The sequence below is a fragment of the Roseococcus sp. genome, from assembly GCF_965227005.1.
Lineage (GTDB): Bacteria > Pseudomonadota > Alphaproteobacteria > Acetobacterales > Acetobacteraceae > Roseococcus.
In genome coordinates, this window is the sequence record NZ_CBDDFJ010000036.1 from 114,688 (window position 1) to 229,778 (window position 115,091).

The following is a 115,091-nucleotide window of genomic DNA, read 5'->3' on the forward strand; positions in this document are numbered from 1 at the left end:
ACCGTGATGCTCTGGGTCGCCTGCAGGAGCAGGCTGCCGCTCCCTTCCAGGAAGGTCTTGATGTCGGCCGGCGCCAGGGTCGCCGTTCCGGCCACCGGCGGCGTGTTGTCCACGGGATCGGAGCCGCCCGCCGCGATCACGATCGCCGTCGGGTCGATCAGCAGCGTGCCGCCGCGTCCCGCCGGCGCACGGACGTCCACCCCCGGCAGGTTAAGCCGCAGGCCGTTCAGGCCGGAGATCTCGACGAAGCCGCCGTTGCCCGTCAGGCCACCGCCGCGAACGGAGACCTGTCCCATCATCACGGTGGAATCGGCGCTGTTCACCACCACGGTGCCGCCCTGGCCGCGCGTCACCGCATCCGCCCGGACGGTCGCCCCCGCGTTCACCTCGGTTGTCCGCGCCATGGCCTGGGCGCGACCGAGGCCCGTGGTGCCGACCAGGACAGTCCCGCCGCCCGCGCCGCCGGAAGCATCCACCCGCGCCGTGGAGGTCAGCGTCACCCGGTCGCGCGCCTGGATGGCCACGCGCCCGCCTGTGGCTGCGGCGCCGGCGCCGCGCGCGGCGACGCGGCCCTGGACCGTCACGGCAGCGGTATCGGCGCCGCCGAGCTGCACCGAGCCGCCGCCCGATCGCGACGAAGCCGAGATCCTGGCCTGCGGCCCTACCGTCACGGCGGCATCGCGCGCCGTCACCTCGACCGTGCCGCCACGCGCCGTCACGCGGCCGGAGGCGATGTTCGCATTGCCTCCGGTCACGGACACCGTCACGCGCCCCGCACTATCGCCCGCGGCGTTGGCGCGAAGCTGGCCCGTGTTGAGGACGACGTCCTCCACCAGCGCGCTGGCCGCATTCGCCGTCAGAATGACCTGACCGCCATGGGCCTCGACGAGGCCGCTGTTCGTCACCAGGGCAGCACGGCCGCCCGGCGCCTGCCGGACCGCCTCGGTGACGTCGATGGAGACCAGCCCGTCGCCGGCGAGGTCGAGATGGAAGGTTTCCGCGCCGGCCAGGATCGCCGTGCCTAGCCGGGCACGGATGGTGCCCCGGTTCGCCACGCCCGGCGCGACGAGCGCCGCCAGCCCTCGCTGCGCCACCGTGATGCTGCCGTGGTTCTCCACACGCGCGCCGGGGTTGCCGCGCCCGTCGAAGGTCATCTGGCCGGCCATGAAGTTCTGGTTGGTGATGTTGGACGTGGTCGCGATCAGCGAGCCCACATTCACCTGCGAACCCTGCGAGAAGACCACGCCGGACGGGTTGACGATGGCGACGCCGCCATTGGCCGTGATCCGCCCCGCGATCATCGAGGGGTCGGGCGTGTTCACCCGGTTGAGCGTCCAGGAAGCGGCATTGGGCTGGGTGAAGTTGACGCTCGCATTGCGGCCGACGTCGAAGCCCTGCCAGTCCACCACGGCGCGGTCGCTGCCCTGGGTGATCTGCGTCCGCGTGCCGGATCGGCTGATCGTGGCCTGCCCCGCCATGACCTGTCCCCCCGTCGGCATGGCGTTGGGCGCCTGGGCCCTCGCGCCATTCATCGCTGCCAGCGGAAGCAGGGCAGTGGTTGCCAGGAGGAGGCGGCGCAGGGAGGGCGAAGATAGCAAAACGCGAAACTCCGAAGCGGCGGCAGGCGTTCAGAAGCGGGTCATCAAGCGGAAGTAGCCCGCCGTGGCCGGCAGAGGCCGGACAGCCGCACCGCCGGCATCCACATTCCGGGTGATACGATTGACACCCTCGATATCCAAGAAGATTGCGCTGTTGAAATTGAATCTGACGCCGCCGCCCCATGATTCGATGCGACGATTGGTATCCGTGGGAAGGTTCTCGAAGCTGCGTCCTGCATCGTAGAACCCGTAGAACTGGGCGGCCGGGCGCAAGTCGACCGGGTTCGCCTGGTCCGGCCGGAGGATGAGTGCGGGCAGCCCGACATCGAGCCGAGCTTCCGCGGAGAAGGCGATGGCGCTGTCGCCGCTCACCTCGCCGACGTAGAAGCCGCGGCCAAGGCGATTGCCGCCGAGGAAGTATTTTTCCGAGGCGGGCAGGACGTCGCGGCTCCATTGGCCGGCGACGGTCGCCTGCAGGCTCACCTGCATGTTTTCACCGATGGCAAAGAGGGCCTGCGTCCGCTGTAGCTCGCCCGTGAACTTCGTGAAGCGGAAATCGCTGTTCTGGCGGGACGGGTTGATATCACCGCTGGCCCGGCTCGCGCCGAAGACGTCCACCCCGCGATGGATCCGGAGAGTGGCGTTGTTCGTGGCCGAGCCGACCAGCGGGAGGAAGTTGTCGAGATACTGCCCGTCCAAACCGAGGCGGACGGCCCGGACCCGGTCGCGCGCGACCGCGGTGATGGAGGGGCCAGTTCCGGTGGAGATATCGCTGTCGTATGCGTCGAACTGCGCGCCCAGTGTCAGATTGGCACTCCGGCTCCGGATGAGCGGGTAGGAGAGCCCGAGCCCCGCGGTCTGAGTGAAGGCGCCGTAGCCGATGGCGCCCAGGCTGCCGCGCGGATTGGTCTGGCCGGCGCCGGCATAGAGCCTCACCCGCAGGCCGGTGCCACCGACGAAGAATTCCGAGGTTGCCTGGCCGAAGACGGACTCCCCCATGGCCGTGGCGAAGAGCGCCGCCTCCGTGCGCTCGCCGAAGGAGGTGAAGGAATTGGCCTGGGCGACGAGCAGGAACTGGACCGGCCCCACCAGTCGGAAACCCCGATTGTCCGCCGTGAGCAGGCCGCTGACCGCGGTGCGGCTGACCAGGGCGACGAGCTCGAGCTCGCCCGCGTTTCCGCCCGCGAGCGGGCGGAGGACGCCTCGGACGCTGACACCGGGGATATCGCCGGCCAGGAGCAGGGCCCGCTCGAGGCGGGCGCGGCTCGTTGCGCCCGTGGTCACCGCCTGATTCAGGAAGCGCAGGATCAGCGCACCGACCGGGCCGACGTCGCGATCCAGCCGGACCTGCGCGATGCGGCCCTCCTGGACAACGAACTCGATCTTGAATCCGCCTGGCACGGACAGGCGAGAGACGGTCACGCCTATGAAGGGATACCCAGCCTCGCGGTACCGGGTCAGCAGGGCGACACGGACGTCCTCAATCTCGCCAGGGGTGACCGCCCTGCCAGCAATCCCCGACGTCAGAGGGCGCAATAGCTCGAGAGCAAGGGTGTTGCTTCCCATCACACTGGCGTCGACGACCTGCACCGGGGTCTCGTCTGGCACATTCTGCGCCCGAACCGGCGGACCCTGCAGTGATGGCGCTAGCGTGGGACGTTCGACAGGGCGTGTGTCGCGAAGGATCTCTTGCGTCGGAACCTGGACGCCAGGAGGGGGTAGCAACTGACCGAATGCCGAGGAGACGAGGGTAAAGCTTGCAACGAAAGTCATGAGCATTGAGGCGGCTATCGAACGCAGCTTCGATTCAACTGTTGCGATAAGCCTTTTGCGCCACAGCGCATTCTCCGCATGGGAAGCAGAGCTCATCCTGATCTTCCTGACTGGACGCGGCAGTGACGGATTATGTCTCCGCATAAGGTTGGATCAGAGAATGCGCCCCGATTCGCAAGTGAAAAATGTTGGTTCTCTAGTCGGTTTGCTCGTCAATGCGGCGCCGACCAACGTCGGCGAAGAGTGTTGTCTCCGCGAACAATTCGACGAAATAGTATCCGCTTTGACCGCTCTTCTGTTTAACATATTATTGTAAGGTTGTTGAGGAAAGGACTTCAGCGCCTGGTGGGTGTAATTCCAGGTCGTTGCTCTATTGAATGGTTCTGGATGGGATGCGACGCGGTCCATGCCCTTGCGCTCCTTTTTTGTCATCACAACCGTCGCCCCATTGATTGGGGGCACCAAGGCGGCACGAAAAGTACCGCCCGACTCCCGGACCTCGCGCGCGATAGCGAGTTCATCTGCGGGCGAACTTCGTCGTCACTGAGAGATCGATGCGGCGATGACTGCTTTGCGCCCAATGCGGCCATTCTTTGGCTAACTTGCTTGTTCTCGGAAGCGGAACTCTATCGGACGCGACACCCAGAGCCGGACTGCGCAGTCGGCGCAGCTGCAATTCAGCTTTGTCAGCACCGGCGCGAGCCCGAGAACGAGCCCGCAAGCCGAAAGGTGTCACCGCTGCGGCGATACATGTTTGCTGAGGGGAGGGCTACTCCGAACTTCTCAGCTAAATTGGACAAAGAAAAATTCATCGCAAGGTAAACCGCCTAGTAGTGCCGCTCTGTGCGCTTGTTAGTGGAATGGTGTATGTTTATGAGAAGCACACAAGCTCAGGAGGCTACCTATGTCCGACACACCTGCCGCGAAAAAGCCCAAGGATGATATAGACCCGGACGCCTTCATGATGAAAGCCCAGGACGGCCTCATGAGGCAGCGTGAGGAGGTGATGGCACGCCGCGCGACCATCGACGAAGAGCTGGCCGCTATCGACGGCAAGCTCGAGCGCATCGAGAACTACTTCAACCCCGGGAAGGCGGCCGCCGCTAAGGCCCCTAGGGCCGCCCGCAAGGCCTCCGGCACTGGTACCCGTCGCACTGGCGTCCGGGATGACGTTCTCGCAGCTATCAAGAAGAGACCGGATGGCATCAGCCGTCAGGACTTGCTTAAGGCGATGGATGCTACTGAGAAGTCGCACGAGCAGAGCATCAGCAATGCCGTGGCCGCCCTCAAGAAGGAAGGCAAAATCACTACCGACCAGGGACATTACAAGGCCGCTTGAGCCTTCCCTAACGAGATACGACAAAGGCGGCGCCTGAAACGGTAGCCGCCTTTTTTGTGACTGGCTCTCTAGGTGTCACCCGCAGTGGCTGGAGAGGTGGCCCCTGCCTCAACCGATGAGGTTCAGCCAACGGAAATGAAAGGCAAGGCCAGGCGGCTAGGAACAGATGCAAGTAGCGGTGGAAGGTGGCGAGACCGCCTATATGAAAGCCCGCAGTCGCCTGCCAGCGACGCCGGACATCGATCTCAACAAGAAGATCGAGGAGATGGTAGCGGAAGGGTTATCGATGTCCGAACTGGAGATGATGTTTCCCTCGGTACCGGTCACAGCGATCCGTGAGATCTTCGAGCAATTCCAAGATGCATAGTCGGACAATCCACAGCCCGCCCGCCACGCGGGCTGTTGTATATGATGGCTGGGTGAGTGTCGCGCTCACCTGATAACAACCTCTACGTTGCATGCCGTACATCGGCCGATTGTCCACCTTCTGGCGGGTTTATTTGTTATACTAAATGAGTGAAGCGATCCTACTTTAAAGTCAAAACCAGAAAGCGTGCTACAGCCTGAAATTCGCCGTTTAAGGGCTACCAGGCGCCACAATGGTTCATGGACCTCAAGCCAGGCTCCCACGGCAGCACACCAGCACAGAAGCGCCTATAGCGTGTTGTCTCGATGGTAGTCCGTGAGCGCGATAATCTGCGATACGGCGGCAAGTGCGTGTCCTGCCCGCACCGGTTCACGGACTGGCGCGTAGGCCATGACGGTCATTGGCTCCCCCGCTCAGTCTGCCATTCGTGGTTCAAGTTCGATGTCACCAACATCGCGCTCCAGTGTAAGAGCTGCAACGTCGGGCTGACCTTCTCCGCCGCGCACATCGGGCATGCCATGGGCGAAGAGCTAAAGCGCCGCTACGGAGATAACGTGCTGGCGCGCATTCAGCGAGACAATCGGACCTTCCGAGGGCAAAAGATGGAGGTGTGGGAGATCGTGGCTAGGGCGGAAGATCTGGTACGGCAATAGCCACTTCCTCATTTCGACCATCCCGCTCCGTGACGAACTCTAGGTAGTCATCAGGTGGCCCCTTGTTTGGGCGGTTAATCTCACCCGTGAATGGGTTAATTCCGTATCCACTCAGCGTTTCGCGATTAGAGATTACCCGTCCTTTTAGAACATATACGAATCTGGGACCATCATCCCACTCGACCGCATAGTTCATCGTTCTGAGATAAGGGTACACTTTAGCTACTTGCGGGACACCTGCTATAAGGCCCTTTAACTCTCCCCTGCGATTCACATAGGTTTCATCTTTTAGCATCTCAGCGGGTACGCAGAGGGGTTCATAATCAAGACCAACAGGCTGAGGTTTTGCACGCGAAGTGAGCAGCTTATCCTCAATTTTTTGCCCAAGTTGTGTGAGAAATTCTACCTGGTAATCGCCTACGCATGCAATGGGTACTACGTGTGGTCGAGTGAGGCCATACATTTTGCGTATGCCCGTGCCGTGCGCAATATATTTTCGATTCCGGCGCTCGTACGAGATTTTCCAAAGGTAGTATTTGGAGCGTTTCCATGACCATCCACCGAACAAAAAGCTGGTGTCAGTGAGCTCATCCTCGAAATTTTCTTCGACAGTGTCTTCATGGTTGCGTATAAAGCGATTGAGCAAGCCAATAACAAATCCTTTAAGGACGTTGATATCAACGGCGCGGTCAAAGGTTTTTTTATTGTCGATTATTGTGTTTTGTAGTTGTAATATGAACGGGTAAGCAATGGCTGTGCTGCCAGCGAACGAAATGCAGCAATCTTCCCGCGGCAAGGTAAAAACTTTCTGACAATGGTCGACGTCGCCAGCCCCACATAAACGGCTGTCGGAAGCAAATACGAGTTCCGTCCCGTTGCGCAAAGTTCGTATCCATGCAACTGCAAGCGTCATAGAATATCTCTTTTATTGTTTTGCTATAAGCGTCTTGTGCCGTGGCGTTCTAGCGCCATCTTTGCCAGCTTATGTAGCATGGATTTCCACTTCCTGTACTCTGTGTCTTCCTCTAACACCGATTGTGAACGCAGAGTGTAACCATAGCTGAATTTCCCATGCACTATCGAATTTCGAAAGTTATAAACAGCCTCGGCTAGTAAGTTCGGTACGCGCGATTGGATGAGGCCATCTGCTACAGCCTCAGCGAGCAGCTCCGGTGTTGCAAGAGTACTAATAAGCCGGAAAATTGGCCCTTTTTCATCGCGCGTATCAGCTCCAAGGTTTGTCGTGAAAACTCAGCATCGCTGACGGAGCGATCATGGCGAAGGGCGCTCATAGCACCAAAGTTTGCAAAGAAGGAGTAGTATTCCAACATTCGGTAGTACGATACACATGCGGCGGCCGCATCTCTTTGAAGTAGTGCTGCGTGGTAGAAGCGCATCGGCTCCAAATCGCCGATTGCTGGTGGCAAGGTGTGAACTTTATCTACCCGGTCATCCTCCTCTTCCTCAGGTGGATAATCCTCTGCTAGCGGCGAAAGAGTGGGGCAAACGCCGAAGCGTGCTTCGTACTCTGCACACGCCGCAATAAAGGTAACCTCCACGTCTTTTTGAGGCGCGTTTGTGATCCTCAAGCTCGGTGTGTGCTCCCATGGCCCGTCGTATTTTTCCTCGTGATACGGATAGAAGATCGCTGCGACTAAGGGGGTAGCAAGGCCGAATGTCACCTCGACATTACCCATTTTGAAGCCGATAAATTTTTGGCTGGGAATATCAACTAGGAATTCATGGTATTTATCGATGCTATAACCGCTAATCCCATAGGCCTTAAATCTCTCTCCATTCAGAGCGGCTATTTCCTCCAGTGTTGGATAACCCCCTTCCGGACGTTTGAATTCGATACCCAGCAACGGCCATCTCACGCTGCTCGCGGCGGGCGGAGCCTCACTGTATTCCAGGTGATCGAAATACTCGGATGATGGCGGGTCGAAGGTAAATGGCACGAGCGGTGTCATGCGGGTTTCCTACGCGGACGAAGTAGATCATTGGAGACGAGGCGTAGGGACCATGCCATAGATTACCGTAAGCGTAAGCGAATCACGCTTCAGGGGGGAATGGGTGGCGCGAAAGCCGAAAGTGCCGGTTGTTGGCCTCAGTGGTTTCTCAGCGGTCCCGCAGCCGTCTCCTTGGCCGGGCGCCAATGCTCGCCTCCTGAGTATCGGCGCGGGGCTGCATACGCCGCCCTTGACGCGCCTGGCACAGATGAGCCCGGAGGATTTTGAACGCCTCATCCTGGAGTGGGCCACTGAGTTCCTGCCCACCCAGGTAGGGGTGGATCAGGTGCAACAGCGCGGCGGCGCCGGAGATAAGGGCCGCGACGTGTTGGTGTGGCTTGACCCTTCTGATGTCACCCCGAGACGATGGCGTCTCTACCAGTGCAAGCGTTACGCAACGACACTTGGGTTCGGGGTCGCCGCGGTCGAGATAGCAAAGGTGCTGCACTACACGCACAATGGTGACTACACGGTGCCGAAGCAGTACTGGTTTGTTACGCACAAAGGCTTAACGAACGATTTTCAGGACCAGATCGATGATCCTGCCAAGTTAAAAAAAGCCATGATGGATGGCTGGGACGAATACTGCGCGGGCAAAATCACCTCCACCGCGATCATCAAACTAGAGGGCGCGTTTCGCCAGCACGTTGAAGACTTCAACTTTAGTATTTTTAAGGCAAAGCAGCCGCTTGAGCTGATCGCGGAGCATCGAAAGACGAGCTACCACCGTCTGATTTTTGGTGATCCGCTAGTCGATCGGCCTCCCCCTCCAACGCCTCCGTCGCAGGCAGCCGCGATTGAAAATGGGTATATCCTTCAACTCTTCGCGGTGATCGGGAAGGAGCTTGATATAGGCGTCGCTGGCGAGACCGACTTCGCTTATTCCAGCCAAATGAGCCTGCTCTTCAAACGATCGCGCATCACTTTTTATAGCGCCGAAGGTTTGCGGCAACTCGCTCGCGATCAGATGTCTGATGCTGCGTATTTTGATACCTTCCTTGACGGTTATGCTGAGGGGTTGTTCCACGCGTACACTGACCCGCAGATCGAGGGTATTCGACGGTTGAGAGCTACTGTTCTAGCCGCCCAATCCCTCCAACTTGCCGGGCACCTGCTCTTCAACATTGCCGAGCCGCTCGATAAGGAAGGCGTTTGCCACCACCTAGCAAATGCCAACCGCATCACATGGTGTGAGCCATGAGCCAGGGTGCCGCTCGTTTTGAGATGCCCCGGATATTCAACACGCCGTTGGAGTGCGGGTTCCGGATGCTATTTCTGCTGCATGCGGCAGGACCGAAAGCGCGAGACCTACAGCGTCTCATCAGCCATGATTACCTATTAATACATTCTGGTGATGCGGTAGACGGTCCTCCAAGTCTGCACCCTGCCGTTCCGCACCGTGGATCGGAATGGTTGGTGAAAAGGGATGTCATTAGCCTGGGACTGAATCATATGTTTTCTCGCGGCCTGATCAGCAAAATCGCAACCGGAGCAGGCATACTGTATAGAGGTTCAGAACTTACCGCTGCCTTCATAAGATTGTTGAAGGCACCCTACGCAAGGTTGATCATGGATCGCGCTCATTGGGTGGAAGATCGCTTTGGTGACATGGGAGATGAGCAGCTAAAGGTATACATGACGGACAACGTCGGTCGATGGGGTGCAGAGTTTGAACGCCTAACCGCACTGCGTGACCTGGACCTGGGGCTCGAAGCATCATGATGCAGCTCCGAGAACTGCGGCTTACTGGACCGTCTGTACCCGATGCATCGGTGCGTTTTGATAGGGGGGCAAACGTTTTCTCCGGCGTCTCAGACACCGGCAAGAGCTACATGTTCCACTGCATCGACTTTATTCTTGGCGCGACCAAGATGGACCACAAGATTGATGAGGCGAATGGCTACGAGTATGTGCTGTTAGAACTTGCCAACACCGCAGGCGCGACACTGTCCTTGAAGCGCGCTCTCGCAGGCGGCAAAATCTCCGCATACAACCTACCTCTCGACCAAATACGGGGCGCAGGGAAAGTGGTACTCCCCAAGCGTAACCCGAAGAGCACGGCCGACGATCTTACATCGGTGGTGTTGCCGTTTGCCGGGATGCGCGACGTGGAGCTGAGAAAGAACGTCAAGGGGCACACACAGCGCCTCACCATACGAACGCTCATTCCGATTTTCCTGGTAGACGAAGACGCAATTTTCTCGATCGCCTCGCCTGTTATAGGCGTAACGAGCTTCGACAACACACCACGCAAGCGCATGTTGTCGTACATGCTTACCGGCAACGGCGACAAAAAGCCTGCGGCCGAACCAGACGATGTTATTCAACGGGCGAAGGCTCGGGCGAAAGTAGAACTGCTCGTCGAACTGTTGAGGCCTATCGAGGACAAGGAGGCTGGGGGTGGAGACGATTCCACAATCGAATCTGTGGACGATACAATTGCTGAGCTGACTAGTGAGATGCAGGGGTATCGGGCGATTCAAGACCGTCTAAAGATCGAACGTGCCGAGGCAATCAAAGGCCAGCAGTTCGCAGAGGGCCAGATCATTGCCATCGATGAGATGCTCACCCGCTACGAGCTGCTCGATGAGCGATATGGCTCGGATCTTGACCGGCTCGACTTCGTCGCCGAAGGCAGCCACTTCTTCGATTCCCTCCAACAGGAGCGGTGTCCGCTTTGCGATCAGCCAATGAGCGCGGAGCACCATCACGCCTTCGCTGTGAACGTCAGCGCGCCGATGATCCAAGTGGCCGCGAAGGCGGAAGCTTCGAAGATCCTCGGGCTACGCTCTGACCTTGGTGGGACTACAGCAACGCTTAAGGAACTGCGCGCAACCCGCGACGGCGAGCGCGTGGAATTTAAAGGCAGCGTGGATCGCCTAGGCAGGGAACTGGATGAGCAAATCGTCCCCGCCTTGGTGAACGTGAAAGAGCGACTGGAAGCATTGATCCGACGTCGCGGCAACGTGCAGGCCAGAGATATCGCGCGTGAGCAAGCGGTCGAACTGCGGGCTTTGAATGAGAAATACAGCCAAGAGGCGAATCCACCGGCTAACGCGCCAGTGAATTGGGAAGGGATCGACGAAAAAGCCCTCCTGAGCCTTTGCATAGAGATCGAGGGTGTCCTCAAGGAGTGGGGCTGGTCAGGGCCGGGACGGGTGACATTCGATGACCAGGTGTTCGACATCTCGGTTGATGGAAAGCCGCGACGCTCGCACGGGCAGGGCGTCAGGGCAGTGCTGCATGCGGCGTTTGCTGTGGGGCTGCTGCGGTACTGCATCGCCAATAAGACACCTCATCCAGGCTTCGTGCTGCTCGACTCTCCTCTCACGACGTTCAAGCAGAGCCGTGACGACGCTACCGCGCGTCCGGACGCGGCAGTCGATAAGAGTATTGAGGGTGCTTTCTGGCGCAGCCTGAGCGGCCTCGCTAACAAGAGCCAGATCATCGTCTTCGATAACAAGGAGCCGCCAGCCGACGTGACGCGAGGCCTAAAGTATGAATTCTTCGCTGGTCCCGATGCCGGGCCGACGGAGCGGCGGGGCTTCATCCCGCAGTGAGCATCACACCTCGTCGTGTAACTCGTCGGTACGATGCAACAGGGTTTTGTCGAGCTTTTCAACCATCGCGACGAACTTGGTGAGCTGCTCTGGCATGAAGCGGAGATCAGGCCCGATCACACCCTCAAGTTTGATATTTGCAGATGCGACCATCCAGACATCTAGGTGCTTACTGTCTGAGTGTGCGTAGATTTCGTCTCGCCATGAGAGTAGGGTGGCATGTAGCTGACGCTCCTCGGCGTCATATATCCGCAGCATCCGTCCCGGAAAATCTGGCCAGCCTTCAGATTTAGTGAAGGGTCGTGCGTAGGTCACAACCAAACTAGTCATGTAGACCGTCTGATGAAAATACGCCACGGGGCGCTTCATCCTATCGTATTGCGAGTGGTGCCAGCCTTCCTTCCGAATGATATGAGCACACCGGAGCACTATCTCAAAGTCTCGTCGCGCTACCGCCAGCCGATTAAAGAGCTTTCTATCTTCCTCTTTTGGTTTGCTGTCCATCTAGTGCGCCTCCTAGCTGTGGTCAGTTATGCACACCCAAGCGATTCGACGCTACCATTCAGTTGGTATATACTCTGGGCATGAAACTACTAATCACATGCAGTGAGCGCGTAACCGGCATCAGTCGTGTTATACTTTCACTGTTGGTGGTTGCACACAACCGCAAAGTCTAGGGCGTAAGCCTTGGGCTTTTGCGTATCACTGGTCGGATTGGGTGGCGAACCTACGAGCCCCCGACTGGCGCCATTAAATCGTAGAACTTATAGCTCGATGGCCCGGCAGCATCCGGGATACCATACAGCATGAGGTCACTGGTGACGTAGCCTAGATCCTTGAGCGTCACCACACTCGGGGTAGGACCCAGATGGGAGACTACTTACAGTCTGAGGAGAGCTTGCTCGGAGAGACAGCCGATTAAAGCAAGCGAGGCCAGTTGCGCTTATTAGCGGGCTTTTAGCCCTACTGTACCTGCCAGCATAATGTATCAATATTACAAGCTTACAAGGGAAGATCGTATCGCCCTATTTCGAGGAGTGGCGGTGCGCCAAATTTGCCAAGGGCGAAGCGAAAGCACTCGATTGGTAGCGGGCCACTGCCACAAAACAGGATACGTGCGAGGATTAATCTGTGAACGCTGCAACTCATGGCTCGGCATTTTAGAAAGCAAGCGCCAGGAAGGTGCTAAGAAAAAATATTTGGACCGGATCAAGCGACGATATGGTATCCCGGAGTCTGCACTAAAAAGCTTGAATTAACCGTCCCATATTCACTGACACGCTTAGCCATTGCTGCTTTTTCAGCCCTTGTCATTGGAACCTCTCCCCTCGCTCCGCTACATCGGCCAGAAATTCCATGCTAGTCATCGTGCGTGAAAGTTATCGCCCTCACGGCTAGCCTCATCCGGCGCACTGTCGAGTGCATCCATACGCTTGTCGCAGGCTGGTTCACAACGAAGATCAAGCGTCGATACAACGACGCGATGTGGCATGGGATGGGAGTAAGTCGCCACCGGAGGTTAAGTGGTGGGCGATGCGTAAAAGAGACCTCGTCCACCACTCCATTAGTATTGGTTAGGGTGTGCTTTCCACCACCCCCTTAGGCCTTGTCATCCAACTCAGGCAGTGGAGGTAGCACCGAAGCGAGTTGCTCCTCCAAGTCGATTTCGTACATGTGTGCAAGAAGGGCAATTTGCTGACCTATAGTTGCCCGAAGCGCACCCAGTCTCATTAGGAAATTCTCAGTATCCCGATTTTTTCCAAAGGCCGGGTCCATGTCGGTGACCTTGTCGCCATCGAACTCGGTCATGAAGTCGCGGCAAGCACCTCTCATTGTGCGGCATGCCGCCGCCGTTGGTGAGTCTTCGCCCAAGCGCTTGATGGTACCGGTCAGCTCTCCCCGCATCTTTTCGACGGATGAGAGCACATATTTCGGCTGCTCCCAGATTGCTTGTACGAACAGCACCCGCCTGTCTTCAAAGCCGGTCAAAAGTTCCCGAACCACTGTCCGTTCTGCTTCGGTAGGCTTGAAACTCATACCAACGCCGAGCACTGAAACGCCACCAAGCCTACTAAGCAGCTCCTTTGATTTGAGAGCTTTTTTCCTAACTGACGACATAGAGTTTCCTTCCGGCCCATCGCACAACGGCACCATACACGGCCTACCATAGCTGGACAGTTAGTGCTCAGCGACACCAAGAGCCGCCTCCACTGCCTCAGAGATCATCGAGGCGGGCAAAGCCGGGTAATGGCCCCAGGCGACCTCCCTAACCGCCGCAGCGCCGTTCCTGCCGGCAGCATGGGCTTTAGCCGCAGCCCCTCGCATGGCCGTCACCGTTTCGGCGGCCAGCCAGGGCGGAAAAGGCGGGTGCGCTGACATGATGAGAACATAAAGAGAACGGGTCGGCCCCGGCAATACGACCCAGCGAGCAAAATTTCTGCGGGGTGCAAAATCGAAGCAAATTGGCGGGGACGGGAAGAGCTAAGCTATTGAAAAAGAATCGTACATAGGGGCGGAATCGAACCACCGACACTGCGATTTTCAGTCGCAATTTCGTCCGCCATGAGCTGCTGCCTCCAAACTTAGTATCGCCGCCGGAGGCAAGGGTTAGCTTCGCTACGTTTGAACCATGTCTGCTTCCATGGGTGCGGCGGTTTCAAGCCGCCATTCCACTTTCGGCCAGAATCCGCCGGTCGTCATTGCGCCCATCTCGGTCCTTCATCGATCGGGAGCGGAACCCCAAAAACGGCCGCTGGATCATTCTGTCAACGAACGTCTGCAAATGGGTGGCTTGCGTCTTGACCGCGCCACTAATGCTTAGTGAAGCCGCATCGTTTGCTCGAGAGCTGTCATTAGCTTTCTCGCATGTGACGCGATTTCTCCTTCTCCGCTTCAGCGAGCATCTCCAGGAACACGGTCACCTTGGCCGGCCGGAACCGCGCGGCGGGATAGACCGCGTGGATGCCGCCCGAGGGTAGACGCCACTCCGGCAGGGCATGAACCAGATGCCCGGAAGTCAGGAGGTCCTGGACCAGGAAGTCCGGCAGCACCGACAATCCCCCGCCGCTCTGAACCGCGGCGAGCACCCCGGGCGTCGTGTCGACGGCGAGGGAGGCGCGCATGCGCACCGCCTGCCGGTCGAGATCGTCCCGCGAGAACTGCCACAGCAGAGGCTCTTTCAGCGCCATGTTGGCGACGAAGGGCAGCTTCGCGAGATCCTCGGGCATGCGGGCCTCCGCGATCCGATCCGCCAGCGCGGCGCTGCCGACCAGAAGCTGGCGGAAGGAGCCGATGCGCCGGGTGAGGAGACTTGAATCATCCAGCCAGCCGACATGGATCGCGAGGTCGATCTCGCGCGAGACGAGGTCGAGTGTGCGGTCGTGAAGCGTCAGCTCCGCCCGGCAGGCCGGATAGCGCGCGGTAAAGGCCGCCGCGACGGGAACGACGGTGGCGGCGCCGTAGTCGTTGGGCGCGGTGATGCGCAAGGTTCCGGACGGCTCCGACGCGCCTTGCGCAAGCTCGCCGAAGGCCTCCTCCGCCTCCCGCAGGATGAGGATGCAACGCGCGTGGAAGAGGCGGCCCGCCTCGGTCGGATGGACGCGGCGCGTCGTCCGGACCAGCAGGGTCGTTCCGGTCTCGTGCTCCAGCTGGGCGACCTGCTGGCTCACCACGGTCTTGGTGATGCCGAGCTGCTCGGCCGCCCGGGTGAAGGAGCCGGTGTTCACCACGGCGGCGAAGTAGGACAGGCGATTCAGGTTCATGGCGGCTTCGTTGAAATGGACAGCAAGATTATTGTCCAGTTCTAACGCACACTCCGTCAGGTTTGTTTGTCTTCTATCCGCGATCGGGCGGTGCCATTTCTCCGCCTACGAGAACGGCGTGAGGACGCGATGCACATCACCTACCTCTTCGATCCGCTCTGCGGCTGGTGCTACGGCGCTTCGCCGGTGCTGGAGAAGATCGCCTCCACCGACGGGGTCGACCTGGAACTGGTCACGGTCGGCCTGTTCGCCGGCGAGGGTGCCCGGCCGATAGACGCGAATTTCTCGGCCTATGCCTGGTCCAACGACCAGCGGATTTCCCGCCTCACCGGCCAGACCTTTAGCGAGGACTATCGCAGCCGGGTCCTGGCGGATCATACGCGCCTCTTCGATTCCGGGCCGGCGACCCTGGCGCTGGCCGCCGTCGCGGCCACGGCGCCGGCGCGCGAGCTGGAGGCTTTGAAGGAGATCCAGCTCGCTCGTTATGTCGAAGGCCGCGACACGACCGACCCGGGCGTCCTGGCCGAGGTGCTGGGCCGCCTCGGCCTGAGCGAGGCCGCCCAGCGCCTTCGTGCGCCGGACGAAGCCCTGGTCGAGCTCTATCGCCGGCGCATCGGGGAAGGGCGCGAGAAGATGCGCCGCTTCGGCGTCGCCGGCGTCCCGGCGCTTCTCGTCGGTGACGGTGAGGATCAGCGCCTCGTGCCTGCCAGCGCGCTCTTCTCCGACGACGACGGCCTGCTCGCCAGCCTGCGGGCTGCCTGACCCTTTCCATCTTGCACCCAGGAGACGCCCCATGTTCACGAAGAGAGAAATCATGAAGACGACGCTCACCGCCGCGGCTGCAGCCATGGCTCCCGCCGGGATGGGCACGGCCGCTGCCGCCGACCTGAGCTGGCGCCATTTCCCCGCCGGGCCGACGGGCTTCTTCCGCGCTCCCGTGCTGGTCTCCGGCGCGACCGAGGCCCTGCTGATCGACGGCGGCTTTACGCTGTCCGACGGCCGCGCGGTCATTGAAGCCATCCGGTCCACGGGCAAGCGGCTCACCGCCGTCTATGTGAGCCAGAGCGACCCGGACTATTACTTCAGCCTGCGCCCCATCAAGGAGGCCTTCCCAGAGGCCCGGATCATCGCCGCGCCCGAGACGGTGGCCGCCATCCGCGACGGCGTGGAGAAGAAGCTGACCGCCTGGGGCCCGCAACTCCGCGACAACGGCCCACAGACCCTTGCCGATGTGGTGATCCCGGAGGCCTTCCCGGGCAAGACGCTGACGGTCGACGGCCAGACGATCGAGATCGTGGATGCCGAGGGCCTCGCCAACCGCCGCTATCTCTGGGTGCCGTCCCTTCAGGCGGTGTTCGGCGGCGTGCTGATCTTCTCGGGCGTCCATGTCTGGACCGCCGATACGCAGACCCGCGAGCAGCGCGCGGCCTGGGTCGCGACGCTCGACCGGATCGCCGCCCGCCGTCCCGCCGTCGTCGTGCCCGGCCACATGGTTCCGAATGCCGCGACCGACCTCTCCGGCGTGGCGCACACCAAGGCCTATCTCCTTGCCTTCGAGGAAGAGCTGGCCAAGTCGCCGACCGCCTCGGCCCCGCTGATCGCGGCGATGAAAACCCGCTTCCCCGGCCTGGGCATGGAGGTGGCGCTCGACATCGGCGCCAAGGTGGCGACCGGCGAGATGCAGTGGGGGTGACGGGCGCCTATCTCGACATCGTCCGCGCCACCTACGAGGGATCTTCGGAGGAGAACGGCCGGAACCTGCTGGCCGCTCTCGCCCCCGATGCCGAGTGGACCGAGGCGGAGGGCTTTGCCTACGCCGGCACCTATGTGGGCGCGGAAGCGATCCTCGCTGGCGTCTTCCGACGCCTCGGCACCGCTTTGGGTGGTGTGCCCGCAAGAGCAGTCCGACCGCTTTCGGCCAGATCCAGCCATTCCGGGGCGCATCCAGAACGGCCGCCTCCAGGAAAAGCCGGATCTACCTAATGTTATTGGCGGTTTCGCAGCTTCGGTTGGACCAAAAGAGCGCCGACGGTGGCGATGTGTTTCGCCCACGAGCGAAGCGCTTCCTCCCGCTCGGCACCGAAACTATGCACCTGATAGATCCCCTTCACGCCGCTGTTGGTACTGCTGGCCTGGTGGTTCAAAATGCGGTCCGCGACATCCGAGGGAATGCCAAGGCGCGCCATGGTGCTGACGCCGGTGCGCCGGAGGTCGTGCACGTGCCAAGCGGGAATCTCGGCCGGCTTGATTTTCATCTTTCGCCGCTCTTCTGCCGCGTACTCGTCCACACGCTGCTTCGCTCGCGAGAATCCAGAGACCGGCGTCTTGCCTGTCGTGGTGAAAACCAAGTCGCTCTTCTGGAATCGCGGTATTGCCTTGATGACGGCCTGAGCCGTCGGCGACAGGTGCACGATATGGCGTTGAGCGTTCTTTGTTCGCGCGCTCGGTAGTGTCCAGAGTTGTCCGTCCTCGGAAATCTCCGACCAACGCATGCCAGCCACTTCGCTACGGCGCTGCAGTGTAAGGATCAACAGATGAAACATCGCGCCGAATGGGGGGGCGAGCTTCTCCGTGGCACGCCATACCGTCCCGAGTTCGGCGTCGGTGAGGGCGCGATCCCTTGCTTTTGATTTCTCCGGTGCGACCGCACGGGCCATTGGGTTCGAGAACACCAGCTCCCGCCGCTCCGCCCAGTTGAAGGCGGCGTGGGCATAGCGGAAGGCATGGCTCGCAGCCGCCGGCCCGCGTTCTTCGCGGATCTTATCCAAGGCGTCGCTCGCCTCCGCCGAGGTAATGCTCTGCGCCGCCCTGTCCGACCATTTGGCGAAAGAGACGAGGAGCGCTCTCTCTGCCTCGGCGGCATAACCTGGGCTTCGCTTCGGTGCGAGGTGCTCCTTGCGCCAACGCTCGACCATGGCTTTGAAGGTAAAAGCTTCGGCTTTGGCGGTGTCCCGCTCGAGCTTTCTCTCTTGCACCGCTGCGTGCGTCGCCGAACGGCGTTCGGCGAGTGGATCGCCGCCGGCAGAGACCCGCCCGCGCGCCTCCTGGGCAAGAGTTCTGGCCTGATCGACAGTGATCACGCCGTACTCTCCGAGCGGCAGGCGCCTGACAGTACCGCCATGCTTGTACTGCAGAAGGAAGAGCTTGCTGCCGCTGGCGGTCGCGCGCAGGGCGAAGCCCGTCACATCGCCATCGAAAAGGAGCGCGTCTTTGCGGTTCGGCGGACAGGAGAAGGCGTCGACCAGCCGTTTGGTGAGGCGCGCTCGCTCGCGCTGTCTTCTCATCGGGCGGGCCGGTGAGAAAGTGAGAAGAGGGGAGAAAGGGCATTCTCCCCATTTTTTCGGGCAAAGGAGAAGGCAAAACAGGGACTTATCTTTAGGTGAGAAAGTGAGAAGACAAACACTGCTATTTCTCCCGGCTGAACACCGTCGCAGGCCGCTCGTCGCGCGTCTGGAAGGTCGCTGGCGGACTCTCTGCGGACTCTGTTGATCGAGTAAAGGGGGCGGCCGCTGTCGCTGCCTGTCGAAGGGCCCGGCCTTAGGCCATTGATTTTGGCTGCGAATGGCGAAGTTTGACGATGCTAGTCGGTGCGTTGATCCAGACTACGAATCTGGGGGTTGGAGGTTCGAGTCCTTCCGGGTGCGCCACCGCTCTTTTTAGGTGGCTGATTTACCAAAAAATTCGGAAGGTGTGCGGGCCGGGGAATACCCAGCTTGCAGGAAGTCATTCCTTCTTCGTTCGTGCCGCGCCCATGCGCGCAATCTTCGCCCCGCTGATCTCTGCCGAGTGGAAAATCTCAACAAGCGGTGCCGTCCTCTCGGAGCGGGCGCTTAGCCTTCCGTTCCGCTGCGCAGAACCACTTCATTCTCCGTCGGCAGGTTTACCGCCGACTCCATGATGTGAGATCGGATCTCCCGCGCCAGCATGGCCGAATCCCGCAGCGTCAGCGCCGCCAGAATCCGCCGATGCCCCGCCGCGCTCTCCTGCAGGGCCCTGAATGACGGCCAAAGCCCCTTCGGCCAGAGTCGCGCCCGGTCGCGCGCATCCACAATCAGCTCAGCCAGGATCCGGTTCGGCGTTCGCGCATAGAACGCGTCGTGGAAGGCGAGGTTCGTGCGACTCCAATCCGCGTGGGAGCCGTGCACGGAGGCCTGCTCGAACTCCCCTGCCAACACAGCCAGCTGCGCCATCGACGTTCCGTCGACGTGCGGCATTGCCGCGACCGCGGCATCCACCTCGAGCAGCGCACGGATCGAGAGCAGGTCCTTCAGGCGACGCATGTCGGTGACCGCGACGCGGAAGCCGCGGAAGGGCACATGCTCGACGATTCCACGGAGCGCCAACTCCGATAATGCGGTCCGCACCTCGAAGCGATTCGCATCCAGCCGGCGCTCCAGATCGATCTGCCGCAGCCATTCGCCCGCCCGATATTCGCCGGCGCGCAGGATCACCGCGATCTCCAGGCCAAGCTGGCGTTTGGGGCGGACCTGGGCGGACATGAGGAACCTTCGAATGGGGACTTGTGAGCTGGTGACGCCGCTTCTACAACAATCGCCAGGATTGGCGCCAATTTAATTCGGCGCCTCATCGCGTCGGGGGCCATGCATTCCCGCCGCCCACGAAGGGACCGGGCTCTTGGATGATGTGATGCCGAACAAAGCCCAGGCGCCGCAAGGCGAGGCGGCCGGCAAGCCGCTGCCGCTCGCCGGCATTCGCGTCCTGGAATTCTGCCATGTCATCATGGGTCCCTCCTGCGGGCTGGTGCTGGCCGATCTCGGTGCGGAGGTGATCAAGATCGAACCCGTGGAGGGCGATCGTACACGCCGCCTCTCGGGCTTCGCCGCCGGCTTCTTCGCGACCTTCAACCGCAACAAGCGCTGCCTCGCCGTCGATCTCAAGGCGCCAGAGGGCCGTGCGGTCATCGCGCGCCTGCTCGAGAACACCGACATCCTCATCGAGAACTTCGCGCCCGGCACGATGGAGCGGCTGGGTTTCGGCTATGAGGAACTGGCTGCCAAGCATCCTGGCCTCATCTACGGCGCGCTGAAGGGATTTCTCTCCGGCCCCTATGAGAAGCGCCCTGCGCTGGATGAAATCGTGCAGTTCATGTCGGGCCTCGCCTATATGACGGGTCCGCCCGGGCAGCCGCTGCGCGCCGGTGCCTCGGTCTGCGACATCCTCGGCGGCGTGCTCGGCGTCGTTGGCATCCTCGCCGCCCTGCAGGAGCGCGGGCGCACCGGCAAGGGCCAGCTGGTGAAGTCGGCGCTCTTCGAGAGCGCGGGCTTCCTCATGGCCTCGCACATGGCCGGTGAGGTCGTCACGGGCCGGCCCATGCCGCCCATGCCCGACCGCCAGGGCGCCTGGGCCATCTATGAGACCTTCGCCACCTCGGACGACCGGCAGATCTTCCTCGGCATCACCAGCGACCAGCACTGGAAGCGCTTCTGCGACAGCTTCGGTCTGGACGCGCTGCGCGACGACCCGAAGCTGAAGACGAACGAGGACCGCGTGGCCGCGCGCCCGATGCTCAAGAAGGTCATCGCCGACCTGATGCTCCAGCGCACGCATGACGAGCTGGCGGAGATCTTCGAGCGCGCCTCCATCCCCTTCGCCCCCGTCGCGCGCCCCGGCGACCTGCCGGACGACCCGCAGCTCAACGCCCATGGCCGCATGCTCAATGTCGAGATCGGCGACGGGCGCGTGGTGAAGCTGCCGCGCCTGCCCATCGAGATGGGCGATCACGACACCGGCCTGCGCTCGCAGCCCGGCCGGATCGGGCAGGACACGCTGGCCATCCTGGCCGAGCTCGGCATCCCCGGGGAAGAAAGCACCGTGCTCGTCGAGCGCGGCATCGTCGGCGGCGCCTAGGCGGCCGACAGGGAAGGACCATCCATGACCGACATGCCGACATCCATCGACATCCACGAGGAAGGCCCGCGCGAGGGCTTCCAGATCGAGCCCGGCCCGATCGCGACCGCGGACAAGATCCGCCTCATCGAGGCGCTGGCCGAGACCGGCCTGCACCACATCCAGGCCTGCTCCTTCGTCAATCCGCGCGTGGTGCCCGGCTGGGCCGATGCCGCCGAAGTCATCGCCGGCTTCAAGGCGAAGCCGGGCGTGCAGTACACGGCGCTCTGGTTCAACGGGAACGGTCTCGAGCGCGCGCTCGCCTTCCGCGACAAGCTGCACATCACCGGCAGCATCTCGCTCACGGCGTCAGAGGCCTTCACGCGCAAGAACCTCAACCGCAGCCATGCCGAGAACCTGGAGGCGATGCGCAAGCAGACGGCGCTCCATCTCTCGCACGGCGTGCCGGTCGAGCGCATCGGCGTGATGGCGGCCTTTGGCTGCAACTACCAGGGCGATATCACCGCCGAGCAGGTGATCTCGACGCTGGAGGATGGCTTCGCCATCGCCAAGGAATATGGCGCGGAGATCAAGCGGATCTCACTGGCTGACACCATGGGCTGGGGCGCGCCGCACCGCATCGAGCGCGTGGTGGGCGAGGTCCGCAGCCGTTGGCCGGATCAGAAGATCGGGCTTCACCTGCATGACACGCGCGGACTTGCCGTGGCGAACGCGCATGCCGGCCTGAAGATGGGCGTGGCGCAGTTCGACAGCACCGTGGGCGGCCTCGGCGGCTGCCCCTTCGCGGGCCAGAAGGGCGCGGCGGGCAACATCTGCACGGAGGAGCTGGTGATGCTCTGCCAGGAGATGGGGATCGAGACGGGCGTGGACCTCGACAAGCTGATTGAGGTCGGCCGCATGGCGGAGGAGATCGTGGGGCATGTGCTGCCGAGCGAGCTGATCCATGCGGGCAGCCTGGGGCTTTTCCGTAAGCAGGCGGCATAAGAGTTAAGGCCAGGGGCATTGCCGCTGGACCCCAGCAGGAAACTCAGTTTCCTGCACCTTCGATGAACTGAATAAGAGCCGGGAAACGCGTTTTCCCGGCGGGGCGAGGGGGTAAACCCCTGTCTCAAAGGGATGGAAATAATGATCTTACGCCGCCGCCCGCTTCTGGCTGGAATGCTGGCTGCTCCCCTTGTTGCGAGAGCCCAATCCTTTCCGACGCGCCCCATTCTGCTGATCGTCAGCGGCCCCGCAGGCGGCACCACCGACTATACCGCACGCCTCATCGCGCCGCCGCTTTCCGAGAAGCTCGGAGTTCCCGTGACCGTGGACAACCGCCCCGGCGGCAACGGCACCCTTGCGGTGATGCCGGTGGTGCGGGCGCGCCCGGACGGGCACACGCTGATGCTGGCCTATTGCGCCAGCCTCACGGGCCGCCCCGCCCTGGAATCCAATCTCGGCTACGATCCGCGCAAGGACCTCGCACCCATCGCGCTGCTCATCGAGGCGCCGCAGGTGATGATGGTGCACCCGTCCATCCCCGCGAACACGCTCGCCGAATTCATCGACTACGCGAAGCAGCATCCCGGCCGATTGAACTATGCGAGTTCCGGCAGCGGATCGATGCAGCATCTTGGCACCGAGCTGCTGAAGAACCGCACGGGCATCGACATGGTCCACGTGCCCTATCGCGGCACGGGCGAGACGATGAACGACGTGCTGGCCGGACGCATCCAGTTCTACATGACCACGCCGCCGCCCGCGCTGCCCTTCGTGCGCGAGGGCAAGCTGAAGGCCCTGGCCATGGCCTCGACCGAGCGCCACCCGGCGATGCCCGAAGTGCCGACGGTGGCCGAGGCGGGGCTGCAGGACTTCTCCGCCGAAGCCTGGTTCTCGCTGATGGGGACGGCCGGCACGCCGGCCCCCATCGTGGAACGGCTGACTCGGGAATGTCGCGACATCCTCCAGCAGGAGGCCGTGAAGCAACGCGCGCTGCTGGCCGGCGCCTTCGTCCGCTATGAGGATCCGCAGACGCTCGCGAGCCGGATCGACCGCGAGATCGTCGGCTGGACGAATCTCGTGCGGGCGCAGGGCCTCACGATCGAATGAACCAAGAAAAGGAAACGCGTCCATGACGACGAAGGTTTCGCGCCGCCTGGCGCTCGGCATGCCCATGCTTCTCGCCGCGCCCGCTCTCGCGCAGGAGGTCTGGCCCGCCCGGCCCATCCGCATGGTGCTGCCCTATGCACCGGGCGGGGCGACGGATGTGATCTGCCGCCTCATCGCCGACAGGCTGTCCCAGCGGCTCCCGCAGCGCGTGGTGGTGGAGAACCGCAGCGGAGCGGGCGGGAACATCGGCGCCTCGGCGGTCGCGCGCTCGGCGCCCGATGGCTACACGCTGCTCTTCACCAATAACGGCCATGCCGTGAACAAGCTGCTCTACACGACGCTGGACTATGATCCCCAGAAGGATCTCGTCCCCGTCACGATCGTGGCGGAAAGCCCGATGATGCTCGTGGTTCCCGCCTCGCGACCCTGGCGCACGCTGGAGGATTTCGTGGCTGCCGTGCGTGCCGCGCCGGACCGCTACACCTATGGCACCACGGGCGGCGGCGGCACGTTGCAGCTGGTCTCGATCCTTTTGCTGCAAGCGGCAGGGCTCAAGATGACGGACGTGCCCTATCGCGGCAGCGGCCCGGCTTATCTCGACATCACGGCGGGCAATCTCGACATGCTCTATGATGCAAGTCTGAGTTCCCTGCCTCTGGTGCAGTCAGGACAGGTGCGCGCGCTGGCCGTCTCCACGCCGCGGCGAATGACGGCACTGCCGGACATGCCAAGCGTGACGGAAGCCTTTCCGACGGCCGGTTTCAGCGTCTGGCAGACCATCCTGGCGCCCACTGGCACGCCGGCGCCGGTGATCGCGCGACTGAACCGGGAGATCGCCGCCGTGCTGGCCGAGCTTCGCCCGCGCCTCGCGGAGCTTGGTGTCGAGCGCACCGTCGGCAACACGCCGGAGGAGGCGGTCGCCTACATCGCCGAGGAGACGCGCCGTTGGCCGGCAATCTTCCAGGCGGCGGGAATCCAGGCCCAGTAACCCTTCACGCAGGACGTCGCCGCCCCTAGCCTCCGCCCATAAAAAATGGAGGAACGGCCATGCGCCGACGTCACCTGCTGGGCGCCAGCCTGGCCTTTCCCGCGCTCGCCCGGGCGCAAGGCGCCTGGCCGCAGCGTCCCGTCCGCATCGTGGTTCCCTTCGCCGCGGGAGGCGCGACCGACATTCTCGCGCGCGCCGTCGCGCAGTCGCTCCAGGCGGAATACGGCCAGTCCTTCGTCGCCGAGAACCGCACGGGCGCGGGCGGCACCATCGGCGCCGAGGCCGTCGCAAAATCCACGGCCGACGGGTACACGCTCCTGCTCGGCACGACGGCCACTCAGTCCATCACGCCGCACCTCTATGCGCGCTTGTCTTATGATGCGGCGCGCGACTTCGCCGCGGTCAGCGCCGTGGCTTCGGTGCCAATGGTGCTTGCGGTGCATCCCTCGCTGGGCGTGACGGATGTCGCCGGGCTGATCGCCAGGGCGAAGGCCGAGCCGGGACGGATCACCTTCGCCTCCTCCGGCCAGGGCTCGATCACGCATCTGGCCTCGGAACTGTTCCGCGCGCGTGCGGGCGTGGAACTGACGCACGTTCCCTATCGCGGCAGCGCCCAGGCGATGACGGACCTGGTCGCGGGGCGCGTGCTGATGATGATCGACCACGCGCCGACGATCCTGCCGCAAATCTCGGCCGGCGCACTGAAGGCGCTGGGCGTGGCGGGCGCGCAGCCCATCGCGCAGCTGCCGGAGGTGACGCCAATCGGACGGACGCTGCCGGGCTTCGAGGTGTCGTCCTGGTTCGGCGTTCTGGCGCCCGCAGGGACGCCGGAGGCTATCGTCGCGCAGCTCAATGCAAGCATCGGCAAGGCTCTCGTCCAGCCCGAGGTTGCCGCCAAGCTGCGCGAGCAGGGCGCCGATCCGATGCCGGGCAACCCCGATGCCTTTGCCACGCTGATCGCGCGCGATTCCCGTCTCTGGGGCGAGGTCGTGCGCAGCGCGGGCGTGACACTGGGCTGACCCGCCGAGGCCAAGCGGAAGCAAAGGTCAGCCGCGCCGTGCCGCCTCGATCGCGGCGACGTCGATCTTGCTCATCGTCATCATGGCGGCAAAGGCGCGCCGGGCTTCGTCGCCGCCAGCCGCTATCGCGTCGGACAGCGCGCGTGGCGTGATCTGCCAGTTGATGCCCCATTTGTCCTTGCACCAGCCGCAGGCGCTCTCCTGGCCGCCATGGCCGACGATGGCGTTCCAATAGCGGTCGGTCTCCGCCTGATCCTCGGTCGATATCTGGAAGGAGAAGGCCTCGCTGTGCCGGAAGGCCGGGCCGCCGTTGAGACCGAGGCAGGCGACGCCGGCGACGGTGAACTCGACGGTCAGCACATCGCCCGCCTTCCCGGAGGGGTAGTCACCGGGCGCGAGGTGGACGGCTTTGACGGCGCTATCGGGAAAGGTCTCGGCGTAGAAGCGGGCGGCGGCCTCGGCCTCCTTGTCGTACCAGATGCAGATCGTGTTCTTGGGCATGGAAATCTCCTTTCATTCTGAAGCGTGAATGGGGGCGACGGACCGCTTTTCGCATTCTCCGTCCCGTCGGGCTTTACCGCGGGGCGGGGGAGGGGGAAGCTTAACCCATGCGACCTCCTCCGCGCCGAAGCGCGAAGCCGCCGGCCACGATGACATCCGCCCAGGTCCGCGCCGCCTGGCTGCGCGCCCAGCGCCTCGACGAGGAAGCGCCCTTCGGCGCCGGCGCCGAGGCCACGCGCGCGGCCACGGCCCATCTCGGCTATGTGCAGATCGATACGATCAACGTCATCGAGCGCAGCCACCACCACATCCTGCACACGCGCATCCCGAGCTACCGGCGTGCGGATCTCGAACAGGCGCAGTCGGGCGACAAGTCCGTTTTCGAGTACTGGACCCACGCCCTCGCCTATGTCGCCTCCGAGGATTGGCGGTTCTTCCTCCCGGCGATGGAGCGCGCCCGCGCCATGCCGAATGCCGACTTTGCCGATGTGGACCCTGCGGATTACGCGGCGATGCTCGGACGAATCCGCAAAGACGGCCCTCTCACCATCCGCGACATCGATGACGACGTGCTGGTCGAGAAGACGCATCCCTGGGCCAGCCGTAAGCCATCCAAGCGCGTGCTGAAGCTCGGCTTCTTCCGCGGCGACCTCGTGATCTCCCGGCGCTCCGGCATGGTGAAGACCTATGAGCTCGCCACGCGGCATTTCGGCTGGCGCACTGGCCCGAAGCTCGCCACCGAGGCGCAGACCGCCGCCTATATGCTGCGCCGCGCGCTCAACGCTCAGGGCGTCGTGAGCCTCGATTCCATCTGCTACGGCAGCCTCTCCTCCAAGCCGCGGGTGGCGGCCGTCATCGAGGGCGAGGTGCGCCGCAAGCGGCTCGTGCCCGTGCAGATCGACGGCTTCGAGAAGGTCGCCCACTGGGCAGAGCCGGCCACCCTGGAAAGATCCGCTTTGGTGGAGCCGCGCATCCATATCCTTTCGCCCTTCGATCCGCTGGTGATCCAGCGCAAGCGGCTTGAAGCGTTCTTCGGCCATGTCCATCGCTTCGAGGCCTATGTTCCGGCTCCCAAGCGCATTCTTGGCTATTTCGCGCTGCCGGTCGTCGTTGGGGATGAGGTTGTCGCCGCCATCGATCTCAAGACCGATCGGCAGGCGAAGAAGCTGCTCGTGCAGAAGTGGACTTGGATCGCCAAGGAACGCGACGGGCTGAAAGCCAGGATCGACGAGGCGCTGACGCGCTTCCAGAAATTTCAATTGGCCTCGACGCCGGACGAGTGATGCGAGAGGGCTTGGCCCCCTCGCACCACGCCGACCGTGTTCAGGCCGTGGGCCTCAAGGCGCCGGCGCGGCGACGGTGTCTCCCGGCCGCTGCGGCGGCAGCTTGATCGCCAGCGCCCGGAACCGCCCGGTCGTCGCGCGCGAGCCCGCATGCGGCGTACCGCGTGGGATGATGATGAGGTCGCCCGGCTTCACCTGCACCTCGCGGTCGCCGAGCCAGAAGGAACCTTCGCCCTGGAGGATGAGCTGAATCTCATGCGCGTCGGCATGGTAGTGCCGCATCACATTGCCGCTCTGCACGCCGACCGTGCCCTCGGGCACGGCCGCCAGGGTGCGGCTGCGCAGGTCGGTGTTGGGAATGAGGTTGCCGATCTCCTCATCCGTCATGCTGAACAGATTGACGATCTGCGGCGTCAGGGGGGCGGGGCCTGACTGCGCGTCGGCATGCGGGACCAGCCGGTCAGCGAAAAGCCCCGCCGTGAAGGCCATGGCCAAACCGGCGAGGATGAGGGGAGTGCGCATGGGGGCGTTTCCTTCGTGATTGTTCCCGGCCCGGATCATCGGCTCCAGGCGCCCCCGGATGCAATCAACTTGCGAAGCGTGCCTTCAGCCAGGCGCCCGCCGCTTCCGCGGCCCGATCCGCGGCGCCCACGAAACCGATGGCGCGGGCGAAGCCGTGCACCGTGCCGGGGAAGGTCTGCAGCTCGAGGCTGACGCCGGCCATCCGCAGCTTCTCCGCGAAGGCCAGGTTTTCCGAGGCCAGGACGTCCAGCTCCGCGACGTGCATGAGCGCGGGGGGCAGGGAGGAGAGCTCGCCACGCATCGGCGACGCGAAGGGCGACATGCGCGCCACCGCATCGGGGCAATAGGCGTCCCAGTAGAAGCGCATCTTCTCCCTGGTCAGGCCATAGCCCTCGCCGAACTCCTGGTAGCTCGGCGTGTCGAGGACATGATCGTAGACGCCGTAGTTCAGCAGCAGGCCCTTGAGCTTCACCGGCTCCGGCTGCTCGGCATTGAGCAGCGCCACGCCCGCCGCGAGATTGGCCCCCGCGCTGTCGCCGCCGAGGATGATGCGGGAGGGATCGAGGCCCAGCTCCGCGCCGCGCGTGGCCACATGGCGCATCACCGCGGCGCATTCCTCGAGAGCCGTGGGGAAGACGGCCTCGGGGCTCAGCGAGTAGTCCGGCCCGAGCACGGCGCAGCCCGAGGCCGCGGCATAGGCGCGCATCAGCTTGTCATGCGTGTCGATGCTGCCCCAGACCCAGCCGCCGCCATGAAGGTAGACGAGCACCGGCAGGTTCGGATCGTTGGACGGGCGATGGAAGCGCATCTGCATGCGGCGGCCGCGAATGGACAACAGTAGGTCACGGCTCTCGGCCATGACGGCGCCGCCCTCGGCCTGGGGGAGCTGGGGTTCGTCGTTGAGGCGGCGCTGCTCGTCAAAGGGCGCGCTGCGGGGCGGATTCGGGAAGACGATGGGCGGGTTGCCGGCCGCGCGACCGGCCACCAAGGCGCTGAACGCCGCCATTTCCGGATCCATCCGCCGATCAGTCATCTCGAAGCCTTTCTGGGGTAGACCCACAGGGCAGCGCGTCACGACGGATGGCGCAAGGGGGCTCTTCCGAGCGATGCCATCGGCTGGACATGTTTCCCGGCGTTATAATCTTCCCCATGTCGCTCATTCTGACGGGTCTCAGCGGATCGGGCTTTCGCGAGACGGCGCTTTTCCGCCCGTGCTCCGTGCTGCTGCGCGCCGATCCCGCATTGCCTGAATCGGCGATCCTCGCCCGCAATCTGCTGGACGGCCGCTTCCAGGGAAAGCTGATGGGCCAGGGCATCGAGGGCTTTGAGCCGCCCGAGGGAGCGCCTGACCTCACCGTGCTCTGCGTCGCGCCCGATGCACAGGCCGAAGCCTTTCGCGATATCGCCGCGATGGGTTGCCACGCCGTGGTCGTGCCGACCGCCGCGCCCAACCTCGGCGCCATGGCCGCCAGCGCGGGGGTGAGGGCCCTGGGCGAGCGCAGTTTCGGCCTCGCGCTTCCCGGCATCGGGCTGAACGCCACGCTCGCGCATCTGCATATCCCGAAAGGCCGCCTGGCGTTGATGGCGCAGTCCTCGGCCATCGCGCGCGCGGTGATCGACTGGGCGGCGGCGGAGGGGCTGGGCTTCAGCCACATCATCGGCATCGGCTCCAACGAGGATCTGGGTTTTGCCCTTGGCCTCGATTGGCTCGCGCGCGACAGCGGCACGGCCTGCGTTCTGCTGGAGCTTCGCCGTATCAAGCAGCGCCGGCTTTTCGTCTCGGCAGCCCGCGCCACGGCCCGCACGCGGCCCGTCCTGGCCCTGCGCCCGGGCGGGCGCAGCGACGACCCTACGGGCATCGGTGATGCGGTGATGGATGCCGTATTGCGCCGCGCCGGAATCCTGCGCGCCAACGGCCTCGAAGACTGGCTCGCCGCCGCCGAGACGCTCGCGCGCACGAAGCCGCGCCCGGGCCTCGGCGCGGGAGACCGCGTGGCGATCGTGGCCAATGGGCTCGGCATGGCGCGGCTCGCTGCGGATGCGGCCGTGGGGCAGGGGCTTCGCCTCGCCGGGTTGAGCGAGGCCACGCATGCTGCGCTCGCCCCACTGCTGGACGGGCGCGCCCCGCGCAATCCGCTCGCCCTCAACGCCTTCGCCGGCGCCGCGCTGGCCGAGGCGGCCAGGCTCCTCGCGGCCGATCGCGAGGTGGATGTGGTCATGGCGATCCACGCGCCCGAGCAGGACGACGCGCCTGCCGAGGCCTTCAGGGCCACCGCCCGCAGCAATCGCGGCGCGCCCATCCTCCTCGGCTGGACCGGCGAGGCCAGCGCCCATGACGAACGCGCGGCTCTCACCGAGGCCGGCCTGCCCGTCTTCGCCACGCCGGAGGCCGTGGCCCGCGGCGCCGCCCATCTCGCTACGGAGCGCCGCAACCGCGCCACCGCCGCCGAGCTTCCCGCCTCGGACGTGCTCACCTTCGAACCGGACCGCGCCGCCGTCCGCGCCCGCTTCGCCGCCGTGCGTGCCGACGGACGACTGCGCCTGCTGGAGGACGAGGCGCTGGCCGTCTTTGCTGCCTACGGGCTGGAGATTCTGCCCGTCTTCCTCGCCGCCACGCCGGCCCGGGCGGCAGGCGCGGCCGTCGGCATGGGCTTCCCTGTCGTGCTTAAGGTCCGCGCCCTGCTGCGCCACAAGAGCGAGGCGGGCGGCGTCGTGCTCAACCTACGAGACGGCGCTTCGGTCACCGCCGCCGCCCAGGCCATGGCGGAGGAGGTGCCGCGCCGCGCACCCGGCACCGCGCTTCAGGGCTTCCTGGTCCAGCGCCAGGCGCCGCGCGGCATGATGGAATTGCGGCTTCGCATGGAAGACGACGCCATGTTCGGCCCCTGGATCGGCTTCGGCCAGGGCGGCACCACGGCCGACCTTGCAGAGGACGAGGCCATTGACCTCCCACCACTCAATCTGCCCCTGGCCCATGGGCTGATTGCCCGCACGCGGCTGTCGCGGCTGCTGCCCGGCTTCCGCGACCGTCCGCCCGTCAACCAGCCTGCCATCGCCGATGCGCTGGTGCGGGTCAGCCAACTGCTCGTCGACTTCCCCGAGATCGCCACGCTCAGCGTCAATCCCCTCTTCGCCGATGCGCGCGGCGTGCTGGCGGCCGATGCCTCGCTGACCCTGCGCCCCGAGGGTGAGGCGGCGCTGCTGGCCATCCCTCCCTATCCCGCCGAGCTCGCCGAGGATTTCGTCGCGCCCGATGGCCAGACCTACCGGATCCGGCCTATCCGTCCGGAAGACGCGACGGCCCATGGCGCCCATTTCAGGACGCTGCCTTCCGAGGATGTCCGCTTCCGCTTCTTCTCGACCATGCGCGAGCTGCCGCCGGCCATGCTCGCCCGCCTTACCCAGATCGACTACGATCGCGAGATGGCCTTCGTCGCCGCGCGGGGCGGGCAGATCTTCGGCACCGCGCGCATCATCCGCGACGGCTCGGGCGGTGGGGCTGAGTTCGCGGTGGTCGTGAGCCCTTCGGTCAAGGGCACCGGTCTTGCGCGACACCTGATGGAGCGTGCCGTTGCCTGGGCTCGGGGCGCGGGCATCACGGAACTTGTCGGCCACGTCCTGGCCGATAACCTGCCGATGCTGGCCTTTGTTCAACGCCTCGGCTTCTCGCTGAGCCGCAATCCGGACGATCAGGAGATCATGACGGCGCGGATGACGCTGGAGTAAGACGCCGCCACGATTCGGCCTCGGAACGACCCAACCCCGGCCATCCCAGGCGCGTTTCTTCCTTGGCGCGGCCCATTGCCGCCTGAGGAGGTACACATGTCGAAAAAGATCGTCGGCCTCTGCCTTGCCCTGCTGACCCTCTCGGCCCTGCCAGGTTGCGTGGCCTATCCCGCTTACGGGCCGGGCTATTACGGACCGCCTCGCGCCTATGGCTACTATCACCGGCCCTATTATCATGGCGGCTGGGGCTATCGTTACTGAGGCACCGCGCGGCCTCTTGTCGACCATGCCATGGCATGATGCTCTATCCGCTTCTCATCGAATCGTCCGGAGCGGGATGACCGGGGTCGTGATGGCACCGGCTGCATCGGCGCGGCCCGGAAAAATCTAAGAGGCCAGGCATGTCGGATCCGATCGCGCGCGCCTTTCCCGCGCGTCCCCTGCGCGTCACGGCGCCCATTTCCGTCTGGCGCGCGTGGATCGGGGGCATAGTGGGATTCCTGCTCTTCGCCGGTGTCATGGTGATGATGTCAATCGAAGTTCTGCCCGTCCTTTCCAGCGATTACCGGATCCGGGAGACCGCCGTCTCCCTGCCCAAGACGCGGGTGGAGGGCGGCACCTGCCGTGTTCGATTCTTCCTGCTGAATGATTGCGAGGCCACCCTCGTCATTCCGCAGGACCGCGGCCCGGCGCTTCGTCGCAAGGTCGGCTACGTCTTCTTCGAGCCGGGGGCGGGCGTTCGGAATGTCATGCCCATGGGCGACCCGGCGCATCCCGAACTCACCTCCACGGATCTCGGACTGGAGCGCTTCGTCAACCGCGTTGTCACCTATGCCGTGCTGATGGCGGCGATGCTGGCGCTGTGCCTTGCCATGCTGCTCGTCCCCGCCGCCTTGCGGCGGCAGAAGCGCATCCTGGACCAGATGTCGAACCAGGTTTTCAATCCCGTGCCGGCCCGGCTCGTCCGCGCACGGCAGGAGTGGATTGTGTCGCCGATCGCCGGAGGAACGGCCAGCAAGTGGAACCTCGGCACCAAGGGTGAGCCCTTCGTCGTGGACCATCGCGCAGGCATCGTCCTGGCCGTGACGGGCGCCGCGGGGGGCGCGCTCTTCCCGCTAGATGAGAAACTGACCTGGATCGACGTGACCGACGATGAACGTCGCGTGATCTGGGCAGCGCGAGCGGAAATCCAGCGCTCAGCGCAGGGATCGGCGGGTTAGAGAGAGGATTCTCACCTCCGAAGGGGAGGGCTTAGTCGGCATTCTTCGGGCATACCCAGGCGATCAATACCGGCCGGGGCGCTCGCGCGCGGAGAATGATCCCCACAGTCGCGATGCGCCCCGTCATCTCTGATCAGCCCGCGACGAGAAGCGGGCTGATCAGTCGATGTACCGCCATCAGCCCTGTTTGCGGGCGCGCCGGACGAAGCCGAAGCCGAGAAGCGCCGTACCCATCAGGGCCAGCGACACGGGCTCCGGCACGCGGACGATCTGCGCGGAGGACTGAAGGCCGGCGCCACGGCCCGTGAAGGTCGCGGTGATGACGACCGTCTCGGAGAACAGCGCATTGGTCAGCGAGACATTCGCCAGGATTTCCGGCGAAGCATTCGTCGGGCCGCTCGTATAGGTCTGGGTCGCGATCTGCGTGGTGCGGGCGAAGGCGCCGTTGTTGTTGTCGACATAGTTGGTCAGCGTCACGTTCGACACGTCCTGGCCATTCACCAGGAAGTTGGCGGTGAAGGTGCTGGCCAGCGCGGCGAGAAGCCCGCCGGCTGATGCCGAGGTCAGATCCGTCTGCGTGAATTCGACGCGGATGGTGTGCGTGCCGGTGAAGTTGTCGCCGGTCGAGATCGTCGTCGTCTGGGCGAGCAGCGAGGGCGAGTCGACGAAGGGAGTGCCGAATGCGCCGGCCGAGACGCCGAAATTCGTCGTCTGACCCGACGTCGAAAGGGAGCCCGTCGTGGTCGAGGTGGAAAGTCCGCCGACAAGGTTGTTGTCGTCATAAACCCGGAAGGACAGCGTCGGCGCGGCTTGCGCGGCGCCGGCCATGCTGAGGCCTATCAAGCCCAGTGCCGCGAATAAATACTTTCTCATGTGGAGAGCTCCATCGGCTGCGAAGAACCGCGATGAGTCGCGGCATTTTACAATGAGCAATTCACATGCCAGGGAAATAATTAATTAAAAACAGTATGTTGTCGGTGCCTTTCCGACGAAATATCAGGAATTGTAAAATAATCTGACGGTCGGGTCAGTTCCGCGAGCGCGTGGCGGCGGCTTGCGCGAGACCAACCTGTTGTTCCGTCAGTACCGATTGGATGATCCGGCGATCTCGCGCCCCATCCCCGTTGCTTGACGGCACGAGCTCAACCACGGCCAAAACCGGCCGGCCACCATGGCCGAGCAGCGCATTCCAGGCCTGGGTTGCGCGGATGCGCAGACCGTCACCTGCGGGAGCCCCATCCAACCAGGCGGCAACGCCCACGACTGCCGCCCGCGCCGCGCCAGGGCTCGTCCGCCCTTGGCGAACCTGCCAGCGCATGCCGGGCCCGGTCACGTCGAAGATCAATGCCTCGTCGTCCGTCCCCGCCGCCTGGCGCCGCATACCCGAGACGGCGGACCAGTTGGAGGCAGGCGCAAACACGATCAGGGAAGCCGTGACCGTCGCGCCAGCGCAGTTCAGGGCGGTTCCCTGTGCAACGCAGCCGGGGGGCGCAGCGAGATGCGCCGGTTCGTGTTGCGGGGCTGGAACCGAGGCGTCCAGCGCGGAGGCCGTCACCGGGCCCACCGCCGCGAGGCCCAGAGTCAGCAGGGTGGCAGCCGCGAGGCGGGACCGCGTCGGCGGAGGCGATGCCACGGCGGAGGCGCGCGCCTCCGGCGTCCCGTCCTGCCGGAAGGGAAGACCTGCGAGGATGAGCAGGATCATCACCGCCGAGAAGAAAATCCAGCCGTAGACCAGATGGTCGGCCGCCGCGGCTTCGGCGCTGCCCATGTGATGGCCCATCAGCACAATGGCGAAGGCGCGGATGCCATTGGCAACCAGCGGCACGAGCACTGCCAGCAAGAGCACCACCAGCCGCCGCCAGGTGTCGCGGAACATCGACAGCGCGTAGAGCGCGCCGAAGGCGACGGCGGCGATGAGGAAGCGCAGTCCCGCGCAGGCCTCGGCGACGAGGAAGGTCCCCTCCGGAATCTCGATGACGAGGCCGTCCGCGTGATGCGGAATCCCCAGAAGCCGCAGACCGAACAGGATCATCTCGAGCGTGATGTTCTGCAGCCAGGGCGTTGCGAACTCGCCGAAGGGCACGAGGAAAATGAGATAGGCAAGGGGGGCAGCCATTGCCACCACGATGCGCCAGCCGAGCGTGGCAAGCACCAGTACCCAAACGATGCCGAGCGCGGCGAATTGTCGCGCCTCCATCACGCCCAGCCGTTCCATGACGAGCCAGGCCACCGCGCCACCGAGGGCGAGCAGCCCGGCCATCGGCAGGGGTTCCGGCGACAGACCGGCCAGCCGGTCGCGCCTTGTCCAGGCGAGCCAGATGGCGATGGGCAGAACGAGCCAACAATGGCCATAGGCGCTGGATCGGTCCCAGGTCGAAACCGCGGCCCCGATTTCGCTGGCGAAAAGTGCGGCGAGGCCCGCCAGTCCAAACCCCAGGGCGGTCAGGGCGCCGTACCAGCCCGTCAGGCGTGGGAGGGCGATTTCGGCCCGCTGCGCGAGGCTCACGCCACCACGCGCTCGCGCAGGGACAACCGGTCCGGGGTCGGATCCATGGCAAGATCCAGCCGTTGCAGGGTGGCGCGCCAGTCGTGCCCACTCAAGACGGCAAGACGGCCCGCAGCCCCCAGCTTGGGATGGGCCCCATCAAGAACCTCGCGCACGCGCTGCGCCGTCTCGAAGGCGCCCTGCGCGACCAGGACGTCGCGCCCGGCCATTGCGCGCACGCCCTCGAAAGCCTCCGGCGAGGCCACCACCGGCCGCGCCATGGCCATTGCCTCCAGCACCTTGTTCTGGATTCCGCGCGCGATCCGCAGCGGCGCCACCGCCACATCGGCATAGGCGAGGTAGGGGCGCACGTCCGGCACCGTGCCGGTCACGTGGACGCCGCGCAACTGCGCCAGCGCCCGAACGGCCGGCGAGGGATTGGCGCCGACGATATGGAAATCGGCATCGGCGATGAGCGGCATCACCTCGCGGGCGAACCAGGAGACGGCCTCCACATTGGGCCGGTAGTCCATGGTGCCCGTGAAGACGAGGGCGCGCCTGCCGGCCGGATAGGGATTCTCACGCGGGACGTCCGGGTCGAAGCGGCTCAGCTCCACGCCATTGTCCACATGATCCACTTTGCCGGCGCATTCCGGCGCGAGGGCCGAGAAATGCTCAGCCTCGGCGGCCGAGACGAAGAGGGTGCGCTCGAAATCGGCCGCCGCCTTCCGCTCGAAGGCGAGCAGGGTGCGCGCCTCGCGCGCCCAGACCTGCCGCATGGGCGGTCGTGCGGAGGTGGCGTAGGCACGCCACTTTTCGGAATCGACGTCGACCATGTCGAGCACCCGGCGAAGCCCGGGCCGCTGGGCGCCCATCACATAGGGCGCCATGGCGGAGGAATAGACGAAGACCGCGTCATGTCGTCCGCCCGCGAGATGCTCCGCGGTCCAGGCCCGCAGGCCCGGGTCGCGGAACCAGCCGAGGCTGAGCGGGCGGCCGGGCCGGACCTGCATCAGCGCGCGCGAGGCTGCCTGCAGGCGTGTGCCCGTCCAGCGCGCCTCGACACTCGCGCAGACCTGCTTCAGCGCGGGGACATGGTCGAAATCCGCGCGATCGTCGACGAGGCAGCCGAGGTCGATCGCCCAGTCGCGCGCGAGATGCTCGAGCATATGCCAGGCCCGGATCTTTTCGCCCTTCTCGGGGGGAAAGGGAATGCGATGGCAGAGGAAGAGGAGCCGCCCGCCCATCAGCCGAGTCCGCGAACGATGTAGGGACCGATGCGGTTCGCCATCACGAGCGGAAGCCGCCGCCAGGCCTTGATCATCAGCCGGTATTTCGGGTTGGAGGGATTGTTCTGTGGCAGCGTCGCGCCGTCGCGCAGTTGGTAGCAGTAGCGCAGCGGCTCAGGTGTGAAGCCCCAGTTGCACTTGAAGGCGAAGGCGCCGGTGTCCTTCTTGCTGCGGCCGAAGTCGAAGAGCCTTGCGCCGCGCTCCGCGCCCGCCCGGCGCATCACCTCCCAATAGAGGAAATCGTTGGCCGCGAGGCCGCGCGCCGCGCGCCCTCCGCCACCATAATAGGGCAGCACTTCCTGTCGGAAGTGGAAGTTGAGAACCGAAGCCACCGCGCGCCCCTCGTGCAGGACGGTCGTTACGTCGTGTTCGTTGGGAAAGGCGTCGGCCAGAAGCCGGAAATAACGCTCGGAGAACACCGGCGTGCCCAGCGCATGCACCATCTCGGCATAGACGCCGTGCAGCGCGCGGGTGTCGCTGTTGGAGATGCTCGTGAGGCCGTTCTGGATGCCCTTGCGGACCATCGCGCGCTGCTTGCGGGGGATGGCCTTCATGTCGGCCTCGGCCTCGCCGGTGATGGCGCGGCGGAAGGTGTAGTGCAGTGGTGGACGCTCCGACCAGCCGGCATCGGCCTCGTCACGCCGGCGGAACTCCAGCAGCGGAACGCCCGTCCTGCGCATGAGAGCATGCGCGTGGTCTTCCAGCGCCTGCGCGGCTTCCGGCGTCGCGGCCACCGGGCCGCCATAGACGCAGAAGGGTGTGGAGATCAGCGCGTCGCCAAACAGGCGGGTGCGCATGCGGGCGAGCGGCAGCACGCCGGTGATCTGGCCATCCTGCTCGGCATAGACATAGTGCGTCGCATGTCCGAAGGCGGCCTGGATGACCCTTCGCCAGGCCGGCAGGTGGAAGAAGGTGGCCTGCGGCGTCGAGCGCACGAAGACCTCCCAGATTTCCTCAATCTCGGGCGAGGAATGGTCGTCGAGTTCGCGGATCCGTACCGCGGCGGAGAGGTTGGTGAGACCCGCGATCCGAGCCTCGGGTACGGCGCAGTTCATCGTCAGCTCGCCATCGCATGCAGCTCTGTGGCCAGGACGGGGCGGCCGATTTCCTCGGCGAAGACGTCCTCCATCGTGCTCCAGGCGAAATCGTGCAGCAGCCGGTTCAGGCGCGACGGCATGCTGGCCACGCCGGTGTAGTGGCGGAAGCGCGAGAGCCGCCTGGCATGCCAGACGCGGGGTTGCTGGGCATCGATCTCCCAGGGATGGAAATAGAAGATGCCCGGCCGCTGCTCGACCGCGTTCACCTGCCGCAGGCCCGCACGAAAAAGGCGGTAGGGCGCCAGCCGGAACCAGCCGCCGCCCGAGCAGGGCAGGTTGCGACCAAAGGCGCGGCAGGTGGTCATCGGGAGCTCGAGCACGCCGCTCGAATGGGGCCGGTGCGGCACGCGGGGCGCCTCGGGAGACCCGTAGAGGTCGTGGTGCACCGGAAAGACGGAGGAGGAGTAGCGGTAACCCTCCTCGGCGAGGATGCCATGCGCCCAGGGCGTCGAGGGTCCGATCGAGAAGGTCGGGGCGCGATACCCGGTCACGGCCACCCCGCTTTCGTCCTCGAGGATGGCCCGCGCCCGGCGAATATCGGCGCGGAAGGCGGTGGGGCCGATCTGATCCACGCGCTCGTGGCCATATCCGTGGCTCGCGAGCTGGTGCCCGGCCTCGACGATCCGGCGGATGAGTCGGGGATAGCGCTCGCCGATCCAGCCGAGGGTGAAGAAGGTGGCGCGGATGCCGGCGTCGTCGAAATGCTTCAGCACCGCGTCGGTGTTCGCTTCAACCCTGCATGCCAGGAAATCCCACTCGTCGCGCGGAATGGCGTCGGCGAAGCCCTGCACCTGAAACCAGTCCTCGACGTCGACGGTCATCGCGTTGAGGGGCCGGGAGTGCGGCGATGACCTGATCGAAGTGAGCGCGGGAGCGACCTCGGGGGCGATCGCGGTGTGTTTCATGTGCGGGTCCTCGTGCCGTCGAAGAAGATTTCAGCCAGGCGGTTGAAGATGCGTTCCCGATTCCCCGCATTCCGCTCGAGCGTCTCGACGCGCTGCTGGATGTCGCGAAGCCGCTCGTCGTGATCGGTGGAGGGGCCGCGGCCCGCTCTCGACAGCGTCGAGCCCAGATCCTCTTCGAGCTCGATCGCGGTGGCTTCGACCATGTCACCGCTCAACAGATCGGCCCGCTCCAGCATGCCGCTCAACAGCACGCGCGAGCAGAGGCGGTTGATGCGGCGCGGCAGGCCGTCCGTATGGCGATGGATGAGGTCGAGCGCACGGGGCTCCCAGGGTGGGTTCTCGTTCCAGCCCACGGCGCGCATGCGGTGCTTCACATAGGCATGCGTCTCCTCGCAGGAGAGCGCGCCGAGGTGATAGCTCGCCAACACGCGCTGGCGGAGCTGATCGAGATCGGGGCTGGCCAGCGTCGCGCGCAGCTGTGGCTGGCCGAGCAGGATCGTCTGCATTGGCGCCCGCCCGCCCTCGGTCACATTGGACAACATGCGAAGCTCTTCCAGGGCCTCCGTCTTGAGGCCCTGAGCCTCGTCGACGATGAGCAGGAAGCGCCGGTCTCCCGCGCGCAGGGCGGCGGTGATTCCCCGTAGGACGGAGGCCTTGTTGCCTTCCGGGTCCGTCCCGAAGGCCGCGGCCGCCAGACGCAGCAGGTCGTCGCCCGCGACCTGTGTCGTGCTGATGCGCGCGATGGCGAAGCCCGCGGGGTCGAGCTCCGCGCAGAGCCGCTCCACCAGGGTTGTCTTGCCGGCCCCCACCTCGCCCGTCACGACGACGAAGCCCTCACGCTGAGCGATGCCGTAGGTGAGGTGAGCATAGGCGCGCGAGTGACCGGTGCTCGGATAATAGAGCCGCGCATCGGGCGTCATCTGGAAGGGATGCTCGCGCAGTCCGTAGAAATCCGTGAGCATCATGAGGGTCCCCTAGAAGCTCTGCCGAAGGCCGATGAGGATAAGGTTCTGCGTCGCCCGACCGCTGCTGCGCTCGTCGCTGCGGCTGCTGGTGGCGACCTGCACCGTGCCCAGCAGGCGTGGCTGCAACTGGTAGGACAGGGTGACGCTGCCGCTCACCACATCTCCCTTGCCGAGGAGACCGGTGTTGAACTGGCCGTATTGCGCATAGGCGAAGGTCGTCGCGCGCTCGGTCAGCACATGCGCCCAGGAGATACTCCCGGTCGTGCCGTCCTGGTTGAAGCCGACGGTCCCGCTCGCGACCGAGATCGGCGTGCGCTTCTCATTCGTGACCGTCAGGGCGATGGTGTCGCGCGGCCAGCTCTGCGCGATGCTGGCCGAGGCCGAGCGCACACGCATCAGGCTGCTCTGGGCGCCGAGGAAAGAGTTGGCGAAGGGCTGCACGGCAGGCAGGCCGGTTGCCAGGTCGATCGGATTGCCCAGTTCGTCGAGGGTGGTGGTGGAGAGCAGATCGCCCGCGCGGCTGGCGGAGCTGGTCAGCCGCTCGCTGTAATTCGCTGAGAAGCGCGTCCTGCCGCCCAGGGCCAGCGAGGCCTGAAGGAAAGCGGAATCGAAACCGTCGCGCCGGCCGTATTTTGCGATGATCCGGCTTTCGTCGGACAGGTCGAGCCGCAGGCCGGCGGCCCAGATGGGGCCATCGATCCGAATGCCGGGCGTGCCGGCGTATCGCTGCTGCTCATAGCCACCCTCCAGCAGCGCCGAGACGCCACGGATGATGGCGTAGCGGCCTTCGATCGATGCCTCGCGGCGATAGGCGCCGTCGAGCACGCCGGTGCCGATATAGTTGGTGTTGTTCAGGCGGCCTTCGAGGGCGAGGCGTCCCAGATCGGGCCCGCTGCGCCCGACCGCGTAGAATTCATGAGCGGTGAAGTGTTGGTTGGCGAAGACCGGCAGGCCGCCGGGCGTCAGCGAAAATTGGCCGGCCTGCGCGCTGCTCCGCTGGTCCACGTATTGGAAGCCGTAGCCGGCCTGGACGGTGACGAGGTCCCCGAAGCGCTGCATGACATAGGGCGAGGCCTGGAAGGTGGTCGTCTGGATCTTGTTCTGCCGGTTGGCGATCAGGGTCGATTCAGGAGCCACGCCGCCGGTGATGGTCTGCGCGGCCGATGCGCCGCGAATATCGAGATAGAGCAGGTCCGGCACCAGCGTTGCCAGGCCCTGGCCGTTGAACCGCTGGTCCATCCGGTTCTGGCCAGGGGTGTCGGCATAGAACTGGATATTCGGCGCATAGTTCAGCACGCCCTGGAAGCGTGCCGTATCCGCGGCGAGCAGCAAGGCCGGCGTGAGGGTGGTGATCAGGTCCGCTTGGCGGTTGCGCGTCGTCTGGAAGACGTTGTCCGTGCCCATCAGCTGCAGACCGATGCTGGGAACGACGGTCCAGCGGCGGCCCGGCTCGGGGGGAGGCGGCGGCGCGCCCGTCGGGAAGCCGAACCCGCCGAGCCGCACCTCGGGCGAGATCGAAGGCGAGGCAGTCTCGCTGTCCAAAACCGCAGCGCGGGTCGTCGGCAGCGAGCCCGGCCCCACATCGGACGGCAGCGGCGGCGTCTCTGCACGCGCCTGCGACATCCCGGAAATGATCATCGCCGCCACCACAAGGCCCCGATTTCCGACCGGAACTCGAGATGATGAACGTTCATTCATGTTTGGTCGCTCCGTATTCCCCGTGAGCGCCGAAACTATCATTAGTCGCGAGTCGAGTGCGGTTTAGCAGGAGGTGCAATGCGGGGCAGGCCTCGACCAGGTCGAGGGCGGCTTCGACTTCGTCGCGCTGCGTGGATTCTGCGCGAACGACAACAATGACCTGGCCTGCGACCGCGGCGAGCGCCTGCGCATCGCTGGTGGAAAGTGCCGGTGGCGTGTCGATGATGAGGACGTGGTGCGGCAGCGTGGCGGACAGCGCGCGGATGGCGGCCGCCATCGCGCTGGGAATGGGCGCGCGTGTCGGGTTTTCCAGAATGCGGCCGTGCGGCAGGAAGGACAGGCGCTCGATGGCGGTGGGCCGTGGAAGGGCATCGGTCGGGCGGTCGGGCGCTGCCGCAAGGCTCAGGAGGCCTGGCTCGGTCAGCATGCCAAGCTGGGCGCTGAGCGAGCTCGCGCCACCGTCGACATCGATCAAGAGCACGGGCTGAGACGCGGTGCTCGCAATGCTGGCGGCCAGATTGAGCGAGGTGAAGCTCTTGCCCTCACCGCGTCGGGCGCTTGTCACCATGATGAGCCGATGGCGCGGAAGGGCACGCACCTCGCCCGCTGCGGGCGCGATGCCGCGAAGCAGCTGATGCTGCACCAGCGCGAGCTCCTCGATCAGCCTCGTCCGGGTGGAAGCATTGGACGCAAAGGCGAGACCCGCATCCCGGAGCAACGCCATCGGAATGACCGGAGGGCTGGAGGGAACCGCCGTGGGCCGTTGAGGATCCGGCGGGCGGCTGAACCGCCCCGCGATGGGGTGATCCGTCGCGGGAGCGGCCGGCGGGGGCGCCGCGGGAGCGTGTATCGGGGAGCCCATCGCCTCGACGGCGCGCTCCACGAGATGGGAGCGATTGGCCATGCCGGCATTCATGCGAAGAACCTCGCCAGTTGGGATGGGCCACCGACCACGACCACGCCAAAGACGAGCAGAAGCATTGCAAGGCCGCTCGCGAAGCCCAGCCGCCCTGCCAACACGCCGCGACGCGGCGGCGCGGAGAGGGCACCCAGCACCGCGGGGCCGAGGCGCCGCAAATCCTGCACGGTGTAGAAGGTCCGGTCGAACTGCATGAGCACGAAGGCCAGAGCGAGCCCCGCGCCGAGGCCAAGGGCCAGGACACCGGCGGCGAGCAGCGGCCGATTTGGCGCGACGGGCTCGGCTGCAACCGAGGGGGGATCCACCACCTCCAGCCGCACGCGGTCCGAGCTGCTGCGGGCGGCGCCGCCAAGCTGAAGGGATTCGCGGCGTGCGAGGAGCTCCTCGTAATTGCGGCGAAGCACCGTGTAGTCGCGATCAAGGTTCAGGAACTGGGCCTGCACCTCCGGCTCGCTGCGGGTAACGGTATCGAGGCGCGTCACCTCCTCGCGGCCCTCGCGCTCCTGGCGTTCCAGCGAGGCGATCTGCGTCTCCACATCCACCAGCCTGAGGCGCATCTGCTCGTAGGCCGGATTGCTCCGGGCCGCCTCGCGCGGGGCCGCCGGGCCGGAGCGCGCCGCCCCGCCGCCTCCACCGGAGGCACGTAAGCCATTGACGATGCTGCGGGCGGCGACCACGTCGGGATGCGCGTCGGTGTAGCGCAGCCGCAACTCGGACAGGGCGCGTTCGGCTTCGGCGAGGCGAGAATTCCCCCCGCCACCGCCACCCGTGGCGGCCGTGGCAGCCGGCATCGCATCCAGCTGCTGGCGCGTCAGCTCGAGCCGCCGGCGCTGGTCCTGCAACTCGCCCCGCACCTGCTGGAGCCGGGCGCGCGCGGCCTCGAGCCGCGTGACGCCGCCCAGCGCGTCGGAGGGAAGAATGTCGATGTAGCGCGTCTGGAATTCGGCACGCCGGCGCTCGGCCTGGCGCAGCTGCACCTCGTAAGAGGCGATCTGCTGATTGACGAAGGTACGCGCGTTTTCCATCTGCTGGCGGTCTGTCAGCGTCGCTGCCTCCATGAAGAGATTGAGCGCCGTCTGCACGACGTCCTGCGCGACGCTCGGATTGCGATCGCGGAAGTCGATGGTGAAGAGGTTGCGGGTCTGGGTCGTGATGCGGATGTCGCGGGCGAGGTTCGCCATCAGCTTCTCTCGCGAGAGTTCGTCGGTCACCCGTTGTTCGAGCTCGGTGCGGCTGACGATCTTCTCGAGGTTCGGACGACTGAGCAGGGTGCGCTGGAGAATCTCGACCTGGCCCGCCGGAGAACTGTCGATCGCGATTCCGCGCAGCAGAAGGCCCAGGATCGCGTCGGCATCCGCATAGACGCGCGTCGTCGCGGCGTACTGGTTCGGAATTTTGATGACGACGGCCCATCCGACCAGGCAGACCGCCCAGGCGAGAGCGAGGGCGCGCCAGCGATGCCGCGCGCCTGCGGCGAAAGCGCGCCGCGCGAGAGCGATCGGATGCATGGGTCAGAACCAGCCCTGGGGAATGACCAGCGTGTCGCCCGGACGCATCGCTAGGTCCTGTGAGACGTCGCCACCGCGCATCAGATCGTTCAGCCGCACGCGGATGACCTCGCGGCGCCCGTCCGGGCCATCACGACGAATGATCTCGGCACGGTTTCCGGCCGCGTAACGCGTGAGGCCGCGTGCGCCGATCATCACGTCCATCACCGTCCTACCGTCGCGATACGGCAGGCCCATCGGCTGCGCCGCCTCGCCGATCACCCGGATCTGCTGGTTCGACGGGCCCAGGAAGGTTCGCACCATGACGGTGACATTCGGCTCGCGGACATAGCGGCGAAGCTGTTCCTCGATATCGCGGGCAAGGGCGGTTGGGGAGCGGCCGGCGGCCTGGATGTCGGGGATGAGGGGAAGCGAGATGCGCCCGTCGGGCCGGATGGGCAGGTCCGGCGCGCTCAATTCGGGAGCGCGATAGACGAAGACGGTGAGGGTATCGCCCGGGCCGAGGAGATAGGCCGAGGCCTCAGCCGGGGCTTCGGATCCTCCCGCCGACAGCTGCCGTGGCGTGCCGCAGCCAGTGAGCGTCATCGCCAGTACGGGCAGGGCGGCGAGGCCCATTTTCCAACTCCTGGTCATGGATTTTTCCTCGGCTCGAACGATGCGCCGGATGAGGGTTGTCACCCGGGATGACCAAATATCCCTGGAATATCTTGCGAGATCAATGCAATATTTGACGACACCTAAGCGAAATTTGACACATAAAAGGTCAATATTTTTTCACTTTGAGATGAAATTTTCTTCAATAAATCGCGACGATCAAATCATAACATAAGAAGTTTCGGGAAGTTATTTTATTGAAATCGATAATTTCATTGCCGAATTCTTGTTATTGCAGCTGAATAAATGAACGCCGTCACCCCCTGGCGTCGAATGGGAATGCGCAGATGACCAGCCTGTTCAGCCACAGTGTCCGCTCTGAGATGCTGGTCCTGTTTGTCGCGGAGAGTTTTGTCGTCGCCTTCGTCGTCCTCGCCCTGCTGGCGTCCGGCGGCGGTGACAGCGTCATGGCCTCCCTCGCCACCGCGCTTCTGGTCGCGGTCTCGGCGGGCCTCGTCGCCGGCGCGATTGGCCTTTATCGGCCCATCGCCTTGCAGGGCATGTGCCCTTCGATCGCGCGCGGCCTGACCGGCGCGGCGGTGCTGGCCCTGGTTCTTGCCGTGCTGCTGTGGCTTTCGCCCTTGCACCCCGCGCCTTGGAGCTTCCGTCAGCTGCTCGTCACCACCTGGGCCGGGAGCCTTGCCGCGATGGCGCTGACGCGGTTCGCCTTTGGCCTGCTGCGATTGCCGTTGCCTCGCCTGGCTCTCGTTGGCCTGGCGGCGCCGGATGCCAGCGCGATTCAGCGCAACTACCAACCCTTCGAGGTCACCCTCGCGCTGCCGCCGGGCGAAGCGCTTCTGGAGGCCGTGGAGCGCGGGCGGCTGCGCGCCTGGCGGATCTGGGCGGTGGTGGCCGCCACCCATGAGCCCCTCGCGCTTGCGGCTCGCCGCCGATGCGGCGCCGCAGGCCTGCAGGTCTTCACCGAGGCTGAGTTCAGCGAATATGGGCTCAATCGCGTCGACATCGACCGGCTTTCGGAGGGATGGCTCGCCTCCGCGAATGCGACACATGAATCCATCTGGATCGCCGGGTTGCGGCGCGCCTTCGACATCGTCTTCGCATTGACGTTGCTCACCTTCACGATGCCGCTGCTTCTGCTGGCGATGCTGGCGATCCGGCTCGAAGGTCCAGGGCCGATCTTCTACCGGCAGGAGCGTGTGGGTCGTGGCAATCGCAGCTTCGAGCTGCTCAAGCTCCGCAGCATGATTCCCGACGCCGAAGCCCGTGGCGCGGCCGTCTGGGCCTCGCGCGGCGATCGGCGCATCACGCGGGTGGGCCGCCTGCTTCGTCTGTGCCGGATCGATGAGATCCCGCAGGTCCTGAACGTGCTGCGCGGCGACATGTCCATCATCGGCCCGCGTCCCGAGCGCCCGTGCTTCGTCGAGCAGCTCGGCGCGGTCATCCCCCATTATGATGATCGTGCGGTGGTGCGGCCCGGCATCACCGGCTGGGCGCAGGTGAACCACCCTTACGGCGCTTCCGTCGAGGATGCGCGGATGAAGCTCTCCTACGACCTCTATTACATTCGCCGGCGCAGCCTCTTTCTCGATGCGCTGATCCTGCTGGCGACCGTGCGGGTTGTGCTCTTCCAGGAGGGCGCACGGTGAGAAGCGCTCCATCGAGCCGGCAAACGCCATGACTCCCATGGCATCGCCCGTGCTGCATGGCGCCAGCGCCCTGATCTGCGTGGCCTGGATCGCTCTGATCCTGATGGCTGGGCGGGGACGGATGGCGGTCATGCTGGCTTTGGCCTGCCTTGCGGCTGGCGCCTGGGCGGCCGCGGTCGCGCTCTGGCCCGCCGAGCCGCTCACGGGCGTGGCGGCTGTTCTGGAAGTTCTGCGCAGCGCGGTGTGGTGCGCTGTTCTGCTCTGGCTGGCGCGGCGCTCGGGCAGTGGATGGTCCAAGGTGCTGATGGGCCGCTTCGCGACGGCGGCCCTGCTGCTGACGGCACTGGCATTGATTGCGCTGCTGCCCGGCGCTCCGGCCCTGCCGACCCTGGGCTCGCCGGGGCTCTTCGCGCGGCTCGGCCTGGCCCTGCTGGTGCTGGTCGTCGCCGAGAATCTCTGGCGCAACGCGGAGGAGGGGGCGCGCTGGCATGTGGTGCTGCCCTGCATCGCTCTCGGTCTTCTGTCGGCCTTCGATGTGCTGCTGCATGCGGACGCCGCGCTCTCGCGCGCCTATTCCCCGGCACTTCTCGATGCGCGGGCTGCCGTGACCGCGCTTGCGCTGCCGTTGCTGGTCATCGCTGCGGTGCGCGACCGCCGCTGGCGGCGCGACCCTCCCATCTCTCGCCAGGCCGTCTTCCATGGCGCGACGCTCATCCTCGCCGGCACGTTCCTGCTGGGAGTTGGCGCGGCGGGCGAGGCGCTGCGGCACCTGGGCGCCGACTGGTCGCGCGTGGCCCAGGCCAGCCTGCTGGCCGCCGGCGTGATGACCCTGGCCCTGGCGGCGGGCTCGCGCTCCATGCGATCCCGCCTGCGGTCACGGGTGGTGGACCATTTCTTCACGGCCCGCTTCGACTACCGGCGGGAGTGGATGCGCTGCATCGCGACGCTCTCCGGCACCGGAGAGGATCCGGCCCGCAGGGGCGTTATCGCGATTGCCGATCCGGTGGACAGCCCGGCCGGCGTGATCCTGCTTCGTGATTCCGGGGAGGAGACGCTGCGCTGGGCGGGGTCGTGGAACCTGCCGGAGAAGGACTTCGCATTGCCGGCTGGCCACCCGCTTCTCCTGGCGCTCGGCGAGGGCGAGAGGATCGTGACGGACATGCCGCCGGACCTCGAGGAGGCCTTGGGCCGGCTTTGGCTCGCCGTTCCCCTCTGCCATGCTGATGGGCTGCTGGGGGTCGTGCTGCTGGCCCCTCCGCGGGCCGTCTTCGCGCTCGGCGGTGAGGTCTTCGACCTGCTGCGCGCGATCGGTCGCGAGGTCGCCATGTTCCTCGCCGAACGGCGGGCCGCCGAGCGCCTGCGCGACCAGCGCGGCCTGCAGGACTACGCGCGCCGCTTCGCCTTCGTGGCGCACGACGTGAAGACCGTGGCTCACCAGCTCGCGATGGTGCACGCCAATGCGGCGCACCACATGGATGATCCGGAGTTCCGCGCGGACATGCTCATCACCGTGGGCGCGGCTGCCGCGCGCATCTCGACGCTTGTGGCGCGCCTGCGCCATCCCGAGGATGAGGAGGTCGCGGGGAAGGTCGCGCCCCTGGATCGCCTGAAGGCGATCGCCGTGGGCATCGGCCATGACGTGGAAATTCGCGACCAGGGGGCGGCGCAATGCCGGCTTCCGATCGCTCCGGCGCGCTTCGATGCGGCGTTGCGCCATCTCCTGGACAATGCCGCCGAGGCCTCGCCGCCGGGTGCGCCGGTCCGCGTGACATTGCGGCAGGAGGAGGAGCGGCTGGTTCTCGACATCACCGACAGGGGGCCGGGAATGTCCGCCGAATTCGTCCGTGACACGCTGTTCCGTCCTCTCGTCTCCGGCCGTCCCGACGGCAATGGAATCGGCGCCTGGCAGGCGCGCGATCTGCTGCGCGGCGCTGGCGGCGACCTCGCCGTCATCAGCGCGCCTGGAGCGGGCACCACCATGCGGGTGACGCTGCCTTGCGAGCCACGTCCCGCGAAGCAGGTGATCGCAGCATGACCAAGCCGAAGCTTCTCATCGTCGAGGACGATCTTGGTCTTTGCGCGCAGTATCGCTGGGCCTTTCCGGCCTATCGCGTGCTCGTCGCGCATGACCGCCGTCAGGCGGAGGCCACGGCGCGGCGCGAGCAGCCGGCCATCGCCCTCGTGGACCTCGGCCTGCCGCCGGATCCAGAGGGCATTTCCGAAGGCTTCGCGACCCTTGCCATGCTGCGGGCCCTCTCACCGCTCATGCCGATCATCGTGGCGAGCGGGCAGGGGGACCGGGAGAACATGCTGCGCGCCCTGCGTGTCGGCGCCTATGACTTCTGCGAAAAGCCGGTCGATCTCGATCTGCTGCGCACGATCCTCGACCGCGCGCTGCGTTTGCGCGAGCTTGAGGATGAGAACCGCCGCCTCGCCGCCGCGCCGCGGCCGAGCCCGATCGCCAATATCATCACCGCCGATGAAGGCATGCTGCGTATCTGCCGGATGGTGGAGCGACTGGCGACCGTGAACGCGCCGGTGCTGCTGCTGGGTGAGAGCGGCACGGGCAAGGAGGCCCTGGCCCGCGCGCTGCACGACATGGGCCCGCGCGCCGCGCGTCCCTTCATCGCCATCAACTGCGCCGCGATCCCCGAGGCCCTGCTTGAGAGCGAGCTCTTCGGTCATGAGCGCGGCGCCTTCACCGGTGCCGTGAAGCAGATGACCGGACGCATCGAGCAGGCCGATGGCGGGACACTCTTCCTCGACGAGGTGGGCGACCTCCCGCAAAGTCTGCAGGCCAAGCTGTTGCGGTTCCTGCAGGACCAGGTCTTCGAGCGCGTTGGCGGCCGCGTCCCGGTGCGGGTGGACGTGCGCGTCGTCTCCGCCACCAACCAGCCGCTGGAGGCGCAGGCAGGCGCAGGAAAGTTCCGCGGCGACCTGCTGTTCCGCCTCAATCCGATGACGGTGCGCGTGCCGCCGCTGCGCGAGCGGAGCGGCGACATCCTGCTGCTGTCGCGCTGGTTCCTCGCGCGCTACTCGCAGGAGTTCCAGCGCCGGTTGCGCGGCTTCGAGGATGCGGCCATCGAGGCCATGCTCGAATATCCCTGGCCCGGAAATGTCCGCGAGCTCGGCAATCGCATCCAGCGCGCGGTGCTGATGGCGGCGGGGCCGCTGATCGGCGCAGCGGAGCTGGAGCTCGCGCCCGGCGGCGACACGGAGGCGGAGAACCTGGATCTGCGCGCCGCCCGCGGCCGGGCCGAGCGCGAGACGGTCGCGCGCGCGCTGGCCCGCAGCCATGGCGGGCTCTCCACGGCCGCGCGCCTGCTCGGGATCAGCCGCCCCACCCTCTATGGCCTTCTCGCGACGCATGGGCTGATGCCCGAACGCGATCCGCCGGATGTGAGATCCGGCGACGCGAAGCCCTCTCGACATTGAACGGAGGCGATACATGTCTCAACATCCGATCCTGCTATCCCTGACCTTGGCCGCCGCGCTCGGTGGTGCGACCGCCGCGATGGCCAATCCCGCCCAGGACAGGGCGCTGGCCGCGCAGTCCCGCGGCGAATTGCGCGCGGCCCAGATCGAATGGCGCAATGCCGTCCGTGCGGAGCCGATGATCGGCTCCATCCGGGCCGGGTTGGCCGCGGCCAGCCTGCAACTCGGCGATACCGAGACGGCCGAGCGCGAGGCGCGGGCGGCGCTGGAGCGCGGCTATGATCGGGCGGCCGGTACGGCCCTGCTCCTTCGCGTGCTGCTCGCTCAGGCCCGCTTCCAGGATCTGCTGGCGCAGTTCCCCGAGCCTGGCGCCGATATCCCGGCGCCGGTGGGGGCGCAGATTGCCGCGGGCCGGGCCCTGGCGCAGATCGCGACCAACGACCGCGATGGCGCGAGCGCCTCCGTGGCGCTGGCCGAGCGGCTCGACGCATCGGCCCCCGAGACCGGCGTCGCCGCCGCCGGACTTCTCATGGCAGGCGGCGATCGCGCGGGAGCCGAGGCGCGGATCGATCGTGTGCTCGCGCAGCACAATGCCGCGCGCGAGGCGCGGCTGGTCAAGGCCCAGCTTCTGCTGGATCGCGGCGATGCCCCGGCCGCGATCCAGAGCCTCGATGTCGTGATCTCGGCTGCGGCCGGCGACGTGGCGGCCCGGCTGCGACGCGCGGAGATCCTGCTGCGGCTCGGCGACACCGGGCGCGCCGCCACCGATATCGACGCGGCCACTCTCGCCATGCCGAACAACGCCATGGCCGCCTATCTGCGCGCGATGCAGCAGACCATCCAGCGCGATTGGCGCGCCGCCGATACGACGATGCAGCGCCTTGGCCCGCAGCTCGCCGCCTTCCCCGATGGCCTGCTGCTGCAGGCGATGGCCAAGCGCGGACTGGGCCAGAATGCGCAGGCGGAGGATTCGGTGCGCCGCCATGTCGCGCGTTACCCCGAGGACCCGCGCGGCGCGCGGCTGCTTGGCACGATGGAACTGGAAGCGGGCCGACCGGCGGAAGCGGCGATGACGCTGGCGAGGGCCGCGGTGCCCGGAACCCGCGACGTCGAGCTCCTGGAGCTGCTGGCGAGGGCCTATTCGACGGCGGGTCGCTATGCCGAGGCCCTGCAGGCGCTGACCCGCGCGGTCGAGGTCGCGCCCGAGAACACGAGGCTGCTGACGCAGCTTGCCGTCGCGCGGCTGGCCGTTGGTGATGCGGCGGGAACACGCGACGCCGTCACGGAGGCGATGCGCCTCGGTCCCGCGCGGCCCGGTGCGCGCGAAATGCTGGTGGCGACCGCGATGTCGCGCGGCGATCTCGCCGGCGCCGAGGCGGAACTCGCCGCCATGCCGCCGGAGATGCGCCGCAGTGAGGTTTCCTCCACCTTGGCAGGCACGCTGCGGCTGATGCATTTCGATCTCGCCGCCGCGCGGACGGAGTTCGAGGCCGCGATCCGCCAGGCGCCGTCCAGCCGGATCGGCCGGCTGGGCCTCGCGCGCGTCGCCGCGCTTCAGGGCAATGAAAGGGAGGCGGTGACCCTCGTCGCGGATGTGGTCCGGTCCGATCCGGGCAATCTGGAGGGGATCCGGCGGCTGGCGGATATGACGCGCGGCTCCGGGGTCGCCGCACCTCTGGCCCTCGCCGCGCTGGTCGAGGTCCAGGCCGCCAATCCACAGCAGGCGGACCTGGCGCTGGCGACGGCGGAGGCCCTGGTACGGCGGCGCGAGACGGATCGCGCCATTGCGGTGCTGGAGCCGCCCGCGCTTCGCGTTGCGCGGGGAGGCTCGATCGCCATGGCCCGCTCCGAGATCTATGCGGCGGCCGAGCAATGGGGGCCGGCAGAGGCAGCCGCGCGAGAGGCGCTGGCGGAGGATCCGGCATCCGCGCGGGCCCGTGTGCAGCTCGCCCGCCTCTTGTCGCGCGGTGACGATGCGCGTGGTGCCGAGGCGCTGCTCCGCGAAGGCCTGCGCGCCGAAGCCGGCAATGCGACGCTTCAGCAGGCGCTGGTCGGTCTTCTGATGGAAAAGCAGGGCCAGGATGCGGCACTGGCGGAGGCCGCGCGCCTGGCCGCCCAGCCTTCCGCCATGCCGGCCGCCGCCAGCCTGCGCGGCGAAGTGCTCATGGCCGCTCGCCGCCCGGCGGAGGCAGCGGAGGCTTTCCAGGCCGCGGTGTCGACAGTGCCCGGGCGGCTTCTGACGCTGCGGCTCGCCGCCGCCTGGCGTGCTGCCGGCCAGCCCGACCGGGCGGCGGCTGCGCTTCGCGCCCGGCTCGAGACGGCGCCCGATGAGGTGGATCTTCGTCTCGAGCTCTCCCAGCTCGACATGATGGCCGGGCGCTTCGGCGAGGCGGAAAGCGGGCTGCGGGACGTCGTGGCACGCGCGCCCGAATATGCTGCCGCCCTGAACAACCTGGCCTGGATCCTGGGCGAGCGGGACGACCCCGCGGCCCTGGCCGAGGCGAAGGGCTTTGCGGAGCGTGCCTTCTACCTGGCCCCCAATTCGGATACCGCCGACACCTTGGGCTGGGTCCTGGCACGCGGCGCTGAGCCGCGGACGGCCGCGATGCTGCTACGGCAAGCGGGGGAAGCGCCGGGCACGGCCTACCGCCTGGCCTTCGCACTCAAGGCTGCCGGCGAGCGGCAGGAGGCGTTGCGCGTCCTCACGCCAGCTTTGGCCGGAAGCGTCGCCTTTCCCGAGCGTGCGCGGGCCGAGCGCCTGCTCGCCGAATTGCAGCCCTGATCCGCGATGCGCGACGCTGCCTTTATCGCGGTCATGCTCGGCCTCCTGCCGCTGGCTGTGTTCCGCCCCTTCGTGGGCGTGCTGCTTTGGTGCTGGATCTCCTTCATGAATCCGCACCGGCTGGTCTATGGCGTGGCGATGGAGTTGCCCTGGGCGGTCGCGGTCTTCGCCGCCACCCTGGCGGGCGTGGTCCTCTCCGGCGAGTTCCAGCGGCTGCGGTTCGATGCCCTGACAGCACTGCTGGTGGCGCTGCTCATCTGCATCACCGTGACTTCCGTGACGGCGCTTGGCGTGCCGGCGGACGTCTGGGCCAAGCACGACGCCGTGATGAAGGTGATCCTCGGCCTGATCCTGACCTCGGCGCTGCTGACGGAGCGGAAGCGCATTCATGCTCTCGTCTGGGCCATGGTGATCTCCATTGGCTACTACGGGGTGCGCGGCGGCATCTTCGCGATCATGACGGGCGGAAATTACCGGGTCTGGGGGCCGCCCCAGACCATGATAACGGACAACAACCACCTGGCCGCGGCGATGCTCGTCACCCTGCCGCTGATGAATTACCTGCGCCTTCAATCGCGGCACCGCGCGGTGCGGATCGGCCTGGCCGTGGCCATGGCGCTGACCTTGCTCGCCGTGGTCGGCAGCTATTCGCGGGGCGCCCTGCTGGGGCTCTGCGCGGTGGCGGCGCTCATGTGGTGGCGCAGCCACGCCAAAGTCGTCTCGGCGGTCGTGCTGGCGGTCGTGCTGACGGGCGCGGTGACCTTCATGCCGCACCAGTGGATGGAGCGCATGAACAGCATCGGCGAGTACCAGGCCGATGGTTCGGCGACGGAGCGGCTCGTGCTCTGGGGCATCTCCTGGAAGCTGGCGATGGAGCGGCCGTTGGTCGGCTCGGGTTTCACCGGTCCTTACACGCGTGAGGTCGTGGATCGCGTGGCGCCCGGCGGGCCGGCGCGTGCCGTGCACAGCATCTGGTTCGAGCTTCTGGGCGAGCAGGGCTTCGTGACCTTCGCCGTCTGGCTGGCCATGACGCTGACCGGCGCGATCTGGTCGCAGCGATTGATCCGCGCGACGCGCGGCAGGCCGGATCTCGCCTGGGCCCATGATCTGGGGCGGATGAGCCAGGTCTCGATGGTGGCCTATCTCGTCAGCGGGACCTTCCTCTCGCTGAGCTACTGGGACTTCTACTGGACGCTGCTCGTCGTCATCGGCGCGGCCTGGGCGGTCGCGAAACGCGCGGCACGGCCCGCTCCGGCCGCCGCGGCCTGGCGTGCGTCATCCGTGCCGGGAGGGTGGCGCACCGCATGAGGGAGAGATCGCATGGATGGCTTGTACTTCCTGGTCATGATGCTGGGCATGGCCTGGCTCGCGGCCTGGGCGGCGCGCGGCTCGAAGGCGGAGGATCGCTTTTGGTGGCCCTTCGACATGTTGGAGGAGGAGGGTGATGCCGCGCGACCAGGCCCTGCTGATTCCCGAGACGATCGCTCCACCGCGGCCACCGGCTGGCGCGCGCGGACCGCTGCGGCTGCTGACCTTCAGCAGCCTCTACCCCAACCCGGCGCACCCGCATCATGGCGTCTTCGTCGAGAACCGGTTGCGCCATCTCGTCGCGAGCGGTGAGGCGGTCTCGACCGTTCTCGCGCCGGTGCCGTGGTTCCCGGGCCGGGGCGGTCGGGTTGCGGTGCGCGAGGACCGGCACGGCATCACGGTGCACCATCCGCGCTTCCTCGCGCCGCCGGGCCTGGGGATGTATATCGGCCCTTTCGCGCTGCATTCTGCCGCACGCGCGACCGTGGCGCAGCTGCTCGAAGAAGGCGCGCGGTTCGATGCGATCGACGCGCACTACCTTTATCCCGATGGCGTGGCGGCGGTCCGCCTGGGCCGGGAATTCGGCCTGCCGGTCGTCATCACGGCGCGCGGGTCCGACACGAGCCAGCTGCCGCGCTATGCCCTGCCGCGACGCCTGATCGAAGGCGCGATGCGCGACGCGGCGGCGCTGATCGCCGTCAGCGCCGGCCTGAAGGAAGGCTTGGTCGCGCTTGGCGCCCCGCCCGAGAAGGTCACGGTTCTGCGCAACGGCGTGGACCTCGACACCTTTCGCCCCCTTGCGATCCGTAAGCCCTCGGCCGCGCCTGTGCTGCTCTCCGTCGGCCATCTCATTCCGCGCAAGGGCCACGACCTCGTGATCGGTGCCATCGCGGCCTTACCAGATCATCGGCTGATTATCGTGGGCGAAGGTCCGGACCGGGGCGCCCTCGAGGCGCTGGCGCGTCGGATTGGCGTGGCGGACCGGGTGAGCTTCGCCGGGGCGCAGCCTCATGCGAACCTGCCGGAATTCTACGCCGCGGCCGACGTCATGATCCTGGCCTCGAGCCGCGAGGGCTGGGCAAATGTCCTGCTCGAGGCGATGGCCTGCGGTACGCCGGTGATCGCGAGTCCTGCCTGGGGCAGCCGCGAGGCGGTGGCCGCGCCGGAAGCCGGGCTCGTGCTCGACGAGACGACGCCAGGATCCATCGCGCTGGCTGTGCGGCATCTGCTCGCGGCCCCGCCATCGCGCGCGGCGACCCGCGCCTATGCGGAGCGCTTCAGCTGGGACGAAACCACGGCCGGCCAGCTCGCGCTCTTCCGCGGACTGGTCCGGTGAAGCGCCGCGCCGCCCTGGCCCTGGCCGTCCTTCCGGCCGCTCCCGCGCTGGCCCAGTCGGCGGCCGCGCCGCCCTGCCCGAGCCGGCCGGGCGAGCTCGTCGGGCTGATCCTGGAGGGAACCGGCGCCGCGCCTGGGGCCGTCACCGTCTTCGGCCAATGCTTCCGCCCCGGCGACCTGCCGCGCGACGCCCGGCTCGGGGCGCGCCTCGCGGACGGAAGGTCGCTGGCCGTGCAATGCGACGTGAAGACGCGCCACCCTGACGGTTCCGCGCGGCATGCGGTGCTGGCGATGGCAGCGCCGGCGCTGCCGGCCGGGTCGCGTCTGGCCGTCGTGCTGAACCGGGAGGGGCAGCCTGCGGCGACCCTTGACCCGGCCCCCGCCCTCGCTGCGCACCGGGCCGAACTTTGGGTCGGCCAGCAACGCTTCGACCTCGTCGAGGCGATGCGCACCGCCCTCGCCAGCCCATCGACGCGGCCCTGGCAATCCGGGCCGCTCGCCCTGCAGGCGCGGGTGACAATGCCGATCACGGGCGTTGGCGCGACCTCGCTGCGGCTCGTGGCCGACCTCGCCGTGCGCGCCGATGGCACGCTCTGGATCGAGCCATGGCTGCGCAATGACGGCTCCATGCGGGCCGGTGGCGGCGCGGTGGCCTATGGCATGCGACTGGTGCTCGACGGGCGCGAGGTGCTGCGCGCGGAAATCGGCCGCCAGCATCAGTACACCGGTTGGGGGCGGCTGATCGGGACCGGCCTGGCGCCGCCGCTGGTGCGCCACGATGCGGGCTATCTTGCCGATAGCGGGGCCGTGCCGCGCTACGACACGAACACGGGGGTCGCGCCCGGGCTGCTCGCGGCTTTCGGCGAGGCGCTCCGCACGCCGGGCTGGTCGCGCCCGCTCGATCCGCGCGGCATTCTCCAGAACATGCCCCAGACCGGAGGGCGCGCGGATATCGGCCCCGCCACCCAATCCCAGGCCGTCTGGCTGCAGACGGGCGATCCACGCGCCGCCGCCTATGCCATTGGCCAGGCCGAGGCGGCCGGCGCCATTCCCTGGCATTTCTGGGACGGCGCCTGGATGGACACGCGACGCTGGCCGCGGCTGTGGACCGATGGGCGCGGTGGGCCGCCGCCGGGCGGGCTCATGCAGCCCATCGCGGCCGATACGGGATGGAGCCTTGATCCCGCCCACCAGCCCGACCTTTCGACCGTGCCTTATCTGCTGACGGGGCGGCGCGCCTTCCTGGACGAGATGCAGGCCCAGGCCAGTTGGTCCGTACTCGGTCAATGGACGGGCACGCGCGGCACGCCCGATCGGCGGGGCCTGGCCGAGGGCGTCAATCTCGTGCGCGGCAATCAGGTTCGCGGCGCGGCCTGGTCGCTGCGGCAGATCGACAATGCCGCCTGGGCGAGCGCGGATGACGATCTCATGGCGCCCTGGCTGCGCGCGACTTCGGCCGCCAACTGGGCCTGGCTGCGCGCGCAGCTGCCAGGCTGGACCGCAGCACAGGGCGAGGCGCATGGCTGGATCCCGGGTGAATACGGCACGCCCGGCCTGTTGCCGCCCTGGCAGCAGGACTACTTCGCCTTCGTCAGCGCCGCCGCCGCACGCCGCGGCAACGCCGATGCGGCCGCGGTGCTGGCCTGGGCAGGCAATTTTCTCGCGGGACGCTTCCTCGCCGAGCGGCAGGGCTTCGCCCGCAACGACGGCGCGGCCTATCTCCTCGCCGTGAATGCCGATGCGACCGCCAGCGCGCCGCTGCGCAGCTGGGCGGAGATCGGCCAGGCCACGCGGGCGCGCGGCCTTTCCAACGGCGGCGGATGGGCGAAGACTGAAGGCGATTACGCGCAGCTCGCTCTGGCCTCGCTCGCGATGCTCTGGGAGACGAGCGGAAGCGCCAATGCCCAGGTGGCCTGGCAATGGCTGCGCAATTCCGGCGCGCCGTTCATCAGCCAGGAGGCCTTCCGGCGCGATCCTATCCTGAACATTGTGCCGCGCGGCGCTGGGCGCTCAGCCTGCCGCTGACGACCGCGCAGAGGCCCGCCAAGTGCCGAGCCGAAGCAGCAGCGCACCGACTGCGGCGGCGATCGGTTGCGGCAGCCGCGCCACCCACGCCTTCATTTGCGGCATGCGGCCACGTTCCTCGACCGGCAGCATCTCGAAGATCGCCTGCACGGCGGCGAAGTCGCCGCGCGTGAAGGCGAGATCCAGTGCCTGGCGGCGACGGCTGGCGATGCTTGCCCGGATATCGCCGGCGATCCGCCGAAGGGATGGCCGCTGAAGAAGCATCTGCTCGAGGATGGCAGCGTCGCCAAGATTCATGGCCTGCACGTCGGCGGAATAGTTCGCGGAGTGTTTCCGAATCCCGACGAGGGGCTTCAGCACCATTCCAAGCGGGGCGTGTTCGGCCAGGCGCAGCATGGTCGCGAAATCCGTTCCCACGGTGCGGCCGACGCTCTCGTCCCATCCTCCCATTTCCAGGAACCGCCGGCGGTCGACCACGAGTCCGGACGGGAAGAACGGTTGGAAGCGGATGAGCCGATCAACGATCGGGTGGTCGAAGGCGAGGTGATCCCTGCCCAGGCGCCGGGCACCGTCCCAGAAATCGGGCGGCGCATCGGCGAACTTGTCGCCGGTCTGCCATTGCGAGCCCTGGATAATCCGGAAGTTGCCGAAGCCTGCTACGACCCGAGCTTCGGCGCGCCAGAGGGCCTGCATCTCGGCCAGGAATTCCGGATCCCAGAGATCGTCGCTGTCGCAGAAGGCGACGAGCTCCCCGGAAGCGGCCGCCATCCCGTGATTGCGCGCGGCCAGATCGCCGGAATTGGGGATCCGGTGGACGATGACGCGGCCGCCGAACGAGGCTTCCACCAACTCCGGCGTCCCGTCGGTCGACCCGTCATCGACCAGAATGACCTCCGCGGCCGGCGACGTCTGTCCCAGCACAGCCTCCAGTGTCTCCTGAAGGAGGTAAGCGCGGTTGTAAGTTGGGATGACCACGCTGACGCTGCGAAGGCCCGCCATCAATCGCGTCGGCGGAAGAGGAGATCGAGCGTGCCGGAAGCCGGCAGGTCGCGATCGCGGCGCAACGGCAGGGCAGGCACCTGCGGCTGGTCGAAATAGAAGCTGCCGTCATAGGGGTTGTCGATCTCGAAGGCCCCGAAGCCGGCCTCCGCGAAAAGAACGAGGACGTCGTCGAGCGTGGCGCCGAACAGCGCCAGCGCCTGCGGGTTCACCTCCAGTAGTATCTCCGCCTCGGGGCGCAACTGCGGCAGCACGTCGCGCATGCCCTGGAGTACGAGCCATTCCGCGCCCTCGACGTCGATCTTGATGAGGCGCGCCGCGCGCAGTGTGTCCAGATCGACGATCTGCGACAGCGGACGGCCCTCCACGCTGGCCTCTCGCGCGGCGCCCGTACGGACGGCTTCGCTCGGCACGATCGTGGTGCCGCCGAGGTTCGTGGCGTCGTGCAGATAGACCGTGACTTGCCCGGGGGCGTCCGTCGCGGCGAGGTTGTAGGTCGTGACATTGCCCACACCGTTCACCTCAAGGTTCTGGCGCAGGCGTGCATGGATCCAGGGCGAGGCCTCGATCGCATGGACGCGCCCGTGCGGACCGACGAGATGCGCTGCGAGCAAAGCGTGCGTGCCGACATTCGCGCCGATATCGATCACTGTGTCGCCAGGCCGGAGCGAGGCGCGGTAGACGGCCGTGATCGCCGGCTCCCACACGCCGAAAAAGTACAGGAAGCCGTGCACGCTGTCGGGGAAACTGCCGGCGAAGCGCGCGCCGAAACGCGATCGCGCCTCGATGTCCATGCGCCGCCAGAGGATGTGCCGCTGGACGACGCCATCCCAGAGCCGCTTCTTGCCGAGGCGGCCGGGCATATGCCGGAAATAGGTCGCAAGTGCCGCACAGGCCGTGCGGATCGCGAAACTTTTCAGCCCGGGTTGCAGCGCGCCGGCTTCGGCCCTGTCACTCATGCGCGCCGCACCGTGAAGCGCTCGGCACCGCTGTAGCGGGAATAGGCGGCACCTTCGCTTCTTCGCAGCCACAGGCGGAGGAAGAGCAGGAAATCGGAGATCTCGCGGGGGTCGATCGCCCAGCCGCGCAAGGCCAGGCGCAGGGCCTGCCGCCGCCGCCCCGCCAGCAGGTTGTTCAGCGCGAGGCCCTTGGTCGCGCTGTAGCGCGCCCAGCGCACCTCGCGCCGGAAGGGATACAGATCGGGATCTCGGGCCGCGACCGTATGCATCTGCAGGGAGGAGGGATCGAGCCGGCGCGAATGCGCGGTGAGGCCCGCCTCGTCCCGCCGCCAACGATAGCCGTCGGTATCGAGGTAGAAGAGCGGCGCGCGGGTCGAGAGCTTCGCCATGAACAGGAAGTCCTCGAAGTAGCTCAGTCCTTCGGCAAAGCCGCCAACGGCCTCGGCGAGCGCGCGGCGGACCACCATCGCACCCAGATGAAGCTGGAAATCGCTGAGGAGGACGCGCGTCAGTTCCGGCCCTTCGAACCGCTGAAGATCGGGCGCGATGCGCTGGCCACCGGGGCATCTGAGCCGGGGCGCCGGCGTGGTGACGCCATCCGTGGGGGACAGGCAATGGCCCGCGCCAATCCAGCTGGCATCCGGATGCTCCGCGACCAGTCGCCGAACGCGCGAGGCGTGATCGGGGAGCCAGGCGTCATCCGCGTCGAGGAAGCCGATCCAGTCCTCCCGCGCGGCACGTATGCCCAGGTTGCGCGCGCTGGCAGGGCCGAGATTCTGCGGCGCGCGCAGCAGCAGGACGCGCGGATCGGAGCCGGCGATGGCTTCGAGAGCGTGCAGCGTTTCCGGCTGTCCCGAACCGTCATCGACGAGGATGAGTTGACCGATGACGGCGGAGGGATCGCCGAGAACGGAGAAAGCGGCTGCGGCCAGGAGGTGCGGCGGCGTGTCGAAGACCGGGCAAATAATGCTGATCCGCATCCGCGGCGCTCCAAAATTCATCCGCAATCGGTAACTCCGATCTGGTACAATAGTAAATGAAAATCGAGAATTAACAAGAAAAATTCTGCGTAAAATAATAAAGTAAAATGCAAACTTAAGTTAGTTATGATATAAATGAAGTAAATATCGGTATTTGAACAATTTTATACTTGATAATATCGAACTCGCAATGCCTTATCTGGCGGACGCAGGAGGTTCGGATATGGCGCGGCTGTTGGTGACGGGCGGATGCGGCTTCATCGGATCGCATCTCTGTGAAGCGCTTCTGGCGCAGGGCCACGCCGTGCGCGTTCTCGACGACCTCTCGACAGGGTCTCAGGCGAACCTCGCCCCCGGTGCGACCCTGATGATCGGCAATGTCGAGCATCCCGAAGACGTGCGGCGCGCCATGGAAGGTATCGAGGGCTGCTTTCACCTGGCCGCGATCGCTTCCGTGCAACGCTGCACGGAGGCATGGCTCGCCTCGCATCACGCGAACCTGTCCGGCACCATCGCCGTGCTGGAGGGCGCGCGCGTCGCGTCGCGGGCAAGGGGCCGTCCGGTTCCGGTGGTCTATGCGTCCTCGGCCGCGATCTACGGCGCCTCGTCCTCCGGCGCCCTGGAGGAGAGCGTGACCCCGAGCCCGTTATCGGCCTATGGCGCGGACAAGCTTGGCTGCGAATTGCACGCCCGGGTGGCCGGGCTGGTGTATGGCGTCCCGACGCTCGGCCTGCGCTTCTTCAACGTCTTCGGGCCGCGGCAGGATCCCAGGTCCCCCTATTCGGGCGTGATCTCGATCTTCTGTGAGCGCCTCTCGCGCGGCGAGCCGATCACGATCTACGGCGACGGCGGGCAGACCCGCGACTTCGTTTTCGTCGAAGACGTCGTGGGCGCGCTGATCGCGGGGATTGGCGTGGCGAGCCCCGTCGGTACCGTCCTCAACGTCTGCACCGGCCGGGCGACGTCCGTGCTGAAGCTGGCGCAGCTGATCGCCTCGGCCTGCGGGACGCGTGCCGTCATGACCTATCAGCCGGCGCGCGCGGGAGACATTCGGCAATCGGTGGGCTCGGCGCGAAACATGCGAAAGGCCCTCGCCTCGCCGACGCCGATGGCGCTGGAGGCCGGGATCGCCCGGGTGCTCGAATGGTCGCGGGCCGGCTCGCACCCGCTCGCGCCTCTTGCGGTGTCCCCGCTCTCGATGCCGGCCTGGCGGGGGTTCGTTCAGAATGCCTGACGCCGCGCACAGGACGTCGCGGCGGTCCGATCAGCCCAGCCAACGCGCCAAAAGGCGAAGGACGACGATCCACAGGGCCAGACTCAGCAGGACGATCACGGCGATCGAAACGCGCCAGGACAAGCGGCCTGGAGTCCTCACTGCCCGGGGCTCCCGGGCGGGCTTGCTCCGCGAATCGACAACCGGCTCCTCCGAGGCGTCATGTCAGATGGACCGTGACGAAGGCCCGCGAAATTTCCAAGCCGAAATCGATGCAGAACAGATTTCCGGATTATCGGCAAAGGCAATGCGCATTGCGGGAAAATTTCAATATTGAACGGTACTATATAAAAACATCCTGAGTTTTATTGAAATTATTCGGAGAATTACATGTGCGGCGTCGCAGGAATTTTCCATGCTTTCCGGCCTGCGCCGCCCGATCTCGCATCGCTGCGGGCCATGGCCGATCTCATGAGCCATCGCGGACCCGACGGCGACGGCTTTCACGTCGAACCGCATGTGGGCCTCGCGCATCGCCGTCTCGCCATCGTCGACCTCGCCGGCGGGGCGCAGCCCATGGCCACGGCGGACGGTAATGTCGTCATCTCCTTCAATGGTGAGATCTACAACCACGTCGCGCTGCGTCGCGAGTTGACCGGTCTGGGCCATCGGTTCCGCTCGAATTCCGACACCGAATCTATCCTCCTCGGCTGGCGCGAATGGGGCGTGGATGTGCTGCGCCGGCTCGACGGGATGTTCGCCTTCGCGCTGTGGGATGCCGAGCAGGGGCAACTCCTGCTCGCTCGCGACCGCCTGGGTGAAAAACCCATGCATCTGGCGCGCCTGCCCGACGGCGGCTGGGTCTTCGCCTCGGAGATCGCGGCGCTGCTCGCGGTTCGCGGCGTGTCCGACCGGATCGATCCCGCGGCCGTCGACGACTTTCTGGCCCTCGGCTACGTGCCCGATCCTGGCACCATCTATGCCGATATCCGCACCCTCCGCCCGGCGCATGCGCTGCTGTTGCGCCGCGACGAGGAGGTGGCGGTCGAAATCTGCTACTGGACTGCGCCCACCCGCGCCGCGTCGCCACCGTCGGATCCGGCCGCTGAATTGGCCGCAAGGCTCGGCCAGGCGGTGCGTGACCGGCTGATGGCCGACGTGCCCCTCGGCAGCTTCCTCTCGGGCGGGTTGGATTCCGGTTCCGTCACGGCGATGGCCGCAGCGGCGACGCAGGGCCTCTCGACCTTCACGATCGGCTTCGAGGGCGCCTCGGACGAACGCGGTGTCGCCGCGCAGGTCGCCTGGCGCCTGGGCACCCGTCATCACGCCATCGCTGGCCAGGCGGATTATGTCGGGATGGCAGGCCAGCAGGCCGCCGTCTTCGGCCAGCCCTTCGGAGATCACTCCGCCGTGCCGACCATGGCCGTCTGCGCGCTCGCCCGCCGGCATGTGAAGGTCGCGCTCTCGGGCGATGGTGGCGACGAAGTCTTCGCGGGCTATCGTCGCCATCGCTTCCATAGCCTTGCGGACGGGGTGCGCCGGATGCTCCCGCCGGGGCTGCGGCGTCATGTCATCGGTGGGCTGGCGGCGGCATATCCCGCGATGCACGGCGCGCCGCGCTGGCTGCGCGCCCGCAGCACCCTGACCGAGCTCAGCCTCGACAGCGCGCTCGGCTATTATCGGATGGTCTGCAAGATGCAGGCGCAGACCCGGCGGGAGCTGTTCTCCGCCCGCGCGCGCGTCGGGCTGGATGGGCATGATCCCTCGGCGCGCTTCGTGGCGTTGATGGACTGCTGCGATCCCGACGATCCGCTGCTGCAGGCGCAATACGCGGATCTCCACACCTACCTGCCGGGCGATATTCTGACGAAGCTGGATCGCACCAGCATGGCCGTCTCGCTCGAAACGCGGCCGCCTCTGCTGGCGCATGGCCTGGTCGAGTGGGGCCTGGCGCTGCCGGCGGGGCTCAAGCTGCGCCAGGGCGTCGGCAAGCGGGTTCTGCGCGAGGCGATGGCTTCCCGTCTGCCGCCCGCCGTGCTGCATGGGGCCAAGCAGGGCTTCGCCGCCACCATCGGCCCGCAGTTCCGCGCGCAGTCCCAGGCGCTGCGCGTGCGTCTCACGGGCGAGGCGATGCAGGATTGCGGGCTCTTCGACATCCAGGCCCTCACCCGCCTCGTGGACGCGCATGCGGCGGGGCAGGGCGATCATTCCCAGGCGCTATGGCAGCTGCTGGTGATGGAGGGCTTTCTCCGCGGCCGCGGGCGGGAGCGTATTCCCGCCGAAGCCGCGCTCGTCCGGAGCTGACCGTGTCCGACGAGAACAGCAGCATCCTCCGCCGGACCGCCCGCGGCGCCGGATGGGTGGTCGCGTGGCGCATGTCGACGCGCCTGCTTGGCCTCGCCAGCACCCTGGCCCTTGTGCGGCTGCTGGCGCCCGGCGATTTCGGGCTTGTGGCGCTGGCGGCGGCCTTCGCCGTCTCGCTGGACGTCTGTCTGGCGCTGGGCGTCGAGGAACAGATCATCCGCGCCGAGCGCCCGGACCGTCGCCTCTACGACACGGCCTTCACGGTGAACCTGCTGCGCGGCGCGGCCGTGGGCGCGGCCGTTGCGCTCGCCGCGCCCTTCGCGGGGAGGTTTTTCGGCGATCCGCGGCTCGCGGATGTTCTGCTGGCGCTGGCGCTGTCGGCGGTGCTCTCGGGCCTGGCGAATATCGGCGCCGTCGATTTTCGTCGGGAGCTCCGTTTCGAGCGGGAATTCGCGATGCAGGTCATCCCGCGGCTGGCGGGCATCGCCGTCACGATCGGCCTGGCCGCATGGCTGCGCAGCCATTGGGCGCTGGTGGCGGGGATCTTCGTGAATCGCCTGGGCGTCGTCGCCATGAGCTATGCGCTGCATCCCTATCGGCCACGGCTCTCGCTCGCGGCCTGGCGCGAGCTTGCGGGGATTTCGGCCTGGAGCTGGGCGCTCAGCGTCGCCTCGGTCATCAAGGATCGCTCGGAGAGCCTGGTGATCGGGCGTGTGCTCGGGCCGGTCGCGATCGGACATTATACGGTGGGTGTCGAGGTCTCGACCCTGGCAGCGACCGAACTGGTCGATCCCATCTGCCGCGCCTGCATGCCCGGTTTCGCGGCGAGCCGGAGAGAGGGCGACGCGAGCGGCATCGACTATCTCCGCATCCTGGCGCTCCTGGCCTTGCTGACGCTGCCGGCGGGGCTCGGCATCTCGCTCGTGGCCGGTCCGGTCGTGGCGCTGGCCTTCGGGCAGGCGTGGCTGCCTGCCGTGCCGGTCGTCGTGGTGCTTGGCATCGCGAGCGTGTTCACACCGCTTGGGAATGTGAGCGCGGCGATGCTGACCGCCCATGCGCGGCTGAGCCGGCTGCTCGGCATCACTTTGGCGGCGGCGGGCTTGCGGGTCGGCCTGCTGCTGCTTCTGACGCCGGTCTATGGAATCTCGGGTGCGGCCCTGGCCGTCGCTGGAGCTGTGGTCGCCGAGCACATGATGATGGTGCTTTCCGCCTTCCGACTGCTCGGATTGCGGCTGCGTCGGCTGCTGCCGGTGCTGTGGCGTCCGGTGCTGGCCGCGGCCCTGATGGCATTGGTGCTCTGGCAGGCCGGACTCGGTTGGGAGGCGCCGCCCTCGACGGCCTCGGCCGCGGCCGGAGAGGCAATTCGGGGCGTGGCGCTTGGCGCCGCCTGCTACGTCGCGGCGCTCTGGCTGTTCTGGACCCTCTCGGGGCGCCCGATGGGGGCCGAGGCGGATATGGCGGCGCTGATCTTGCGCGCGGCGAGGCGGCTGCGCGCCGGCCCGCGCCTGCAGGTGGGCTAGGTATGGACGTGGCACCCAAGGGCTTCCCGAGCTTCGTCACGCAGCAGGAAGCGAAGCCCTGGAGCGTCGCCGTCTTCGCGCGCGACGAGGCCGGGCGGATCGGCACTTGCCTGAGGGCCCTCTCGCGTTGCGATGGCGCGGGGCGGCTGCACGTCACGGTGATGCTGAACGGCACGACGGACGCCTCGCCGGCGATCGCTGCCGAGGCGATGCGCGGCTCAGGACTGGCGGGCGCGATCTACACCATTCCCCATGGCGACAAGTCGCATGCGGTGAACCTCTTCCTGCACCGGCTGCGACCGGATGCCGGGCTTTACCTCATGCTGGACGGCTATGCCGAGATCCGTCCCGATGCGCCGGTGCTGCTCGCACGCCGGCTGGGTGAGACGCCGCAGGCCCAGGGCGCCGCCGCGGTTCCCAGCACGGGACGCAGCGCCGCCGCCCTGCGCCGGGACATGCTGGAACATCCGGGCCTCCATGGTTCGCTCTTCGCCCTGCGCGATACCTTCGTGGAGCGCCTGGTGCAGGCCGGCATCCGCCTGCCGCGCGGCCTTTACCGGGGCGATGGCCTACTCGGCTCGATGCTGATGCACGACCTCGATGCGCTGGGCGGCGGCTGGGTAGCTTCGCGCATCGCGGTCGAGCCGGATGCGAGCTGGGCGACCGCGCCGGGGCATCCCCTGCGCTGGCGCGATCTGCGCCGGCATGGAAGGCGCCTGCTGCAGCAGGCGAGGGGCCGGCTGCAGACGGCGGCGCTGCGTGCCGCGATTTATTCGGGCGGCTTCGCAAATCTCCCGGAAGACGCCGACCGCATGGTCCTGAACTGGATTGCCGAGGATCCGGATGCGCGCAGGCCTCGCCTGCAGCGCGATCCCTTCGCCCGCCTCGCTCTCGCCCGGATGCGTCAGGCTGGACCGGCGCCTTCGGCGGCCGAGCTGGAGCCCTTGCTGCTGTGGGAAAGCGCATGACCCCGCGCGAAATTCCGCAGGCGGAGAGCCCAGCCCGTGAGCGAGCGGGACGGCACCATCTCCGCCCAGAGAAGCGCCTCGCCGTGCTGCGCGAGGGTGCGCTTGTAGCGGTCGTCGCCGCCCAGGAAATCATAGATCGCCTCGCCCGAGCCGACGGCCCGCGCGATGGCCATCGCATGGCAGGTCAGCCCCGGCTTGCCGTGCGCGCCGGCGCCGGCGAGATCGAGGCCGCTCTGATAGGCGGACACCCGGCCGCGCAGCCGGAAGTTATAAAGAATTCCGATCAGGCCGCGCTCGCCCTCCACGCGCAGCAGGTCGATCTCGTCGCGTGGCATGGCACGGCGCACGAGCGTTTCGTGAAAGCGACGCGGGAAGGGATCGGCGAAGGCGCCTGGCTTGCCCCGGGCCAGCCAGCTGCGCTGGTGCAGCGCCATCATCTCGTCGAGCATTGTGAGCGCTTCCGCCTCGCTCTCCGCACGCCTCATCGTGGGCGCGCCGTAGTGCTTCGCGGAACGCCGGATCTGATGGCGCGCATTGGCGCTGAGCAGGGCGAGCGGATCGCCGCCGGCCTTGCGCACTTCCTCCAGCCGTACATGCGGCGCCCGGCGCTGCTGAAGGCGCAAAGCGATGCCCGGGGCTTCGGCCAACAGCGACGCAGGCACGCCGCTCAGCACGAGGCGGCGCACGCCAACCAGGCCGGCCGCGGCATGCAGCAATGCGCGATCGACGCCGGGAAGGCCGAGTGCCAGCGGGCCGTTATGCTCGACGAAGGGCGCGTCGAGACGCGCATCGCCGCTTTCGCCGAGGCAGAGGCGGCCGCGGTGGCGGTTGAACAAGGCCAGACCCACAAGCTGCCCGCCGCATCGCGCCTGGAGCAACACCGGATCGGCGAAGCGTTCCTCCGCGAGGCATCCCACCCAACTCCAGCTCTGGAAGAAGGAGAGCCGGGGCACCTGCACCTCCAGCTCGCGCCAGATCTCGCCGAGGCCCTCGAGGCTCTGATGTTGAGTGACCGCAATCTCCACGCCGCCGATGTTCCCGCCGACCCGACGCCATCGCAAGCGAAACCTGCGCCATGACCGACGAAGTTCCCCCGCCGCGTCGTGTGCTGCACGTGCTGAAGTATTATCGCCCGAGCTTTACCGGCGAGGGCGTTTTCCTCGAGCGATCGAGCGCGGTGATGCAGGAGATCGCTCCCGGCACCGTGCACGACCTGCTGGTCACGCACACTCCGCGGCCCGACGAGCCTGCGGCCGCCTGCACGACGCTGAATCAGGTGATCTATCTGTCGGCGAGCGCCTCGGGCACCTGGCGCCGGCAAATCGCCATGGCCGCGTGGTTCCTGCTGAACCTGCATCGCTACGACACGGTGCATTTCCGCACCCATGCGGATTGGTATTTCGTGAGCTACGCGCTGGCCCGCCTGATGCGCCGCAGGCTCGTGCTTTCGGCGACGCTGGATGACAGCCTGCCCGTCCTGGTCGGGCAGTATCGACCGAGGCTGAGACGGCTCGCCGCGCGCGGCTTCGGCCTGTTCCACGCCTTCGTCAGCATCAGCCCGAAGCTGTTCAACGAGACGCGGCAGATGGCCGACGCGGAAAGCTGCCACCTCATCCCCTGCGGCATCACCATCCCCCCCACCGAGCCAGGCTCGCGCGCGCGGATGCGCATGCGTCTGGGCATCGGCGCGAGCGATCCGGTGCTGCTCTTCGTCGGGGGGCTCTGCGCGCGCAAGGATCCGCTCTTCCTGGTCGAGGCGATGCCGCGCATCCTGGCCGCTCATCCGCGCACGCACCTCCTGCTCGTCGGCCCCCCGCTGGAGCCGGAGCATGTGCATGCCGTGACGCAGGCCATCGCGCGGCTGGGCCTCGAAGGCCGTGTCCTGCTCGCGGGCGAGCAGTCCGATCCGCATCCCTGGTTCGAAGCCGCCGACATCCTGGTCTTCGCCTCCCATCTGGAAGGCTTTGGCACGGTCGTGCCCGAGGCGCTGGCCCATGCCCTTCCCGTCGTCGTGCGGCGCCTGGCGCAAGTGAACGAGAGCTTCGTCCTCGAGGGCCGGACCGGCTTTCTCTTCGAGGACGAGCCGGGCTATGTGACCGCCGTCGACCGGCTACTGAGCGATGCCCCCGCGCGCGCGCGGATCGGTGCCGCAGGCCGGGACTTCGCGACCGCGCAGTTCGGCATGCGCGGGGTGGCGTCGCGCTATCTCGGCATCTACGGGATGCGGGCCTCGGAGGCGCCGGAAGCCCGTCCGGAGACCGGGCTGGGCTGCGGCGCTTCGATCCGCGACACGCGCTTCCACACCCCGGTCGAGATCGCGCCGGACATGCGGCCGCTGCTCATCACCATGGTCGATGCGGAGGAGGCCTTCGACTGGTCGCGCCCCTTCCGCCGCGACGCGCTCGATGTGAGCTCCATGGACCAGCAATGGCGCGCGCATCGCATCTTCGAGCGACATGGCGTGGTGCCGCTCTATCTCGCCGACCATCCCGTCGCCACGCAGGATACGGGCCGCAAGCCACTGCTCGACCTGCTGCGCTCCGGCGCCTGCGAGATGGGCGCGCAGATGCATCCCTGGGTTACGCCGCCCTTCGAGGAGGCGCTGGGCGAGCGCAACAGCTATGCGGGCAACCTGCCCGTGGGGCTGGAGCTCGCCAAGGCGCGCCACCTGACGCGGATCCTGGGCGAAGCCTTCGGCGAGGCACCGCGCATCTTCCGCACGGGCCGTTTCGGCGCGGGCGCGCGGACGGCGGATATCCTGCGCTCGCTGGGCTATGCGGCGGATAGCAGCGTCACCCCCTGCTGGCCGCCGGAGGGGCTGACGGGCCACCGGCTCGACGCTTACCCCTATTGGACGGATCGCGCGAAGACGCTGATGGAGATTCCGGTCTCCGCCACGCTGGTGGGACGACTGTCGAAGGTGACACGCCTCGCGCCCGCCGTCCTGCATCCGCGGGCGCAGCGCATGCACCTGGCCGGAGCGATGTCGCGCCTCGGGTTGATGGAACGCATCCGGCTCAGCCCCGAGGGCATGACGATCGCCGAGGCGCAGCGCCTCGCGCGGCACATGCTGGCGGCCGGTCACCGCGTCTTCGTGCTGACCTATCACTCGCCGTCGCTGGTACCGGGCAACACGCCCTATGTGCGCAATGGCGAGGATCTGGCCCGCTTCCTCGATTGGCTGGACCAGTTCTACGGCTTCTTCGCGAGCGAGCTCGGCGGGCGGTTCGGCAGCTGGCGGGATCTGCGCTACGGCGAGACCCCCTTGGCGATGGCCGCCCAATGAACGGCTGGGCCATCAGCGGATGGACGTCCGGTCTGCAGGGCGTCCTCACCGGGCTTCTGCTCCCGCCGATGCTGCTGGCGGTGGTGGCGCTGCCCACGGGGTTGCTAGCTTGGCGCGGCCGGAGCCGGCATGACCGGAACTGGAGCGGCCTCGCCTGCGCCGCCTGCGCGCTGGGGTTGTTGCTGATGGCGACGCCGCTTGCCTCCGATCTGCTCATGGCCTCGCTGGAACGCGATGTTCCGCGCGCCGAGCCTGCGCCGGGAGCGGGGGCGATCGTCATCCTCGGCGGCGACGTCGCGCACGGCCTGACCTCGGAGCCGGGCCCGCTGACCTTGGAGCGCCTGCGCTTCGGGGCCGCGCTGCATCGCGCGACCGGCCTGCCGATCCTGGTCACCGGCGGTGTGCTCGGCCAGGGCCAGCCGGCCATCGCCACGCTGATGGCCCGCAGCCTCGCCGACGACTTCGCCGTGCCGGTCCGCTGGATCGAGCCGCGCGCCCGGGACACGCGCGAGAATGTCGCCTTCGCCGCCGCGATGCTGCGGGAGGCGGGGATCCAGGAGGCGCTGCTCGTCACCCATGCCTGGCACATGCCGCGCGCCCTGGATGCCTTCGCGCGACTTGGCTTCACCGTCCACGCGCGTCCCCTCCGGCGCGACGGCCCCGTGGAATGGGGCGCCGCGAGCCTCGCGCCAAGGCCGGACCATCTCACGGAGAGCTGGTTCGCGCTGCGCGAATGGGCTGGGCGGCTCGTCTACGCGCTGCGGGACGGGGGAGCTTGATCATGTTGGGTGAATTTTCAGCCCATGCGCCGGGCTCCGGGAAAGGGAGGAAAGCCGTTGATCATTTTCTGGGACATCGCGGGCTCGAACCCTGCTCCGACCGCGTCGGTGACCGGGGCTCCAAGGCCAGGGACGTCGCCCGTGAATCGCCCGCGTTCCTTCGCCGGTCCGTTCAGGCCGGGCGGGCCCGTGTCGTGAATCTGACAGCCGGCGGGCAGGCCGGATTGCCGCTGCCCTCCCGCATGGGCCGCCTCGCGCCGCCTCCCGTGCGCCTCCAGGCGCTCCCGCTGCGCGCGATGCCCAACTGGAGCGACGCCTTCCTGGCCGACCCCGCGGAAGGCGACATCTTCGCGAGCCGACTTTGGTACGACACCACGCTCGCGCATGCGCTGCCGCAGGGTTGCGTCGGCGCGCTGGCCTTGGTCGGTGAGGGCGCCGCGCTGCTACCCCTGCTGCGCGGGCCTAGCGGTCTGAGCGCCCTCGCGACACCTTATACTCTGGACTGGCGCCCGCTCCTCGGATCGGGAGATGCGGCGGAGGCGGCCGGGCGCGGGCTCGGGGTCTGGCTGCGGCACCGCGCGCCGCTGCGGCTGGAGGCGATGGACCCCGAAATGCCCGGCTTGCCGTCGCTGATGCGCGGCGTGGCCGAGGCTGGGATCTCGGTGCAGCGCTATCGCCATTTCGGCAATTGGCACGAAGGCCTCGCCGTGGATGCGGGCTGGGAGGGTTATCTGGCCGGCCGCGCGCCGGAGCTTCGCAACACGATCCGACGCAAGCTCCGCCATGCCGCGCGCGAATTTCGCTTCGAGCTGGTCGAGGCGCCGGGCACGGAGCTCCGCGAGGGCATCGCCGCCTATGAGGCGGTGCGCGCGGCCAGCTGGAAGCCGAGCGAGCCCTTCCCGAATTTCGACGCCGCGCTGATGCAGGCCGCCGCGCGCTGCGGGGCGCTGCGCCTGGGCGTGCTGCGGAACGCGGAGGGTCATCCGATCGCCGCGCAATACTGGCTGGTGTCGGGCGGCCGCGCCTGGCTGCTGAAGCTCTGCCATGCCGAGGCCCAGCGCGGCGCCTCGCCGGGCACGGCCCTGACGGCGATGATGATCCACCGGTTGATCGAGCATGACCGGGTCCGCGCGCTCGATCTCGGGCGCGGCGACGACGCCTACAAGCAGCTCTGGGTCTCGCAGCGGCGGCAGCGCGTCGGGTTCGTCCTGGCGCATGCCTGGCACCCCGCCGGGCTGGCCGCGGTGGCGCGGCACAGGCTCGCGGGCTGGATGGGACGCGGCGCATGAGGATCCTCTACAGCCATCGCATCGCCTCGCGCGACGGGCAGGGCGTGCATCTGGAGGCGATGGTCGCCTCGCTGCGCGCGCAGGGCCACGAACTGCGCTTGGTCGGCCCGCCCGGCTTCGACCGGGCGGCCCTCGGCGGCGAGAATCGCTGGGTCGGCCGGCTGCGCCGCGCCCTGCCGGCAGCGATCGCCGAGCTGGCGGAGATCGCCTATGCGGTCCCGGCCACCTGGCGCCTGGCGCGGGCGGCCGCGGCCTTTCGCCCCGACGTGATCTATGAGCGCGCCAACCTCTTCCATCTCGCGGGCAGCATCGTGTCGCGGCTCTACCGCGTGCCGCTGCTGCTGGAGGTGAACGCCCCGATGGCCGAGGAGCGTGGCCGCTTCGGCGGGTTGGGCATGCCGCGCCTCGCCGCCTGGCTGGAGCGGCTGGTCTGGCGCTGCGCGGACCGCGCCTTGCCGGTGACGGAGGTGCTGGCCGGGCGGCTGATCGATGCGGGAGTCGCGCGCGAGCGCATCGCCGTGGTGCCCAACGGCATCCATCTCGAGGACTTCCGCGACGCAGGGTCTTCCGCGCCTTGCGACCCTCTGGTGCTCGGCTTCGTCGGTTTCGTGCGCGACTGGCACGGGCTCGATGCCGTGTTGCGCGGGATCGCCGCCTGGCCGGGGCCGGTGGCACTGTCGCTCGTCGTGGTGGGCGAGGGGCCGGCGCGCGAGGGTCTGGAGCGGCTGGCAGGGGAACTGGGCATCGGCGATCGCATCCGCTTCACGGGCCTCGCCGAGCGCGCCGAAGTTCCCGCACTGGTCGCCGGTTTCGATATCGCCCTGCAGCCGGCCTCGGTGCCCTATGCCTCGCCGCTGAAGGTCTTCGAATACATGGCGGCCGGCCGCGCCATCGTCGCGCCCGACCAGCCGAATCTCCGCGAGGTTCTGGAGGATGGGCGTACCGCGCTCCTCTTCGACCCCGTCGTGCCTGGTGCGTTCTGGCAGGCGGTGGAGCGGCTCGCCGCCTCGCCGGAACTGCGCGAGAGGCTGGGCGCGGGCGCACGCGAAGAAATCCTGGAGCGCGACCTGACCTGGGAGGGAAATGCGCGGCGGGTGAGCGCGATCGCGGAGGCCGAGATCGCTCGCCGGCGCCAAGACCCGGGGCGCGGCTATCTGCCCGCGGAGATACGCCGATGATGGACATGGCCATGGTCGAGACCGGGATGTCGCGGGACGGCGCCAAGGCGCCGATGGTGCTGCATGTCTTCCCGAGCTTCGCGGTCGGCGGCGCGCAGGTGCGCTTTGCCGCCCTCGCGAACCGCTTCAAGACGCGCTGGCGGCACGCGGTGCTGCCGCTGGACGGCAATGATGCCTGCGCCGCGCGCATCGACGCCGGTATTCCTTTCGCGGTTCTCCCGCCGCCGGACCTTGGTGGGTTGGGCTTCGCGCGTCGCGTCCTGCGCATCGGCGCGCTGCTCCGGCAGTGGCGGCCGGACGTTCTCGTCACCGGCAATTGGGGCAGCATGGAATGGGTGATCGCCCGTCGCGCGGCGCCAGGAATCCGGCATCTGCACATCGAGGATGGCTTCGGGCCTGACGAGGCCGAGACCCAGCTTCGCCGGCGCGTGCTGATGCGGCGGTGGGCCCTGCGCGACAGCACCGTGATCCTGCCGTCGACGCGGCTGCGGCGCCTCGCACGCGAGGAGTGGCAATTGCCGCCCAAGGCCCTGCACTACATCCCCAATGGCGTGGACACCGCCCGCTTCCGCCCCGATGGCCCGGCCGCGGTGCTGGGACCACCGGGGGAGGGGCCCCTCATCGGCACGGTTGCCGCGCTGCGGCCGGAGAAGGGCCTCGACCGGCTGCTGCGCTCCTGTGCGATCCTGTTGCGGACGGGCAGCGTGTTCCGCCTTGTCGTGGTCGGGGGCGGGCCGGAGCGGCACGCCCTGGAGCGCCTGTCCGAGGATCTCGGTCTTCAGGGGCATGTCCACTTTGCCGGCGCCCTTCCGGACCCCGCCGCCGCCTATCGCGCCTTCGACATCTTCGCCCTCTCCTCGAGCACGGAGCAGATGCCCTTCTCGGTCCTTGAGGCGATGGCGAGCGGGTTGCCCGTGGTCTCGACCGATGTGGGCGACGTGCGGGCCATGCTGGCGGGGGAGAACCTCGCTCATATCGCCCCGCTGGACGACGTGGCTTTCGCCGCGGCCCTTCGTCCCCTGGTCGAGGATGCGACGCGCCGCCGGGCGCTTGGCCTCGCCAACCGCGCGAAGGCGCTGCGGGATTTCGATCAGGAGGCGATGTTCCAGGCCCATGCCGCGTTGATCGACGGCGCGCGATCCGGATGATGGACGGCACGCAAAGCCCTCGCCGGCAGGCGGCCCTGCGCGGTATCCCGCTGCATTGCCCGGCGGATGGACGCCCGCTCCTGCAGGCCGAGACGAGCCTGTTCTGCACTCATTGCGGAACGGCCTATCCGGTGTGCGGGGGCGTGCCCGTGCTCATCCACGACGCGCAATCGGCCTTCGCGATCGCCGACTATCTGGGCCGCGGCGGCTATGAGGGCGCGGCCTATGGCCGGGCGGCCGATGCCGCCAGTGGGCTGCGGCGCTGGTGGCGCCGGCGGGCCCGGGAACTCGGCGACGCGCGCTCGTCCATTCGCCATCCCGGAGCCGATGACGCCTTGCGCTACGTCTCTGCCCTCCGCTCCGCCCCGCGCGTGCTGGTTGTCGGCTCAGGCGGATTGCGGCTGGGCGGGGAGGGGGACTGCGTCGTGCAGATCGACGTGGCCTTTGCGCCCGGCGTCGATGCCATCGCCGATGGGCACGACCTGCCCTTTCCGGATGGCGTCTTCGACCTCGTGATCGCGGTGGCCGTGCTGGAGCATGTGGCGGACCCCCAGCGCTGCGTGGCCGAGATGCGCCGCGTGCTGGCGCCCGGCGGGCATGTCCATGCGGTCACGCCTTTCCTGCAGCCGGTACATATGGGCGCCTACGACTTCACCCGCTTCACGCCGATCGGTCACCGGCGGCTGTTCCGCGGCTTTGACGAGGTCGCGGCTGGCGTGGCCCTGGGTACCGGCAGCGTCATGGGCTTCGTCCTGCGCGGCGTGCTGCTTTCCGTCTCGTCCCGGCCATGGTGGCGCGTCCCGGCAGGGGTGGTGGCCCTGCTGGCGACACCCCTGCTGCGACGGCTCGACCGGTGGCTGCCCCATGCCGCGGATTCGGCCGGCGGATGCTGGTTCTTCGGTCGCCGGCGGGAGGGCGCGGCGGTCACGGATCGCGTTCTGGTGCAAGGCTATCGCGAGCGGTTTGGAATGGGGCCCGCGACCCTTCCCGTGCCGCCGCGAGGTGATGCGCGAGATGCGGCGTCCGGGTCGATTTGATCCTGATGCAAAATGAGTCAGCGTCCTGGCCAGCATCCCGCTTCCCGCTGTCAGAAACGGTTGACGACTCAGCACTCGGCCTCTTCTGCCGACGACCCAATCCGTCCGCGGTGGGTTGCGATTTTGCATGCGATGTGGAGGCATTGGCGGTGAGAGTTCGCCAATATTTCCCAACATCAACAAATAATCGTCGCGTTACGGGTGAGTGTTAAAAATTCTGACAGAACAGATAGGCGCGCCGAAAAGGCGTTAGTCAGGTATGGTGCGACGCGGTATAAAGCGGCATCAATACGCAAATAAATTTAGAAAATTGTATTAAAGGTAAAAATTTCGGCGTTGGATCAGTTGATTCGCAGTTGGATTCCACAGCTTGCGGTTGCAAACCATCGGCTCCTAACAGACGTGAATTTGGAGCGCCCATTGTCCAACGTTGTAACTGTCGTCGTCGAGAATGCAGGTGCCGCCGTTCTTCGGGCTGGTGTCGCCACCTTCGGTCAAGTCTTCCTTCCTGGTGAGGTTCCTTCGGGTTCGTCTCTCGTCGGCTATGCAGGCGGCGCCGCTCTCGATGTCCAGATCGACGTAAAGACCCGTTATGCGGACGGGTCGGTGAAGATGGCGGTGTTGTCCGTGGATCGCCCGGCCATCGCCGCCGGCGCGTCGCTCGACGTCACCCTCGCGACGGCGGCACCCAAGCAGGTGGAGGCCCTGGATCTCGCCCAGGCGCTGGCCGGGCATTCCTTCCATGTCGACATGGCCGTGCATGGCGGCGAACACGTCACCGTCGACGTGCTGGCGGCGCTGAAGGTCGCTCTCGCGGACGGTACCGCGAGCTTCTGGCAGCAGGGCGAGCTCACCTCGCAGGCGCGCGTGGAGGTGCCGCTGGACGGCTCCCAGCGCTTCGTCTTTGACGTCACGGTCTTCAAGGGCGGCGGCATTTCGGTGGACGCCCAGTTCAACAACGACGGCGCCATGGGTGCGAATGGCGGCCGGGTCGCCTATGACATCGCGGTGACGATGGACGGCCGGCAGGCGCTGAGCGCCTCGGTCGACCAGGGCCAGTACCAGAACTGGCATGAGAGCTTCTCCAGCAACGCCACGGATGGCGGGCAGGAGACCGGCAGCCCCGAGGCGGGCTGGCTCAACATCCGCCAGGACGTCGCGCATCTGCAGGCCGCCGGCGTCGTGGCCGGCTATGACCTGACCCTCAATCTCGATACGGGCCTGCTGGCCGCTTTCGGCGAGGCGACCCATGCGGCCGGCTGGGGCGAGCCCTTCGCGACCAATGGCGTGACGCAGTTCATGCCCGGCACCGGTGGGCGCGCCGATATCGGCATCACCACCGAGGCCAATACGTCCTGGCTCATCAGCCAGGATCCCCGCGCGGCCGCCTATGCCCTGGGCCAGGCCGAGGCGGCCAGCTCGGTGCCCTGGAACTTCTGGGACTCCGCGAACGGCACCTGGCTGAGCACCGACGACTACCCGAACCTCTGGACCGACGGCCGCGGCGGCACGGGCACGCCCGGCGACGCGACCTCCGGCGGCCTCACCCAGCAGGTGGACGGACAGACCGGCTGGCACACCGATTCCGCGCACCAGCCCAACCTCTCCTTCGTGCCCTATGTGCTCACCGGCGCGCGCTGGATGCTCGATAATCTCGAGGCTCAGGCCGCCTGGAACATTCTCGCCCAGCAGCCCTCCGTGCGGGGTGACGACAGCGACAATCTGATCAACACGAACCAGGTGCGCGGCGCCGCCTGGGCCCTGCGCGAGGTGGACAACGCGGCCTGGGCCGCGCCCGATGGATCGGCCGAGAAGGCCTATTTCCAGGAGGCCTCGGACGCCAACTACGCCTGGCTCGTTTCCAAGATCCCCGAATGGACCGCGCTTCAGGGCGAGGCCCATGGCTGGGTCCCGGGCAGCTACGGCGCCGACGGCGCGCTGCCGCCCTGGCAGCAGGACTACTTCGCCTCCACCGTCATCGCCGCCGCCAGCCGAGGCAATGCCGACGCCCTGACCTTCCTGGAGTGGCAGTCCAACTTCCTCGTGGGCCGCTTCACCCATGCGGCGGAGGGCTTCGATGCGCATGACGGCGCGGCCTATCTCCTCGCCATCAGCGATGCGACGGAGGGCGCGGCGCTGTACCAGAGCTGGGCCGAGATCGGCGCCCAGACCGACGCGCGCGGTTGGAGCAACAATGACGGCTGGTCGCAAAGCCAGGGCGACTATGCGCAGCTCGCGGTGGCGACGCTGGCCGGCATCTATCGCCTGACGGGCTCCGCCGAGGCCAAGGCGGCCTATGAGGCGCTCATGGCGGATGGAGCGCCCTTCACCGGCCGGGACAATTACGAGCACGATCCGACCTTCGCCATCGCCTGGCCGGACGCGGTCGGCGTCACGCCGCTGCCCCGCCCTGACACGCCCGAGGTGATCCCGCCCCCCGTTGAGGAGATACCGCTTCCCGAGGTTCCTGTTGCACCGGCTCCGGTCGACGGCACCGTCGCCTTGGCCGTGGTCCTCGGCGCGGAGAGCTGGGCCGGAAATCCGATCGCCGTGATCCGGGTGGACGGAGAGGAGGTCTTCCGCGGCGAGGTGGCCGCCCAGCACGCCGCGGGCGGCCAGCGATACGAGCTCGGCAACTTTGCCGCCAACGCGGCGCATACGGTGACCGTGGACTACGTGAACGATGCCTGGGGCGGCACGTCCTCCACGGATCGCAACCTCTACGTCGAATCCGTGCTGGTGAACGGGGTCGCCTCCGGCTTCCATCAGGATTTGCTGCAGAACGGTCAGGCGGCCTTCGAGCTGACCGCAGCAGGCTCTGTCGGTGCGCCACAGCAGGATGTGCTGCGTATCGCCCTATCGGGTGACGCCTGGCAGGGCGATGCGCGTTATGCCGTGCTGATCGACGGCAAGCAGGTGGCCGAGGGCACGACCTGGGCCTCCCACGCGGCCGGCCAGCAGGAGGTGCTGGAGTTCAAGGGCGATTTCACCGGCGGCGAGCATGCACTGACCATTCGCTTCCTCAATGACAGCTGGGGCGGCACGGCGGATACGGACCGCAACCTCTACGTGGACGGGGTGACCCTGAACGGCGTGGATCAGCACTTCGCGGCGAGCTTGCTCACCAATCTCGACCAGAACTTTGCGCTCGGCGCCGTGAAGCAGCCCGGTTCCGATGCCCTTCCCGAAAATACCGCCCCTGGCGGCGCGCAGACTGTCCTGCCGGACGTGCTTCGCATCGCCGTCTCTCAGGATGCCTATCAGGGGGACGCCCGTTATCTCATCATGGTGGATGGCGTTCAGATGGGCGGCGAGCACGCGGCGAGCGCATCGCACGGTTCGGGAAATCCGGACGTCATCGAGGTCCAGGGCGACTTTGCCGGCGGCGGGCATGCGCTGACCGTGCGCTTCCTGAACGACGCCTGGGGCGGCGACGCGAATTCCGACCGAAACCTCTATGTCGATGCCGTTGAGCTCAACGGAGTCGACCAGAACGCACATGCCGCGCTTCTCCAGAATGGAGATGCCGTCTTCGCTTTCTGAACGCCCGAAGGTCGTTGTGCGGGCCGCTTTACAATTTGCGGCCCGCACATCTCCTGCTGCAGCGCAGCAAATTGCATGCGCAGGGGTATTTACCGAAGTTAAATGACCGCCTTCCCTGTCGCTTACAACCACGACGCGAAAGTTCGCGTGGCCGTCTGGGAAGCACGGCTGAATGTCGGGGTTTGACTGAGTATTTTCCGATCCTGCCCTCGCCCTGGATTGCGATGTAAATTCCCCTGGTCGATCAACGAAACGACAAGACGCGAAGGTCGCGATCCGGAAAAACGAGCAAGGCTTCCATATTTGGAGCGTTTCCGGGCGTGGCAGTTGCGTAAACGTGTGCGCGTATATCCGGCGCTTTGTCTGGTTGTTGGAACATCTCTTCACTCCAGGAGTGGACAATGCAAGCAAACTTTAAGATTTCCGGTATCGACGGCCAGTCGATGAGGGTCGGATCTCCCATGCGCGAGGAGGTTGGCGGGCTCAACAATCGCTCCCCGACCTCTGCCGATGCGCGGGTCGGTGTGCGGATCAAGGAGCTCCGTCGAGCCGCGGGTTACACCCAGAAGGAGATCGCGACGCAGATCGGGGTGACGGGCGCGCAGTTCCATCGCTACGAGACGGGTGCCACGAGGGTCGCGGCGAGCCGGCTCATGGCCATTGCCGAAGCGCTTGGCACCCGGCCGGATGCCCTGATGGGCGTCGCCATGCCGATGGCGCACGCATCCGTTCCGCTCGAAGGCGCGGCGACGGATGATCTGGTGGAGCTGGTCGAGGCCTATGGCGCCATCAGCGATCCGCGCCGTCGCCTTGCGCTCATCAACTTTGCCCGTGCGGTCGCGCGCGGTCCGGGGTCGGACGACGCCATCGCCGCCGAATAGCCTTGCCTCCCACTCAGCGCGCTCCCATCACGATACGGACGAGTTCCGTCAGGGAGCGTGCGCCGAGCTTTGCCATCATGGTAGCGCGGTGGTTTTCCACCGTCCGCTGGCTCAGGTTCAGATCGGCCGCGATGATCTTGTTGGGCGTGCCCGCGAGGACGCGATCCAGGATTTCCCTTTGCCTCTGAGTGAGGCTGGTCAGGCGCTCGGAATCATGCGTTCGCGTCGCGTGCTCCTGGGCTCCGACGGCGATCTGCGCTGAGGCCTTTCGGATGCTCTGCGCGAGGGCGCGGCTGTCGGCGGACCGGTTGATGAAGTCCACCGCTCCCGCCGAAATCACCCGCACCGCCAATTGGATGTCGCCGCCATCGGCGATGACAACCGTGGGGAGCCGGTGGGCAAGAGAGCGCAGAACGGGCAGCAATGGATGCGCGCCGGTCTCTGCGGTGGGCCAGTCCGCCACCACGCAGCCCCGGCGCTCCGGGGTGTCCGCGTGAAGGAAGGCTTCGCCGCTGGCAAAGCCCTCCGCGCTCCATCCCTGGTTCTCGAGCCAGTCCAGCAGCAGGGACCGACGCTCGGTGTCGCCGTCCACGACGAAGATCTGGCCGAGCGGCATTGCTCCAGGCGTCTCCACCGGGTCCATCGGATGCGGCAGAAGCCGATGGACGCGCTCAAGCAGCTCCTCGGCGTCGATCGTGCGCGGGGCCTGTTCGAAATTCGATGCGGCGATCTCCTGGAGGACCGAGGCATCGACGTCGTCGGTGAGCAGGATGGTTGCCGGGGGCAACGGCCGGATGCCGGCGATGCGCCGCGCCAGATCCAGCCCGGTCATGGCGCCGGCCAGCTCAAACTCGGTGATGACGAGCGCCGGAGGAAGTTCGAGGGCCAATCCGACGCCATGCCCCGCATCCGTCGCGATCAGGCTCGCATAGCCATCGCGCTCCAGCAGCAGCCGCAGGGTGCCGGCAAGCTCCGTGTCGCCCACGATGATGAGGACATGGCGCATGTCGTCGGCCAGGTCGGCCGGCAGGCTGGTCCTGGCGAGGGGAGCGGCCGTCGGGAGATCCAGGATGAAGACCGGCTGGCCCGGAGAAGATGCCTCGACGCGAAACGGATGCCCCAATCTTTCGCTGAGCTTGCGCGCCATGTCGAGGCCCAGGCCAAGGGTCTCGCCACCCTCGCGCGCCATGCCATGCGGGCGTCGTTCGAAGCTTGTCCGCAGCAGAGGCAAGGGAATTCTCACGCCACGGGCCCAGAGTTCCATCCGCAGCAGGCCTCCGCGCCGGCGGCACCCAATCAGGATTCGCTCCAGGCGCGTGGCGCGCAGCAGGTCGAGGATCAGGTGCCTCAGCGCGCGCCGCAGGATGCGAGGATCGCTGACGATCATCTGCCCCGATCGCACCACGCGCCATTCCAGGCCATGGAGTTGGAAGTCCCGGTCGAAATCCGCGTGAAGCCCGTCCAGGACGACGTTGACCGGGAAAGTGGACAGATCCACTTCGAGCACACCCATGTCGAGCTGCGCGCGGTCCTGCAGCGTATCGAGCATTCCCCCGATCTCGTTGATGGTGGAGCCGAGACGTTCCATCTTCGCCGCGAGCTCGACGCCAGGCTCCAGTCCGGTCAGCTGCCGATGCGCGAGCGCGAGCGCCTCCTGGCGCCGGCGGAGATCGCGGCCCGCCGCGGCCAGCATTCGGGACTTGTCGTAGCTGGCGCGTTCCGCTGCGGACTTGGCGTTCTCGAGGCTCGCCATGACGACGGCGCGCTCGGTGATGTCCTCGATGGCCAGCATCGTGCGCCTGGGCGGCAGGTGCGAAATCACGATGCGCAGCGTCCGCAGGCCGGTGGCAGGCAGGGTGATCTGGATGACGCAATTGTCGATCCGCTCGCCGCGATCGTCGCGGCTCGTCAGGAAGGCGGCGAGCTGGGGGGTGGCGCGGATGGCCGCTCCAAGCAGCGCCGGCAAGGCGGCCTCGTCCGCTTTGCCCCCGAAGGTCTCGCGGAACGCGTGGTTCGAGAAGATGACATGCAGATTCGCATCGAGGACCACCAGCGGCTGATAGTGTGCGCGCACCAGATCGCCCGCAATGCTCCGCATGGCTTCCGCCCGTGCCGCCGCCGCCTTCGTTTCGCGGATGTCGGCATAGGAGATGATGACGCCGGCCAGCCTGCCCTCCGCTGGATCGGGGGAACCCTGAAGATAAGGATGAATGCGGCGCATGAGCCAGGTTCCGTCCGGCAGCTCCACTTCGCGGCTCGCGCTTTCCCCGGTGGCGATGACGAACCGCGCGGCCTCCATCAGCTCGGGATCGTCGACGAGCGAAGCAATGTCGGCAACCGGCCGGCCGACATCCCGGGGCATCATCCGGAACGGCAGGCGCTTTGAGGGCGTGAAAAACCGGATGTTGAGGCTGATGTCGAGAAGGAGAACGGCAAACGGCGAACTGGCGACGATGTTCCACAGCTCTCCCTCCGCGCCCCTGGCGAGCCGCAACTGATCCTGCAGCCCGGTTTCGGTGGTGTCGGAAACGCGGATGAGCCGCGTCAGTTCTTCCTCCAGGCCGACAGCGTCTTCCAAGCGGAGGCTGGACTGGCGCTGCTCCGTGGCGGCCTCCTGCCGAAGCGCCTGGATCTCGAGTTGCAGCGCCTGGTTCTCCAGCGTCAGCGGTTCGGCCGCTCGGGGCCGATCCGTCGGGATCGACCCCGGAGAGGCGAGCGACGCCGACATCTCGGCCGGCGCAATCCCTCGCACATAGAGATGCGGGGACATGGGCACGGCCTGGAAGCCGTCCAGCTCAGGCACCTCGTCGCCGGGGCCCAGCAGCAGCAATCCGCCAGGGTTGAGGGCGAAGCGGAACTTCGCCACAAGCGGGGCCCATTCCTCCCGGGGCAGGGAGGAAAGAAGCCTCCGGCAAACAATCACGTCCATGCGCGACAGCGGCGGGTCCGTCGGCGTGTACCGGCTGAACACGGCGCTGTCGCGAAGCCGTGGCGTGATGCGCCAGCTCGTTCGATCCTCGATAAAGTAGCGCTGGAGGTATTCTGCCGGCACGTCCAGCATGACCTCGCGCCCATAGACCCCATGCCGTGCCCGTTCGATCGCGGTCGCGTCCAAATCCGCGGCGAAAACCCGAAGCGGCACAGCGCTGGATTCGAGCGCCTCGGCCGCCAGCATCGCGACGGTGTAAGCTTCCTCGCCGGTCCCGCAGCCGAGAACCCAGACGCGAAACTCCTCGCGCCGCTGCTCCGGTTGTTCGGTGGCAACGGACAGCCGGAGGCACTCCTGGAGATCGAAAAGCGAGGCGGCGTCGCGAAAGAAGCCGCCCGCGACGGCTCGCGGCTCCGGCATCTGGGGATGGGCATCGCCGGCAGTGGCGGGCGGATCGGGCGAACTCCCGGCGGTATCATCGCCGGCTCCCGGGCGCGGCTGAAGCGGAACGGCCGCGGAGCGAGCGTCCCCAGGGAAGAGGCTCTGTCCGCCATGCGCGGCAGAGAGTTGCCTCAACATCCGGGCTTCCGCGATCAGCAGGCCCCCGGCCTCGCGGATCATCCTGGGTCCCATCGCGCCTTCGTGGCCATCCCTCACAAAGGCGACGGCGCGCGGTCCTTCGCTGATGGCCAGGGCCTGCAGGAAAATATCGAAGCCGACGTCCTCGCTGGCTGGCTCCTGACCCTGAAAGTGAAGCCGTCCGTTCCGGATGATCAACTGACCGAAATCGGGCGCGAGATGGATCCGATCAGCCGAGACCGCCATGCCGTTCGCGGCTTCGACGAGGGGAAGGGGCGAATGGGTGGCGAGCCAGCTTGCCGCGTGATTGTCCTCAACCGAGGGATCTGCGGCCACGAAAAGAACGTAGCCGATGTTCCCGTCCCGCGGCAGGGCTTCGAGAAAGCTCCTGGCGCTTTCAAGACTATTTGCGCGAAAGCCGGCGATGAAGCGGGCAGGTTCGCTTTCGTCTGGAGGGGCATGGAGCCCACGCGGCGACTCGGATCTTGGCATCTCACCCTGGTGCTCACACGGAGGTCCGACGACCTATGTGCATATTGGGAGCAATCGACGAGGCAATCCATAACTACTATAAAAACGCCAAAATCAGCACATTTCCGCCATTATAACTAAATGAAATAATCCGCTGATACTTTCGGCTATTTTATTTGAATGGCAGCAGATTTTGGCGAAATTTAGATAGGCGCAATTTTCCCCGTCGCGATCGCGCTGTCCTGGCAAAGCCAGCGTGAGGACAAGCCCTCCGCTACTGCTCCTGGAAGGCTCGCGCGAGGCTGTCGCGGATCGGTTGCGTCAGGTAGCGCCAGAAGCTGCGCTGACCGATCTGGACATGGCCCTCCACCGGCATCCCCGCGACCAGGGTAATACTGGGAAGGGCCGCAAGTTGTGCGTCGTCGACCCGGATTTGCGCGCGGAAGAAATTGGCCCGGGTCTGCGGATCGGACGTCACGTCGGCCGCCACGAAGGTCACGACCCCGTGGAGCACGGGAATGAGCCGCTGGCGGAAGGCCGGCAGGCGCAACTCCGCCGGCAGGCCGACATGCACGACGTCGATGTCGTTCGGCTGGATATTCACCTCCGCGACGAGCCGGTCCTGCGCCGGCACGAGGTCCATCGCGGGATCGCCGGCGCGCAGAACCGCCCCGGCCGTGAACTGGCGCAGGTTCAGGATGGTGCCGGCCTCGGGTGCGGTGATTTCCCGGCGCGCCGAGACGTCGGCCGCGGCCCGCAGGCGCTCCTCGGTATCGGCCAGGCGGGCCGCGACGTCGCGTGCTTCCGTGCCGATCTCCTGCAGACGCTGGTCGCGCGTCTGGGCAATGCCGCCGCGCGCCTCGGCGATGGCGCCCTCGGCGCGGCGCACCTGGCTCGTCAGATCCTGCATCTGGCCTTCGAGGGCAGCCAGTGCGCGCTGCAGGGCCAGGAGCTCCGGCACCCGCGCGAGGCCCTGGCGCACGAGGCCGCTGCGCATGGCCTCCTCCTGTCGCATGAGTTCGAGCTGGCGTCGCGTCGCTTCGATCTGGCCTTCTGCGCCGGCGATCGCCGCCTGCTGCTGCGTCACGCGGGATTCCAGCACGAGGAGCTGGCTCGCGAGGCTGGCGTTCCGCGCTTCGAACAAGGTGCGCTGCCCGGCCATGGCCTCCTGCGCGCGCTCGTTTCCCGAAGCGGCGAGATCGCGCGGGAAGGTGATCCCGGCGGCGCCGGTGGCCTCGGCCTCCAGCCGGGCGCCCTGCGCCTGGAGCGCGAAGCGCTGCGCCCGCAGCCCTTCCAGGGTCGCGCCGGACTGGACGTCGTCCAGCCGCATGACGACATCCCCCGCCGCGACGGCGGAGCCGTCGCGCACGAGGATCTCCCGGATGATGCCGCCCTCGAGGTGGGAGAGCGTGCGGCGCGTTCCCTCGACCTTGATGACGCCCGGCGCGATCGCGGCTTCGGCGAGCGGGGCGAAGACGGCCCAGGCCATGAAGCCGCCGAACAGTCCGATGGTCACGAAGAGCCCCGCGGCGATCAGCCATCCGGTGCGCGGCCGGTCCTGTCCCAGCGGATCGAGGGCTGGAGCGATGGGTCGGCGCGCGATGTCCTGCCGCGCGCTCATGACATCTGCTCCGCCGCGACGACGCGCGGCGGCTGCGGCGACATCATCCGCCGGGTGACCTCCTCGCGCGGGCCGAAGGCGGCCAGGCTGCCGTCCTTGAGGATAAGCACCTTGTCCGCGGCCTGCACCAGCGCGGGGCGATGGGACACGACGACCACGGTGACGCGCCGCGCCTTGAGCGCCTGCATGCCGCGCACCAGCGCCTGTTCGCCCTCGCCGTCGAGGCTGGCGCTGGGCTCGTCCAGAACGACCAGGCGAGGGTCGCCGAAGAAGGCGCGCGCGAGGCCGATCATCTGCCGCTGCCCGCCGGAAAGGCGCATGCCGGCCTCGCCGATCTGCGTGTCGTAGCCGTCGGGAAGGCGCAGGATCATGTGGTGGCAGCCGGCGAGTTTCGCAGCTTCGAACACCTCCTCCGGGGCGGCCTCTCCCATACGCGCGATGTTGTGGAAGACCGTCCCCTCGAACAGTTCGACATCCTGCGGGAGGTAGCCGGAATGGCGGCCGAAATCCTCGCGCTGCCAGAGGAAGACGTCGGCGCCGTCGAGCCGCACATTGCCCGCCGCGGGCGGCGCCACGCCCGCCAGAAGGCGCAGCAGCGTGGTCTTGCCGGCGCCCGAGGGGCCGATGATGGCCAGCGATTCCCCCGGTGTGAGGGCGAAGCTGACGCCCTTGACCACCGCCTCGCTGGCGCCGGGAAAGACATAGGACAGCCGCTCCACGGAGAGCCATCCGGCAGGCTCGGGCATGCGCATCCCCTCGGGACGCAGCCGGGGCAGGTCGAAGAAGGCCTGCAGCCGGCGGAAGGATTGCCGTGCCGCGACCAGCTGCTTCCATGAGCCGACGAGCTGCTCGACCGGCGCCAGCGCCCGTCCCATCACGATCGAGGCGGCGATGGAGGCCCCGGCCGTCATCTGCTGCTGCAGCACGAGCCAGGCGCCGAGGCCCAGGATGGCGAGCTGCACCGCAAGGCGCGAGAAGCGCGAGATACCGACGATCCAGCTGGCGCGGTTCGCCGCGCGGCGCTGTGGCGGCAGCATGCGCGCCACCTCCTCGCGCCAGCGCGCCAGCACGGCGGGGAGCATGCCCATGCTATCGATCACCTCGGCATTGCGGCCGATCGCCTCGGCGCGGCGCTGGCTGGCCTGGCCCGCGACATTCGCCTCGCGCATCAGTCGGGAGGTCATCGCCTCGTTCACCAGGGTCAGCACGAAGAGCAGCACCGCGCCCCCGACCGCGACGGCGCCGAGCAGGGGGTGCAGCAGAAAGATTACGAAGAGGTAAATCGGCGCCCAGGGCAGATCGTAGATGGCCAGCATGCCGGGAGAGCCGAGATAGCTCCGGAAGGTGGCGAGGTCGCGCAGGGCTTCCATGCGATAGGGTCGCCCGCGCAGATGGGCTTCGAGGGCGCGCGCGAAGCCCTCCGGCGCCAGGCGGGTCTCCAGCCAGCCGGCGACGCGCTGCATCACCGCCCCGCGGATGGCGTCCAGGATCGCCAGGACGGCCAGGGCGAAGATCGCGATCGTGGTGAGATGGATCAGCGTGTCGGTGTTGCGGGTCGTCAACACCCGGTCGAAGACCTGCATCATGTACAGCGAGACGGTGAGCTGGAGCAGGTTCGCGACGCCGGAGAAGGCACCGACGATCCCGAAGGTGCCACGGCAGGCTGAGAGGGTGCGCTGAATTGCGGTGTCGCCCGCCGGCGTAGTCGGATTTCGCATATGATCTCTGCGCGGCGCGGGTCTCCCCGACGCATCGCGTTTCTCCAGGACATCGCGGGCGGAAGGGGCGGGCTGCTCGATGCGGGACCTGGCATGCAACCCGCGGAGCCTTCGCTCGTCCGCGTCGGTGTTTGGGCGCGCGGGGGGCAACGCCGGAGGGGGTGGTGCCCCGGTGTCATGTCTGCGGCGCGCCGATGCAAGTTTTTTGCGCGGAGGTGATGGTCGGCTTTACACATCGTGGGCGCTTGGCCCGTGACAGCAGAAGGGGCCGGCGAGCCGGCCCCTCCCAATGTGACCGCTCAGATCAGTTCTGGCGGCGGCGCCGCGCGGCGGCGAAGCCGAGCAAGCCAGCGCCGAGCAGCGCGAAGGTCGCAGGCTCCGGCACGGGCGTGGGCGTCGTGATGCGGGCGTAGAGGCCGATGGAGTTGCTTCCGCCCTCCTGGCTGATGAACTGGGAGGAGAGCGTCGCACCGCCATCACTGGAGAAGCCCAGCAGCTGGATCGTGTAGGGCACCCCGCCGATGGTGAAGGACGAGGAGGTTGTCAGGTTGTTGAAGGTGATCGCGTCTGCGCAGGGCGTCGTGCTCGGATAGGCGCAGGGCGGGGTGTTGGGCGTCTCGTCAATCAGGAACTGATAGCTGAAGGTCTGCGACGAGGGGACCGCGCCCGAGATGGCCGTCGCGAGGTTGAGGCGCACGGAGCTGGCCGCGGTGCCACCGGCGATCGGTTCGTTGTAGTGGGTCAGGGTGCCGAGCAGGAACGTCGTGTCGGTCTGGACGGTGGCGCTCGGCGGGTTGGACGGGTTGAAGCCCAGGCCGCTCTGGCCGCCGGAGCTTGCGGGATCGCCCCAGAAGACCTGGGTGACGGTGTTGTTCCCAGAGCCGGACGTGCCGAAGTTGATGTCGCTTCCACCGACCACGTTCGACCAGGTGGGGGTCGTGGCGGTGATGGTGACGGGCGCCGCAGAGGCAGCACCGGATCCGAAAACCACCGCCAGTGAGAGCGCGGCGGCTGATGCCGCGCCGATGACATTCAAGTTGAACATGTGAACCCTCCTCGTTCTTGGACGCCCCTCAGGAGGGCGCGAGCAGGGGAAGAGCATTTTCCGTGCCACGGAAAAATACTGTAATTATTCAATATGTTGAATGATTTTTGTGCGCATCTTGGAACGTTATGTAAACGACCCTGACATCGACGCAGCGTCGAAAGCCGGAGGGTGGTGAAGGTGGGAATTCCGTCGCCGCGCTAGCCCTGATCATCACGATTCTCATGCGGGGATCTCGCGGCGCAGGCAATCCGGAAGATCAGGCCGGGGGACGGACCTTCGTCCATTCTTCTGGCTCAGCATCGGCATCCTCGCCCCCTATTGGGAGTGGCCCATCAAAATTTGCAGGATTAAAAATTCCTGGGGCTCACGAGGGCGGAATGGCCGGACATTCCGGGGAATTACCCCGGCGTCCGGCCTGCTCGATCAAGTCTTGAAGAAGGCCAGCAGGTCGGCGTTGATCGCCTCCGCATGCGTCGTGCACATGCCATGCGGATAGCCCGGATAGATCTTCAGCGTGCCGTTCTTCACCAGCTTGGCCGAAAGCACGCCCGCATTCTGATAAGGCACGATCTGGTCGTCATCGCCGTGCAGCACCAGCACCGGCACCTCGATCTTCTTCAGATCCTCCGTGAAGTCGGTCTCGGAGAAGGCCTTGATGCATTCGTAATGCGCCTGCGCGCCGCCCATCATGCCCTGGCGCCACCAATTGGCGATCACGCCCTCGGACACCTTCGCGCCCTCGCGGTTGAAGCCGTAGAAGGGGCCGGCCGGCAGATCGCGATAGAATTGCGCGCGATTGGCGGCGAGCCCGGCGCGGATGCCGTCGAAGACCTCGAGCGGCACGCCCCCGGGGTTCTTGTCGCTCTTGACCATCACCGGCGGCACGGCGCCGATCAGCACCGCCTTGGACACCCGGCCGCCGCCGCCATATCGCGCGACATAGCGCGCGACCTCGCCGCCGCCCGTCGAATGCCCGACATGGATCGCGCCCTTCAGGTCGAGATGCTTGGCCAGGGCCGCGACATCCGCCGCATAGGTGTCCATCTCGTTGCCCGTCTCGGTCTGGCTGGAACGCCCATGGCCGCGACGGTCATGGGCGATGACGCGGAAGCCCCTGGCGTAGAAGAACAGCATCTGGGCATCCCAGTCGTCCCCGCTCAGCGGCCAGCCGTGATGGAAGACGATCGGCCGCGCGTCCTTCGCGCCCCAGTCCTTGTAGAAGATCTCGGCGCCGTCGGTGACGGTGAAGGTTCCACTGCTCATGATCGCTCTCCTGGTTGCTGGTCATCTCGCATGCCGTCGCCAAGGCCATCCTCGGTTGGGCGGAGGCGTCCAAGACAATGCGCGAAGCCCGCGGAAGGTTTATTAATCGAGATATATATTATCGCAATAATTAATGCTCAAACCGCGATAGGGCCGCTGTCCGGCACCAGATATAGCGATAACTGAATTCCTCGCCGGGCCAAACGCGGCTTCGGAGGCCGCCCCTACGCCCAGAGACGCTCGCGCTGCAGATTGGTGTAGAGGTCCGACACGAACTCGCCATAGCCGTTGAAGAGCTGCGTCGGCACGCGCTCGCCCGAGCCGATCACGCGCTCGCTCGCCTGGCTCCAGCGCGGATGCGCGACCTGCGGATTCACATTGCCCCAGAAGCCGTATTCCGAGGGCTGGATCGTGTTCCAATAGGTGGCGGGCTGGCGGTCCGTGAAGGTCATCCGCACGATCGACTTGCCGGATTTGAAGCCGTACTTCCAGGGAAAGAGCACGCGGATCGGCGCGCCGTTCGCGCCCTGCAGCGGCTTGCCGTAATTGCCCACGGCCAGGAAGGACATGTCGTTCATCGCCTCGGCGACGGTGCAGCCCTCGGTATGCGGCCAGGGATACCACGTCTGGCGCAGGCCGGGCATCACGGCGGGGATCGCGGCGGTCTGGAAGGCGATGAAGCGCGCGCTCGAGCTCGGCTCCACCAGCTTCACCAGCTCGGCGAGCGGGAAGCCGGTCCAGGGGATGACCATCGACCAGCCCTCGACGCAGCGCAGCCGCAGCACCCGCTCCTCGATGGGCATCAGGCCGATCAACTCGTCGATGGCGAATTCGCGCGGCTTGCCGACCATCCCCTCGACCTTGATGGTCCAGGGGCGCAGCGGCATCCGCGCGGCGTCGCGCGAGATGCTCTTGGTGGAGCCGAATTCGTAGAAGTTGTTGTAGGTCGTGGCCTCGCGCTCGGCGGTGATGTCGCGGCCGGGCACGAAACGCGCATTGCGCTGCGCGGGGGGCAGGGGGGGCGAGGCGGTGACGGACTGGGCCCCCGCCGGGTCCGCGAAGGCCGCCGGCAAAAGCGCCGCGCCGGCGCCGAGCAGGGATCGGCGGTTGAGCACCAGCGCCTCGGGCGTCACCTGGCTTTCGGGAATTTCAAAGCCGCGGCGGCTGCGGATCAGCATCGAGATTCTCCAGCCCGGGGGGAGCCGCCGGAACGCCCGGCGGCAGGCCCTCACCTGAGGCGATCGGTATCCTCTTCGTCAAGGCGATCGTGGAGGTAACGATCCAGTCCGGGGCCAACACGTCGAGGCCGTCGGCCTGGATCAGCGCGTCGCGCCCCTCCTGCATCCCGGCCCGCGCCAGCTCCACCGTCTCGGGATCGCGCAGGACATAGAACACGCCCGGCTCGTACCGGCCCTCGGCCAGTCGCTCGGCGATGTCGGCGCGCAGGCGATCGATGGCGCCGGCATCGGCCCGCGCGAGATACATGGCGTCCGTCGGCATGCCGTGCCGGGCGGCGAAGACGGCGACCTCCTCCCAGCCGCGGCCCTGGTTGCCCGCCGGCACGAGGCGGACGGCGTGGTAGCGCTGGGCGGCCTGCGCCCAGAAGGGATCGGCAAGGCGCAGCGGCAGCTGGTCGGCCGTGGGCGGGAAGAAATGCGCGATGCGGGCATAGCCCGGCCGCAGATCCGTCGCCTGAACCAGCAGCAGGGCCAGCAGCGCGAAGCCGCCCCAGCGCGGCCCGAAGGCGCGCAGCAACCCCGCCATGCCGGCGAGGATCAACGCATAGGCCAGGGGCCAGACATAGCGCTCCGAGCAGCGGAGCATACCGAAGAGCGTCACCACGCGATCGGGCAGCGGCACGGTCGCGATCTCCGTGCCGCCGATCGTGACGCGATGGCTCACGGCGAAGACCAGCATCGCTGCGAGCACCAGCATCAGCGGGATCAGTCGGCGCCGCGGCGGCACGAAGAGCAGGAAAGGAAGCAGCAGCAGCGCTCCCAGGCCGAGATAGGAGCTGCCGGATTCCGGATGGTCCGGATCGGGCAGGTCGGGCAGGAAGCCACCCCAGAAGGCGGGATCGAAGAGGGCCAGCAGGTCGAGCTGCATCGTGCCGTATTGGTCATTGCCATGGCCCGCGCCCAGCACGAAGAAGCCGGCCGCCCAGAGGCCGGCGATCCCGGCGGCGGGGACGATGGCCGCCTCGGCGAGGCTGCGGCGCGACCACCAGTCGGCCACCCAGAGCGCCAGGACCATCGGCAGGATGTAGGAGTGGATCAGCGAGGCCGCGAGCACCAGAGCGGCCCAGCCCGCCGCGCGCAGCCGCCCGGCCGGGCTGAGGACCAGCAACAGGCCCCAGAGGATCAGCCATTGTCCGGCAAGGGCGAAATGCCCTCCCATCCGGTTCAGCAGCATGGGTTGCAGCACGAAGATCATCGCGCCGGCCAGCCGGGCGAGGGGGGCCTCGGTCAGCCGCCCGATCAGCCGCCAGGCGAGCCAGCCCTGCAATGCCCCGCAGGCGACGATCCACATCCCCCAATACTGGTCCACCTCGACCAGGCCACGCAGCGCCTTGAAGGCGAAGGCCAGCAGTGGGATGGAATCCGCGTAGAAGATCGAGGAGGAAAGCTCCATCCCGAACAGCGGGTTGACCCCCGGCGGGAGCGCCCAGGGCACAAGCCGGAAATACGTCCAGCCGAGCCAGTACTGGACGGGATCGGGCCCGATCTGCCCGGACAGCATCCAGCCTGTGTGCGAGGGCGGAACGATCTGCCACCCAAAGATCGCGAGGATGAGAGCTCCGCCCAGAAGAGCCGCGCAGGCTGCGCCGAGAAGGGTGGTGGGGGCGGGCGTTGGGCGCATGCAGCACTCCAGGAACCTGCATGGAACCAGCAAAAGGTGTCGGAGTTGCGGTGATGTTGCGGCGCAGTAAGGCGTGGCGCGCATGTCGATGACCGGAGGTTTGCTCCGCCAGCATCCCCGCGCGTCCGTTTGACAGATCCGGCGCGGCGACCAAACCTTACCGGCAACGAGAATCATCGAGGAAATGCGGCCATGGCCCGCCGGGGCCAGGCCAGCCGCGCGACCCGCACCGGCGCCTTACAGGAACCTCCGCTTGTCCAAGATCACGCGCCTGCGCACCATCCGCATCACCGAGCGGCCCAATCTGATCTGGCTGGAGCTCGAGACCGATGAGGGGCTGACCGGCCTCGGCGAATCTTTCCGCGGCGCCCAGGCCGTCGAGGCGGTGATCCACGAGCAGGTGGCCCCCTTCCTGCTCGGCCGCGACTCCCGTCGCATCGAGGCCGTCTCGCGCCACCTGATGACGCCCTATCTCGGCTTCCACAGCGCGGGCGCGGAGATCCGCGCGGCGAGCGCGGTCGACATCGCGCTGTGGGACCTCGCGGGGCAGCGCCACGGCATTCCCGTGCACGAGGCCCTGGGTGGGGCGGTGCGCACGGAGATCCGTGCCTACAACACCTGCGCCGGCTACGCCTACAACGCCGCCGGCGGGCGACGGAACGTCTCCGGCCAGGACGAGACCGCCGGTCCCTATGACGACCAGATCGCCTTCATGAACGACGCCGGAAAGCTGGCCGAGAGCCTGCTCTCGGAGGGCTATGCCGCCATGAAGATCTGGCCGCTCGACATCTATGCCGAGGCCTCGGGCGGGCACATGATCTCGCTGGAGGACCTCAAGGCCGGGCTCGAACCCTTCCGCAAGATCCGCGCCGCCGTGGGCGACCGGATCGAGGTGATGGCCGAGCTCCACAGCCTCTGGAGCAGCCACGCCGCCATCCGCATCTGCCGCGCGCTGGAGGATGTCGGCGTCTTCTGGGCGGAGGATCCCATCGCCAAGATGGACGACGTCCGCACCCTGGCCGACCTGCGGCGCCAGACCCGCACGCCGATCTGCGGCAGCGAGACGCTGGGCGGCGCCGTGCCCTTCCGCGACCTCCTGGCGGGCGATGCGCTGGACATGGTGATGCTCGACCTCGCCTGGTGCGGCGGGCTGACGGAGGGCCGCAAGATCGCGGCCTTGGCCGAGGCCTACGCGAAGCCGCTGGCCCCGCATGACTGCACCGGCCCGGTGACGCTGATGGCCGGGCTGCACCTCGCGCTCCATGCCCCGACCGCGATCTTCCAGGAGGTGGTGCGCGCCACGCTGGCCACTTGGTATCGCGACCTCGTCACGGAGCTGCCCGTGCTGCGCAACGGCATGGTGCAGGCGCCCACCGCGCCGGGGCTCGGCATGAAGCTGCAGGATACGGTGCGCACGCGGCCGGATGCCGTGGTGCGCGAGAGCGCGAAGTCCTGAGCCGATGCTGATCCGCATCGTCGGCGCGCACGCTCCGCAGGCGGCGCGCCTGCGCGAACTGCTCGGCCCGGGCTATGAGGTCGTGCCCATGCCGAAGTTGCCGGTGGAAGGACCGATCCAGGCGGACGTCCTTGTCTCCACGCATGTGACCGCGGACGAGGCGGCGCGGCTGGAATGTCGCCTGCTCCAGACGCCGAGCGCCGGGCTGGACGGCCTCGCCCTGGCCGCGCTGCCGCCGGGCTGCACCGCCTGCAACGTCTTCGAGCACGAGATCCCCGTCGCCGAATACGCCGTCTTCGCCGTGCTGGAGCATGTGCTGGAACTGGCGAAGCTCCCGGCCCAACTGGATTCCCGAAGCTGGCCGGCGGTCCTCGCCGATCGGCCCTTCCATGGCGAAGCGAGCGGCCGGAGCATGACCCTGGTCGGCTTCGGCCATATCGGCCGCATGATCGCGACGCGCGCCCGCGCGCTGGGCCTGCGCATCACCGCCCTCACCCGTCGCGGCCAGCCCGATCCGGCGGCGGATCGCAGCCTCCCCGTGACGCGCCTGCACGAGATATTGCCGGGGACCGATGTGCTCGTCCTCTGCTGCCCCTTGGACGAGAACACGCGCGGCCTGATCGGCGCGCCAGAGCTGGCCGCGATGAAGCCCTCCGCTCTGCTCATCAACGTCGCGCGCGCGGAGGTTGTGGAAGAGCAGGCGCTGTTCGAGGCCCTGCGCGACCGTCGCATCGCCCGCGCCGCCGTGGACGTCTGGTACCGCTACCCCAAGCCGGGCGAGGCGGAATGCCCGCCCTCGCGCTTCCCCTTCCAAACCCTGCCGAACCTGCGCGCCACGCCGCATGTCGCCGGCTGGACGCATGGGCTGATGGAGCGGCGCTACGCCTTCATCGCCGAGAACATCGGGAGGCTGGCGCGAGGCGCGCCGTTGGAGAATGTTGTGCGACCGCCCGCATAGAGGCTGAGAAGAGGACACGGACATGCTCGACCACATCAAGGGCGTCTACATTATCGCCCAGACGCCCTTCGCCGAGGACGGCGCGCTGGATCTGCCCAGCATCGATACGCTGACCGATTTCTACTTCCGCCATCGGGCCGATGGGCTGACCGTGCTGGGCGTGAGCGGGGAGAGCGGCAAGCTCGGCGCGGAGGAGGCGCTGGCCGTGGCCGAACGCTTCATCCAGCGGGCGAAGGGCCATCCGGTGATCGTGGGCGTCAGCAATCCGAGCCTGGCCGCCCTTGCCGAACTGGCCGGGCGGGTGATGGATCGCGGCGCGGCGGGGGTGATGATCGCCCCGCCCGGCGGTACCCGCACGGAGGAGGAGCTCTTCGGCTATTTCGACGCCGTGTTCCGCCGCATCGGCCAGGTGCCGACCGTGCTGCAGGACTTCCCCTTCTCGACCGGCGTGTGGATGTCCGTGCCGTCGATGCTGCGGCTGATCGAGGCCTTCCCGCAGATCCAGGTGGTGAAGGCGGAGGACATCCCGAGCCCTGCCAAGATCTCCCGCCTGCGCGCCTCGCAGGGCCGGCGCGTGGCGATCCTGACGGGCAATAACGCGCTTTATCTGCCGACGGAGATGGACCATGGCGCGGACGGCCCCATGGCCGGCTTCTCCCATCCCGAGATGCTGTCGGAGGTGTATCGCCTGCATGCCTCGGGCCAGCGCGAGGCGGCGCGCGACGTCTTCGACCGCTATCTGCCGCTGCTGAACTACGAAGGCCAGGGCTTCTGGGGTGTGGCCGCGCGCAAGGAGGTGCTGCGCCGGCGCGGCGCCATCCGCAGCGGGGCCATGCGCCAGCCCGGGCCCCGGCTGACGCCGGAGGACCTGCGCGACATCGACCTGTTGCTGGAGCGGCTGGGCCGTTCCCTCGCCGAAGCAGGAAAAACAGCTGCCGCAGCCTGACGGACGGGTTAGGGTTACGCAGGGAGAAAACAAAAATGAATCGTCGTTTCCTAATGGGGGCCGCCTTGGGCGCCGCGTCGTCGCCGCTTGCGGCCCCGGCCCTGCGCGCCCAGACCTTCGACCACACCATCCGCTTCGTCATCCCCAATGCGCCGGGCGGGACCAGCGATATCCTCGCCCGGCTCATGGCGCCGGAGCTGACGCGCAGCCTCGGCCAGAATGTGGTGGTGGAGAACCGGCCCGGCGCCGGCGGCAATATCGGCGGCGATTTCGTGGCCAAGAGCCCGCCCGACGGCCACACCGTGCTGCTGCTGGATGTGACGACGCTGGCGACCAATCCGGCACTCTTCCCGCGGCTGTCCTACAAGCCCTCGGACCTCGCCCCTGTCAGCATGGTCATCTACGCGCCCTATATCCTGGGCGTGGCCAACAACCTGCCGATCCGCGACGCGGCGGGGCTCGTCGCCCATGCCAAGGCGCATCCCAATACGCTGAACGCGGCGAATTCCGGCACCGGGACCGCCTCGCATCTCACCGCCGTCATGCTGGAGAACGCCTGGGCCACGCCGATCACGCATGTGCCCTATCGCGGCGGGGCGCCCGCGCTGCTCGCCGTCAGCACGGGCGAGGCGAGCTTCACCCTGGCGGGCGCCACGCAGTCCCTGCCTTTCGCGACGAACGGCCAGATGCGGGCCGTGGCCGTGACGGGCGCGAACCGCTTCGCCACCCTGCCGCAGGTGCCGACCTTCCGGGAGCTGGGCTGGCCGGGCGCCGATGCCGGAACCTGGCAGGGCGCACTCGTCTCCGCCGGCACGCCGCCCGTCCTCATCAACCGCCTGCACGCCGCGATGCGCGACGCGCTGGCCCAGCCCCTGATCGCCACGCGGATCGCCGAGCTCGGCGCCACGCCGCGCACCGACGGACCGGACGCCTTCGCGAGCTGGCTGACGGAGCAGACGGAGGTCTACACCCGGCTCATCCGCGAGCGGGACATCCGGGCCGAGTGAAGCGCCTATTCGGGCTCGATCCCGGCCGCGCGGATCGCATTCGTCCACTTCACGGTCTCGCTGCGGACGAAGGCGGCCGCCTCTTCCGGTGAGGAGGGCGTGACCGCCATGCCCAGGGTGTCGCCGAGGCGCTGGCGCAGTTCCGGGCTCGCGGCGGCCTGGCGCACGGCGGCGTTGAGCCGCGCGATGGCCGGCGCGGGCGTCGCCGCCGGCACGGCCATCACGAACCAGGCGAAGAGCTCGTAGGCGGGCAGGCTGGCCGCCTCGGCCACCGTCGGCACCTCCGGAAGCTGCGGCGAGCGCGTCTTGGTTGTGGCTCCCAGCACGCGCAGCTGTCCGCCCTGGGCCGCCGGCAGGATCACCGCCTGGTCGGCCACGAAGACGTCCACGCGCCCGGCGATCAGATCCTGCACGGCGAGCGGCGAGGAGCGGTAGGGCACGTGCAGCATGCGCACGCCCGCCATGGAGGCCAGCATCTCCGTCGCCACGCGCTGCGAGGCGGAGGCGGAGGCGTAGGAGACGGCCTCGGGCCGCGCGCGGGCGGCGGCCAGCAGATCGTTCAGCGTCCGATGCGGGCTGTTCTGCGACACGGCGACGAGCAGCGGCACCGAGGCCAGCAGCGAGACGAAGGCGAAGTCGCGCTCCATGTCGAAGGGCACGCGGCGGAACAGGGCATTGGCGGCGGCATTGGTCGAATTGGTGCCGAAGAGCAGCGTCAGCCCGTCCGGTGTCGCGCGGGCCACGGATTCCGCGCCGATGAGCCCCGAGGCCCCGGCGCGGTTCTCGATCACCACGGGCTGTCCCAGCGTCTCGCGCATGCGCTCGGAGAAGAGGCGCGCGACGATGTCGGTGGCGCTGCCGGCGGCGAAGGGAACGATGCCGCGCACGGGGGCGCCGGGCCATTCCTGGGCGATGGCGGGCGCGGCGAGGCCCGATGTGGCGACAGCGGCGAGCAGCGCGCGACGGTGCATGGTTGTTTCCTCCGGGTGTTCGTTTCGGCAGTAGGCTGGCGCGGGCCGGCCGGCAAGGGATCAGGCGATCGCCCGCCCCAGCGCCGCATGGGCCTTGGCGCTGACCTTGCCGAGGCGGATCAGCGCCGGCAATTCCCATGGCCGGCGTGTCAGGGACAGCAGCACGCGCAGCACGGCGGGCGAGCCGTCCGGACGGAGGCCCACCGCCGCCGCCTGGGGCAGCACGTCCTCGGGGCCGTCGGCCACGACTCGCAGCGCCGCGAAGGGGATGCCCCGCGCCAGGGCGAAGCGCGCGGCGACGCCACTCTCCATGTCCACCGCCGCCGCGCGGGTCGCGCGGTGCAGGGCGCGCTTGGCCTCCACCGAGGCGAGCAGCGTATCGCTGGCCGCCAGGATGGCCGAGGCCGCCGAAGTCCGCCGGACCAGGGCCGCGCGCCACTCCGCATCGACGGGAAGGCTCCCCGCCATCGAGCGCAGTGCCGTTGCGACGAAGAGGTCGCCCGTCGAAACCGAGGACGCGAGCCCGCCCGCGATGCCGAAGGAGAGCACGGCGGTCACGTCGCCGGGCAGCGCCTCCAGCAGCGCGGCCAGGCGGGCGGGATTGCCGCCCGAGATCACGACGCGCGTGCCCGAAGGCAGCAGCGCCGCCTCGCTCCTGAGCCCGACGGCGACGACGCCGCCGGGCGGCACCAGGGCCTCAGCCATCGAGCGGCGGCGCCATGTCCTTCCAGGGCGCGGCCCGTTCATAGCCCTGCGCCGCGCGCAGCAGCCGCGCCTCGGTGAAGGAGGGGCTGGCCAGCTGCAGCGACAGCGGAAGCCCGCCGGAGGACAGTCCGGACATCAGCGTCACCGCGGGATGGCCCGTCACGTTGAAGGGCGTGCGCGCCTGGCGCGGATAGGTGCGCTCCACCGTCTCGACGTCGTCGATGCGGCAGGCGGGATCCATGCTGCTGGCGGTCAGCAGCAGGTCCACCTCGGCGAAGGCGGCCTCGACGGCGGCGATGAGCTTCGTGCGATGCCGCGCGGCGTGCATCAGGTCCACGGCCGGGATGAAGAGGCCGGGCAGCAGGCGGCGCCGGGTCACGCCCGCATAGTAATCCGGTCGGGTCTTCAGCCATTCCTCGTGCACCACCGCCGCCTCGGATTGGAGGATGGTGCGGTTCACGGCGGCGAATTCGCTGAGCGGGGGCAAGGTGATCGTGCGGATCGTGGCGCCCTCGGCCTCCATGACCTTGGCCGCGGCCTCCAGCGCGGCCGCCATCTCGGCTTCCGCCGGCATGTCGGTCTCGTGGAAATGGCGCACGAAGCCGATGCGCAGGCCCTTCAGCCCCTGACCGAGGTCGCGGGTATAGTCCTCGCGCCCGCCGGTCATGACGTTGAGCATCAGCGCCGCATCCTCGACCGTGCGCGTCAGCGGGCCGACATGGTCGAGCGAGAAGGCGAGGGGGAAGACGCCCTCGCGCGAGACCAGCTCATAGCTCGGCTTCAGCCCCACGATGCCGCAATGCGAGGCCGGATGGCGCACGCTGCCGCCGGTATCGGTGCCGAGGGCTGCAGGCAGCATCCGTGCTCCCACGGCCGCGCCGGACCCCGAGGAGGAGCCGCCCGGGTGATGCGCCCGGTTCCAGGGATTGCGCGCGGGCGGGAAGGGGAGATCGAAGGCCGGGCCGCCGATCGCGAATTCATGCGTCGAGAGCTTGCCGGGGAAGACGGCGCCGGCCTCGCGCAGCAGGGCCACGACGGCGGCGTCGCGATCGGCCTTGTGGTCCAGCCGCTGCTTCGAATGGCAGGTCGTGGGATGGCCCGCGAGGTCGATGATGTCCTTGATGCCGATGGGGATGCCATGCAACGGCGAGCGCGGGCCGTTGCGCATGATCTCGGCCTCGGCGGCCTTGGCGCCGGCGCGGGCCTCCACTTCGGTCAGGCGGATGAAGGCGTTGAGCCGCGGGTCGTGCGCGGCGATGCGCGCCAGGCAATCCTCCAGCAATTCCACTGGCGACAGCTTGCGCTCGGCGATCTGACGACCGGCCTCGGCGAGGCTGAGCTGATGCGGCGCGCTCATCGGCCCGCTTCCTGGGCGACGGGCGCCCGGTGGGCAGGGGTGGGCTCCAGCGTCGGATCGCTGGTGCGGGGAAGGCCGGCGCGCTGCCGCAGGACGGTGGCCACCGCGTCGCGAACGTCGTCCGGATAGGCGCGCGCGGTTTCATCCAGGCCTGCGGCGCGGATCAGGGCCGCCAGGGTCGCGTCATCCATCGGGAATCTCTCGTGCTTGGAAGGCCCAGCTTGGCCCATGCCACCGCGCACGAAAAGCAGGGGGCGGATGCGGGCATCCGCCCCCTGAAGGTGGGAGGCCGCCGGGCCAGGAAACCTTCGGCGGCGATCCTTGGGAGTTGGGAGGGGTCGGGGGACAGCTCCCGAGGAGAAGGATCGCCGCCCTGGCTTAACGGCGCGTTAGTGCCGTGGAGAAAATCCGCCCGAGGTTCCGCCCATCCCCGCTTTTCGCTATCCAGGCTGGATCACCGGGGGAAGACGCATGCTGCCGCTGCAGGGAATGAAGATCGTGGAGCTCGGCCATTACATCGCCGCTCCCTTCTGCACGCGGCTGCTCGCCGATCTCGGCGCGGAGGTCATCAAGGTCGAGCCGCCGGGCGGCGATCCCTTCCGCGGCTGGGGCGCGCAGAAGGACGGGCATTCCGTCTGGTTCAGCGTGCATGGCCGCAACAAGCTCTCCGTCACGCTCGACCTGAAGAGCGAGGAGGGCAAGCGCCGCGTGAAGGCGCTCTGCGCCCGCGCCGACGCCATGGTCGAGAATTTCCGCCCCGGCTATCTGGAGCGGATCGGCCTGGGCCCGGAGGTTCTCCATGCCGAAAATCCCGGCCTCGTGATCGCGCGCATCAGCGGCTACGGCCAGGACGGCCCCTATCGCGACAAGCCGGCCTTCGGCGCGATCGGCGAGGCGATGGGCGGGCTGCGCCACCTGACCGCGCATCCGGGCGTGACCGACCATCCGCCGCCGCGCTGCGGCGTCTCCATCAGCGACGACCTGGCCGGGATGTATGCGGCGATGACGCTGGTCTCCGCCTGCTGGGGACGGGACACGAAGGGCCAGAAGGGCCGCGTGCTCGACCTCGACCTGGTGAGCAGCGTCTTCAGCCTCAGCGAGGGCATGCTGCCCGAGCACGGCCTCTTCGGCTGGGTGCGCCAGCCGGCCGGCGCGGCGATCACCACGGCCGCGCCCACCAACACCTATCTCTGCGCCGATGGGAAATGGCTCTGCATCGCCGGCAATTCGGACCTGATCTTCCGCCGGCTCATGGCGATGATCGGCCGCGCCGACATCGCCGCCGATCCGCGCATGGCGACCAATGGCGGCCGCTGCGCCCATGCCGCCGAGCTGGACGCCGCCATCGCCGCCTGGACGAAGACGCTGCCGGCCGTCGCGGCCGAAGCCGCGCTGGACGCGGCCGAGGTACCCTGCTCGCGCCTCTACGACATCGCCGACTGCGCCGCCGACCCGCATTTCCGCGCCCGCGAGATGGTGATGGAGGTGCAGGACCCGCTGCTCGGCCCCGTGCTGCACCCCGCGCCGCCCTTCCGGCTGGATGGCGTCGCGCCCTCGGACATGGTCCGTTGGACGGGACGCGCCGCCGGCGCCGACAACGATCACGTCTTTCACGAAATTCTGGGGGAAACCCGATGAAGGTCACGCTTTCCGAGGTCAGTCCGCGCGACGGGCTGCAGCCGATCACGAACTTCGTCCCGACCGAGACGAAGATCGCCCTGGTCCGTGCGCTGCACGAGGCCGGCGTCACGCGGATGGAGGTGGGCAGCTTCGTCAGTCCCCGCGCGATTCCGCAGATGGCCGATACGGGCGAGGTGCTGAAGGTGGCCAAGCAGCTCGAGGGCCTGGAATGCACCGTGCTGGTGCCCAACCGCCGCGGCTTCGAGACGGCCGTGGCCTCGGGCGCGGATCGCCTCGGCCTCTTCATGTCGCTGACCGAGGGGCACAACAAGGCCAATCTCAATCGCACGCGGATGGAGAGCTTCACCGATCTGGCGGCCATCGTCCGCGACACGCCCAAGGGGATGAAGATCCGCTTCAACCTCTCCTGCACCTTCCATTGCCCCTTCGAGGGCGTGGTGCCCGAGGCCGAGGCGCTGGAATGGGTGGAGCGCGTCCAGGAGCTGAATCCCGAGATGGAGGTCGCGCTCTGCGACACCACCGGCAATGCCGCGCCCGACCAGGTGGGCCGGCTGATGCGCCATTCCGTCGAGAACTGGGGTTCGCGTTTCGCCTTCCACGGGCATGACACCTACGGCATGGGTCTCGTCAACATGGCCGCCGCCTGGGAGGCCGGCTGCCGGGTCTTCGATGCGGGCTCGGGCGGAATCGGCGGCTGCCCCTATGCGCCGGGCGCCACGGGTAACACGGCCATGGAGGATGCGGTCTGGATGTTCGGCCGCATGGGAGTCGAGACGGGGATGAACTGGCCGCGGCTGATCGCGGCGGCGGACATGGCCGCGGCGATTCCCGGCGCGCTGCCGGGCGGGCGGGTGCGCGGCGTGCCCGGCGCCCGCGCCGCCGCCTGAGCCAAGCGGCAGAGGCATGTCCATTTCGGGGCTTGGCGACCCAACCCCGATCCCCTAGACACCGCGGCAAGGTGGCACCCCTGGAGGCCACCGGTTTCCGCATGTGCGGAAGCGAACACACCCAATAGGAGCGAGTAGCATGGTCCAAACGATCAGGATCGAGGCTGCGGCGCGCGGGCGTTCCGGTAAGGGGGCGGCGCGTGCGACCCGGCGAGAGGGGCTTGTCCCCGGTGTTGTCTATGGGGCGAAGCAGGAGGCCACCCTGGTCGCCTTCGATCCCCGCGACATCATGAAGGAATTGCACAAGGGCGGCTGGCAGTCGCACCTGTACGAGGTTGCGGTCAAGGACGGCCCGACCGAGCGCGCCCTGATGCGCGACATTCAGTTCGATCCCGTGACGGATCGTCCCCTGCACATCGACTTCCAGCGCCTTGCCGCTGGCGCGCGCATCCGCGTGAAGGTTCCGGTGGCCTTCCTCAACGAGGAAACCTCCCCGGGTCTGAAGGCCGGTGGCGTGCTGAACGTCGTCCGTCGCGAAGTCGAAGTGCTGGCCGATCCCGATGCGGTGCCGGAGAAGTTTGAGATCGATCTGGCCGAAGCCAAGATCGGTGACAGCCTTCGCTGGTCCGCCGTGAAGGACGCCAGCGGCACCAAGCCCGTGATCGCGGACCGTGACTTCGTCGTCGCGACCGTGGCCGCCCCGACCGTGGTCGAGGACGCCCCGATCGGCGTTCCCGCCGCGCCCGAGGCCGCCAAGCAGAAGAACCCGCCCGGCGCGGGCTCGACGTCCACCAAGGGCCCTGCGAAGAAGAAGTAAGGCTGAAGAAGTAAGGGTTGGGCCATGCTGCTTTGGGTGGGACTCGGCAATCCCGGGTCGGAGCACGCGAAGCAGCGGCACAACATTGGCTTCATGGCGCTCGACGCCATCGCACGCCGCCACGGGTTTTCCCCGTGGCGGTCCAAATTCAAGGGCGAGGTATCCGAAGGCTCCCTCGGGGGCCAGAAGATCCTCCTCCTCAAGCCCATGACCTATATGAATGCCAGCGGCGATGCGGTTCAGGCCGCCGCCGGCTTCCACAAGATTCCCGCCTCAGACATCTGGGCCTGGCATGACGAGCTCGATCTCGCGCCGGGCAAGGTCAAGGTGAAGAAGGGCGGCGGCGCGGCCGGCCATAACGGGCTGCGCGACATGCAGCGCGCCATGGCCACCCCCGATTACGGACGCATCCGCCTCGGCATCGGCCATCCGGGCCACAAGGACCGCGTGACGGGCCACGTGCTCGGCAATTTCGCCAAGGTGGACGACTGGGTGGAGCCGCTGCTCGATGCTCTGGCCGATGCGGCGCCCATGCTCGCCCAGGGCAAGCCCGAGGATTTCATGACGCGGGTGGCGCTGCTCACCCAAGAGAGCAAGTGATGGAGCCCATGGAGGTAGACGAGTTCTTCGGCGGCCCCGGCCCCGAGGACCTGCTCAACGCGGCGGCCGCCATCGCCCAGGCGCTGCGCCAGTTCGCCGCCGTAGAGGCCCAGGCCGCCGGCGGCCTGCGCGCCTGCCTGCCCAGCGCGACCGATGCCGGTCCCATCAGCGACATCCGCCGCGCGAAGTCGATTGCCGCTGCCGCCACCGAGGCCGCCAGCCGCGCCGCGCTGCTGCTGGAGGCGGCCGATATCCTGGCCCCCGGCGGCACCGTCGCCGAGATCGCCACGGCACTCGCCGCCGCCACGAAGCGCGCCGGCCTGCCGCCCAGGGTGCTGGTGCCGCAGCTGCGCGCCGCCGCCCTTTCCCTGCCGACGGACGACGCCTCCGCGCGCATCGCCGCCTCCATCCGCGTGCACGAACTGGCTGCCGCGCTCAACGCCTGATCGGACGAAGAACATGGGTTTCAACTGCGGCATCGTCGGCCTGCCCAACGTGGGCAAGTCCACCCTTTTCAACGCGCTGACGCAGACCGTCGCGGCGCAGGCGGCGAATTATCCCTTCTGCACCATCGAGCCCAATGTGGGCCGCGTGGCGGTGCCCGATCCGCGCCTGCAGCAGCTGGCCACCATCGGCAAGAGCCAGAAGATCATCCCGACCAGCCTGGAATTCGTGGACATCGCGGGCCTGGTCCGCGGTGCCTCCAAGGGTGAGGGGCTGGGCAACCAGTTCCTGGGCAATATCCGCGAGGTGGATGCCATCGTGCATGTGCTCCGCTGCTTCGAGGATGGCGACGTCACCCATGTGGACGGCGCGGTGGATCCCATCCGCGACGCCGAGACGGTCGAGACCGAGCTCATGCTGGCCGACCTCGACAGCCTGGAGAAGCGCGTCCCCGCGCTGCAGAAGAAGGCCCGCGGCAACGACAAGGAAGCCGCCGCGCAGCTCGCGCTGATGGAGCCCATCCTGGCCGCCCTGCAGGCCGGCCGCGCCGCGCGCACCGCCGTGCCCAAAGGCGAGGAGGAGGCCGTCTCGAAGTTCGGCCTGATGACGAGCAAGCCCGTGCTGTACGTCTGCAACGTGGAAGAGGGCTCGTCCGCCACCGGCAATGCGCATAGCGAGCGCGTGATGGCCTTCGCCAAGGCCGAGGGCGCGCGCGCCGTGATCGTCAGCGCCGCCATCGAGGCCGAGATCGCCCAGATGGCCGAGGCCGATCGCGGCGAGTTCCTGGAGACGCTGGGCCTGGCGGATAGCGGCCTGGACCGCGTCATTCGCGCCGGCCACGACCTGCTCGGCCTCATCACCTATTTCACGGTGGGCCCCAAGGAGACGCGGGCCTGGACCATCACCAAGGGCATGACCGCGCCCCAGGCCGCCGGCGTGATCCATGGCGATTTCGAGCGCGGCTTCATCGCGGCCGAGACCATCGGCTATGACGACTACATCGCCTACAAGGGCGAACAGGGCGCCAAGGAAGCCGGCAAGATGCGCGTCGAGGGCAAGACCTATATCGTGCGCGACGGCGACGTGATGCTTTTCCGCTTCAACGTGTAAGTCGCGAGGGGAGTGGCGATGTTCGATTGGGTTTTCCGGGTTCTGGAAAGCGATCCCACCGCTGTCGTGCTCCCCATCGCCTGCCTTTGCGGGTTGCTGATCGGCACCGAGCGCGAAATACGCGGCCATCGTGGGCAACTGCGCGTCTGCGTTCTGGTCTGCGTGGCGGCGGCGGCCTTTTCCGATCTTGTCGTGACGCGCGCCGACAGTTCGAACTGGGCCAATGGCTTTGGCGCCATCGCCCAGGGCGTGGGCTTTCTTGGCGCCGGCCTGATCATGAAGGACGGGCCAACCGTGCGTGGCGTCTCCACGGCGGCGACGCTCTGGTGCGTGGCTGCCGCCGGCGCCGCGGCGGGGGCGCGCGAGATTGTCTCCGCCCTGATGGTCACTCTGATCGTGCTCGGCGTGAACGTTGTGCTGCGCCCGATCAATCTCTGGGCTCGCCGTCATGAGGCCAAGGGCGGCGTGGACTTCGAATAGCGCCGCGACGCGAAGCTAATCCAGTACGGCCGCTGCCGTCGCGGTGACCGGCACCTTCAGGTAGCGCACGCCGTTGCTCTCGGCCGGCGGAAAGCGTCCGGCACGGACGTTCACCTGGATCGAGGGCAGCAGCAGCGTCGGCGCGGGAAGCGTGGCGTCGCGCGTCGTGCGGAAGGCGACGAATTCCTCCTCCGTCTGGCCGTCCTTCACATGCGGGTTGTGCTGGCGCTGCTCGGCAACGGTGCTCCGCCAGGCGAAGCTGTCGCGGCCCGGTGCCTTGTAGTCGTGGCACATCCACAGCCGGGTCTCGGCCGGCAGGGCCAGCAGGCGCTGGATGGAGCGGAACAGCGTGCGCGCATCGCCGCCGGGGAAGTCGCAGCGCGCGGTGCCGTAGTCGTGCATGAAGAGCGTGTCGCCGACGAAGACGTCGCCGGACGCCTCCGCATTGCCGCCGCGCACATGATAGGCGACGCAGGCCGGCGTATGGCCGGGCAGGTGCATCGCCTCCACCTCGAGCATGCCGATCCGCAGCCGCGCGCCATCCGTGAAGAGCAGGTCGAAATCGCCGCCTTCGGGCGCGATGCCCTCCAGGTTGAAGACCGGCCGGAAGATCCGCTGCACCTCGGTGATCCGCGAGCCGATGCCGATCGGCGCGCCCGTGCGCGCCTTGAGGAAGGGCGCGGCGGAGAGATGGTCCGCATGCACATGGGTCTCGAGGATATGGGTGATCCGCCACCCGTCGGAATCGGCTGCCGCCAGGATCGCCTCGGCCGAACGCGTATCGGCCGTGCCGGCCCGGTGATCCCAGTCGAGCACGGGATCGATGACGGCGGCCTCGCGCGTGACGGGATCGCCGAGGAGGTAGCTCACCGTATTCGTCGCCGGATCGAAGAAGGCCTGGATATGCGGACCCATGATCATCTCCCTCGGAAATTCGGCCGTCCGTGCTCAGAAATCGCTGACGCGGCCTTTGCGTTCCCAGTCATTATAGCGTGTGGGCTCGGGGCCGGCAGGGCCGCCATCCTCGCTGGCGGGCGAGGAATAGGGGCGCTTGGGCCGGTCGAACTTGGTCAACGGTGGCGCGGTTCGCGGCGTTGCTGCGGGGGTAGGGGGCTTTTCGTCCTCGGTCATCCTCCCGATTTGGGGCGAAAGGAGCGATAACGGAAGATGCTCAGGACATTCATTCTGCTGGCGGGGCTCACCGCGGTCTTCATGGCGGTCGGTTACATGCTCGGCGGCTCGGGCGGCGCGACCATCGCGCTGGTCATCGCGGCGGGCATGAACCTCTTCGCCTGGTGGGGCAGCGACCGCATGGTGCTGCGCATGCACAACGCCCAGCCGGTGACGCCCGCCGAGGCGCCGCAGCTCTACCGGATGGTGGAGGGGCTGGCGGCGCGCGCGGGCCTGCCCATGCCCGCGCTCTACGTCATCCACGAGGATCAGCCCAACGCCTTCGCCACCGGCCGCAGCCCCGCGAGGGGCGCCGTCGCCGTGAACACCGGCCTGCTCGACCTCATGACCGAGCAGGAGGTGGCGGGCGTCGTCGCCCATGAGCTCGCGCATATCAAGCATCGCGACACGCTCCTCATGGCGGTGACGGCGACGCTGGCCGGCGCCATCGGCTTCCTCACCCAGTTCGGCATGATCGCGCGCGGGCGTGGCGACCAGCGGGGCGGACCGGGCCTTATCGGCGGGATCCTGCTCATGATCCTCGGGCCGATGGCGGCCGGCCTCGTGCAGATGGCCATCAGCAGGGCGCGGGAATTCGAGGCGGATGCCGAAGGGGCGCGCATCTGCGGCAACCCGGCCTGGCTCGCCAATGGCCTCGCCAAGCTGGAGCGCGGCAAGGCCGGCCATGTGAACGAGACGGCCGAGGCCAATCCGGGCAGCGCCCATATGTTCATCATCAACCCGCTTTCGGGCCTGCGGCTGGATCGCCTCTTCGCCACCCACCCGCCGACGGAAGAGCGCATCGCCCGTCTGATGGCCATGACGGGCGGCGCGCCGATGGCGATTCCGCCGCCCGCGGCGCAGGGGAGCTCGCCCTGGACCGCTCCCGCCAAGCGCAACCCTTGGGCATGACGCCCGGCAATTGCCGGTTGGCGAGGCAGGGAGGGGAGTAAGCGCGGGAACCATCGGCGAGGGTGGGCTATGCGATTTGCGGGACCGTGCCATGCTGCGGTCGCTCGAATTGGAGAATGTCCCATGTTCCGCACTGGTCTGGCTGCGATGCTCGGTATCGTGGCCCTCGCTGCTCCAGCCCTGGCGCAGACCATTCCGCCCGGCCCTCGTGTTGCGATCACGGCGGTGACGCAGCCCTTGCCCACGCAGCCGCAATACGTGCTCGACCAGCGCATTTTGCGTGACGGCCTGCGCGAGCGCAGCGGCGGTCGCATCGAGATGACGCTGGCGAGCCATGCCGAGCGGAACCTCTCGGGCAACGAGATCGTCCGGCTGGTTCGCTCCGGCCAGGCCGAGATCGGCGCCGGCACCCTCTCCACCCTCTCGGGCGACGTGCCCATCCTCGACGGCGTGGACCTCGCCGGCCTCGCGCCCGATATCGGCCTGGCCCGTCGCATCGCCGACGCCATGACGCCCGTCGCCAATCGCGACCTGGAGCGCTTCGGCGTCCGCATCATGGCGATGTTCCCCTTCCCCGCGCAGGTGCTCTTCTGCCGCACGCCCTTCGCCACGATGGCCGATCTGCGCGGGCGGCGCGTCCGCACCTTCGGCAACAGCCTCGTCGATTTCTACGCCGCCCTCGGCGCCCAGCCGACCTCCATCGGCTTCCCCGAGGTCTATTCGGCCCTGGAGCGCGGCGTGGTGGATTGCGCCATCACCGGCTCCGGCTCGGGCGTCGCCGCCCGCTGGCCCGAGGTCTCGACCCATATCAGCGACCTGCCGGTCAGCTGGGCCGTCGCCGCCTATATCGTGAACCTCAACTGGTTCAACCGCCTGGAGCCGCCGGTGCGCGAGCTCATCGAGGCGACCTTCCGCCAGCTCAGCGACGCGCAATGGGAGCTCGGCGCCACGGGGACGCGCGACGGCATCGACTGCGCCACGGGCAATCGCGACAACTGCCGCATCCACACCCTGGCCGCGCGCCCCATGACCGAGGTCAAGGCCAGTGACGCCGACAAGGCCGAGACGCGGCGCATCTTCCAGCAGGTCGTGCTGCCCGGCTTCGTGCGCCGCTGCGGCGCGCGCTGCGGCGAGATCTACAACCAGGTGATCGCTCCCCTCTCGGGCGTGCGGTTCGGCGGCTGAGCGTGCTGCGCTTCGCCACGCAGCTCCGCCGCGGCGCCACGGCGGTGGCGGCGTTCATGGCCTGGGTCGCGGGCTGGAACTACGTCGCCTGCGCCCTCTTCATCACCGGCGACATCGTCGGCCGCAACGTCTTCGGCGTCTCCTCGGCCGCGACCGTGGAGATCACCGGCTACATGCTCGCCTGCGGCATCGCCTGGGCGCTGGCCCATACCCTGGCCTGCCGCGCGCATATCCGCGTCGACGTGCTGGTGACGCGCATGCCGCTGCGCCTGCGCGCGCCGCTGCACCTCTTCTCGCTGGCGCTGCTCATCGCCTTCGCGGCCTTCACCGCCTGGGTCGCCTGGGAGCTGGTGGACGAAAGCGCGCTCTTCGACGCCCATGACAATTCGGCCCTGCGGGTGCCCATGGTGATCCCGCAAGGCCTCTGGGCCGTCGGCATCACCGCCTTCCTGGCGATGACGCTGGTGCTGATGCTGGAGGGCACGCTCGCCCTCCTGCTCGGCCAGCCCGAACAGCTCGACCGGCTGCTCGGCTCGCGCACGATCGACGACGAGGCGGAGGAAGCCCTCGAGGCTGTCGCCATGGCACGCGAGGGCTCCACGACTTGATCGCAATCGTTTTCCTGCTCGGACTGCTCGGCGTCGTCCTCTTCGCCGCGGCCTCGGGGGCGCAGGCCCTGCCCATCGCCGAGATCCTGATGCTGATCGGCATCTTCGTCGTCTTCTTCGGATCGGGCGTCTATATCGCCGCCGTGCTCGGCGTGCTCGCCTTCCTCACCGGCTTCCTGTTCAGCGACCGCCCCTGGTGGAACTTCGCCGGACAGACGCTCTGGGGGCCGTCCTCCAACTTCGTGCTCGTCGCGGTGCCGCTCTTCCTGCTGATGGGCGAGATCCTGCTGCGCGCGGGCCTGTCGGACCGATTGTACCGCGCGCTCAACGTCTGGCTGAACCGCCTGCCGGGCGGGCTGCTGCACACCAATATCGTCAGCTGCGCGGTGTTCAGCGCCATCAGCGGATCGAGCGTCGCCACCGCCGCCACCATGGGCTCGGTCGCGCTGCCCTTCTTCCAGGGCACCAAGTACAACCAGCGTTGGGTGCTGGGCTCGCTGGCGGCCGGCGGCGCGCTGGGCAACCTGATTCCCCCGGGCATCACCTTCATCATCTACGGCCTGATCACCGAGACCTCGGTGGGCGCGCTCTATATCGCGGCCCTGCTGCCCTCGATCCTGGTGACGGGGATGTTCCTGGCGCTGATCGCCTGGCACGGCCACCGCAACCCGATGGAAAAGCCGCCCAAGCTGCCGCTGGGCATGAAGATCCGCGCGCTGCGCGACCTGATCCCCACGGTGCTGCTGATCGTGCTCGTCCTGGGCTCCATCTATGCCGGCTGGGCGACGCCGACCGAGGCCGCGGCCCTGGGCGTCACGGGCGCGATGTTCTTCGCGGCCCTCGAGCGCAAGCTGACCCTGCGGATGCTGCACGCCTCGGCCGAGGCCACGGCGCGCAACACCGCGCTGCTGGGGCTGATCATCTTCGGCGCCTATCTGCTGAACTACATCCTGACGACCATCAACGTGCCCCAGGCGCTGGCCGCACTCATCTCCGACCTGCCGCTGCCGCCCTGGGCCATCATGCTCTGCATCATCGGGCTGTACTTCGCGCTCGGCACCTTCATGGAGGGCTTCTCCATGATCATCACCACCGTGCCGGTCATCTTCCCGGTGGTCGTGGCCCTGGGCTACGATCCCATCTGGTTCGGCGTGATCGTGACCATGCTCGTCGAGATCGCACAGATCAGCCCGCCAGATGGAACCGTCATGTATGTGCTCCAGGGTATGCGACCCAAGGCAGGACCCATCACAGATGTCTTCGTGGGCGTCATGCCCTTCCTCCTTGTCTACCTCGGAGCCGTCATGCTGATGCTCATCTTCCCAGAAATCGCTCTCTGGCTACCACGAATATTGTCCTGACCTTCTGGAATTGAGTCACATGGAACAGCGCCCGGTCCGCATCGCCGTCGACATCGGCGGGACCTTCACCGACCTTCAAATCCTGGACGCCCGCAAGGGCCGCGTGGTGGCCTGGAAGACGCCCACCACGCCAGCCGATCCCTCCGAGGGCCTGCTGATCGGCGTGCGCGAGGCGGCCGAACGCTTCGGCTTCGCGCTGGCCGATGTGGGCCTGCTCCTGCACGGCACCACCATCGCGACCAATGCGGTGCTGGAGCGCAAGCTGGCCCGCGGCGTGCTCGTCACCACGGCCGGCTTCGAGGACGTATTGGAGATCACGCGGCACTTCCGCCGTGACATCTACGGTCTTGCGCCCGATCCCTTCCCCTGTCTGATCGAACGCGACCTGCGCTTCGGCGTGGCCGAGCGCGTGCGCGCTGATGGCAGCGTGGAACTTCCGCTTGGCGATCTCGCGCCCATGCTGGAGAGGCTGAAGGCGGCGAAGCCCGAGGCCATCGCGATCGGCCTGCTGCATGCCTATGCGAACCCCGCGCATGAGCTCGCGCTGCGCGATGCGGTGCAGGCGGCGCTGCCGGGCATTCCCGTCAGCCTCTCCTCCGAGATCAGCCCCGAGATCCGTGAATACGAGCGCCTGTCCACCACGGTGCTGAACGCGGTGCTGATGCCCGTGGTGCAGAACTATTTGGCGCGGCTCGAGGCGCGGCTGGGCGAGGGTGGATTCTCGCCCCGCATCTTCCTCGTGCAGTCCAATGGCGGCATGTGCAGCCTGGCGCGCGCGGCCGCTCAGCCGGCGCGGCTGCTGCTCTCCGGCCCCTCGGGCGGCGCGCTGGCCGCCGAGCGGCTGTCGCGCCGCCTCTCGCGCCCCAACCTCGTGGCCGTGGACATGGGCGGCACCAGCTTCGACGTGAGCGTGGTGCAGGACCATCGCATCGGCCTGGTCACCCAGGGCGAGGTGGATCGCCTGCCGGTGCGCCTGCCGATGGTGGAGATGCGCACCATCGGCGCGGGCGGCGGTTCCATCGCGTCCGTCGATGCCTCGGGTCGCCTCACGGCGGGTCCGCGCAGCGCCGGCGCGCGACCGGGGCCGGTCTGCTATCGCCGTGGCGGCACCTTGCCGACCGTGACGGATGCGAATGCCGTGCTCGGCCGGATCGATCCCGATTTCTTCCTGGGCGGAGCCATGGCGCTCGATGTCGCCGCCGCCCGCGCGGCGATGGCCGAGCATGTGGGCAAGCCGCTCTCGCTGGACGTCGAGGCCGCGGCCGAGGGCGTGCTGCGCGTGACCAACGTGCAGCTGGCCTCCGCCGTGCGGCTCTCGCTCTTCGAGAAGGGGCTCGATCCGCGCGACTTCTCGCTGCTCTCCTTCGGCGGCGCCGGCGGCCTGCACGCGACCGAGGTGGCCGACGAGCTCGGCATCACCGAGGTCATCCTGCCGCGCGAGCCGGGCACGCTGTCCGCCTATGGCATTCTCTTCTCCGAGCTGGTGCAGGATCTGGCGCGCTCGCGCCTGCTCCGTGCCGAGCCGGACGCACTGCCCGAGATCGAGGCCGCCATCGCCACGCTGCGCGAGGAGGCGCTCGCGCGTCTCGTCGCCGATGGCGTGCCGGAGGCCGAGCGCGCCACCGAGATTTCGGCGGACCTGCGCTATCACGGCCAGGCCTTCGAGCTCCTCGTCCCCTGGCCCGAGGCGCCCGACCTGCCCGCGCTGATGACGCGCTTCCACGCGACGCACAAGGCGCGCTTCTCCTACGCCGCCGAGGACGAGAAGGTGGAAATCGTGACGCTACGCATGTCCGCCATCGGCCGCCTGCCCAAGCCCGCCGAGGAATCCGGCATCGCCGCCACCACGCGCGCAACGCCGACCTCGCGCGCCGTCTCGCAGGGCGGCAAGGCCACGCCCTGGCCCGTCTGGCGCCGCGAGACGCTGCATGCGGACGACGTGATCCAGGGCCCCGCCATCGTGGAGGAGGCCTTCGCCACCCATGTCATCGCCGCCGGCTGGCAGGCGAAGCTCGACCCCGAAGGCGCCATTGTCGCGCGGAGGATTGCGTGATGCTCGGACCCATCGAGATCGAGGTCATCCGCAATGCCCTCACCGCGGCGGCCGCGGAGATGGACGTCACCGTCTGGCGCACCAGCCGCAGCACCATCGTGCGCGAGCTGCTGGACTATTCCACCGCCGTCTTCGACGCGCAGGGCTGGAACCTCGCGCAGTCCGCGCGCATCCCCGGCCACCTCAACTCCATGAGCCACGCGCTGCGCGAGATTCTCGCGAATTTCGTGCCGCCGGAAGAATGGAACGAGGGCGACGTCGTCCTCACCAACGACCCCTATTGCGGCGGCCAGCACCTGCCGGACATCATCGCCTACAAGCCCGTCTTCCATGAGGGGCGGCGCATCGCCTTCGTCGGCACGCTCTGCCACCACATCGACGTGGGCGGCCTGGCGGCCGGCAGCTACGCGGCCAAGGCGACGGAGATCTTCCAGGAAGGCCTGCGCATCCCGCCGCTGAAGATTCTCGACCGGGGCGTTCGCAACGACGGCGTCTGGGCGATGATCCGCCAGAACATCCGCAAGCCGGACCTGCTGCTGGGCGACCTCTCCTCGCAGCTGGCCAGCCTCGATGTGGGGGCGGCCGCCCTGCTGCGTCTGGCGCGCCGCTTCGGCGCGGATGCCATGGTGGAGGCCGGGGACCGCATCCTGGCCATGAGCGAGGCCGGCATGCGCGTCGCCATCGCGGCCATGCCGGACGGCACCTATGAATTCACCGATTTCCTCGACGATGACGGCATCGATATCGGCGTGCCGATCCGCCTGCATGTCGCCGTCACCATCCAGGGCGACCAGGCCTCGGTGGATCTTTCGGGCTGCGGCCCGCAGGTGTCGGGGCCGACCAATGCGACGCTCGCCAGCACCAATGCGGCGGTGATGTTCGCGCTGATGTGCTGCGCCGATTCCTCGCTGCATATGAGCGCGGGCTGCTATCGCCCGATCAGCGTCATCGCGCCCGAGGGGCTGGTGGTGAATGCCCGCCATCCCGCGCCCGTCGCGCATCGCGTGGCCGTCACGCACCGGCTGCTGAACGCGATGAACGGCGCGCTGCATCAGGCGGTGCCGCACCTCATTCCCGCCGCCTATTACGGCAACAGCTATGTCACCACCTTCCAGACCGTCGCGCAGACGCGCGAGGTGCTGGTGGAGATCGAGATCGGCGGCTCGGGTGGGCATCCCTCCAAGGACGGCGTGAACGCCTTTGCCAGCGGCATGCACAACAACAGCAACATCCCCATCGAGATGATCGAGGCGCAGCTGCCGCTGACGGTCCTGCGCTACGGCCTGCGCGACGGCAGCGGCGGCGAGGGCCAGTTCCGCGGCGGGCTGGGTCTCGCGCGCGAATGGCGCGTGGACAGCCCGCGCTGCTTCTTCACCAGCAACATGGATCGCTTCGACCACGCGCCCTACGGCCTCGCCGGCGGTGGCGCGGCCCAGGTCGGCGCGCTGGTGCTGCGGCGCGACGGCGTGGAAACGCCCATCCCGCCCAAGACCGACAACCTGCCCCTGCGGAAGGGCGATGTGGTGCGGCTGGAGACCTCGGGCGGCGGCGGCTTCGGTCCTGTCGCGCAGCGGAGCCCGGCCGCGAAGGCGCATGACGAGGCGATGGGTTACCTATGAGCTTCGACCCGAGGGAGCACCGCCACGGTCCAGGCGTTTCGTGAGGGAAGGGCGCCAGCGCTGCCTTCTGCGGAAACGCCCCAACGGTTGACCCTGGCGCGCCCGCGCGACACCCTTTCCCCATAATCCATGGAGGAAACAGGAATGGCGAAGCAGCTGCGCGTCGCGGTGTTGGGGGCGGGGACCATGGGCCACGCGCTGGCGCTGGTCTTCGCCATGGGCGGGCATCGCGTCCGCCTGACGGATTCCGACGCCGCCACACTCGCCCGCTCCCAGGGGCTGATGGAAAAGGCGCTCGCCACGCTCGAGGAGCTCGGCGCCGCGCCCCAGGGCTGGGGCAGCGCGCAGCTGGCCCAGGCCTGCACGCGCCATGCCTCGCTGGAGGAATGCGTCGACGGGGCCGAGCTGATCGTCGAGGCCATCGTCGAGAACCCCGAGGCCAAGACGGACCTCTACCGCCGCCTGGACGCCTGCGCCCCGGCCGGATCCATCTGGGCCAGCAACACCAGCTATCTCGACGTCTTCCCGCTCATGCCGCCGGCGCGGCTGAAGCGCGCGCTGATCGCGCATTGGTACACGCCGCCCTATCTGGTCGATCTCGTGGACCTGGTGCCGAACGCCGAGACCGACGAGGCCGTGCTGCAGGAGGTGAAATCCGTCGTCGAGGCGATGGGCAAGGTGCCGATCGTCATGCGGAAGTTCATCTCGGGCTATGTCGCCAACCGCATCCAGGCGGCGGTCCAGGCCGAGGTGCAGTTCCTCATCGACAACGGCTATGCCACCGCGCAGGAGATCGACGCGGCCGTCATCCACGGCATCGGCCTGCGGCTGCAGATCATCGGCGTCATGGCCAAGGCCGATTTCACCGGGCTGCGCATGTTGCAGCACGCCGCGCGCAACGGCACCTATGTGCCGCCCGCTCCCGGCACGAGCCCGAGCATGGATGCACTCGTCGCTAAGGGCGAGGCCGGCGTGTTCGACGGCAAGGGCTATTACGACTGGGGTGGCAAGCCGCCCGCCGAGCTTTTCGAGGAGCGCGACCGCCGCCTCATCAAGCTCAAGCAGAGCCTCCAGGGCATCGGCTTCATGGCGGGCTTCGATGTGAAGGCGAATGACGCATGATCCGCTACGACCTCAAGGGCAAGACGGCCATCGTCACGGGGGGCGCCTCGGGCATTGGCCTGGCGACCGTGCGGATGCTGGCGCGCAACGGCTGCAAGGTGGCCATCAATCACCTCGCCGACGACCCGCGCGGGCCGGAGCAGGTGGCGGCGCTGGTGGCCGAGGGCCTCGAAGCCATCTCCGCCCCCGGCAATGTCGGCGATGCGGCCGATGGTCCGCGCATGATCGAGCAGGCCGTGAGGGATCTCGGCCGCCTCGACTATCTCGTGAACAATGCGGGCACGCCCGGCACGAGCACCACCATCGCGCCCACCGAGCTCGACCGGCTGACGGAGGAGCTGTGGTCCGCCGTGATCGAGGTGAACCTGCTGGGCGTCTTCCGTTGCGCCAAGGCCGCCGCGCCGCATCTGAAGAAATCGGGCGGCGCGATGGTCTCGGTCGCCTCCATCGCCGGGCTGGATTCGCCGGGTTCGTCCATGGCCTATGGCGCGACGAAGGCCGGGGTGATTTCGCTCACCAAGAACCTCGCGCGCACGCTGGGGCCCGAGGCGCGGGCGAATGCCATCGCGCCCGGCGCGGTGAATTCGAGCTGGATGATCGAATGGACCAACGAGCAGCGCGCGAATTCCATCGACAACGCCCTGCTCAAGCGCCGCTGCGAGCCGGAGGACCTGGCGGAGGTGATGGTCTTCCTGCTCGCCGGCGCGGCGATGGTGACGGGCCAGACCATCGTCGTGGATGGGGGTATCACGCTTTCCTGAGCCCTCGGACGCCGGGCGCCGCCTTCGGCGCCTGGCTTCGGCGGGCCTATTCCACTGCG

96 protein-coding genes and 1 tRNA gene (2 of these 97 only partly in view) are annotated in these 115,091 nt (G+C 67.5%); 56 read left to right on the forward strand and 41 right to left on the reverse strand.

The window, feature by feature from the left end; translation table 11 throughout:
• Together ACO057_RS17920 and ACO057_RS17925 are read right to left on the reverse strand one after the other, a co-directional pair.
• Positions 1–1,499 carry the start of a beta strand repeat-containing protein gene (locus ACO057_RS17920; protein WP_421993971.1) on the reverse strand. The gene continues 9,478 nt to the left of window position 1, outside the view, so the window shows 1,499 of its 10,977 coding nt (coding positions 1–1,499); the start codon lies at positions 1,497–1,499; the stop codon falls past the left edge of the window.
• A 129-nt stretch (positions 1,500–1,628) separates the two neighbouring features.
• A complete protein-coding gene (locus ACO057_RS17925) occupies positions 1,629–3,467 on the reverse strand; it encodes a ShlB/FhaC/HecB family hemolysin secretion/activation protein (protein WP_421993973.1) in 1,839 nt (612 codons plus the stop codon).
• A gap of 808 nt (positions 3,468–4,275) precedes the next feature.
• Between ACO057_RS17925 and ACO057_RS17930 the strand changes: the two genes are divergently transcribed.
• The 3 genes from ACO057_RS17930 to ACO057_RS17940 all read left to right on the forward strand — a co-directional run bounded on the left by ACO057_RS17930 (position 4,276) and on the right by ACO057_RS17940 (position 5,730).
• Positions 4,276–4,710 (forward strand): hypothetical protein, encoded by a 435-nt coding sequence (locus ACO057_RS17930; RefSeq protein WP_421993975.1) that lies wholly within the window; start codon positions 4,276–4,278, stop codon positions 4,708–4,710.
• 166 nt (positions 4,711–4,876) lie between these two features.
• Positions 4,877–5,077: a hypothetical protein gene (locus ACO057_RS17935; protein WP_421993977.1), complete on the forward strand. Its 201-nt coding sequence runs from the start codon at positions 4,877–4,879 to the stop codon at positions 5,075–5,077.
• Positions 5,078–5,382: 305 nt separating this feature from the next.
• A complete protein-coding gene (locus ACO057_RS17940) occupies positions 5,383–5,730 on the forward strand; it encodes a recombination protein NinG (RefSeq protein WP_421993979.1) in 348 nt (115 codons plus the stop codon).
• Here ACO057_RS17940 and ACO057_RS17945 read toward each other — a convergent pair.
• Both ACO057_RS17945 and ACO057_RS17950 read right to left on the reverse strand, forming a co-directional pair.
• The gene (locus ACO057_RS17945) at positions 5,702–6,643 is read right to left on the reverse strand and encodes a hypothetical protein (RefSeq protein WP_421993981.1); all 942 of its coding nucleotides are present in this window, start codon (positions 6,641–6,643) and stop codon (positions 5,702–5,704) included. The genes ACO057_RS17940 and ACO057_RS17945 overlap by 29 nt on opposite strands.
• A 235-nt stretch (positions 6,644–6,878) precedes the next feature.
• A complete protein-coding gene (locus tag ACO057_RS17950; protein ID WP_421993983.1) occupies positions 6,879–7,700 on the reverse strand; it encodes a hypothetical protein in 822 nt (273 codons plus the stop codon).
• 229 nt (positions 7,701–7,929) lie between these two features.
• Here ACO057_RS17950 and ACO057_RS17955 point away from each other — a divergent pair, with 229 nt between their 5' ends.
• From ACO057_RS17955 to ACO057_RS17965, 3 genes are read left to right on the forward strand one after another with little or no spacing between them, the layout of a single operon-like run.
• Entirely contained in the window at positions 7,930–8,940 is a 1,011-nt protein-coding gene (locus ACO057_RS17955; RefSeq protein ID WP_421993985.1) for an ABC-three component system protein, read from the forward strand.
• Positions 8,937–9,461 (forward strand): ABC-three component system middle component 2, encoded by a 525-nt coding sequence (locus tag ACO057_RS17960; RefSeq protein ID WP_421993987.1) that lies wholly within the window; start codon positions 8,937–8,939, stop codon positions 9,459–9,461. Before ACO057_RS17955 ends, ACO057_RS17960 begins: the two co-directional genes overlap by 4 nt.
• On the forward strand, positions 9,458–11,299 hold the full coding sequence (locus tag ACO057_RS17965; protein WP_421993989.1) for a hypothetical protein: 1,842 nt from the start codon (positions 9,458–9,460) through the stop codon (positions 11,297–11,299). The genes ACO057_RS17960 and ACO057_RS17965 overlap by 4 nt, the downstream gene beginning before the upstream one ends.
• Before the next feature lie 3 nt (positions 11,300–11,302).
• Here the strand turns inward: ACO057_RS17965 and ACO057_RS17970 are convergent, their stop codons facing one another.
• Positions 11,303–11,803, reverse strand: coding sequence for a hypothetical protein (locus ACO057_RS17970; RefSeq protein ID WP_421993991.1), 501 nt, complete (start codon positions 11,801–11,803; stop codon positions 11,303–11,305).
• A 479-nt stretch (positions 11,804–12,282) separates the two neighbouring features.
• Here ACO057_RS17970 and ACO057_RS17975 point away from each other — a divergent pair, with 479 nt between their 5' ends.
• Positions 12,283–12,558 carry an endonuclease domain-containing protein gene (locus ACO057_RS17975; protein WP_421993993.1) on the forward strand — a complete coding sequence of 92 codons (276 nt, stop codon included), beginning with the start codon at positions 12,283–12,285 and terminating at the stop codon, positions 12,556–12,558.
• A 340-nt stretch (positions 12,559–12,898) separates the two neighbouring features.
• On the opposite strand, the gene ACO057_RS17980 is transcribed toward ACO057_RS17975, so the two are convergent.
• The 3 genes from ACO057_RS17980 to ACO057_RS17990 form a co-directional block, all read right to left on the reverse strand.
• Positions 12,899–13,417, reverse strand: coding sequence for a DUF6650 family protein (locus tag ACO057_RS17980; protein ID WP_421993995.1), 519 nt, complete (start codon positions 13,415–13,417; stop codon positions 12,899–12,901).
• 385 nt (positions 13,418–13,802) lie between these two features.
• Positions 13,803–13,873: transfer RNA gene (locus tag ACO057_RS17985), tRNA-Phe, on the reverse strand.
• Positions 13,874–14,151: 278 nt separating this feature from the next.
• A complete protein-coding gene (locus ACO057_RS17990) occupies positions 14,152–15,060 on the reverse strand; it encodes a LysR substrate-binding domain-containing protein (RefSeq protein WP_421993997.1) in 909 nt (302 codons plus the stop codon).
• 129 nt (positions 15,061–15,189) lie between these two features.
• Here ACO057_RS17990 and ACO057_RS17995 point away from each other — a divergent pair, with 129 nt between their 5' ends.
• The gene (locus tag ACO057_RS17995; protein WP_421993999.1) at positions 15,190–15,822 is read left to right on the forward strand and encodes a DsbA family protein; all 633 of its coding nucleotides are present in this window, start codon (positions 15,190–15,192) and stop codon (positions 15,820–15,822) included.
• A gap of 31 nt (positions 15,823–15,853) precedes the next feature.
• Complete coding sequence (locus ACO057_RS18000) at positions 15,854–16,753, forward strand: MBL fold metallo-hydrolase (RefSeq protein WP_421994001.1); 900 nt, start codon at positions 15,854–15,856, stop codon at positions 16,751–16,753.
• A 292-nt stretch (positions 16,754–17,045) separates the two neighbouring features.
• On the opposite strand, the gene ACO057_RS18005 is transcribed toward ACO057_RS18000, so the two are convergent.
• Positions 17,046–18,344 (reverse strand): tyrosine-type recombinase/integrase, encoded by a 1,299-nt coding sequence (locus ACO057_RS18005; protein ID WP_421994003.1) that lies wholly within the window; start codon positions 18,342–18,344, stop codon positions 17,046–17,048.
• Positions 18,345–18,890: 546 nt separating this feature from the next.
• Entirely contained in the window at positions 18,891–19,559 is a 669-nt protein-coding gene (locus ACO057_RS18010) for a GntR family transcriptional regulator (protein WP_421994005.1), read from the reverse strand.
• 148 nt (positions 19,560–19,707) lie between these two features.
• Here ACO057_RS18010 and ACO057_RS18015 point away from each other — a divergent pair, with 148 nt between their 5' ends.
• From ACO057_RS18015 to ACO057_RS18035, 5 genes are all read left to right on the forward strand, one after another.
• Positions 19,708–20,928 carry a CaiB/BaiF CoA transferase family protein gene (locus ACO057_RS18015; protein WP_421994007.1) on the forward strand — a complete coding sequence of 407 codons (1,221 nt, stop codon included), beginning with the start codon at positions 19,708–19,710 and terminating at the stop codon, positions 20,926–20,928.
• Positions 20,929–20,952: 24 nt separating this feature from the next.
• Positions 20,953–21,912, forward strand: coding sequence for a hydroxymethylglutaryl-CoA lyase (locus ACO057_RS18020; protein WP_421994009.1), 960 nt, complete (start codon positions 20,953–20,955; stop codon positions 21,910–21,912).
• Between the two features lie 141 nt (positions 21,913–22,053).
• The gene (locus tag ACO057_RS18025; protein ID WP_421994011.1) at positions 22,054–23,019 is read left to right on the forward strand and encodes a Bug family tripartite tricarboxylate transporter substrate binding protein; all 966 of its coding nucleotides are present in this window, start codon (positions 22,054–22,056) and stop codon (positions 23,017–23,019) included.
• Positions 23,020–23,041: 22 nt separating this feature from the next.
• Positions 23,042–24,007: a Bug family tripartite tricarboxylate transporter substrate binding protein gene (locus ACO057_RS18030; RefSeq protein ID WP_421994013.1), complete on the forward strand. Its 966-nt coding sequence runs from the start codon at positions 23,042–23,044 to the stop codon at positions 24,005–24,007.
• Positions 24,008–24,066: 59 nt separating this feature from the next.
• The gene (locus ACO057_RS18035) at positions 24,067–25,026 is read left to right on the forward strand and encodes a Bug family tripartite tricarboxylate transporter substrate binding protein (protein ID WP_421994015.1); all 960 of its coding nucleotides are present in this window, start codon (positions 24,067–24,069) and stop codon (positions 25,024–25,026) included.
• 27 nt (positions 25,027–25,053) lie between these two features.
• Here the strand turns inward: ACO057_RS18035 and ACO057_RS18040 are convergent, their stop codons facing one another.
• The gene (locus ACO057_RS18040) at positions 25,054–25,527 is read right to left on the reverse strand and encodes a VOC family protein (protein WP_421994017.1); all 474 of its coding nucleotides are present in this window, start codon (positions 25,525–25,527) and stop codon (positions 25,054–25,056) included.
• Between the two features lie 149 nt (positions 25,528–25,676).
• On the opposite strand from ACO057_RS18040, the gene ACO057_RS18045 reads away from it, so the two are divergent.
• Complete coding sequence (locus ACO057_RS18045) at positions 25,677–26,810, forward strand: winged helix-turn-helix domain-containing protein (RefSeq protein ID WP_421994019.1); 1,134 nt, start codon at positions 25,677–25,679, stop codon at positions 26,808–26,810.
• A 54-nt stretch (positions 26,811–26,864) separates the two neighbouring features.
• Here ACO057_RS18045 and ACO057_RS18050 read toward each other — a convergent pair whose 3' ends face one another.
• Positions 26,865–27,332, reverse strand: coding sequence for a cupin domain-containing protein (locus ACO057_RS18050; protein ID WP_421994021.1), 468 nt, complete (start codon positions 27,330–27,332; stop codon positions 26,865–26,867).
• A 64-nt stretch (positions 27,333–27,396) separates the two neighbouring features.
• Positions 27,397–28,338: an alpha/beta hydrolase gene (locus tag ACO057_RS18055; protein ID WP_421994023.1), complete on the reverse strand. Its 942-nt coding sequence runs from the start codon at positions 28,336–28,338 to the stop codon at positions 27,397–27,399.
• A gap of 143 nt (positions 28,339–28,481) precedes the next feature.
• On the opposite strand from ACO057_RS18055, the gene ACO057_RS18060 reads away from it, so the two are divergent.
• The 3 genes from ACO057_RS18060 to ACO057_RS18070 all read left to right on the forward strand — a co-directional run bounded on the left by ACO057_RS18060 (position 28,482) and on the right by ACO057_RS18070 (position 32,278).
• The gene (locus ACO057_RS18060; RefSeq protein WP_421994025.1) at positions 28,482–31,058 is read left to right on the forward strand and encodes a GNAT family N-acetyltransferase; all 2,577 of its coding nucleotides are present in this window, start codon (positions 28,482–28,484) and stop codon (positions 31,056–31,058) included.
• A 96-nt stretch (positions 31,059–31,154) separates the two neighbouring features.
• Positions 31,155–31,319 carry a hypothetical protein gene (locus ACO057_RS18065; RefSeq protein ID WP_421994027.1) on the forward strand — a complete coding sequence of 55 codons (165 nt, stop codon included), beginning with the start codon at positions 31,155–31,157 and terminating at the stop codon, positions 31,317–31,319.
• A 140-nt stretch (positions 31,320–31,459) separates the two neighbouring features.
• Entirely contained in the window at positions 31,460–32,278 is an 819-nt protein-coding gene (locus ACO057_RS18070; RefSeq protein ID WP_421994029.1) for a hypothetical protein, read from the forward strand.
• A gap of 177 nt (positions 32,279–32,455) precedes the next feature.
• Here the strand turns inward: ACO057_RS18070 and ACO057_RS18075 are convergent, their stop codons facing one another.
• The 10 genes from ACO057_RS18075 to ACO057_RS18120 form a co-directional block, all read right to left on the reverse strand.
• Positions 32,456–33,151, reverse strand: coding sequence for a PEP-CTERM sorting domain-containing protein (locus tag ACO057_RS18075; RefSeq protein ID WP_421994031.1), 696 nt, complete (start codon positions 33,149–33,151; stop codon positions 32,456–32,458).
• 154 nt (positions 33,152–33,305) lie between these two features.
• Positions 33,306–34,784: an exosortase A gene (xrtA, locus tag ACO057_RS18080; protein WP_421994033.1), complete on the reverse strand. Its 1,479-nt coding sequence runs from the start codon at positions 34,782–34,784 to the stop codon at positions 33,306–33,308.
• Positions 34,781–36,010, reverse strand: coding sequence for a TIGR03087 family PEP-CTERM/XrtA system glycosyltransferase (locus tag ACO057_RS18085; RefSeq protein WP_421994035.1), 1,230 nt, complete (start codon positions 36,008–36,010; stop codon positions 34,781–34,783). Before ACO057_RS18085 ends, xrtA begins: the two co-directional genes overlap by 4 nt.
• On the reverse strand, positions 36,010–37,107 hold the full coding sequence (locus tag ACO057_RS18090; protein WP_421994037.1) for a FemAB family XrtA/PEP-CTERM system-associated protein: 1,098 nt from the start codon (positions 37,105–37,107) through the stop codon (positions 36,010–36,012). Before ACO057_RS18090 ends, ACO057_RS18085 begins: the two co-directional genes overlap by 1 nt.
• Positions 37,108–37,109: 2 nt before the next feature.
• Positions 37,110–38,054 (reverse strand): XrtA system polysaccharide deacetylase, encoded by a 945-nt coding sequence (locus ACO057_RS18095; RefSeq protein WP_421994039.1) that lies wholly within the window; start codon positions 38,052–38,054, stop codon positions 37,110–37,112.
• Positions 38,051–39,019 (reverse strand): AAA family ATPase, encoded by a 969-nt coding sequence (locus ACO057_RS18100; RefSeq protein WP_421994041.1) that lies wholly within the window; start codon positions 39,017–39,019, stop codon positions 38,051–38,053. The genes ACO057_RS18095 and ACO057_RS18100 overlap by 4 nt, the downstream gene beginning before the upstream one ends.
• A gap of 9 nt (positions 39,020–39,028) precedes the next feature.
• On the reverse strand, positions 39,029–40,642 hold the full coding sequence (locus ACO057_RS18105) for a TIGR03016 family PEP-CTERM system-associated outer membrane protein (protein ID WP_421994043.1): 1,614 nt from the start codon (positions 40,640–40,642) through the stop codon (positions 39,029–39,031).
• A gap of 67 nt (positions 40,643–40,709) precedes the next feature.
• Entirely contained in the window at positions 40,710–41,621 is a 912-nt protein-coding gene (locus ACO057_RS18110; RefSeq protein WP_421994045.1) for an AAA family ATPase, read from the reverse strand.
• Positions 41,622–41,629: 8 nt separating this feature from the next.
• Positions 41,630–43,144: an XrtA system polysaccharide chain length determinant gene (locus ACO057_RS18115; RefSeq protein ID WP_421994047.1), complete on the reverse strand. Its 1,515-nt coding sequence runs from the start codon at positions 43,142–43,144 to the stop codon at positions 41,630–41,632.
• A 3-nt stretch (positions 43,145–43,147) separates the two neighbouring features.
• The gene (locus ACO057_RS18120) at positions 43,148–43,759 is read right to left on the reverse strand and encodes an XrtA/PEP-CTERM system exopolysaccharide export protein (RefSeq protein WP_421994049.1); all 612 of its coding nucleotides are present in this window, start codon (positions 43,757–43,759) and stop codon (positions 43,148–43,150) included.
• A 326-nt stretch (positions 43,760–44,085) separates the two neighbouring features.
• On the opposite strand from ACO057_RS18120, the gene ACO057_RS18125 reads away from it, so the two are divergent.
• From ACO057_RS18125 to ACO057_RS18155, 7 genes are all read left to right on the forward strand, one after another.
• Complete coding sequence (locus ACO057_RS18125) at positions 44,086–45,405, forward strand: exopolysaccharide biosynthesis polyprenyl glycosylphosphotransferase (RefSeq protein WP_421994051.1); 1,320 nt, start codon at positions 44,086–44,088, stop codon at positions 45,403–45,405.
• A gap of 37 nt (positions 45,406–45,442) precedes the next feature.
• Positions 45,443–47,440 carry an XrtA/PEP-CTERM system histidine kinase PrsK gene (gene prsK / locus ACO057_RS18130; protein ID WP_421994053.1) on the forward strand — a complete coding sequence of 666 codons (1,998 nt, stop codon included), beginning with the start codon at positions 45,443–45,445 and terminating at the stop codon, positions 47,438–47,440.
• On the forward strand, positions 47,437–48,840 hold the full coding sequence (prsR, locus tag ACO057_RS18135) for a PEP-CTERM-box response regulator transcription factor (RefSeq protein WP_421994055.1): 1,404 nt from the start codon (positions 47,437–47,439) through the stop codon (positions 48,838–48,840). Before prsK ends, prsR begins: the two co-directional genes overlap by 4 nt.
• Positions 48,841–48,853: 13 nt before the next feature.
• Complete coding sequence (gene prsT / locus ACO057_RS18140; protein ID WP_421994057.1) at positions 48,854–51,622, forward strand: XrtA/PEP-CTERM system TPR-repeat protein PrsT; 2,769 nt, start codon at positions 48,854–48,856, stop codon at positions 51,620–51,622.
• Between the two features lie 6 nt (positions 51,623–51,628).
• The gene (locus tag ACO057_RS18145) at positions 51,629–52,930 is read left to right on the forward strand and encodes a putative O-glycosylation ligase, exosortase A system-associated (protein WP_421994059.1); all 1,302 of its coding nucleotides are present in this window, start codon (positions 51,629–51,631) and stop codon (positions 52,928–52,930) included.
• A 136-nt stretch (positions 52,931–53,066) separates the two neighbouring features.
• A complete protein-coding gene (locus tag ACO057_RS18150; protein WP_421994061.1) occupies positions 53,067–54,266 on the forward strand; it encodes a glycosyltransferase family 4 protein in 1,200 nt (399 codons plus the stop codon).
• The gene (locus ACO057_RS18155; RefSeq protein WP_421994063.1) at positions 54,263–56,290 is read left to right on the forward strand and encodes a hypothetical protein; all 2,028 of its coding nucleotides are present in this window, start codon (positions 54,263–54,265) and stop codon (positions 56,288–56,290) included. The genes ACO057_RS18150 and ACO057_RS18155 overlap by 4 nt, the downstream gene beginning before the upstream one ends.
• Here the strand turns inward: ACO057_RS18155 and ACO057_RS18160 are convergent.
• From ACO057_RS18160 to ACO057_RS18170, 3 genes are read right to left on the reverse strand one after another with little or no spacing between them, the layout of a single operon-like run.
• Positions 56,276–57,289, reverse strand: coding sequence for a glycosyltransferase family 2 protein (locus tag ACO057_RS18160; RefSeq protein ID WP_421994065.1), 1,014 nt, complete (start codon positions 57,287–57,289; stop codon positions 56,276–56,278). The two genes, ACO057_RS18155 and ACO057_RS18160, sit on opposite strands and share 15 nt — an antisense overlap.
• Positions 57,289–58,248 carry an FkbM family methyltransferase gene (locus ACO057_RS18165; RefSeq protein ID WP_421994067.1) on the reverse strand — a complete coding sequence of 320 codons (960 nt, stop codon included), beginning with the start codon at positions 58,246–58,248 and terminating at the stop codon, positions 57,289–57,291. Before ACO057_RS18165 ends, ACO057_RS18160 begins: the two co-directional genes overlap by 1 nt.
• A complete protein-coding gene (locus ACO057_RS18170) occupies positions 58,245–59,228 on the reverse strand; it encodes a glycosyltransferase family 2 protein (RefSeq protein ID WP_421994069.1) in 984 nt (327 codons plus the stop codon). The genes ACO057_RS18165 and ACO057_RS18170 overlap by 4 nt, the downstream gene beginning before the upstream one ends.
• A gap of 223 nt (positions 59,229–59,451) precedes the next feature.
• On the opposite strand from ACO057_RS18170, the gene ACO057_RS18175 reads away from it, so the two are divergent.
• The 4 genes from ACO057_RS18175 to ACO057_RS18190 all read left to right on the forward strand — a co-directional run bounded on the left by ACO057_RS18175 (position 59,452) and on the right by ACO057_RS18190 (position 65,233).
• The gene (locus ACO057_RS18175) at positions 59,452–60,462 is read left to right on the forward strand and encodes an NAD-dependent epimerase/dehydratase family protein (protein WP_421994071.1); all 1,011 of its coding nucleotides are present in this window, start codon (positions 59,452–59,454) and stop codon (positions 60,460–60,462) included.
• A gap of 369 nt (positions 60,463–60,831) precedes the next feature.
• The gene (gene asnB / locus ACO057_RS18180) at positions 60,832–62,745 is read left to right on the forward strand and encodes an asparagine synthase (glutamine-hydrolyzing) (protein WP_421994073.1); all 1,914 of its coding nucleotides are present in this window, start codon (positions 60,832–60,834) and stop codon (positions 62,743–62,745) included.
• Positions 62,746–62,747: 2 nt separating this feature from the next.
• Positions 62,748–64,265, forward strand: a complete 1,518-nt coding sequence (locus tag ACO057_RS18185) for an oligosaccharide flippase family protein (protein ID WP_421994075.1) — start codon at positions 62,748–62,750, stop codon at positions 64,263–64,265.
• Between the two features lie 2 nt (positions 64,266–64,267).
• Complete coding sequence (locus ACO057_RS18190) at positions 64,268–65,233, forward strand: hypothetical protein (protein WP_421994077.1); 966 nt, start codon at positions 64,268–64,270, stop codon at positions 65,231–65,233.
• Here ACO057_RS18190 and ACO057_RS18195 read toward each other — a convergent pair.
• Entirely contained in the window at positions 65,170–66,258 is a 1,089-nt protein-coding gene (locus ACO057_RS18195; protein ID WP_421994079.1) for a GNAT family N-acetyltransferase, read from the reverse strand. The two genes, ACO057_RS18190 and ACO057_RS18195, sit on opposite strands and share 64 nt — an antisense overlap.
• 50 nt (positions 66,259–66,308) lie before the next feature.
• Between ACO057_RS18195 and ACO057_RS18200 the strand changes: the two genes are divergently transcribed.
• The 8 genes from ACO057_RS18200 to ACO057_RS18235 all read left to right on the forward strand — a co-directional run bounded on the left by ACO057_RS18200 (position 66,309) and on the right by ACO057_RS18235 (position 78,374).
• Positions 66,309–68,519 (forward strand): glycosyltransferase, encoded by a 2,211-nt coding sequence (locus ACO057_RS18200; RefSeq protein WP_421994081.1) that lies wholly within the window; start codon positions 66,309–66,311, stop codon positions 68,517–68,519.
• Complete coding sequence (locus ACO057_RS18205) at positions 68,516–69,298, forward strand: YdcF family protein (protein WP_421994083.1); 783 nt, start codon at positions 68,516–68,518, stop codon at positions 69,296–69,298. Before ACO057_RS18200 ends, ACO057_RS18205 begins: the two co-directional genes overlap by 4 nt.
• A 194-nt stretch (positions 69,299–69,492) precedes the next feature.
• Complete coding sequence (locus ACO057_RS18210; protein ID WP_421994085.1) at positions 69,493–70,587, forward strand: GNAT family N-acetyltransferase; 1,095 nt, start codon at positions 69,493–69,495, stop codon at positions 70,585–70,587.
• Positions 70,584–71,765 carry a glycosyltransferase family 4 protein gene (locus ACO057_RS18215; RefSeq protein WP_421994087.1) on the forward strand — a complete coding sequence of 394 codons (1,182 nt, stop codon included), beginning with the start codon at positions 70,584–70,586 and terminating at the stop codon, positions 71,763–71,765. Before ACO057_RS18210 ends, ACO057_RS18215 begins: the two co-directional genes overlap by 4 nt.
• Positions 71,762–72,913 carry a glycosyltransferase family 4 protein gene (locus tag ACO057_RS18220; protein WP_421994089.1) on the forward strand — a complete coding sequence of 384 codons (1,152 nt, stop codon included), beginning with the start codon at positions 71,762–71,764 and terminating at the stop codon, positions 72,911–72,913. The genes ACO057_RS18215 and ACO057_RS18220 overlap by 4 nt, the downstream gene beginning before the upstream one ends.
• The gene (locus tag ACO057_RS18225; RefSeq protein WP_421994091.1) at positions 72,913–73,950 is read left to right on the forward strand and encodes a methyltransferase domain-containing protein; all 1,038 of its coding nucleotides are present in this window, start codon (positions 72,913–72,915) and stop codon (positions 73,948–73,950) included. The genes ACO057_RS18220 and ACO057_RS18225 overlap by 1 nt, the downstream gene beginning before the upstream one ends.
• Before the next feature lie 627 nt (positions 73,951–74,577).
• Positions 74,578–77,493 (forward strand): carbohydrate-binding domain-containing protein, encoded by a 2,916-nt coding sequence (locus ACO057_RS18230; protein ID WP_421994633.1) that lies wholly within the window; start codon positions 74,578–74,580, stop codon positions 77,491–77,493.
• Positions 77,494–77,954: 461 nt separating this feature from the next.
• Positions 77,955–78,374, forward strand: a complete 420-nt coding sequence (locus ACO057_RS18235) for a helix-turn-helix domain-containing protein (protein ID WP_421994093.1) — start codon at positions 77,955–77,957, stop codon at positions 78,372–78,374.
• A gap of 13 nt (positions 78,375–78,387) precedes the next feature.
• On the opposite strand, the gene ACO057_RS18240 is transcribed toward ACO057_RS18235, so the two are convergent.
• The 7 genes from ACO057_RS18240 to ACO057_RS18270 form a co-directional block, all read right to left on the reverse strand.
• Positions 78,388–82,374 carry a CheR family methyltransferase gene (locus ACO057_RS18240; protein WP_421994095.1) on the reverse strand — a complete coding sequence of 1,329 codons (3,987 nt, stop codon included), beginning with the start codon at positions 82,372–82,374 and terminating at the stop codon, positions 78,388–78,390.
• A gap of 253 nt (positions 82,375–82,627) precedes the next feature.
• On the reverse strand, positions 82,628–83,974 hold the full coding sequence (locus ACO057_RS18245; protein ID WP_421994097.1) for an HlyD family type I secretion periplasmic adaptor subunit: 1,347 nt from the start codon (positions 83,972–83,974) through the stop codon (positions 82,628–82,630).
• Positions 83,971–85,692 carry a type I secretion system permease/ATPase gene (locus tag ACO057_RS18250; RefSeq protein ID WP_421994099.1) on the reverse strand — a complete coding sequence of 574 codons (1,722 nt, stop codon included), beginning with the start codon at positions 85,690–85,692 and terminating at the stop codon, positions 83,971–83,973. Before ACO057_RS18250 ends, ACO057_RS18245 begins: the two co-directional genes overlap by 4 nt.
• A gap of 304 nt (positions 85,693–85,996) precedes the next feature.
• Complete coding sequence (locus tag ACO057_RS18255; protein ID WP_421994101.1) at positions 85,997–86,737, reverse strand: THxN family PEP-CTERM protein; 741 nt, start codon at positions 86,735–86,737, stop codon at positions 85,997–85,999.
• Positions 86,738–87,163: 426 nt separating this feature from the next.
• Positions 87,164–88,003, reverse strand: coding sequence for an alpha/beta fold hydrolase (locus tag ACO057_RS18260; protein ID WP_421994103.1), 840 nt, complete (start codon positions 88,001–88,003; stop codon positions 87,164–87,166).
• 224 nt (positions 88,004–88,227) lie between these two features.
• Positions 88,228–89,181 carry a protein-methionine-sulfoxide reductase catalytic subunit MsrP gene (gene msrP, locus ACO057_RS18265; RefSeq protein WP_421994105.1) on the reverse strand — a complete coding sequence of 318 codons (954 nt, stop codon included), beginning with the start codon at positions 89,179–89,181 and terminating at the stop codon, positions 88,228–88,230.
• Entirely contained in the window at positions 89,153–90,862 is a 1,710-nt protein-coding gene (locus ACO057_RS18270; protein ID WP_421994107.1) for a DUF6311 domain-containing protein, read from the reverse strand. The genes msrP and ACO057_RS18270 overlap by 29 nt, the downstream gene beginning before the upstream one ends.
• A gap of 253 nt (positions 90,863–91,115) precedes the next feature.
• Here ACO057_RS18270 and ACO057_RS18275 point away from each other — a divergent pair, with 253 nt between their 5' ends.
• From ACO057_RS18275 to ACO057_RS18290, 4 genes are read left to right on the forward strand one after another with little or no spacing between them, the layout of a single operon-like run.
• The gene (locus ACO057_RS18275; protein ID WP_421994109.1) at positions 91,116–92,318 is read left to right on the forward strand and encodes a mandelate racemase/muconate lactonizing enzyme family protein; all 1,203 of its coding nucleotides are present in this window, start codon (positions 91,116–91,118) and stop codon (positions 92,316–92,318) included.
• Positions 92,319–92,322: 4 nt separating this feature from the next.
• Positions 92,323–93,276, forward strand: a complete 954-nt coding sequence (locus ACO057_RS18280; RefSeq protein ID WP_421994111.1) for a 2-hydroxyacid dehydrogenase — start codon at positions 92,323–92,325, stop codon at positions 93,274–93,276.
• A 22-nt stretch (positions 93,277–93,298) separates the two neighbouring features.
• Positions 93,299–94,222 carry a dihydrodipicolinate synthase family protein gene (locus ACO057_RS18285; RefSeq protein ID WP_421994113.1) on the forward strand — a complete coding sequence of 308 codons (924 nt, stop codon included), beginning with the start codon at positions 93,299–93,301 and terminating at the stop codon, positions 94,220–94,222.
• A 35-nt stretch (positions 94,223–94,257) separates the two neighbouring features.
• Positions 94,258–95,229, forward strand: coding sequence for a Bug family tripartite tricarboxylate transporter substrate binding protein (locus ACO057_RS18290; RefSeq protein ID WP_421994115.1), 972 nt, complete (start codon positions 94,258–94,260; stop codon positions 95,227–95,229).
• Positions 95,230–95,234: 5 nt separating this feature from the next.
• On the opposite strand, the gene ACO057_RS18295 is transcribed toward ACO057_RS18290, so the two are convergent.
• The 4 genes from ACO057_RS18295 to ACO057_RS18310 are packed head-to-tail and all read right to left on the reverse strand — an operon-like array spanning position 95,235 to position 98,453.
• Positions 95,235–96,200 carry a Bug family tripartite tricarboxylate transporter substrate binding protein gene (locus tag ACO057_RS18295; RefSeq protein ID WP_421994117.1) on the reverse strand — a complete coding sequence of 322 codons (966 nt, stop codon included), beginning with the start codon at positions 96,198–96,200 and terminating at the stop codon, positions 95,235–95,237.
• 60 nt (positions 96,201–96,260) lie between these two features.
• Positions 96,261–96,905, reverse strand: a complete 645-nt coding sequence (locus ACO057_RS18300) for a hopanoid-associated phosphorylase (protein ID WP_421994119.1) — start codon at positions 96,903–96,905, stop codon at positions 96,261–96,263.
• Entirely contained in the window at positions 96,898–98,262 is a 1,365-nt protein-coding gene (locus tag ACO057_RS18305; protein ID WP_421994121.1) for an amidase, read from the reverse strand. Before ACO057_RS18305 ends, ACO057_RS18300 begins: the two co-directional genes overlap by 8 nt.
• Positions 98,259–98,453, reverse strand: coding sequence for a hypothetical protein (locus ACO057_RS18310; protein WP_421994123.1), 195 nt, complete (start codon positions 98,451–98,453; stop codon positions 98,259–98,261). The genes ACO057_RS18305 and ACO057_RS18310 overlap by 4 nt, the downstream gene beginning before the upstream one ends.
• Positions 98,454–98,733: 280 nt before the next feature.
• Between ACO057_RS18310 and ACO057_RS18315 the strand changes: the two genes are divergently transcribed.
• The 7 genes from ACO057_RS18315 (at position 98,734) to ACO057_RS18345 (ending at position 104,241) form a co-directional block, all read left to right on the forward strand.
• The gene (locus tag ACO057_RS18315) at positions 98,734–99,900 is read left to right on the forward strand and encodes a CaiB/BaiF CoA transferase family protein (protein WP_421994125.1); all 1,167 of its coding nucleotides are present in this window, start codon (positions 98,734–98,736) and stop codon (positions 99,898–99,900) included.
• Positions 99,897–100,790: a hydroxymethylglutaryl-CoA lyase gene (locus ACO057_RS18320; RefSeq protein WP_421994126.1), complete on the forward strand. Its 894-nt coding sequence runs from the start codon at positions 99,897–99,899 to the stop codon at positions 100,788–100,790. The genes ACO057_RS18315 and ACO057_RS18320 overlap by 4 nt, the downstream gene beginning before the upstream one ends.
• A 139-nt stretch (positions 100,791–100,929) precedes the next feature.
• Positions 100,930–101,607, forward strand: a complete 678-nt coding sequence (locus ACO057_RS18325) for a 50S ribosomal protein L25/general stress protein Ctc (RefSeq protein ID WP_421994128.1) — start codon at positions 100,930–100,932, stop codon at positions 101,605–101,607.
• Positions 101,608–101,631: 24 nt separating this feature from the next.
• Positions 101,632–102,207: an aminoacyl-tRNA hydrolase gene (gene pth / locus ACO057_RS18330; protein WP_421994130.1), complete on the forward strand. Its 576-nt coding sequence runs from the start codon at positions 101,632–101,634 to the stop codon at positions 102,205–102,207.
• Positions 102,204–102,653, forward strand: coding sequence for a hypothetical protein (locus tag ACO057_RS18335; protein ID WP_421994132.1), 450 nt, complete (start codon positions 102,204–102,206; stop codon positions 102,651–102,653). The genes pth and ACO057_RS18335 overlap by 4 nt, the downstream gene beginning before the upstream one ends.
• A gap of 13 nt (positions 102,654–102,666) precedes the next feature.
• Complete coding sequence (ychF, locus tag ACO057_RS18340) at positions 102,667–103,761, forward strand: redox-regulated ATPase YchF (RefSeq protein WP_421994134.1); 1,095 nt, start codon at positions 102,667–102,669, stop codon at positions 103,759–103,761.
• Positions 103,762–103,779: 18 nt separating this feature from the next.
• Entirely contained in the window at positions 103,780–104,241 is a 462-nt protein-coding gene (locus tag ACO057_RS18345) for an MgtC/SapB family protein (RefSeq protein ID WP_421994635.1), read from the forward strand.
• 15 nt (positions 104,242–104,256) lie between these two features.
• Here the strand turns inward: ACO057_RS18345 and ACO057_RS18350 are convergent, their stop codons facing one another.
• Both ACO057_RS18350 and ACO057_RS18355 read right to left on the reverse strand, forming a co-directional pair.
• Complete coding sequence (locus ACO057_RS18350; RefSeq protein ID WP_421994136.1) at positions 104,257–105,156, reverse strand: MBL fold metallo-hydrolase; 900 nt, start codon at positions 105,154–105,156, stop codon at positions 104,257–104,259.
• 33 nt (positions 105,157–105,189) lie between these two features.
• Complete coding sequence (locus ACO057_RS18355) at positions 105,190–105,315, reverse strand: DUF1674 domain-containing protein (protein WP_421994138.1); 126 nt, start codon at positions 105,313–105,315, stop codon at positions 105,190–105,192.
• Positions 105,316–105,408: 93 nt separating this feature from the next.
• Between ACO057_RS18355 and htpX the strand changes: the two genes are divergently transcribed.
• From htpX to ACO057_RS18395, 8 genes are all read left to right on the forward strand, one after another.
• Positions 105,409–106,323, forward strand: a complete 915-nt coding sequence (gene htpX / locus ACO057_RS18360) for a zinc metalloprotease HtpX (RefSeq protein WP_421994140.1) — start codon at positions 105,409–105,411, stop codon at positions 106,321–106,323.
• Between the two features lie 123 nt (positions 106,324–106,446).
• Entirely contained in the window at positions 106,447–107,508 is a 1,062-nt protein-coding gene (locus ACO057_RS18365) for a TRAP transporter substrate-binding protein (RefSeq protein ID WP_421994142.1), read from the forward strand.
• 2 nt (positions 107,509–107,510) lie between these two features.
• A complete protein-coding gene (locus tag ACO057_RS18370) occupies positions 107,511–108,116 on the forward strand; it encodes a TRAP transporter small permease subunit (RefSeq protein WP_421988608.1) in 606 nt (201 codons plus the stop codon).
• Positions 108,113–109,477: a TRAP transporter large permease gene (locus tag ACO057_RS18375; RefSeq protein WP_421988607.1), complete on the forward strand. Its 1,365-nt coding sequence runs from the start codon at positions 108,113–108,115 to the stop codon at positions 109,475–109,477. The genes ACO057_RS18370 and ACO057_RS18375 overlap by 4 nt, the downstream gene beginning before the upstream one ends.
• A 19-nt stretch (positions 109,478–109,496) precedes the next feature.
• Positions 109,497–111,530 carry a hydantoinase/oxoprolinase family protein gene (locus tag ACO057_RS18380; RefSeq protein WP_421994144.1) on the forward strand — a complete coding sequence of 678 codons (2,034 nt, stop codon included), beginning with the start codon at positions 109,497–109,499 and terminating at the stop codon, positions 111,528–111,530.
• A complete protein-coding gene (locus ACO057_RS18385; RefSeq protein ID WP_421994146.1) occupies positions 111,530–113,149 on the forward strand; it encodes a hydantoinase B/oxoprolinase family protein in 1,620 nt (539 codons plus the stop codon). Before ACO057_RS18380 ends, ACO057_RS18385 begins: the two co-directional genes overlap by 1 nt.
• Before the next feature lie 144 nt (positions 113,150–113,293).
• A complete protein-coding gene (locus ACO057_RS18390; RefSeq protein WP_421994148.1) occupies positions 113,294–114,271 on the forward strand; it encodes a 3-hydroxyacyl-CoA dehydrogenase family protein in 978 nt (325 codons plus the stop codon).
• Entirely contained in the window at positions 114,268–115,032 is a 765-nt protein-coding gene (locus tag ACO057_RS18395) for an SDR family NAD(P)-dependent oxidoreductase (RefSeq protein WP_421994150.1), read from the forward strand. The genes ACO057_RS18390 and ACO057_RS18395 overlap by 4 nt, the downstream gene beginning before the upstream one ends.
• A 46-nt stretch (positions 115,033–115,078) precedes the next feature.
• Here the strand turns inward: ACO057_RS18395 and ACO057_RS18400 are convergent, their stop codons facing one another.
• On the reverse strand, positions 115,079–115,091 hold the 3' end of the coding sequence (locus ACO057_RS18400; RefSeq protein WP_421994152.1) for a RidA family protein. Its footprint extends 377 nt past the window's final position; the window shows 13 of its 390 coding nt (coding positions 378–390); its start codon lies beyond the right edge, outside the window — the gene reads right to left on this strand; it ends in the stop codon at positions 115,079–115,081.

Coding starts and splice junctions, on each gene's coding strand:
- ACO057_RS18390 (WP_421994148.1), top strand. CDS start 113,294: ATGGCGAAGCAGCTGCGCGTCGCGGTGTTGGGGGCGGGGACCATGGGC.
- ACO057_RS18380 (WP_421994144.1), top strand. CDS start 109,497: ATGGAACAGCGCCCGGTCCGCATCGCCGTCGACATCGGCGGGACCTTC.
- ACO057_RS18385 (WP_421994146.1), top strand. CDS start 111,530: ATGCTCGGACCCATCGAGATCGAGGTCATCCGCAATGCCCTCACCGCG.
- ACO057_RS18160 (WP_421994065.1), bottom strand. CDS start 57,289: ATGGCGGGCCTTCGCAGCGTCAGCGTGGTCATCCCAACTTACAACCGC.
- ACO057_RS18035 (WP_421994015.1), top strand. CDS start 24,067: ATGCGCCGACGTCACCTGCTGGGCGCCAGCCTGGCCTTTCCCGCGCTC.
- ACO057_RS18120 (WP_421994049.1), bottom strand. CDS start 43,759: ATGGGCCTCGCCGCCCTGCCCGTACTGGCGATGACGCTCACTGGCTGC.
- ACO057_RS17930 (WP_421993975.1), top strand. CDS start 4,276: ATGTCCGACACACCTGCCGCGAAAAAGCCCAAGGATGATATAGACCCG.
- ACO057_RS18085 (WP_421994035.1), bottom strand. CDS start 36,010: ATGGGCGGGCGGCTCCTCTTCCTCTGCCATCGCATTCCCTTTCCCCCC.
- prsT (WP_421994057.1), top strand. CDS start 48,854: ATGTCTCAACATCCGATCCTGCTATCCCTGACCTTGGCCGCCGCGCTC.
- ACO057_RS18145 (WP_421994059.1), top strand. CDS start 51,629: ATGCGCGACGCTGCCTTTATCGCGGTCATGCTCGGCCTCCTGCCGCTG.
- ACO057_RS18000 (WP_421994001.1), top strand. CDS start 15,854: ATGTTCACGAAGAGAGAAATCATGAAGACGACGCTCACCGCCGCGGCT.
- ACO057_RS18105 (WP_421994043.1), bottom strand. CDS start 40,642: ATGTCGCAGGCGCGTGCAGAGACGCCGCCGCTGCCGTCCGATGTGGGG.
- ACO057_RS18345 (WP_421994635.1), top strand. CDS start 103,780: ATGTTCGATTGGGTTTTCCGGGTTCTGGAAAGCGATCCCACCGCTGTC.
- ACO057_RS17980 (WP_421993995.1), bottom strand. CDS start 13,417: ATGTCGTCAGTTAGGAAAAAAGCTCTCAAATCAAAGGAGCTGCTTAGT.
- ACO057_RS18350 (WP_421994136.1), bottom strand. CDS start 105,156: ATGGGTCCGCATATCCAGGCCTTCTTCGATCCGGCGACGAATACGGTG.
- ACO057_RS18235 (WP_421994093.1), top strand. CDS start 77,955: ATGCGCGAGGAGGTTGGCGGGCTCAACAATCGCTCCCCGACCTCTGCC.
- ACO057_RS17925 (WP_421993973.1), bottom strand. CDS start 3,467: ATGAGCTCTGCTTCCCATGCGGAGAATGCGCTGTGGCGCAAAAGGCTT.
- ACO057_RS18045 (WP_421994019.1), top strand. CDS start 25,677: ATGACATCCGCCCAGGTCCGCGCCGCCTGGCTGCGCGCCCAGCGCCTC.
- ACO057_RS18190 (WP_421994077.1), top strand. CDS start 64,268: ATGGACGTGGCACCCAAGGGCTTCCCGAGCTTCGTCACGCAGCAGGAA.
- ACO057_RS18165 (WP_421994067.1), bottom strand. CDS start 58,248: ATGAGTGACAGGGCCGAAGCCGGCGCGCTGCAACCCGGGCTGAAAAGT.
- ACO057_RS18300 (WP_421994119.1), bottom strand. CDS start 96,905: ATGGCTGAGGCCCTGGTGCCGCCCGGCGGCGTCGTCGCCGTCGGGCTC.
- ACO057_RS18015 (WP_421994007.1), top strand. CDS start 19,708: ATGCCGAACAAAGCCCAGGCGCCGCAAGGCGAGGCGGCCGGCAAGCCG.
- ACO057_RS17965 (WP_421993989.1), top strand. CDS start 9,458: ATGATGCAGCTCCGAGAACTGCGGCTTACTGGACCGTCTGTACCCGAT.
- pth (WP_421994130.1), top strand. CDS start 101,632: ATGCTGCTTTGGGTGGGACTCGGCAATCCCGGGTCGGAGCACGCGAAG.
- ACO057_RS18250 (WP_421994099.1), bottom strand. CDS start 85,692: ATGCGAAATCCGACTACGCCGGCGGGCGACACCGCAATTCAGCGCACC.
- ACO057_RS18150 (WP_421994061.1), top strand. CDS start 53,067: ATGCCGCGCGACCAGGCCCTGCTGATTCCCGAGACGATCGCTCCACCG.
- ACO057_RS18070 (WP_421994029.1), top strand. CDS start 31,460: ATGTCGGATCCGATCGCGCGCGCCTTTCCCGCGCGTCCCCTGCGCGTC.
- ACO057_RS18025 (WP_421994011.1), top strand. CDS start 22,054: ATGATCTTACGCCGCCGCCCGCTTCTGGCTGGAATGCTGGCTGCTCCC.
- ACO057_RS17970 (WP_421993991.1), bottom strand. CDS start 11,803: ATGGACAGCAAACCAAAAGAGGAAGATAGAAAGCTCTTTAATCGGCTG.
- ACO057_RS18215 (WP_421994087.1), top strand. CDS start 70,584: ATGAGGATCCTCTACAGCCATCGCATCGCCTCGCGCGACGGGCAGGGC.
- ACO057_RS17990 (WP_421993997.1), bottom strand. CDS start 15,060: ATGAACCTGAATCGCCTGTCCTACTTCGCCGCCGTGGTGAACACCGGC.
- ACO057_RS18020 (WP_421994009.1), top strand. CDS start 20,953: ATGACCGACATGCCGACATCCATCGACATCCACGAGGAAGGCCCGCGC.
- ACO057_RS18365 (WP_421994142.1), top strand. CDS start 106,447: ATGTTCCGCACTGGTCTGGCTGCGATGCTCGGTATCGTGGCCCTCGCT.
- ACO057_RS18285 (WP_421994113.1), top strand. CDS start 93,299: ATGCTCGACCACATCAAGGGCGTCTACATTATCGCCCAGACGCCCTTC.
- ACO057_RS18255 (WP_421994101.1), bottom strand. CDS start 86,737: ATGTTCAACTTGAATGTCATCGGCGCGGCATCAGCCGCCGCGCTCTCA.
- ACO057_RS18010 (WP_421994005.1), bottom strand. CDS start 19,559: ATGTCCGCCCAGGTCCGCCCCAAACGCCAGCTTGGCCTGGAGATCGCG.
- ACO057_RS17940 (WP_421993979.1), top strand. CDS start 5,383: ATGGTAGTCCGTGAGCGCGATAATCTGCGATACGGCGGCAAGTGCGTG.
- ACO057_RS18315 (WP_421994125.1), top strand. CDS start 98,734: ATGCTGCCGCTGCAGGGAATGAAGATCGTGGAGCTCGGCCATTACATC.
- ACO057_RS17975 (WP_421993993.1), top strand. CDS start 12,283: ATGTATCAATATTACAAGCTTACAAGGGAAGATCGTATCGCCCTATTT.
- ACO057_RS18240 (WP_421994095.1), bottom strand. CDS start 82,374: ATGCCAAGATCCGAGTCGCCGCGTGGGCTCCATGCCCCTCCAGACGAA.
- ACO057_RS18170 (WP_421994069.1), bottom strand. CDS start 59,228: ATGCGGATCAGCATTATTTGCCCGGTCTTCGACACGCCGCCGCACCTC.
- ACO057_RS18005 (WP_421994003.1), bottom strand. CDS start 18,344: ATGAGAAGACAGCGCGAGCGAGCGCGCCTCACCAAACGGCTGGTCGAC.
- ACO057_RS18280 (WP_421994111.1), top strand. CDS start 92,323: ATGCTGATCCGCATCGTCGGCGCGCACGCTCCGCAGGCGGCGCGCCTG.
- ACO057_RS18055 (WP_421994023.1), bottom strand. CDS start 28,338: ATGGCGGCGTTCAGCGCCTTGGTGGCCGGTCGCGCGGCCGGCAACCCG.
- ACO057_RS18205 (WP_421994083.1), top strand. CDS start 68,516: ATGAACGGCTGGGCCATCAGCGGATGGACGTCCGGTCTGCAGGGCGTC.
- ACO057_RS18305 (WP_421994121.1), bottom strand. CDS start 98,262: ATGAGCGCGCCGCATCAGCTCAGCCTCGCCGAGGCCGGTCGTCAGATC.
- ACO057_RS18095 (WP_421994039.1), bottom strand. CDS start 38,054: ATGAAACACACCGCGATCGCCCCCGAGGTCGCTCCCGCGCTCACTTCG.
- ACO057_RS18290 (WP_421994115.1), top strand. CDS start 94,258: ATGAATCGTCGTTTCCTAATGGGGGCCGCCTTGGGCGCCGCGTCGTCG.
- ACO057_RS18295 (WP_421994117.1), bottom strand. CDS start 96,200: ATGCACCGTCGCGCGCTGCTCGCCGCTGTCGCCACATCGGGCCTCGCC.
- msrP (WP_421994105.1), bottom strand. CDS start 89,181: ATGCTGATCCGCAGCCGCCGCGGCTTTGAAATTCCCGAAAGCCAGGTG.
- asnB (WP_421994073.1), top strand. CDS start 60,832: ATGTGCGGCGTCGCAGGAATTTTCCATGCTTTCCGGCCTGCGCCGCCC.
- prsK (WP_421994053.1), top strand. CDS start 45,443: ATGGCATCGCCCGTGCTGCATGGCGCCAGCGCCCTGATCTGCGTGGCC.
- ACO057_RS18040 (WP_421994017.1), bottom strand. CDS start 25,527: ATGCCCAAGAACACGATCTGCATCTGGTACGACAAGGAGGCCGAGGCC.
- ACO057_RS18060 (WP_421994025.1), top strand. CDS start 28,482: ATGTCGCTCATTCTGACGGGTCTCAGCGGATCGGGCTTTCGCGAGACG.
- ACO057_RS18320 (WP_421994126.1), top strand. CDS start 99,897: ATGAAGGTCACGCTTTCCGAGGTCAGTCCGCGCGACGGGCTGCAGCCG.
- ACO057_RS17945 (WP_421993981.1), bottom strand. CDS start 6,643: ATGACGCTTGCAGTTGCATGGATACGAACTTTGCGCAACGGGACGGAA.
- ACO057_RS17995 (WP_421993999.1), top strand. CDS start 15,190: ATGCACATCACCTACCTCTTCGATCCGCTCTGCGGCTGGTGCTACGGC.
- ACO057_RS18175 (WP_421994071.1), top strand. CDS start 59,452: ATGGCGCGGCTGTTGGTGACGGGCGGATGCGGCTTCATCGGATCGCAT.
- ACO057_RS18110 (WP_421994045.1), bottom strand. CDS start 41,621: ATGGCCAATCGCTCCCATCTCGTGGAGCGCGCCGTCGAGGCGATGGGC.
- ACO057_RS18125 (WP_421994051.1), top strand. CDS start 44,086: ATGACCAGCCTGTTCAGCCACAGTGTCCGCTCTGAGATGCTGGTCCTG.
- ACO057_RS18075 (WP_421994031.1), bottom strand. CDS start 33,151: ATGAGAAAGTATTTATTCGCGGCACTGGGCTTGATAGGCCTCAGCATG.
- ACO057_RS18115 (WP_421994047.1), bottom strand. CDS start 43,144: ATGCATCCGATCGCTCTCGCGCGGCGCGCTTTCGCCGCAGGCGCGCGG.
- ACO057_RS18225 (WP_421994091.1), top strand. CDS start 72,913: ATGGACGGCACGCAAAGCCCTCGCCGGCAGGCGGCCCTGCGCGGTATC.
- ACO057_RS18090 (WP_421994037.1), bottom strand. CDS start 37,107: ATGAACTGCGCCGTACCCGAGGCTCGGATCGCGGGTCTCACCAACCTC.
- ACO057_RS17950 (WP_421993983.1), bottom strand. CDS start 7,700: ATGACACCGCTCGTGCCATTTACCTTCGACCCGCCATCATCCGAGTAT.
- ACO057_RS18200 (WP_421994081.1), top strand. CDS start 66,309: ATGACCGACGAAGTTCCCCCGCCGCGTCGTGTGCTGCACGTGCTGAAG.
- ACO057_RS18030 (WP_421994013.1), top strand. CDS start 23,042: ATGACGACGAAGGTTTCGCGCCGCCTGGCGCTCGGCATGCCCATGCTT.
- ACO057_RS18050 (WP_421994021.1), bottom strand. CDS start 27,332: ATGCGCACTCCCCTCATCCTCGCCGGTTTGGCCATGGCCTTCACGGCG.
- ACO057_RS18270 (WP_421994107.1), bottom strand. CDS start 90,862: ATGCGCCCAACGCCCGCCCCCACCACCCTTCTCGGCGCAGCCTGCGCG.
- ACO057_RS18100 (WP_421994041.1), bottom strand. CDS start 39,019: ATGATGCTCACGGATTTCTACGGACTGCGCGAGCATCCCTTCCAGATG.
- ACO057_RS18220 (WP_421994089.1), top strand. CDS start 71,762: ATGATGGACATGGCCATGGTCGAGACCGGGATGTCGCGGGACGGCGCC.
- ACO057_RS17960 (WP_421993987.1), top strand. CDS start 8,937: ATGAGCCAGGGTGCCGCTCGTTTTGAGATGCCCCGGATATTCAACACG.
- ACO057_RS18065 (WP_421994027.1), top strand. CDS start 31,155: ATGTCGAAAAAGATCGTCGGCCTCTGCCTTGCCCTGCTGACCCTCTCG.
- htpX (WP_421994140.1), top strand. CDS start 105,409: ATGCTCAGGACATTCATTCTGCTGGCGGGGCTCACCGCGGTCTTCATG.
- ACO057_RS17935 (WP_421993977.1), top strand. CDS start 4,877: ATGCAAGTAGCGGTGGAAGGTGGCGAGACCGCCTATATGAAAGCCCGC.
- ACO057_RS18260 (WP_421994103.1), bottom strand. CDS start 88,003: ATGAGCAGTGGAACCTTCACCGTCACCGACGGCGCCGAGATCTTCTAC.
- ACO057_RS18310 (WP_421994123.1), bottom strand. CDS start 98,453: ATGGATGACGCGACCCTGGCGGCCCTGATCCGCGCCGCAGGCCTGGAT.
- ACO057_RS18325 (WP_421994128.1), top strand. CDS start 100,930: ATGGTCCAAACGATCAGGATCGAGGCTGCGGCGCGCGGGCGTTCCGGT.
- prsR (WP_421994055.1), top strand. CDS start 47,437: ATGACCAAGCCGAAGCTTCTCATCGTCGAGGACGATCTTGGTCTTTGC.
- ACO057_RS18395 (WP_421994150.1), top strand. CDS start 114,268: ATGATCCGCTACGACCTCAAGGGCAAGACGGCCATCGTCACGGGGGGC.
- ACO057_RS18245 (WP_421994097.1), bottom strand. CDS start 83,974: ATGAGCGCGCGGCAGGACATCGCGCGCCGACCCATCGCTCCAGCCCTC.
- ychF (WP_421994134.1), top strand. CDS start 102,667: ATGGGTTTCAACTGCGGCATCGTCGGCCTGCCCAACGTGGGCAAGTCC.